This window comes from Streptomyces sp. NPDC048275 (assembly GCF_040652275.1).
Taxonomy (GTDB): Bacteria; Actinomycetota; Actinomycetes; order Streptomycetales; family Streptomycetaceae; genus Streptomyces.
The window spans coordinates 1-115,343 of the sequence record NZ_JBEZLR010000006.1; the positions used below are offsets into that span (position 1 = coordinate 1).

Genomic DNA, 115,343 nt, shown 5'->3' on the forward strand with positions numbered 1-115,343 from the left:
CGCCTGCCTCGCGACGCCATGCACGCACCCTCGCCGCACCGGGCACAGACCCACGTACAACCAGTACGAGGGCCTGTGCCCGGCACGCCGAGAGCGCGCACCTGACGCCGCGAGGCCCGCCCTCCGGGCGGACGACGGGAATTTGACGACAGGACCTAGCGCCGCTGTCCCTCGACGCGATCAGCGGCGCCGCAGTGACGGGTCCAGCAGCGCGGGCGGAGTGTCGAACTTCTCGTGTGCGGCCAGGTCGGTGCCGGGGGCGACGATGGCGTCGATCTCGTCGAGCACGTCGGCGGTGAGAACGGTGTCAGCGGCGGCGAGTTGCGCGTGCAGGTGATCCAGTGTGCGGGGGCCGACGAGCGCGCTGGTCACGGCGGGATGCGCGGTCACGAATCCGAGCGCGAGCTGGATCATGGTCAGGCCGGCCTCGTCGGCGACCTTGGCCAGCTGCTCGACGGCATCGAGCCTGGCCCGGTTGGAGGGGATGGCTGTGTCGAAGCGCTGCGGCATGAACGTCGAGCGGCTGGTGGAGACTTCCTGGCCCTCGCGGATCGCGCCCGACAGCCAGCCCGAGGCCAGCGGGCTCCACACCAGCACGCCGAGCCCGTACTGCTCGGTCACGGGCAGCACATGGGTCTCGATCCCGCGCTGCAGGATCGAGTAGCTGGGCTGTTCGGTGACGTAACGGCTCAGGTGGTACTCGCGGGCGGCCCACTGGGCTTGCACGAGGCGGTAGGCGGGGAATGTCGAGGAACCGAAGTAGCGGATCTTTCCCGCGCGTTGCAGGTCGGTCAACGCCGACAGCGTCTCCTCGTCGCTGGTGCGCGGGTCCCAGCGGTGGATCTGGTAGAGATCGACGTGGTCGACACCGAGACGGCGCAGGCTGTTGTCCAGCTCGGTGACCAGCCAGCGGCGCGAACTGCCCTGATGGTTGCGCTCTTCGCCCATGGGCATGCTCGCCTTCGTGGCCAGCACGATGTCGTCGCGGCGGCCGGCGATGGCTTTGCCGACCATTTCTTCCGACTCGCCGTCGCTGTACATGTCGGCGGTGTCGATGAGGTTGATCCCGCCGTCGAGGGCGGCATCGACGAGAGCGGTGGCCTCGTCCTGGGTGGTGCGCCCGATCTTGCCGAAGTTCATCGCGCCGAGTGCGAGGGCGCTGACCTGCACACCGGTGCGGCCCAAAGTGCGGTACTGCATGACCGTGTTTCTCCTTGCGGATGAAGTGTGAGGGCAATGCATGGCTTGGTCGTGGGGCCCCTGCTCTGGCATCATGAGCAAACGGAACCTTGTTCCGGTAACGATACGGAACGTTGTTCCGCTTTGGCAAGCTCGGTAGCGAAGGGAACGGCGCGGTGAACGACAGCGACGAGGGTGCGGGGCAAGCGGCCCGGTCCAAGCGGGCGGACGCCCGGCGTAACGAGGGGACTCTGCTCGACGCGGCCGCCGCGGTCTTCGTCACGTCAGGCGTGGAAGCGCCGGTGCGCGACATCGCGGCCAAGGCCGGCGTCGGGCTGGGCACGATCTACCGCCACTTCCCGACGCGAGCGGATCTCATCATCGCCGTCTACCGGCACCAGGTCGATGCCTGCGCCGAGGCCGGGCCGGCCCTGCTGGCGACCAGCGCAACTCCGCACGCCGCACTGGGGCAATGGATCAACCTCTTCGTCGATTTCCTGGTCACCAAGCACGGACTCGCTGCCGTGCTGCAGTCCGACAACGCAGGCTTCGACACGCTGCACGCCTACTTCATCGACCGCCTCGTGCCCGTGTGCACCCAGCTGCTCGACGCCGCAGCCGCGTCCGGCGAGATTCGATCCGACCTGGAGGCCTACGAGCTCATGCGCGGCGTCGGGAACCTCTGCATCGGCGCGGAGAACGATCCCCGCTACGACGCACGTCGACTGGTCGAGCTCCTCATCGCAGGACTACGTCAACCGCGGTAGCCCCGCCCGGCTGACTTCGGGGGGTTGATGCTGGTGGGCTCGCGTATTCAATTGTCGCCAATTCTCGGTCCCGTCCGGCGTGTTGGTGACGGTGTGTGGTCGTCAGCGAGGCTACTGGGTGCGGGCCTCGACGCCGTGAGCGGTGTTGCCTAGGATCATGAGGACGGCATCGCGTGTCGGTCACCGGCTGGGTGAGGCATGGAGGTGCCCGTGAGATTGCCTTGCGGAGGCATTCCACACATGTCAGTCGAGTTGAATCACACCATCATCCATGCCCGGGACAACCGGGAGTCGGCCGAGTTCCTGGCGCGCATCCTGGGGCTTGAGATCGGGACCGAGTGGGGTCCGTTCATTCCCGTGGCCACCAGCAACGGGGTCACCCTGGACTTCGCCGCCATCCCGGCGGAGTCGATCGTCATGCAGCATTACGCGTTCCTCGTCTCCGACGAGGAGTTCGACGCGGCATTCGCGCGTATCCGGCAGGCCGGGATCGTGTACTACGCCGATCCGCATCTGAAGCAGCCTGGAGAGATCAACCACCACCACGGTGGGCGCGGACTGTACTTCATGGATCCGGCCGGGCATGGCATGGAGATCATCACGCGGCCCTATGGCAGCGACGAGCAGACGCCGACGGCTTCGTGAGGCAGTGGCAGGTCAGGGAGTGCCCTGGCCTGCCACTCCGTGGCGTAGTTCAACTTCCGTGAGTTTCCTGCGGAGCCCAGCCCGCTGGTGACCGTGTGTGGTCGCCGGCGGCGTATCGGCTCCAGGTCCCACCGTTCTCGTTGAGGAGCCGGGCCCGAGATCGTCGATGTGACGCGTATCACTCTCCGGCTGCCGCGGGTCGGGCATGCGCGATCATGACCGGAATGGACGCTCGTTTCCTTGGCATCACTGAGCTGGTCGAAGTCCCGTCCGTCGCGGTCGTGGTCGACGTCATGCGTGCTTTCACCGTGGCTGCCTGGGCCTTTGCCCAAGGGGCGGAAAAGATCGTTCTTGCTGAGTCGCTGGACGAAGCCCTGGTGCTCAAGGCCCGCCACGCGGATTGGGTGGCGCTCAAAGACGGTCCGCCCGCGCCCGGGTTCGACTTGGTCAACTCCCCGGGCCTGCTGCGGTCTGTCGACCTTGGCGGACGGACCGTTGTGCAGAAGACCACGGCAGGGACGGTCGGCGCCCTTGCGGTGAAGGAGGCGTCGCTGGTGCTGTGCGCCAGCTTTGTGGTGGCGGAGGCAACGGCTCGGCTCTTGCGGACGCGCGAGAGTGACAGTGTCACGTTCGTGGTCACTGGCGACGATGGGCAGGCCGATGAAGATCTGGCGTGTGCTCAATACATCGCTCGGAGAGCCACCGAGGCCGGGACGGATGCCGCTGAGTTCCTCCGCCGCGCTGCCGAGTCGCGCGCCGCCGCCGAACTGGCGGAGGGGGTGCGCCAAGGAGTCCATCCTGATGACGTCGCGCTCTGTCTTGAGGTCGACCGGTTCCCCTTTGCCGTCGTGGCGACCTTGGAAGGCTCGCTCATGGTCCTGCGTCCACGTGCGATGCCTTCGCCGGCTGGCGAGGACCCGGTCTGACCGCTGGTGAGGTCTACTCTCGGCGTGCGAGAGCGAGCACCCTGTCGGGCTTGCGGTATCAACTGCATGTCCCGATGGCGGTGGTTCGGGGTGGCGGCAGGCGGCTGCCCCGAGTTGTTGCGGCGGCGGCTTCGCGGAGCCGGATGATCTCCTCGTGCTGTGCGGCGGGCCGGGCTGGGTGTGGAAGTCCGTGAGCTGACCGACCTCTTGCGAGGCCTGGGGCAGCCGTTCCTTGAGCTTGGTGTCTCCGCCTCGAGCCGGACGATTCTGACCTCGCGCTACCACGCGGCGGGCTGTCCAACGGGTGATCCCGTAAGCGAAGAGTGCGAATGGCGCCGCGTCACATCCCGTACGGGCAGGTGTGGCGTGCGTGGCTGGTTGCTTCATGCGGTGACCTTGGCGATGAACGCGGTGAGGTTCGCGACGGTCCGCTGGATCTTCTCATCCAAGGTGAGCGACTCGCGAAGTCGCGCACCGACGCCCGCATCCTTCCTGCCCCGCACGTACAGCGGGCAGGCGAGGTCGCTGCATATGTAGGCGCCCACGGAGTTGCCCTGCTGCCCGGCCTTGCCCGCCTTCGCGGCGACCATCAGCGAGACGCCTCCGGTGTGGGTGGTCATGCACATCGAACACATGCTGCGCCGCGTCTGCCAGGAAGTTGCACTGGGGCAGCGCAACGCGAGCGCCACCGGGTGGCCGTCCAGCTCGGTGGTGAGGTAGGCCCGGTCGGGGGCCTGGGGGTCGCGCCAGCCGAGGAAGTCCAGGTCGTCCCAGGGCCGCTCGGCCAGGTCGCGAGGGACGGACAGGCGCTTCGCCTCGCCCTTGGTGCAGTTCACGAACGCGGTACGGATCTCTTGCTCAGTCAGCGGTCTCATGAGCGGCAGGCTAATTTGCCTAAAAGTTTTAGGCAAATGCATAATGGCTGTCGCTTAATGAGAGGAAGGCTATGGTTCGAGTAGGACTGACACCGGAGCGTCTGACCCGGGCGGGGGCGGAACTGGCCGACGAGGTCGGCTTCGACCAGGTGACCGTCTCGGCGCTCGCCCGGCGGTTCGACGTCAAGGTCGCGAGTCTGTACTCGCACCTGAAGAACTCCCAGGACCTCAAGACCAGGATCGCCCTGTTCGCACTGGAGGAACTCGCCGATCGGGCCGCCGACGCCCTGGCCGGGCGGGCCGGCAAGGACGCCCTGGCCGCCTTCGCGGATGCCTACCGCGACTACGCCCGGGAGCACCCCGGCCGCTACGCCGCCGCCCGTCTCAGGCTCGACCCCGAGACGGCGGCCGCCAGTGCCGGGTTGCGGCACGCGCAGATGACGCGGGCGATCCTGCGCGGCTACGACCTGACGGAGCCGGACCAGACGCACGCGGTCCGGATGCTGGGCAGTGTCTTCCACGGCTACGTCAGCCTGGAGATGGCCGGAGGCTTCAGCCACACCGCCGTCGACTCGCAGGAATCCTGGGCCTGGATCGTGGATTCCCTCGACACTCTGCTGCGGAACCGGACCACGCCTTGATCAGCAGGGGGTCGCGCCGCCGGAGGCGCTCCGCCGCGCTGGCTCACGCCGTCGTTTCGGTTCGGTGACGGGGCGGGACTGGCTTGGTGAGGGGCCGTACGTTGTATCGGCATGAGACCCCGTATCGCCGTGATCGGCAGCGGCCCCGCCGGCCTTACCTTCGCCCGCGTCCTGCATCGTCATGGTCACCCTGTCACCGTCCTCGAACGCGATCCCGCCCGCGACGCCCGTCCCGCGGGCGGCACGCTGGATCTGCACGAGGGGCTGGGCCAGCTGGCGCTGGAGAAGGCGGGGGTGCTGGCGGAGTTCCGTGCGCTGTCCCGTCCCGAGGGGCAGGCCATGCGCATCCTGGACGCGGACGGGACCGTCCTGCGCGACTGGCAACCTCGTTCGGGTGACCGGGCCAATCCCGAGATCGACCGCGGGCAACTCCGTGACCTGTTGCTCGGGTCTCTGGACGTTCAGTGGGGGCGGGTCGTGACGGAGGTGGTGCCGGAGAGCCGGGATGGCGTGCTGGTCCATTTCGCGGACGGGCGACAGGAGACGTTCGACCTCGTGATCGGCGCGGACGGTGCCTGGTCCCGAGTCCGCCCGGCGGTCTCGTCCGCGACGCCGCAGTACACCGGCGTCACGTTGGTCGAGACCTCCCTGGACGACGTCGACACCCGCCACCCCGACCTCGCTCGACTGGTCGGTGACGGCTCCGTGGCTGTGTACGGCGTGAACCGCGCTCTCGTCGCCCAGCGGAACAGCGGCGGCCACGTCAAGGTGTACGCCCAGTTCCGCGTGGAGCTGGACCGGCACACGAACCCGGACCTGCATCTGGGCCCGGACCAGCGCGCGGGCCTGGGCCCGGCCGACACCGAGGCCGACACCGAGGCCGTGCGATCAAGCCTGCTGGCTCTGTTCGACGGCTGGGCCGCTCCCGTCCTCGACCTCCTCCGCCACGGCACGGCTTTCGTCCACCGCCCCCTCTACGTCCTTCCCGTGTCCCACACCTGGGCCCATGTCTCCGGGGTGACGCTACTGGGCGACGCCGCCCATCTGATGCCCCCGTTGGGGGCGGGCGCGAACCTCGCGATGCTGGAAGGCGCCGAACTGGCCGAGTCCATCGCCGCCGCCGACCCTGGAGATCTGGACGAGGCCGTCCGCGCCTTCGAGGAACAGATGTGGGCACGGGCCGGCAGGTGGGCGAGCATCACCACGGCTGGTCTGGAACGCCTCGTGAGCCCGGACCCCTCCGAAGCCCTCGCCCTCTTCGACGAAGTCCAGCCATCCTGACTGCCAAGCGCGGGCCCGACTTGGGGTTGCCTCCGTGGTGAGCGACCTGGCCGAGGCCGGTCCCAAGACGCCGGCAGCGGCTGCCGGCCGTCGCCTTCGGCGCGAGCCTCCGCCCCCGCAATCCGCGGTCGACGCAGAGTGACGGCGGCCTGCATCCGTCCGGGAATACGCGACACCTCACCATGCGAGCTCACCAGTCTCAACCCCCACTCCGTGTTCGCCCACGCGGACGTCCAGGAGTTCCAGCAGCGCGTCCGCGGCGGCCGCGTCGCGTGCTGCCAGCTCCGCCGGCCCTCCCGGCGCCGACCTCGGCCCGTCGGGCACCAGCCGCAGGACCTCGCGACGGGCACGACTGTCGGTGGCGGACCGGTCGTAGCCGCGCGGATCCCGTACGAAGGCGAGTGCGGCGGCGGCCACCACGCCCGGTACATCGCTCCGACCCGTCGCGACCCCGCCCAGCAGGTTGTCGACCGAGTCGCACAGCTTTTCCGGTGCGGTAAGACCGATCAGCTTGCCGAGCCGGGCGCCGCCCAACTCCTCGAAACCGTCGCCCACCAGAGCCTGCACGACGACCGGTGCCTCCCCGTCGTGCCCGTCCGGGACGCCGGGCAGAGCGGGCAGTTCGCCGACGGCTCCCGTCGAAGCGGCCTGGCAGACCAGCAGCCGCAGGCGCGCCGGCGGGTAGCGGTCGGCTCCGGCTCCGCCCTGGTCGCCCACGGCAAAGAGCGCGTCGGCAAGCGTCCACATGTACGCCGGTCCACAGGCCAGAGCGGCGCACACGTCCGCGAACACCTCGTCCAGCCACCGCTCCCACATCTCCGTACGATCCGGGGGCAGTCCGGCCGCCCGCACCCGGGCGCGCAGGGGTGCCTCGAGCGCGAAGTCGTCCTCGATGTGATGGCCCGTCTCGTGGGCCACCGCGAGCACTGCGGGCAGGTGTCGGCTCGCGGACCAGGGAATGCCGATGACAGGGAAGGGGAGTTGCCCGCTCGCCTCCACGCCGCCCCGGGTACGCAGCCCGCCTCGGGGGAGGAGATGGGAGAAGCCGCCGCCGCGTGGACTGGCGAAGGCCACCGGTTCCCGGCTGAGGAAGGTGAGAGGCGGCTCCTTGAGGGTGCGCGCGCCCGCGGCCGCTCGCCGCACGGGGTCGTAGACCGACCAGGCCAGTTCGTCGGCCAGGTCGAGGAAGTCCTTGTAGCGAGGGACGCGGCGCAGCAGCAGCTTGCCCCGCATGAAGTCCCAGACGTGATGCAGATCGAGGATGACCTCGGGGAGCGTGATCCGCCGTTGCGCACCGGACAATCCGTCCAGCCGGTCGAGGCCGGCCGAGAGAATCCGTTCGACGCTCTCCACCTGTGACCGGTGCTTCAGCAGCGGCCCGTCGTCGGCCACCTCCACGATCCACTCGGCGAGTTCCTCACGCAGGCTCGCCAGCAGGTGGCCCAGCTCGGCGTCGTGGCGGGCCGCCCGCCCCATGTCGCCGTCCGCGGGGGAGGGGCGGGCAGCGGTCATGACGGCGCCACCTCGTCGGCGTGCAGCACCGAGGGCGTGGCGAACAGCGCGGTGCAGGCCGCCGCGAGCCGATCGTCGCCCCATCGTGCCTTCTCCAGGAGTTCGGAGCCCCCGGAATACCCCTCGGCACGCAGCTCTCGCACGATGTCGAGCAGTGGCCTGTTATGGACCAAGCCCCCCGCCAGGGCATCCAGCTTCCCGTGCGGCTCTCGGGCCAGGCCCGTCCCCAGCACCGCGGGAGCGGTCCCGGAGGCGAAGAGGTGAGCCGCGAACAGATTGCGCAGTACGAGCTGGTACGGAATGTCGGCGGGCGATCCCAGGAACGGCGGATCCAGCACCACCAGGGGAGTGCTGCCCGGTTCGAACCGCGCGAGCATGTCGGCGACTTGGCTCGGCCCGATGTCGGGGACATGCGCGCGGGTGCCGAGGGTGTCGTGGGCGGGAGCGAGATCGAAGTGCGGAACCTGGCCGATCAGTCGCAGCGGAGCGGCGATGTGCACGACCACGGGGGGCGATGATGCACTGAGTTGCTCGAGGATGTCGGTCGCGATCATGTTGAACCGGTTCCGGGAGTAGGCGCGAGAGACACGTTCCGGGCCGTCGTTCCCGTGCCGTGACGACGTCGTCCCCTCCTCGAACGGCCGCAGTAGCCACGCCGTCGGTGGTCTGCGGCGCGCGGCCGATCGTGCGCGGGCGCGCAGAACCACCTCGACCGCAACCGTCGAGAGACCGATCGTCAGGGCGCCGACCGGTCCGAGAAGAGCCGTCTCCACAGCCGCCTTGAGCGCCTGTTGGGTGACCATGCCCCAGATGCCGTCGGTCGCCAGACGGCTTCCGGCCGATGCGTTCAGGGTCGCCTGGAGCGTGCGGACGTCCATGACGGTGGCCGCCGCGGGCAGGGTGCGGTAGGGGGTCTCGCCCGGCGCGGCGAGAAGTTCCCAGGGCAGGGCGTGCACCGGAGCCGCCTCGGCCTCAAGTCGCACGACGTCCTGCATCGGCACCGGCGACGTCGCTTCCATCGCTTCCGCCATGTACGCCAGCACGGTCCGCCGGTCAGCCAGCAGGTCGGCGGCGAGTCGACGGGCGTCGAGATCCCGGTCGAACGCGGACAGCGACTCCAGGGAGATCACCGGATCGCTCCCGGGCGTCGGGAGTACGGGCATGGGTGTGAATGCGCCGGTGTCGTCCGGGCGGGACATCCCGGCGTCGCGTGGACCCTGGACTCGGCGCCGGTCCGTAACCGGTACGCCGAAGCCCGGCGGTGACAGTTCGCCGGATGCGGGGCCGGGTTCCGCCGGCAGGCCGAGCCGTTCTGCCATCCGGTGGGCGGCCGCCATGGTGGAAGGGTCCTCGTTGATCTCGGCCACCGACCGGAGCAGGCCGACTTCCCATATCGAAGGGGTCAGGATCTCGCCCACGGGGGCCGCGGCCTCGATCAGCAGGGCGCGTGCTCGGCCGACGTCGGTCTCCGTGGCGGCCAGGAGCTGCCGGGCGACGGCGGACAACAGAGGCGCCGACGGGTCCGCCGCCCGGACCAGCCGTGTCGCGAGTTCCGGCCCCGGACGCGCGCCGAGCGACAGCGAGGCTTTGGCGCTGCGCCACAGTGCCAGCGGGTCGTCGTCGCCGGCCTCGCACAGTGCCTGGAAGCCGACTCGGGTGAAGTGCGCGGCCCTTTCGTCGTCGCCCGTCATTCGGTCGAGGCGGGCGCGCATGGCAAGCCTCAGGCTGCGGTCGGGGTCGGGCGACATGTCGGGCTCGGCGATGGGCTCGAACAAGGGTCGGAGCACCGCGAGTTCTGCTTGGACCGAAGGGCTGGGAACCGGCCACTCCGACAGGCCTTCGAGGACGGCCAGGCGTGCCGCCGGAGGTTGTACGTGTTCCAGTACCCGGGCCAGTTCTCCGGCGTATCCGGGCTCCACCAGCGCGGCGGCGACTCCACCGGCCAGCAACTCGCTGTCCGTTGTGCAGGTGATGTCGGGGAGTGGACGGTTGCGGAGGCCGGTGTATCCCTTGTGAGCGAGTTCGTGCCACAGGAGCGCGGCCGGGATCTCCAACTTGCCCAAGGCGCCCACGGCCTTGAGCTGCTCCAGCGTGTCGGCCGCTCGCCGGAGGTCACCGATGCCGCGGGCGAGGAAGCGGGCGTAGTTCAGGAGAAGTTCGGGGCTGGCGTGGGGGAATCCCAGGCGGTTTTCCATGGCGATCGCTCTGCCGTAGGAAACCTCGGCGAGTTCCAGGTCCAGCAGATCGCCTCTGACCCGGGCGTCTGCCAGCGAGATCAGGGCACTTTGCTGGATCGGCGTGGGGGAGTGGTCGTCGTTGAGCGACTCCGCTCGTTCCAGCGCGGCCAGCGCCGGCCGGCTCCGGCCGAGAAGCCAGTGCGCCTCGGACCGCAGCAGTTCCGCTTCGCAGGCCTCGGCCGGGCCCGGCTCGCGCGTCCCCGACATGGACAGCGTCCGCAGCGCTGCCGTCGGCGCGAAGGTGGCCAGGTGGGTCCTGGCTTCCCGGAGCACCGCGTTGAAGTGGACCGCATCCGGGGCCTCGTAGGACCGCGCGCTGGCGTGCCAGTCCGCCGCCTCGTCGAATCGGCGCTGCTCCGAGAGCTCATCGGCGTACTCCAGCGCCAGTTCCGCTGCACGATGCCTGTCCCCGCGCTCGTGTGCGGTCAGCAGGGCCCCGCGATAGCTCGCCTCGGCGTCGGCGCTGCCCAGGTCCGCATGGAGCCGCGCCAGTGTGGTCTGGAGCAACTGTCGCCACTCGCCGTCCGACTCCGCCGCCAACGCGGTCTCGGTGACGTGCAAGGCTTCCTCGTGCCGGCCGTGGGCGCGCAGGAAGTTGGCGCGCAGGACCGCCTCGAAGCCCCTCGTCACATCCTCGATGACGCCCCGCCTGCGCAGGCCGTCCACGCTCGCGATCCGTCGGTCGATCTCGCCCCAGGCGGGATCCGCGGCGTTCAGGGATCGCAGATCGGCGAGACGGAGCAGACTGTAGGCGATCACCAGATGGGCCGTGGCGATGGCCTGGTGGCTGATCAGGAGCTCGCCGTCGCGCCCTTGCCGGGGCTCGTCCTCGTCGACGTACTCGTCGCCCAGGATCTCCTCGCTCAACGCCCGGGCACGCTCCGCGGCCCGCTCGTCGACGGGATCCCCGACGGCGCTCACCCAGAAGTCCTCCGCGTCCGATTCTCCCGCCTGGAAGCGGTGGTACACCGCCTCGCGCGTGTAGGCCACCCATTGGTCCGGATCAGCGGCCGCCAGCGCGTCGAAGTGTTTGACGAAGTCTTTGTGCAGTTCCACGAAGACCGGGTGGTCCGAGATCAACTGGCGCATGGGAGCGAGCACGTTGGTGTGAAAGACCACCATGGAGTCGTCGCCTGTCGGTTTGGAGACCCAGGAGGAGCTGCCCGCGTAGTCGAGGAGGCGCTTCCAGGCGTGTTCCAGTTGCTCGTCCGTCAGCCCGGACGGGTCGAAGGGGAACAGGTCTTCCCGGCCGTGTAGGTGGTGGCGGTCCTCCCGAGGGTCGTCGGCGGACCTCGTGCCGGTGATTCCCTGGACGAGCCAGGCCCGCATCACCGTCTTGACGTCCTCGAACCGCAGCCGCCGGGGAATCACTCCGTAGCGCAGCAGCCAGCGCACCATGGGGTCCTCGATGCGCCGCACCACCCGATCGATCAGATAGCGGACCAGAGGCTCCTCGCAAGCCGCCAGTTCCGCGGGTTCGATGTCGGGGTCGTGCTCGATGAGGTCGGCGAAGAGCGCGAGCGAGAAGGGCAGGCCACCGGACTTGCGGGCGGCGATGGCAGCCAGTTCGGGTTCGGCGATCCCGCGGATCTCGGTGAGGTAGGCGAGCGACTGCGGTTCGTCGAAGGGCCGTACCTCGATATGACGGATCTTGTGGCCCGCCAGTCGGCGCAGGGCTTCCGGTGCCCGTTCCCGCAGGTCGTAGCGTCCGGCCAGGACGATCCGGAGCCCGGGACAGCGGTTCAGCAGTTGCTGAAGCAGGTCCAACAGCCGGGCCATGTCGTCCTGCCCGCGCAGCAGGACCTCTTCCAGGGTGTCCAGCACCAGAACGGCCGGGGGAGCGGGGACGTCCTCGGGCCCGTCCGGGCTCTCCGCGTTCACCGGCCCGTCCACGCGGGCCAGGTTGAGCCGGGTGGCGAACACGTCCAGGACTTCCTGTTCGACCGTGTCCCGATCCAGTCGGCCGATGTTCTGCGCCGCACCACGAGTGGCGTCCGAGGCCCTGCGGTCCAGCAACACCCGGTAAGCGGCGTACTCGTCGAGCCGCGCGAAAGGGCGGCCCGGCAGCCGACGGCCGAACTGCTCCGCCACCTCGAGCAGCAGCAGCCAGGGGTGGCCGCCGGCGGCCACGGGGTTGATCACGTCGAAGTCGATCCGGGCGCACAGCACATCGCGCTCGGCGGGTACGCAGTGGCGGGCCACCAACCAGCGCAGCCGCATCGTCTTGCCGGTGCCGCCCGGCGCGTACATCTGCCATACGCGGTCCTCGCCGCTCAGCAGCCGCTCGGTGTCGCGCTCCAGGTCCGGCGGTTGGAGGAACTGCGCTGAGCGGGCGTAGTCGGCGGCCCAGTAGGCGCGCGCCCTGACATAGCCGGCCCGGTCCAGCCGCAGCCGGTCGATCTCCGGCCGGGCCAGCGGCAGCCGGTCGGGGTCGCCGAGCGTGTCGACGAGGTCCTGGCAGGCGGCGAAGTCGCGGCGTTCGTCCGCCGCGGTGAACAGGGCGTGGAAGAGGTCGAGCGCGAGGTCGGGCTCGGGGAGAAGCAGATGCCGCAGTTCCTCGCCGTGGTCGTCCGCCGCGTGCCGGAAGTCGGCGATGAGGCGCTCCAGCCGGGCGAGTTCCGCCGGTACCTGTGCCTGCTCCCGATCATCTCCGGCACCGTCTTCGTCTCGGTCCTCGTCTGCGTCCGCGGGCCCGAACCACTCCAGGAAGTAAGCGAAGCGGTCGGCCTCGGGGAGCGCGAACGTCCCGATGCCGTCCCCCACGGCTTCCACGGCGCGGGCCGCGAGCAATTCCTCCAGCCCGGGTACGTCGGTCACCTGCTGTGCCGCATACGGACGCAGGACGCCCTCGAACAGCGCGGAGTTGAAGACGCGGGCGACGGCGCAGGCACGCAGCAGGGGCCGCCAGCCCGGCGGACGCAGCGAGCGGCCGATCTCATCGAGGCTCTCCCCGGCCGCCAGCCGCCGGACGATGTCGTCCGATGCCTCCGGCATCACGCACCCCTCTCGTCGGCGGTGTACCACTGCGGGAACACGGAGATGAGCTGGTCGAAGACGTTCACCCGGGTGTACGCGCCGCTCGCCTGGAGACCGGCGACCACCTGCTCCACCTGTTCGTCGACCGGGTAGCCCAGGCGATTTCCGTAGGCGCGCACCAGCCGCATCAGCTGGGCGCTCTCGAAGTCGCCCAGAGCCACCTCGCCGATCAGGTGGCGGTCGGCCCGTGGCAGCGCGTCGGCGAGCCAGTCCTTCGACGCGACCAGGATGAGCCGCAGCGGCGATGCGTCACCGCGGGCGATGGGCAGGATCAGCCGCTCGTACAGCCAGCCGGTGAAGAGCTCGGCCTGGATCCGGTCGGCCGGATCGAGCGCGATGACCATCGGTTTCCCCTGGGCCGCCTTGCGCAGACTGGACAGGAAGCAGTCGAGGAGTTCGTTCCGCCGCTCGTCGGCGTGCCCGGCCTCGTCGTTGAACCACAACCGGCCGCCGGACCGTGCCTCGACGTCCGGCAGCGGACCGTTTCCCGGCTGTGCCGCGGGGCCGGAAGAGCTGCCGGGAGAGCCTGGGAACAGCCGGGCGAGCACCATGTCGAACTCGTCGAAGGTCTCGGCGGGCAGTGGGGTGAGCTGATCGGCGCCGACCGCCTGCCGGCGGATCTCCGTGACGACGGTGAGCCAGTCCTTGGTGCCCCCGTCCAAACGGACGGAGATGGCGCGGTGTCCCCGGAGGAAGCAGACGGCCAGGCACCATTCGGCCAGGAGTGTCTTGCCGGTCTTGCGGTATCCGGTCTCCGAGTGGCCGCTGATCACCACGAGCGGGCGCTCGGCGCCTGTGGCGGCGCTCCGGTTCGGGTGGTCCAGCGCCCACCAGGCCGCCCTGCGCTCCAGGGCCCGTCCCACGAATCGACGCAGCTCACGGTAGCTCTGACGGCGCTCGATCGCCTTGACGGTGGAAGGCGGCAGGGGGTCGTGGATGATGGGCAGGACCGACTCCGGCAGCACCTGGGTGACCAGTACCGGAAGCGCCCAGGCGTCACTGGGCCGCCCCTCGTTGAGTTCGAGCGCCTGACGTGCCTGGGCGACGGCCTCGTCGACGTCGTGTCCCTCCCCTATCGCACGGTAGAGCGAGGCGGAGAAGCGCACCGCGTCGGGCGAGTCGATGTCCGCCTGCATGCTGGCCACCGCCTTGGACCCCGCCTCCAGAAAGGCGTGGGCCAGACTCTGGATTCTGCCCTCCGCGTTCGCGGTGGGTGCGGCGTCCGCCGTGCGACAGGCGTTGACGACGACGAGCCGGGGTTTCCAGCGGGTCATGTCCGCGATCTGGCCCGCGCTCAGGTTCCAGTCGACGGTGTCGCCCGGCCCCGCCTTCCAGTTGAAGTGCAGTACCGTGCTCTGCCCCGGCCGTGGCATGCCGTGCCCGATGAAATGCAGAATGTGTGGTCGTAACTGATCTATCCGCTCCGCGAGTTCGGGACGACTGGGGCCGTCCTGCACCTCGACGTGGGTCCGTCCGGGCAGCCCGTCGAAGGTGCCGCAGATCCAGGCGAGCTCCTTCTCGGCCAGCATGCGGTGCTCCCGCGGATTGCACACGACCACCAGCACCCGCATGGGCCCCAGTTCGCAGTCGGCGGTTGACTCCTTGGCGGCTTCCCCGGGCTGCGGCTGCGGTGTCTTTGCGGCTTGGGCCGGAACGCTGCTTCTGCGCCACAGCAGATCCGCGCGTCTGAACAGCCACCGCTCCTGGTTTCTCAGCAACTCCCACGGCAGATACCGCAGTTCGGGTGGCTCGATGTCCAGGCACACACGGGTCGGCTGGTCCGGGTCGGCGGCCGCCGTCACCTTGGCCCAGCGAGCGGCCAGTTCGCCCCCGAACAGAGCGGCGAAGAGGGCGTCGCCGGCCTTCTCCCGTTCGGCCGCCGACGTGTTGCGTTCGAAGAGTCCGGTGAACCGGTCCATGTCCTCCAGGGAGCCGAGTGGTGCAGTGGTCTCGGGTTCGCCGTCCACGGACATGCGGACAAGATGCTGTCCGTCGGTGTCGGTGTTGGTCTCGGCGACGGCGGTGATACGGATGTCGACGGTGGTGGCCATGGGCGGCTCTCGTGCCTCCGCTAGGCGTCCAGATCGGTGAACAGCGGTTGTTCCTCCGCGGGTACGGTTTCCACCACCGCTTCCGGATGGTCCTGCGCCTCTTCCAGCAGCAGGGGCGGCACGGGCACCGGTGCGGCGCCCCGGCCGGGCTGGGGCGGTCCGTAGTCCGTCCTGACCTTCTGGAACCAGTTCTTGCGCAGGCGGACGACGCGGAAGAACGGAGTGGGGTGGGAGCTGATCCACTTCAGTCCGAGCGACTTCGAGCGTGCCAGGGAGACACCGCCCGTCAGGTCGGCGAGACCGATCTGCGGCTGGCCGGCGCCGGCTCGGAGGCGGAGTTCGGCGGACGCGTCGGTGGACGCGGAGGTCAGGACGGTGCCGGCGACCGCGGTCACGACCTGGGTGACGGCGTAGAGGGAGTCGTCCCACTTCTCCCAGCCGAGCTGTACGAGGTGGGCGGCGAGCGCACGCTCATCGGTGACGCCCGTTTCGGTCAGCCCCTCGTAGACGACGAGGGCGCTGCCACTCGCCCGGAAGGTGACCAGCGCGCCGACATCGGCGGCGGCGAGCGCGGTGAAACCGTCGGCGACGGTACCCGCGGTCTTGAAGCGCACGGTCGCGGAACCCTGTGTGTCGTACGTGTAGCTGTTGTGCTGGGTGCCGCGGCGGCGTGTGAAGGGCACGCCCTGATCGGCGAGGGTTCCGGCGGGGCGGATTCGCCCGTTCACCTGGTGCAGCACATCACCGAGTGCGAGTCTCCGGCTCAGGGGCCAAGCGATCCACCAGTCCCGCCACGTACCGCGGATCGCGCCACGGTAGATCTCGTACTCGTCCTTCATCTCGCCCCCCGTGCATCGTGCAATCGTGGGTGCAGAGTACTGCCGACACTCCCCGGAAAGGCCGAGCTCCGGCCTGTTCCGTGCGATATTCGGAATCATCCGTACAGCGCCTCGGGCCAGGGTGTATTTATGCTCTCGCCGCCGAGCCCGCCCTCGAGCTCCCGCCCTCGAGCTCCCGCCCTCGAGCTCCCGCCCTCGAGCTCCCGCCCTCGAGCTCCCGCCCTCGAGCTCCCGCCCTCGAGCTCCCGCCCTCGAGCTCCCGCCCTCAAGCCTCCCGCAGCAACCGCTCCATCGCCCGCCCGAACATCCACCGCGCCATCCACGCCAGCGGCCGGTCGGCGAACCCGGGCAGCCACCGCACGCTCAGATCCTCCCGCCAGACCACCCGCGAGCCCCCGCCGTCCACCGGACGCACCTCGAACTCGGCCCACCCCGTGACGAACGTGCCGCGCTTGACCAGCCGGCACATTCCCGCGCCGCCGTCCCGGGGCGGCTGCCAGGTGACGACTTCCATCGGGTCGTCGAACGCCGCGGGCCCCACCCCCGACCGCGCGACGAACACCGTGCCTCGCCGCGTCGGCGGCGGGGTGACCACGGTGACCCGCGTGAGCGGGACGACGTCCGCGTGCCGGGGCCAGTCGGTGAGGCGGTGCCAGCTCAGGTCGACGGGGTGCGGGGTGAGGCGTTCCAGCTGGAAGAGGACCACGGGGTGATCGTAGGCGCCCGACTTTTCGGCCACGTACGGGACTTCCTGGACGAGAGTCTCCTCGCGGACGCCTGATGTTGCGCCCGGGTTGTGCTCAATTCGGGGGATTGACCCTGTGCATGGTGGTGCGTTTGCCTCGAAGAGAGCCCTCGGCGCGGGGCCGGGGGAGATGCGTCAACGGGGAAACACAGGGGGAATCGTGTTCAGAACCATGCGTGGGGTGTCAGTCACCGTACTTGCGGGGGCGATGGTCGCGCTGTCGGCGGCGTCGGCCGCGCCGGCGCCGAAGCCGGAGACCGAGCGGATCACACTGTCGGCGACGGGGGAGCAGGGCAACGACGACTCGTACGGACCGGAATTCAGCGCCGACGGCCGCTTCGCGGTCTTCACGGCGTACGCGTCCAACCTGGTGTCCGACGACACCAACGGGCACTCGGACGTCTTCGTGCGCGACCTGCGCAAGGGGACCGTCGAGCGGGTCAGCGTCAGTTCGGACGGCGCGCAGGCCGACAGCGAGTCGTCCGCGCAGGCCATCAGTGCCGACGGGCGGTACGTCCTGTTCCGCTCCAACGCCAGGAACCTGGTCCACTGGCACAACCCGCCCACGAACGCCGCGGCCGCCGACATCTACCTGCACGACCGGCGCACCGGCACCACGGAGCGGATCAGTGTCGCCCTCGACGGAGGTTCCGCCTTCGCGGCCGGCGCCACCATGTCGGCGGACGCCCGCTACATCGCCTTCAACGCCAAGGCCGACCGGATGGAGACCGACCCCGGCGACCTCTTCGGAGTCGTGTACGTCCTCGACCGCCGCACCGGCGTCGTGGAGCGGATCACCAACCGGAACCTCCCGAGCAACCCCGCGCTCCTGCAGGATCTGAGCGCCGACGGCCGCTACGTGGCGTACACGCAGCTGGTGCCCCGCAGCTCGTACGGTCGCACGTGGGTGTACGACCGCCGCACCGGCACCGAGGAGCAGGTCAACGTCAAGCCGGACGGCACCCCGGCACAGCGGTACGCGATGCCCGCCTCGTTCTCCGCGGACGGCCGGACCATCGCCTTCGACTACTGGGGTGATGAGGAGCTGGTCCCGGGTGAAACCCCCAGTGCCGCCTCCACCGTCTACCTCCGCGACCTGCGCAAGGATGTCACCCGGCGCGTCAACGCCGGTCCCGCCGGTGAGAACCGGGTGCGCGAGCCCCTGCTCAGCCCGGACGGCCGGTACCTGGCCTATCGGGCGGATCCGCTTCTGGCGGACGGGCGGCTCGGGCCGGCCAACGTCTACCTCCGCGACCTGCGTACCGGCGCCACCCGTCTGGTCAGCAAGTCCGTCGCCGGTGAGCCCGTCACGGACACCTCCGTGGCGGTCTACTCGGTGAGCGAGGGCGCCCGGCGCATCGGCCTCGGCAGCGAATCAGCCCAGCTCGTCCTCGACGACACCAACGGCCACTACGACGGCTTCGTGCGCCGCCTCCGCTGAATTCCCGCGTCTTTCAAGGCACTCGCAGGGAACAGTGACGCACTCGCACGGAACAGCAAAGGCATGTACACGGACCAACAGGGGGACCTTCCATGCATGTCGCACGCCGCACCACTCTGAGCGCCGCCGTGGTGGCCGCGCTCGCCGGCACCGCGTTGCCGGCCGCCGCCCAGCACTCCTCGCCCGGCCCCACCCGGGCCAGCGTCGCCACCGACGGGCGGCAGGCCGACGGCGCCTCCGGCGCACCCGCACTCAGCGCGAACGGCCGATACATCGCCTTCACCTCGACCGCCACCAACCTGGTCCGGGGGGACACGAACGGCGTCGCCGACGTCTTCGTGCACGACCTGCGCACCGGCCGCACCCAGCGCATCGCCGAGGGCCCGGCGACGGGCGTGGCGCTCAGCGGCGACGGCCGTCACGTCGTCCTCGCCACCATGGCCGCGCTCACCGAGGACGACGGAAACGGCCTCGACGACATCTACCTCTACGACCGCCGCACCCACCGGACCGAGCGCATCAGCCACGGCCACCCGGACGACGCCCCACCCCGCGCCGCGCTGAATCGTGCGCCGGCCATCAGCGCGAACGGACGGGTCGTCGCGTACACCACCACGACCCCGGACGCCGCGCCCGGCGACACCAACGGCCGGGACGACGTGATCGTCCACGACCGGCGCACCGGGAAGAACGAACTGGTCCAGTACCGCACGGACGGCACCCTCGGCGAAGGCGACGCCCTCTTCGCGTCGCTCAGCGCCGACGGCCGCCATGTCGCCTTCGAGACGGCGGACCAGCTGGACCCGAACCACGACTGGACGCACGCCAGGAACGTCTATGTCCGCGACCGGCTGAAGGACACGACGGAGCAGATCAGCCGGCCCACCCGCTTCGTCTACAAGCAGAGCTCGTTCGACTCCTCGATCAGCGCGAACGGCCGGATGGTCGCCTTCTCGTCCAACGTCGCCTCCCTGGTGCCCGGCGACACCAACAATTTCACCGACGTGTTCGCCTTCGACCGGAAGGCACAGACGACCGTGCGCGTCAGCACCGCGCCCGACGGCACCCCGGCCAACGCGGTGAGCTCCGCCGCGAGCCTGAGCGGGGACTGCCGCCGCGTCGCCTTCGTCTCGGCGGCCACCAACCTCGTCCTCGGCGACACCAACGGCGTCGCCGACGTCTTCGTCAAGGACCTGAGGACCGGCGCCGTCGAGCGGGTGAGCGTGGCCGCCGACGGCACCGAGGCGGACCGGCCCGCCGTGGGCTCCACGTCGCTGAGCGACCACCGGATCGCCTTCTCCTCGGCGGCAACCAACCTCGTTCGCGGCGACACCAACGACGCCGACGATGTCTTCGTGGGGCCAAGATCATGAGGAAAAATCAGACTGGCCCACGAGGACGACAGACCTCTCCGTGGCGAACGTTCCGCTGGCAGGACAGAGGCACTGCTCCGACACGTACTGGTCGGCGACGACGCAGGATCATGTGATCCACGAGTCGCGTCCGGAGCTCGCACGGCTGCTGTTCGCCGGCTTCGATCCCTCTGCCAGTCGATGAGCTGGCCGAGGGCGGGGGATCCACTGCTCGACAGCAGCTTCTGGCGGGTTCATTCCCCTTGAACCTGGGCCTACCTGGGCGCGACCGTGATCGTCGCATACGCCTCCCCGGGCCCCGGCGGCCTGGTCCACGGCCGTGTCGGGAGTGTTGGCAATCTGCCGTGGTCGAGGGCGAATTGGGGCAATGAGACGCCGAACGTCGCCGCTATCGCGTCCAGGGCACGGCCCTCGTCCGAGTGGTCGGTGGCGGGCCCGGCAGGGGCCGGGAACAGGCGGTCGGGGGAGAGCGCGGCGGGGAGTGTGCCAGTGGTAGTGAGTGAGGTCGATCGGGGGTGGCGCGACGGAACCGGCGGCGTAGGCCGTCTGCAGGCGGTTGTCGGCAATGCGGAGTTCGTCCGGAACCGAACCGCCTGGCGCGCGTACATCGATCACTCGTCGGTATGCCAGGACTGCGTGGACGGACTCTGCCCCGAGGCGCGGCGCGGGTGGCGTGTGGTGAAGGGGCGTCTGGAGTAGCACCCCAGCAGCACGAAGCCCGGCCCGAGCGGTCCGCTTAGTAGAGCCAGCGGTCGAGGAGCTCGGGCCAGATGAAGCCGACGTAGCCGTCGAAGGCTGGTGGGTCGATCTTCTTCAGTTCCTCGGCGAGGCAGGCCAGTTCGACGATCGCGTTCTCCTCGTCCTCTCCGGACAAGTGCTCCTCGGGCCCGTCCGGCTCGCTGAGGAGTTCCGACTCGGTGACGTGTCGACCGTAGTGGTGCAGCGTGCGCAGCCACAGGTCGATGGACGAGTTGGCGAACCAGGCATCGCCGGGAGGCATGACGTAGTACACCGCGCCGGTCTCCGGGGCGACGCCGAATGACGACGGCCGCTCGGTCGACGTGCCGCCGTCGTAGTCGTAAGTGAGGCAGTAGAGCGATCTGCCGCAGGCCGTGTGCAGGGTGGGTGTTGTCTCGCTCTGCATCTCGACGTGCTCGATCAGGCGCGGGGTGACGGGGATGCCGACTTCGACCAGGAGCGCCTTCGCGGTCTCGGGTATCCGCCAGCCGGAGACGATTCCGGGATCTGCTCTCGCGACCTTCTCGGCACCGGCCCAGGCCATGAGTTGGTCAAAGGTCACCATCGAAGAGTTCTCCTCCTCGGGCGGGCTGGGAATGTTGGGCTGGGGACTGCGCGGACCCTATCGGGCCGGGCTGACAGCTGGATGCCGTCGCATGGGCCTCTGGGCTTGTACGCCATCAACTTCGCGTCGTATTGGCGCTGTTGACGCACCTTCTGTCAGCCCCGCATCATAAGTGGGGAGTATTCCCCGGTTAAGCTGCCCCCACGACAGGAGCCCCCGTGCCCGACCAGCCCTACGTCATCGACCCCGCAGGCGCCGACCTTCACGGTGAGGCGGACAGGCTGCGCGAGCGAGGCGGTGCCGCTGAGCTCATCGAACTTCCGGGCGGGATACGGGCCTGGGCCCCCACTCAGTTCGAGATCCTCAAGCGGCTGCTCGCCGACGACCGGGTCTCCAAGGATCCCAACCAGCACTGGCCCGCCTGGATCAACGGTGAGTACCGCGAGAGCTGGATCAACCTCTGGGTCGGCGTGACCAACATGTTCACCGCGTACGGCGCCGACCACCGCAGGCTGCGCAAGCTGGTCTCGCCCGCGTTCACGAAACGCCGTACCGATGCGCTGAGGCCCCGTATCGAAGAACTCGCCGCCACCCTGCTCGACCGGATGGCCGAGGCGCCCGACGGACGGGCCGAGCTGCGGTCCGCCTACGCGCACCCGCTCCCGATGCGGGTGATCTGCGAGCTGTTCGGTCTGCCCGAGGACAAACGAGCCGACACCGCGCGCCTCATCGAGGCCAACATGGACACCACCATCACTCCCGAGCAGGCCATGGCCACCTATCGGGAGGTCCATGAACTACTCGCGGGGTTGGTCGAGTTGAAGCGGGAGCAGCCCGGCGACGACATGACGACCGCGCTGATCGCGGCCCGGGACGAGGAGGGCTCACGGCTCACCGAGTCCGAGCTGATCGACACGCTCCTCCTCGTCATCGGCGCGGGGCACGAGACCACCGTCAATCTGATCGGCAACGCGGTGCACGCCCTGCTGACCCACCCCGACCAACTCGCCCGGGTGCTGAGTGCGGAGATTCCCTGGAGCGAGGTCATCGAGGAGACCCTCCGCTGGACCCCCTCCATCGCCAACCTTCCGCTGCGGTACGCCGTCGAGGACATCAAGCTGCCCGACGGCATGCTGATCGCGCGGGGCGACGCCATCCTGGCGACGTACGCGGCGGCCGGCCGTGACCCCCTGCGGCACGGCGAGAGCGCGGGCCGCTTCGATCTCACCCGCGCGGACAAGGAGCACCTCGCCTTCGGCCATGGCGTCCATTACTGCGTCGGGGCCCCGCTGGCCCGCCTGGAGGCGTCCATCGCGCTCCCGGCGCTCTTCGCGCGCTTCCCGGGGCTGAGCCTGGACGAGGAGCAGGAGCCCGCGCGGCTCGCCGAGTCCTTCATCGGGCACGGGTATCGGGCGTTGCCGGTCCGCCTGAGCTGAGGGCCGTGGGTCGAGGGTCGTGGGTCGAGGCCGCGGGGGCTGAGGGCCGTGGCTGAGAGCCGCGAGTTGAGCCCTCCGCCGGCTCGAGACGCGTGAGGATCTTGTGGTCCCAGGTGTGGCTGGCCACCTCGTGGCCCTCGGCGGCCATCCGCTTGACGAGCTCCGGGTACTTCTCGATGTGGCGCTTGCCGAGTAGGAAGAAGGTCGCCGGGACCTTCTTCTCCTTGAGGATGTCGAGCAGTTCGGCGGAGTGCTTGCTCGGCCCCGCGTCGAAGGTCAGCGCGATGCACTTGGCCTTGCGGCAGTCCACGGTCCCGAAAGCCCCCCGGCTGTCGGCGGCAGAGCCGGCTTGCGCGCGGGCGGCGGCCGGCGCGGTGACGTCGAGGGTCGTGCACCCCGTCAGCGGCAGGGCGAGCGCGACGGCCGTCACAAGGGCGGCCGCCGACCGGAACCCGGTCCGCGAGCTTTTCATCTTCTTGCTCAGAGAAGGCATGCCGGGACTATACGTGCAGTGTATACGCTGCATGTATAGTCCCCGTGGCGTGCTCGACCGTCAGGAAAACCCCTGCTCAGACGTCCAGCAACTCCCGCACCCCCACCGGCAGTCCGCTCTCGAACGACCGGTTCGCCGCCAGGCCCGTCACCAGGGACCTCGCCCCGTCCACCGCGTCGGCCGCGCGCCCGAGCGGATCGGCGGCGCCGGTCCGCTGCCCGAACAGATCCGCCAGCATGCGGACGTCTCCGCCGCCGTGCCCGCCCTCACCCGTAGGCACCTTCACCTCGCGCGGAGGCTCCCAGAATCGCCGCAGCAGCAGTTCGGTGCGCCCGGCCTCGTCGCCGACCGAGGCGCCGTGCATGACCGGGCTCGCGCCGTCCGTACGCATCCGGGGCCGGGACCACGTCGACTCCTCGACGAGGAGCTCGAGCCGCCCCTCGCTGCCGTTGAAGCAGACGCGGTAACCCTCCCAGGGGGCGTACGCGGTGAGGTGGTACGTGAGGGTGGCGCCGGACGCGTACCGGACCAGGACCGCCATGTCGTCCTCGATCGTCACGCCCGGCCCGAACACGTTCTGGTCCCGGTGATAGCCGTCCTCGTGCTCCGCGTCGAGATACAGGGCGCGCAGGACGGACGAATCCGCCAGGTGTACGGCGAAGGGGTCGTCCCGCGCCGCCGGGGAGCCGTGCGCGCGGGTGTACGGGCGGGCGAGGCCGCGGCGCCGGCCGGCCGTGTCGCCGTAGAAGAAGAGGCCACCCTGTGCGTAGACGGTCTCGGGGTGGGTGCCCAGCCACCAGTTCACCAGGTCGAAGTGGTGGGTCGACTTGTGGACCATCAGGCCGCCGGAGTCGGCCTTGTCGCGGTGCCAGCGGCGGAAGTAGTCGGCGCCGTGCCGCAGATCGAGCAGCCACTCGAAGTGGACGGAGCCGATCTCGCCGATCTCGCCGGACGCGAGGAGTTCCCGTACGGCCGAATGCACCGGGTTGTAGCGGTAGTTGAAGGCGACGCGCACCTCGCGTCCGGTGCGTCGCTGGGCGTCCAGGATGCGGCGGGCGCGGTCGGCGTCGGTGGTCATCGGCTTCTCGGTCACCACGTCGCAGCCCGCCTCCAGGGCGCGCACGATGTACTCGTCGTGGGTGCTGTCCACGCTGCACACCACGACCAGGTCGACGCGTTCGCGGCGCAGCATCAGGTCGAAGTCCGCCGCCGAGTACGCCGGTACGGGCGCCCGGCCCGGGTGCGCGGCCGTGATCCACTCGTTGTGGACGGCCATCCGGTGCGTGTTGACGTCACAGAAGCCGACCAGTTCGATGAGGTCGGCGTGAGGTCCGGACAGTGCCTCGGTGTACAGCTGGGCGCGGGCGCCCAGACCTACCACGGCGCAGCGGCGGCGTTCCCGGTCGAGGGTCATATGGTCTCCGTCCGTCCTGAGGATCCGGTCCTGTGGATCGGTGTACGGGGCTTGTAGTGACATCCGCACATTACCTATGGTCGACCCCGGTGCAAGCGCTTTCTGAATGGGAGAGGTGACTCACTCATGCCCGGCAACAGGACAATGAAGTCCCGCACCACAGCAGTCGTATTCGCACTCTGCGCGGCGACGCTCGTGGGCTGCTCCGACTCGGGAGGGTCGAGCGGTACGGGTGGGAAGGTGGTGTTGCGCTACACGTGGTGGGGCAACCCGGACCGCGCGGCCAGAACCGAGCAGGCCGTCTCGCTCTTCGAGAAGGGGCATCCCGGGGTGGAGGTGCAGACGTCGTTCGCGGGATACGAGCCGTACAAGCAGAAGCTGGCCACGCAGGCGGCCGGCGGCGACGCCCCCGACGTGATGCAGCTCGACTACCGCATGATCGACCAGTACGCGTCCGGCGGCGTGCTCCTCGACCTCGGAAAGCAGGACGCTCTGCGCACCGACGACATCGACGCGGGACTGCTGGCCACCGGAGTCGTGGACGACAAGCAGTACGCCGTCCCGCAGGGGCGCGGCACCGAGACCGTCGTCTACAACACCAAGGGGTGGAAGGCGAGCGGGGTCGCCCTGCCCCAGGAGGGCTGGACCTGGGACGACTGGGCCGATGCCATGCGCGCGCTGGCCGAGAAGGCCGGAAAACCCGGTGCCACCGACCCGGGGCAGAGCGAGGACGCCTTCGAGGTCTGGCTGCGCGGCCAGGGCAAGTCCCTCTACACCAAGGACCGCCGGCTCGGCTTCACCGCGGACGACCTGACCCGCTGGTGGACCTTCACCGACGGGCTGCGCCGCGAGGGCGCGGTCTCGCCCGCCGAGCAGACGACCCAGCTCGACGGCTCGGTCGAGAACACCCCGCTCGGCCGCGGCAAGGCCGTCTCCGACTTCAACTGGGACGCTCCGACCAGCGGTTACCTGGCCCTCGTCCCGGACGGCGTGACCCTCGCCCCCATGCCGTCCGGCGCGGACGGCACCCCCGGCCAGTACTTCAAGCCGTCCATGTTCCTGGGCGCCGCCGCCGACACCGGGCACCCCGACCAGGCCGCCCAGCTCATCGACTTCATGCTCAACGACCCGGAGGCCGCGGCCATCCTCGGCGCCACCCGCGGCATCCCCGTCAACGAGACGATCCGCACGGATCTCGCCCCCGAACTCAAGGACTTCGACAAGACCATCGGGGACTTCCAGGCGGGCCTGGAAGGCGACCTCGACGCGCCGCCCCAGGCACCGCCCTCGGGCGACAGCGCCCTGCAGACCACCTTCCAACGTGACTACGACCAGGTGTCGTACGAGCGGATGTCGCCCCGCGAGGCGGCCGAGGACTACGTCACCGAGGCGAAGGCGGAGCTGCGGTCATGACCACCACCACCGACCTGCCCGCCACCCGGGTCCGCCCGCGCCCCGCCACCGCCAGGCCGAAGCGCCGCCGAGAGGGCGCCGCCTGGGTGTTCCTCTCGCCCTGGGTCCTCGGCGCCGCCGTACTGACCCTCCTGCCGATGGCCGTCTCGCTCTACCTCTCCTTCACCGACTACGACCTGTTCAGCGCCCCGCACTGGGTGGGCCTGCGCAACTACACGCAGATGTTCACCGAGGACCCGCGCTACTGGCGTTCGGTCGGCGCGACGCTGATGTACGTCGTCATCGCCGTACCGCTGCAGCTCGGGCTCGCCCTCGTCGTCGCGCTCGCCCTGAAGAACATGCGGCACGGCAAGGCCTTCTACCGCTCCGCCTTCTACGCGCCCTCTCTGCTCGGCGCCTCGATGTCCGTCGCCCTGGTGTGGCGGGCGATCTTCAACGACGGCGGCACCGTCGACCATCTGCTCGGCACCGGCGGCTGGGTCAACCGGCCCGGCTGGGCGCTGCTGGCCGTGGCCCTGCTGACCGTGTGGCAGTTCGGCGCCCCGATGGTCATCTTCCTGGCCGGACTCCAGCAGATTCCGGGGGAGCTGTACGAGGCGGCCGAGGTCGACGGCGCCTCCCGATGGCGCCAGTTCCTCTCCATCACCGTCCCGATGCTGTCCCCGGTGATCTTCTTCAACCTGGTGCTCCAGACCATCCAGGCCTTCCAGGTCTTCACCCCCGCCTTCGCCGTCAGCGCGGGCAAGGGCGGCCCCGCCGACTCGACGCTCTTCTACACCCTCTATCTCTACGACCGCGGCTTCGTCGCCTCCCACATGGGCTACGCCTCCGCGATGGCCTGGGCGTTGCTCCTCGTCATCGGCGCCGTCACCGCGGTGCTGTTCCGCACCTCGCGCTCCTGGGTCTTCTACGCGTCCGAGGGGGACCGATGAGTACGTCAACCGCCGCTGTCCGCAAGCCGATCGCCTGGCGTCGTGTGGCGCTGCACGTCGGCTGTCTGGCCGCGCTGCTCGTCATGCTCTACCCGCTGGCCTGGCTGCTCGCGACCTCGCTCAAGCCCGCGAACGAGGTCATCGCCAGCCTCGACCTGCTGCCCAGCCACCTGGAGTGGTCCAACTACACGACCGCCCTCGACGGAGTGAACGACGTCTCCGTGTGGCAGTTGCTCGGCAACTCGCTGTTCATCGCGGGCGGCGCCGTCCTCGGCAACGTCCTGTCGTGCTCGCTCGCCGCGTACGCCTTCGCGCGCCTCAGGTTCCGCTTCCGCGGCCCGCTGTTCGCGTTCATGATCGCCACGATCATGCTGCCGCACCACGCCGTGCTGATCCCGCAGTACATCATCTTCAACCAGCTCGGCATGGTGAACACGTACTGGCCGCTGATCCTGCCGAAGTTCCTCGCCACGGAGGCCTTCTTCGTCTTCCTCATCGTGCAGTTCATGCGGGGGCTGCCGCGCGAGCTGGAGGAGGCGGCCAGGATCGACGGCTGCGGGCCCTTCAGGAGCTTCTTCCTCGTCATCCTCCCGCTGACCCGCCCGGCCCTGATCACCACCGCGATCTTCACCTTCATCTGGACCTGGAACGACTTCTTCACCCAGCTCATCTACCTCTTCTCACCGGAGAAGTTCACGCTGACGCTGGCCCTCAGGTCGTTCGTGGACGCCTCCAGCACCTCGGCCTTCGGCCCCATGTTCGCGATGTCGGTGATCGCGCTGCTGCCGATCGTGCTCTTCTTCCTCGCCTTCCAGCGGTTCCTGGTCGAGGGCATGGCGAACTCGGGGATCAAGGGATGAGCGCGGACCGTACGGTCCGGGAGCCGGGCGAGATCTTCGGCCCCCGGATGACACTGTTCGCGGATGTGCTGAGCGTGGGCGTGCTCACGGCCGTCGCCTGTCTTCCGATCGTGACCGTACCCGCGGCGCTGTCGACGGCGTGCGCGCTGCTGCGGGGCGCCGGCGTGGGCGAACCCGCCACCGCACGGCGGTACGTGACGCTGCTGCGGCGGCGGCCGTGGACGGCGGACCTGGTGGCCGGGCTGGTCTGGATCGCGGGCGTGCTGCTGCTCGCGGCGGACCTGGCGCTCGCGGGCGTGGGCCTGCCGGGAGCACCGCTGTTCGCGATCGTGGCCGCCGCGATCGGCGCGTACGCCGCCGTGGTCGGCCTGCGGGCCTGCGCGCGCCCCGAGTCGCTCACCGACTGGCGCGCGGCGGTGCGGGGCGCGGCGCTCGACTCCGTCCGTGACGTGGGTGGCAGCGCGTTGGTGCTGCTCGCCCTGGTGGCGGCCGTACTGTGCGCGTGGATGCTGGTGCCGCTGGCGTTCCTGGCGCCGGGGCCGCTGGCCATGGCGCTCACCGCGATCGACGTCCGGGACAAGAAGACAACCGACAAGTACATCGACCACAGTGACGTGGACGACAAGCGCGACCCCGTTCAGGAGACCCAGTGACCTTCCTCGCCGCCCTCCCCGACAGCGGTGCCCGACTGGACACCGAATTCGTCGAGTTGCTCACCGCGACCGCCGAGAGCCGGGCCAAGGCGATACTCGACGGGTACGCCGAGGGCCTGATCCACCTCCGTGACGGGGGTGAGGCCCGCCTCGCGGCGCGCTTCCTGCGCACGCTCGTATCGGTGTACGTGTACGAGGGCTCGGCGTACCACCACTGCGAGGCGCTGCTCGGCCCCGCCGCCGAGCTCGCGGACACGCTCGCCGAGGAGCAGTACGCCACCGGCGTGTGGGAGCACGGCGCGGACGGCAATCCGCCGGACACCGCCTTCTCGATCGCCGACCTGAACCTGACCTACCACCTTCTCGACGAGGACGCCCACGAGCCGACCGTCGAGCTGCGGGCGACCATCGAACGGATCCTGCGCAAGGCGGGCCCCGCCCTCGCCACCGGCGGCGTGCACACCGCGAACCACCGCTGGCTGGTCTGCGCGGCCCTCGCCCGGATCCACGCCCGCTGGCCCGACCCCGCGTACCCGCAGCGCATCGACGCCTGGCTCGCCGAGGGCATCGACCAGCTGCCCGGCGGCGAGTACAGCGAGCGCAGCCCCATCTACTCGGCCGCGGTGACCAACCCGGCGCTGCTGGTGCTGGCCCGCCACTACGGACGTACGGACTTCTACACGAACGTACGCGACAACCTCACCGCCGGCCTGTATGTCATCGAGCCCAACGGCGAGGTGGAGACGGTCCATTCGCGGCGTCAGGACCAGACGGGCATCCGGCATCTGCCCGAGTTCTGGCTCCAGTACCGGGAGATGGCGCTGCGGGACGGCGACGGACGCTTCGCGGCGGTGGCCTCGCTGCTCCAGGAGCGCGGCACCGGCCAGATCTTCGGCGAGACCCCGCTCGGCGACCGCCTCGCCCAGGTTCTGGACCAGCCCGAACTGGCGGCGCGACTGCCCGAAGCGGCGGACCTTCCCGACGACTTCGAGCACCACGACGACAGCTGCCGCCTGGTCCGGGTCCGCAGAGGCACGCATACGGCGAGTGTGTTCGGCGGTACGGACTTTCCCGAGCTGCACGCCATCTCGTCGGGGCTGTCCACGAACCCCACCTTCTTCAAGATGCGCAAGGGCGCGGCGATCCTCGACTCGCTGCGGCTGGCCCCGCGGTTCTTCGCGCTGGGCCCCTTCCGGGCCGAGGGGCTGGAGCGCACGGACGACGGCTGGCGCCTGCACGCCGAGGTGCGCGGTGCCTTCCACCACCCCCTGCCGCCCGAGCGGCGCCGCCCCGACGGCGACTACGCCCTCACCGACGACAGCCGTTTCTGGTCCGCGATGGACTTCCCGCACCGCCCGAAGGAGTACCGGACCCTGCGTACCGAAGTCCTGGTGCGGGAGGTCGGCGACGGGGCCTGGGACATCGACTTCGCCCTGTCCGGCGACGGCTGCGCGAGCCCGCTCGCCCTGGAACTCTGCTTCCGGCCCGGCGGCACCCTGACCGGGGACGGCCTTGAGCCCGTCCCCGGCTCGCCGGACACCCACCAACTCGTGTCCGGCGAGGCCACCTACACCGTCGGCGCCGACCGCATCACCTTCGGCCCCGGCAACGGCAAGGGAGGCCGGCAGCCCGCCGTGGTGGACCCGGGGGAGCGCTATGCGTGGATGCGCGGTTCGCTGACTCCGGACGGGGTGCGGGTGCTGATCACGGGGCGCTCGCCGCTGACGTACCGGCTGACGCTGCGCTGATCCGAGGCTGTGAGAGGAGTTGGGTCGCGGCCAGTTCGCGATAGAGATCGTCGTCGTCGACCAGGGAGTGGTGGGTGCCGGTGGCGCGGACGTCGCCGTGTTCCAGGACCACGATCTGGTCCGCGTCGGTGACCGTGGACAGCCGGTGGGCGATCAGGAGGACCGTGCAGTGGCCCGCGGTACGGGCCACGAGTTCGCTCAGGGCCTGTTCGTTGCGGGCGTCGAGCTGGGCCGTCGCCTCGTCGAGCAGGAGCACCTGAGGGCGGCGCAGCAGGGCCCGGGCGATCGCGAGGCGCTGGCGTTCGCCGCCGGAGAGGGTGACGCCACGCGGGCCGACCGCCGTGTCCAGGCCCTGCGGGAGGCGGGCGACGAGGGCGTCGAGCCGGGTCACCTCGAGTGCCTCGGCCAGGTGCTCCGGGGTGGCCGAGGGCGCGGCGTACAGCAGGTTCTCGCGGAGCGTGCCGGCCATGACGGGGGAGTCCTGCTCGACGTATGCGATCCGGTGGCGGAGTTCGGCGCGTGACAGGGCGGAGATGTCCTGGCCGCCGAACCTGATCGTGCCGGCGGTCGGCTCGTAGAAGCGCTGGAGGAGCGAGAAGAGGGTGGTCTTGCCCGCGCCGGACAGGCCGACGAGCGCGGTCCGGGTGCCGCCGGGCACGGTGAAGCTCACGCCGCGCAGGGCGGGCGGCCGGTCCGGGTAGGCGAACTCGACTCCGGTCAGCTCGATGGCGGGTGGCGCGGCGTGGGCGGGTGGGTGCGCGGGCGCGTCGATGTCGTCCTCGACCGGAAGCTCGCCCGCCTCCTGGATCCTGCCCACCGCGCCCAGTCCCTGCTGCAGCTGGGCGGCGCCGCCGACCAGCTGCGAGACCGGGCTGGCCAGAAAGAACACGTACAGGAGGAAGGCGATCAGCTCGGAGACCGACATCGTGCGGTTCGCCACGAAGGTGCCGCCCACGCCGAGCACCACCAGGAACGCCGTCTGGATGGCGGCGCCGCCGACCATGGTGACGAGCGCGCTGTAGCGGGCGCCGACCAGCCCGGCCGCGTACGCCTCCTCGACCGCGTCCTCGGCGGCCCGGGTCTCGCGGCCCTCGGCGCCGTTGGCCTTGACCGTGCGAGCCGCGCCGAGGGTGCGGTCGAGCACGGCGCCGACCGCGCCGACGGAGGTCTGGGAGCGGGCCACGGCGGCCTTGATCCGGGGCAGGACGACGGTGATCACGACGCCGACCAGGGTCAGCACCAGCAGGGTGACGCCGAGCAGCCGTGCGTCGAGCGTCGCCATCATGAACAGGGTCCCGGCGAAGGTCAGTACGCCGTTGACCGTCATGATCAGGCCCTCGGTGGCCGCGCTCTTGAGCAGGGTGCTGTCGGAGGTGACGCGGGCGATGAGGTCGCCGGGGGGCCGCCGGTCCAGCTCGGCGACCCGCAGCCGGATCAGCCGGTGCACCAGACCGCGCCGCACCTGCCGGACCACGCGCTCCGAAGTGCGTTGCTGGAGCCAGGCGTTGAGGCCGGTGAGCAGGGCGCCCGCGACCAGGAACGCGGCGAGCAGCGCGACCGGCGCGGCGACGCCGGCGCCGTCGTCCAGCCGGTCCAGGATCGTCTGCGCGAACTTCGGCTGCACCAGTCCCGACACGCTCGCCAGCAGGGTGAGGGTCAGGGAGAGGAGCAGGACCCTCCAGTGGGGCCGGGCGTAGCCGACCAGGGCGGCCAGCGAACCGGTGGGGGCTGTTTCTGCGGTCATGAGCCTCTTACTCCCGTCACGGCCGACAGCGTTTCCAGGCGGTCGGCGGCGGCTTCGCTGCCGCCCGCGGCACGGAAGGACTCCCCGACCGCCTCGGCCGCCTTCCGATGGCCTCCCGCGGGATCGAGGACGGCCTCGATCGCGGCCCCGATCCGCGCCGGATCGGCGCGCCCGAACCGCAGCCGTACCCCGGCGCCCGAGTCGACCACCTGACCGGCCACGATCGGCTGGTCGTCCCGGATCGGCGCGACGACCAGCGGGACGCCGTGCCACAGCGACTCGCAGACGGTGTTGTGCCCGGCATGGCAGACGACCGCGTCGAGCCGTTCCAGCAGGGCGAGTTGAGGCACATGACGGCGTACGAGGAGGGTGTCGGCGAGCGGCCCTTCGACGACGGTGCCGGGGTCGACGAGCACGGCCCGCACCCGGTCCGCCATCCCGCCCAGCGCCGTCGCGGCCGCGTTCAGGAAGCGGGCGCCGGCGTCGTTGTTGGCCGTGCCGAGACTGACCAGGACGGTGGGCAGCGTGGAGGCGTCCAGCCAGTCCCAGGGGAAGTCGTCGGGGCTCGAGGGGCGGGCGGCGACGGAGGGGCCCACCAGCCAGACCCGGTCGGGGAGTGCGACCGGGCCGAGCAGCGCGCGCGTGGTGAACGCGAGCACGCCGTGCGGGGAGAAACGGGGGTCCGCGCCACCCCTGCCGCCCGCGATCCGGCCGCGCAGCTCCGCGAGCAGTCCGTCCAGCCAGGCCGCGACCTTGGGCATGCCCGCCAGCGGGTCCACCAGTTCGGCGGAGGTAGTGGCCGAGGTCACCCAGGTCCGCCCGAGCGCTTCGGCGACCAGCGCGCCCGCCACCGCCTGCTGGTCGCAGACGACGACATCGGGGTCGTACGCCTCGATCGCCCCCCGTACCCCGGGCGCCATGGCGTCCGCCAGCGGGACGAGGAAGCTCTCCCAGAGGAACTGGAAGGCGGCAGGGCCCTTCAGGTCGGCGGGCCGGGACAGCCCGTCGTCCGGCAGCGCGCACGGGAAGACGACGGCGTCGGCCCCCGCGAGGCCGTGGACCAGCTCGGGAAGGCCCGCCCAGGCGATGTCGTGCCCGCGGGCCGCGAGCGCCGCCGCGGTGCCCACGGCCGGATTGACGTGCCCCACCAGCGGGGGCACCACGAACAGGAACCGGCCCATCTAGCGGGCCTCCCGCAGCGCGTGCGCACCCTGCGTCCCCTGCGTCCGCTGGGCCTCCTGCGTCTTCTGCCCGAGCAGCCAGTCCCGCACGAGGGCGTAGGTGTCCTTGGTGGCCTCCACCAGCACCGAGTGACCGCGGTCGGGCAGCACGACCGTACGGCAGTCGGCGAGAGAGGCCTCCAGCATCCCGGTCTGGGCGGAGAGATACGACGCGCCGCCGAAGATGGCGAAGACCGGGCAGCGGATCGCGGACAGGTCCTCGTCGAGGAGAGCGCTGAGCGGGAGCTCCTGGGCGAGCGCGGTCTCGTCGAGCACCCGGCCCGCGGCCCGGAACGGCCGCTCGTTGCGCCGGCCCGGGTTCTCCCGCAGCCACTGGGTGACTTCCTGGACCACCAGGCCGCCACCCTCGCCGACCAGGCCCTCGGACATGGTCTCGGCCCAGGTCCTGGCCGGCGGCTCGGCCTCGATCGCGATGACACTGGCGACCCGCTCGGGATGCGCGGCGGCCATGGCGTAGGCGACGGCGCCGCCGAAGGAGTTGCCGACGAGGTGTACGGGGCGGTCGACGGCCAGCGTGTCGAGCAGGGCGTCGAGGTCGCGGACGAAGTCCTCCATCCGGTAGCCGGTCGGCGGCCGCGAGGTCCTGCCGTGCCCGCGCAGGTCGTACATGACGACGTCCAGGCCCTCCTCGGCCAGCTGCGGCGCGAGGCTGAAGTAGTAGCTGGCGAGACTGTCGATGAGCAGGCCGTGGATGAGGACCACGACCGGGCGCGGAGCCTCGTCGTGGTGGCCGAGCCGCTGGACGTGCACGTCGAGGCCGTTCACCCGCATCGTCGCCACGGTCAGCTCACCTCCGCGACGGCCGGCGAGTCCACCACATGGCCGACGAGATCACCGACGGTCAGCGCGATGATCTCCTCGAGCCCGCGGTCGGCGATGAACGCGGCGAAGTTGACGCGCTCCCCGTAGAACTCCCGCAGTCGGGCGGAGAGGGTGACGAGGTCGATGCTCTCCAGCTCCAGGTCGTCGTGGAAGGACGTCTCCAGGGTGATGTCGGCGTCGTCGAGCCCGTACTCCTCCAGCACGGTGCGCAGGATGGCCGAGATGTCCGCGAGTACGGTCGTCTCGTCGCGGGCGGGCAGCCGTACGACGCCTTCGAGTTCAGTGGTCATCTGCGTTCTCCTGATCGTTGACGGCCGTCCAGGCCACGACATACTCCGTGCCGGGCCCTCCGGACGGCTGGGGGGTCAGCGCACAGTGCCGTACGCGGTACTCCTCGCCCGCGCTGCGGACGGTCAGCCGGGTCTCGTCCGCCGCGGTGATCTTGAACAGCTTGGGCTCGCCGCCGAGCCCGGTGCCGCGCGCTTTCGCGACGGCTTCCTTGGCGGCCCAGAACCGGGTGAACCAGAGCCGCTCGGGGGCTGCTCGCGGATCCCGGGCGAGTGCGAGCAGCAACGCGCGTTCGCTTGTGGTGAGGGCGACGGCGAGGGTGCCCTCGGGGCGGTCGGTCACCTCCTCGATGTCGATGCCGCAGGGCCCGTCGGTCCTGGCCATCGCCACCGCCGTGTCGCCGCGGTGGGCGAGGGAGACATGCAGCGGGGGCAGGGTCCGGCCGTAGCCGCCGGTGACGAAGGGGCGGCCGGTCGGTTCGTTGCCGACCCGCACCTCGGCGGGGAAGACGGGGCCGGCGCCGCCGTCCCACAGCAGGTGCCGTACCGCGTCCTTGACGGCGATCCGGCCGAGCAGCCACTGCCGTCGGCCGCGCGGCGCGTGTGCCGCGTACCGTTCGCGCTCCTCGCCGGCCAGCATGTTCCGCATGATCAGCTCGCGGGTGGCGAGATCGGGCCACTCCTCGTGGACCAGCGCCCAGCCGCCCGGCTGCATCCGGGACAGGGTGTACCGCTCGGGCTCCCGGTCCACCGCGCGGATCCGTGGATTGCTGTCGAAGCGGCGGTCCTGCCAGCCGGTGAACTCCGCCCACACCCGTCCCCGATGGACCAGCTGCATATCGGCTTCGAGCGTGGCGTCGGTGACGGAGGTGATCCGGATGAGGCACTCCAGCCGTTCGCCGGGCGCGGGGTGCGGGCCGTGGAAGCGGATCCCCTTCATGCCGACCGGGAACACGATGGTGCGGACCGGCAGCCGGGACATGATCCAGTAGCCGAGGAGCTGGCCGACGTTGTCCAGCAGCGCGCCGGGCGCGGGCGGGGTGACGAGTACCCCGCGTACGTGCCTCTCGCCGATCGCGGTCAGCTCCCGTACGCCCTGGAAGCGCGGGCCGTGGAACATCCAGCGGCGTGTGTACAGCTCTTCCGCGGTCATCTCGGGCCGCTCCTCCTGGGCGGCCGGGAAGGTCCAGGGTGCGGCGGGCGTGAACTGACCGTGATCCGCCGCGAGTTCGACCACCGCTCGGGCGTACGAGCCGAGTGAAGCGGAGACCCGGTCCGGGCCCTCGGGCACGATCCGTACCGGGATGTCGAGTGCCGGAGTGGCCGTGACCCACTGGTGCAGCCGCACGTCATGGACGGCCACCGCCCGGCGGCCGGGGGCGGCGCGTTCCGCGAAGTCCATCAGATGGGCGATCACGGTGGTGCCGGGTACCACCGGCCAGCTGTCGGCCGGTTCGGCCCGGGCGGGCTGCTTGAAGAAGCAGTGGTCGAGAAGGTACGGCATGGTGTCGACGGAGACCCGGAGGGCGGATTCGAGGGGGCGGGGTCCTACTGTTTCGAGCGGGCGGGGTTCGGGTGTTTCGAGCGGGCGGTGTTCGGGGGCGGGCATGACGGGGGGAGCCGCTGTGGTCCCGGGTCCGCGGCGGGCCGCCGTCACCACGTCCGAGGCGAGCGCCGTCGCGTCCCGCAGCAGTGCCGACAACTCCGCGCCCAGGGCGCCCTGTTCGCTCAGTGCGCTCAGGTCCTGCGGTGTGGTGGGGCGCCGGGCCAGCGTGGCGCTCAGCCGGTCGCGGGTCTCCGGGTCCAGGGAGACGTTCCTGCCGCCGAGGTCCAGCCGGACCGGTCGGCGCCCGGCGCGCGCGGGAGCCGCCGACCGTATCGTCCCCAGCAGCGGCGCCAGGTCGGGTTCCGCCCCGTCCGCCCACAACGCGTCGGCCACGCGGTGCAGTTGGGGCAGGCCCGAGCGGTGCGGGGAGTGTGCCGGGACCACGAGGTGGTCGCGGCCGTGCAGGGTGTCGCCGATGAGTGAGCCGAGCTGTCCCGCGCCGAGCTGGACGAAGGCGCGGAAGCCCGCCGCGTACATCGTGTCCACCAGCGGCCGAAAGCGCACCGGCTCCAGGAGGTGGCGGATGAACAGGGCGCGGATCGCGGCCGGTTCGTCCGGGTACGGGGCGACGGTCGTCGCGGACCACAGGGGCAGCGTGGCCGGGTGGAGGGTGTAGGTCTCGGCCGCCTTCCTGATCGGGTCGAGGTAGGGCTCCAGCATCGGGGTGTGGAAGCCGGAGCGGAACGGCAGGATCTGCGAGATCACCGCACGGGACCGGAAACGCTGGACGAGTTCGGCGACGGCGGACTCCGGGCCGCAGATCATGGACTGGTTGGGCGCGTTGTCGTGCGAGAGGACCACGTCCCTGCGGCCGTCCAGCTCCTGGACCACCTGTTCGGCGCGGGCGCCGATCGCGGCGAAGGCCAGCCCGGGAACACTCAGCGTGTCGGGGTCGAAGCCGGCGAGGAAGGCGTCCACCTCGTCCGGCGCGTGGATCCCGGCGGCGGCCATCGCGGTCCACTCACCGAGGCTGTGCCCGGCGACCGCGTCAGGGACGACGCCGAGTCGGCGCAGCGCGGTGTCGAGGAGCCGGCCGAGCTCGAAGACACCGGTGCCCTGGCGGCCCACGTCGCCCACGGTGGCGTCGCTGACGGCTTGCGACCAAGGCAGCCCGAAGTGCCGGGCGACGTCCTCGGAGTTGGGCGCGAACTCGGCCTCCAGGCCGGGGAAGACGAACGCGAGCTTTCCGCCGCCGGGTCCCAGCAGCGGGCGCGGCACGAACCACACGTCGTTACGGCCTCGCCACCCCTTGCCCTTGGCGACCGCCTTGCGGGCCAGCGCCAGCCGCTTCGCGGTGGGCCCCACGACGGCGAGCCGCACCGCACCGGACGCGGGCGCGCGCTCGTCGAGACCGGCGGCGAGGATCGCGGAGTCGGTACGGTCCAGCAGCGCGGCCATCGCCTCGGGCGTGGGCGCGGTCAGCCGCAGCACCCGCTCGGGCTCGTAGACCTCGACCGTCCGGGTGGCCGCCACTTGCTCCAGGACCACATGCGCGTTGATGCCGCCGAAACCGAAGGCGTTGACGGCGGCCCGGCGTACCGGCTGCCGTTCGTCGGTGTGCCAGGGGCGGGCGGTGTCGATGGGGGCGAACCGGGTGCGGGCCAGCGCCGGATGCGGGTCGTCGCAGTGCAGGGTCGGCGGCAGCACACCGTGGTGGACGGCGAGCGCGGCCTTGATCAGCCCGGCGACGCCCGCGGCGGGCATGGTGTGGCCGATCATCGACTTCACCGAGCCGATGACGGCGGCGGGTACGCCGGAATCCCCTTCCCCGTACGGCGGTCCGAACACCTCCGCCAGCGTGGCGAGTTCGGTGCCGTCACCGGCCGGGGTGGCGGTGCCGTGCGCCTCCAGCAGCCCGATCGAGCCGGGTGCCGCCGGGTCGAGACCGGCGGCCTGCCAGGCTTGCCGGACCGCGCGCACCTGGCCGCCGGAATCGGGCGCCATCAGACTGGTCGTACGGCCGTCGGACGCGACGCCGGTACCGGTGATCGCGGCGTAGATCCGGTCGCCGTCGCGCTCGGCGTCGGCGAGCCGCTTGAGCACGACGACGCCGGTCCCCTCACCGATCAGCACCCCGTCCGCGCCCTGGTGGAACGGCCGGATGCGCTCGCTCGGCGACAGCGCGCCGAGCCGGCTGAACACGCTCCAGAAGGTGATGTCGTGGCAATGGTGCACCCCGCCCGCCAGCATCACGTCACAGCGCCCGTCGGCGAGTTCGCGTACCGCGTGGTCGACGGCGATGAGCGAGGAGGCGCAGGCGGCGTCCACGGTGTACGCGGGGCCGCGCAGGTCGAGCCGTCCGGCCAGCCGGGACGCGGCGAGGTTGGGCACCAGACCGATCGACGACTCCGGCGCCTCGGGCCCCAGCCGGTCCGTGAACGCCTGCCGTACGGCCTCCAGTTGGTCGGCGTCGAGGTCGGGCAGCAGCTCGCCCAGAGTGCGTACGAGCTGACTGGCCGTCCGTACCCGCTGGTCGAGCCTGACCAGGCCGGGAGTGAGGTAGCCACCGCGACCGAGGACGACCCCGACCCGGTGCCGGTCGGCGGGCAGCCGGTCCGCGCCGCCCGCGTCGGCGAGGGCCTGGGCGGCCACCCGCAGCGCGATGAGCTGGTCGGGCTCGGTCGCCGGTACCGCCGATGGCATGATCCCGAACTCGGTGACGTCCACCTCGGCCAGCTCGTCCACGAAGCCGCCGCGCCGGCAGTAGACCCGGTCGGCGCGGGGCTCGGCGCCGGGCGCGTAGTGTTCGTCGGCGTCCCAGCGGCCCGGGGGCACCTCGGTGATGGCGTCGACGCCGGAGACCAGGTTGTGCCAGTAGGTGGCGAGGTCGGGGGCGCCGGGGAAGAGCACCGACATGCCGACGATGGCGATGGGTTCGGCGCGTGTTCCTGTCATGTGGTTCACCAGCCGGAGGCGGTGTAGACGACGGCGGTGTCGCCCTCGGGCCCCCAGGCCAGCTCGCGCAGCAGGCTCAGGGTGCCCTCGTCGGGGTCGATGAGCTGGATGCCACGGCCCGCGTAGTGCCGCATCAGCTCGGGGGTGACCATGCCGTGGTTGCCGTCGCCGGTCGGAGCCCAGGGGCCCCAGTGGACGGTGAGCCCGCGTCTGCCCGCCCCGGCGTCCGCCCACCGGGCGCCCAGGGTCTCCAGGGCGTCGTTGGCGGCGGCGTAGTCGGACTGGCCGCGGTTGCCGAGGGTCGCCGCGATACTGCCGAACAGCACGGCGAACCGGGGCCCGTCCGGCAACTCGCCGATCGCGTCGAGGAGTTCACACGCGCCGTCGACCTTCGTACGGAACACCCTGTCGTACGACGTCGGGGCCTTCTCCGCGATCAGCTTGTCCTCGATCACGCCCGCCGCGTACACGACGCCGTCGAGTCTGCCGTGCTCGGCGTGGATCTCCTTCACCGCCCGGCGTACGGCGTCGCCGTCCAGCGCGTCCACGGCGCGGTAGCGCACCTCGGAGCCGAGGCCGGCGAGACTGCGCAGGGTGCCGCGCACCTCGCGCTCGGCTTGGATCCGGCCGATCGCCCGCTCGATCTCGGCGGGCACCCGCAGCCCGCCGGCGATGAGCGCGGACCGCAGCTCGCCCGCCGTGCCCGCGGCTGCGAGAGCGGGGTCCTCCGCGCCCTCGGGCAGCGCGGTACGGCCGAACAACTCGATCCGGCAGCGGCTCGCGGCGGCCAGGGTCGCGGCGAACCGGGCGGTGATCCCACGGGCACCGCCCACCAGCAGCACGACCGACTCGCAGTCCAGGCCGAGCGCGGCGGCCTCGGCGGCGCCGTCACCGGCCGGGCCCGCGCCCGTACTGCCGAGCAGGCCCAGGCTCTCCTCGGTCATGCGCAGTCCGCGGCGGGTGCCGGGGGTGCGCAGCACGACCGGCTCGCGGTCGTCCGCGACGAGTTCGGCGACGAGACCGGCGGCGATGTCCTCGGGCGTGGTGTCCGCGGCGTGCTCGACGACCCGGGCCACCGTGTCGGGGTACTCGCGTGCGACGGAGCGGAAGAAGCCGCGCAGCCCGGCGGAGCTGCCCGAGGCCAGCACCCAGCGCGGGTCGCCCGCCAGAACGCGCTGGTACCAGGGGTAGGCGTCGGGCAGGACGGGCGGGGCGTCCGGGGCGACGAGGTGGACGATCCCGTCGAAGGGCTGATCGGCCGGGGGTTCGTCTGCGGTGATCGCGTGGGCGCCGTGCGCGGTGAGGCGGGCGGTCAGCGCGTCGGTGACCGGTCCGGCAGCACCGAGCAACAGGAAGCTGCGGCCGATCAGTCGGCCGCTGACGGGCTCGGTGTCTGTGCGGGCGAGGTCGAACTCCCGCATCACGAGGCGCTTGGGCGCCACGACGACGGGTTCCGCGTCGGCCGGGCCGGGTTCCGGAGCCTCGGGCCCCGCTGCCTCCCCCCGAACGCCGCCCACCAGGGCGGCGATACCCGCGGCGGTGCGGGCCTTCGCCAGTCCCTCCACGTCGGTGTCGCCCGTCGCGGTCACGCCGAGACGGGCTGCCAACTCGCCCGCGATTTCCGCCCGTTTGATGGAGTCGACGCTGAGGTCCGCTTCCAGGTCGAGATCTGGTTCGATCATGTCCACGGGGTAGCCCGTGCGCTCGCCGATCACCTCCAACACCAGCGCCAGTACGGACTCGGCGGTCGGTGCGACACGCTCGGCGACGGGGGCGGGTGCCGGCCCGGTGACCCGCTCGACCAGCGCGGTGATGGCAGCGGCGGTACGCGCCTTCGCCAGCTCTTCCACGTCGGTGTCGCCGGTCGTGGACAGGCCGAGCCGTCCGGCCAACTCGCCCGCGATTTCGGCGCGTTTGATGGAGTCGACGCTGAGGTCCGCTTCCAGGTCGAGGCCGGGCTCGATCATGTCGACCGGGTAGCCGGTGCGCTCGCCGATCACCTCCAGCACGACCGACAGGACCGAGCCGCCGACGGGCGCGGGCACGGCAGCCGGTGCCGCGGGCCGCGCGGTCACCGTGACCGGAGCGTCCGCGTAGGTGACCGGGGCGGGCGGAGCCGGCGGTCTCGCCCCCGGCTCCGCCCCCAGATACCCCAGCATCACATCCCGCTGCGCCGCGATCATCTCCCGGCTCGTCCGCAGGAACTCGCTGATCAGAGCCTCGGAGCCAGTGGCGGCCACCGGTCCGGCTGAGGTGCTGTGGGACACGAGGGCCTCCGGGACGCGCGTGGCGGGATGGAGTGCGGCGGCGGGGATCGCGCCGTCCGCCGTACGGATCAGATGGCCGTCGACGGTCCAGGCGGCGCGCTTGCGACGGGGAGTCCGGGCGTCTGCCGCGACCGCGTCCCGGCCCTGGAAGAGCCACGAGGTCCTGATGTCCGCACCGGCGACGGCCAGTTGAGCGAGGGCGCCGAGGAACCCGACGAGCCCGGTACGCCGGCCGTCCTCCAGGGCCACCGTGCGGTGCGGCCGGTCGCCGAGGACCGCGCCCACCAGCCGGGTCAGCACGGATCCCGGGCCGGCCTCGACGAAGACCCGGGCACCGGCCTCGTACATCGCCTCGATCTGGTCGGCGAACCGGACCGGGGAGCCGATCTGGGCGGCGAGTTCGGACCGGATCGCCTCGGGGCTCTGCGGGTAGCGCGCCGCCGTACGGTTCGACCAGACCGGGAAGTCGGGTGCGCTGATGGGGACTTCGGCCAGTACTCCGGCGAAGGAATGGCCTGCCGCCGCGACCAGCGGGCTGTGGAACGCGCAGGCGACCGGGATGCGTTTTGCGCTCAGGCCCTGGCCGCGCAGTTGCTCCACCGCGGCGAGTACGTCCCCGGTGGGCCCTGAAATCACCGTCTGGCGAGGCGAGTTGCGGTTCGCTGTCACCACCGATCCGGTGAGGCCCGCCGCCGCGAGGGCCGCCGCGACCTCCGGCTCGCCCGCGGCGACGGCGGCCATGGTGCCGGGGTCGCCGTCGCCGGTGGCGGCCAGAATGGCGGCGGCCCGCTCGCGGCTGGTCCGGAGCAGGGCCTCGGGGGTGAGAGCGCCCGCTGCGGCCAGCGCGACCAGCTCGCCGTAGCTGTGCCCGGCGGCCATCGACGGGCGCAGCCCGGCCCGGGAGAGAAGCTGGTGTGCGGCGAGTCCGGTCAGGCCGAGTGCGGGCTGGGCGACGGTGGTGTCGGTGATGCGCTCCTGCTGCTCCTTGCGGCCCGCCTCGTCGAAGGCCGTCGGCGGGAACAGCACCCGGGCCGTCGTCTCGTCGAGCCGTAACTGACGCTGGAGTTCGGGGAAGGCCACGAACAGCTCGGCGAACATCCCGGGCCGCTGGCTGCCCTGCCCGGGGAAGAGCAGCGCCACTCCGCCCGTCTCGCGGTCGTCGGCACTGAACAGGCCCTCCTTCGGGGCGTGTTCCCCCGCGACCGCCCGGCGCAGTAATGCCGTCAGCTCCTCGGTCGAAGCGGCCACGAGGGCGATCCAGGCCCGGGCGCCACGGGAGGCGGCGGACTCGGCACGCCGGGAGGCGCTGAGGGCGAAGTCCCGCAGCCGCCACGGCTCGTACGGGCCGGGGTCGGCCTCGACGAGGGCGAGGAGTTCGGCGGCGGCCCGTACGGCCGTGGCCCGGTCCGCGCCCCGGAAGGTGAACAGCTCGGCCGGCCACTGCTGGGCGGCGGTGACCGGCGGCGGACCGTCCTGGTAGGCCCGCAGCACGACGTGGAAGTTGGTGCCGCCGAAACCGAAGGCGCTGACACCGGCCACCCGTTCGGCCGGGGCGGCCGACCACGGGCGGGCCTCGGTGTGGAAGGCGAACGGACTGCTCCGGGGGTCCCAGGCAGGGTTCGGCTCGGAGAGGTGCAGGGTCGGCGGCTTCACCCCGGTGTGCAGGGCGAGTGAGGTCTTGATGAGTCCGGCGAGTCCCGCGGCGCACTTGGTGTGCCCGATCTGCGACTTGACCGAGCCGAGCGCGCACCCGCCCGGCTGGGCTCCGGATTCCTCGAACACCCGGGTGAGGGAGCCGAGTTCGGTCCGGTCGCCGACGACGGTGCCGGTGCCGTGCGCCTCGACGAGACCGACCTCGGCGGGCGAGATCCCCGCGTTGCGGTAGGCCCGAGTCAGCGCGTTGTACTGCCCCTCGGGCCGGGGCGCGGTCAGACCGAGCGCCCGGCCGTCGCTGGCACTGCCGACGCCCTTGATGACCGCGTACACCCGGTCGCCGTCGCGCTCGGCGTCGGCGAGCCGCTTGAGCACCACACAGCCGACCCCCTCGCCGAGCGCGATGCCGTCGGCCGTGCTGTCGAAGGGCGCGGAGCGGCCGGAGGGCGAGAGGGCGTGCGCGGAGGCGAAGAGCAGATAGTCGTTGATGCCGTTGTGCAGATCGGCGCCCCCGCACAGCACCAGGTCACTCGTACCGCTCACGAGTTCCTTGCACGCCACGTCGACCGCGGTGAGCGAGGAGGCACAGGCGGCGTCCACGGTGTAGTTGGCGCCGCCGAGGTCGAGGCGGTTGGCGATCCGGCCCGCGATGACGTTGGCCAGGATGCCGGGGAAGGAGTCCTCGGTGAGCCGGGGCAGCCGCTCGTCGAGGGCGGGCGGCAGGCTGCCCAGGTAGGCGGGCAGGACGGAGCGCAGCGTCATGGCGTTGGACAGGTCGCTGCCCGCCTCGGCGCCGAACACGACCGACGCGCGGGCCCGGTCGAAGGTCCGGCTGCCGTAGCCGGAGTCCTCCAGGGCGCGGCGCGCGGCCTCCAGGGCCAGCAGCTGCACGGGTTCGATGGCGGGCAGCGACGCGGGCGGAATCCCGTACCGCAGCGGCTCGAAGGGGATCTCGGGGAGGAAGCCGCCCCAGCGGGACGGGGTCTTCTCCCCGGTGCCGTTCAGATCGTGGTAGAGGTCGGTGTCCCAGCGGGTCGCGGGCACCTGCGTGACGGCGTCCTCGCCGGCCAGGACGTTCGCCCAGAAGGTGGCGAGGTCGGGGGCGCCGGGGAACATGCAGGCCATGCCGACGATGGCGATGTCCAGCGGCTCGGGGGTGCGGGCGGTGGCCGGTTCCTCGATGCCGAGGGCCTCCAGCCGGGCCGCGAGGAAGTCGGCCGCCCCGGTGGTGACCGAGGTGTGCAGGTCGGCGACGGTGGTGACGGCGGAGCGCAGTACGGCGACCTCACCGGCCATGAACATGCCCTCGGCGAGCTGCCGTTCCTCGCCCACCTCGCTCAGTTCGCCGTCGACCCGCTCGATGCCCTTGCTGGCCAGCCGCAGCCGCCCGACGTTGAGCTGTTCCAGCTGCTCCCAGACCTCCCGGCCGGGTATCCCGCGGGCCGCCAGGTCCTCCTTGACGGCGGCGAACTCGTCGGTGAAGGGGCTGCTGACGCAGCGGGTGGCGTGTCCGGGAGCGGTCTCGAGCAGATCGGTGCGGTCGGCGGCGATCACCTGCCGCTGGAACAGGGGCAGCACCGCGCCCGCGCTCACGGCCTCCTCGGTGAACAGATACGCCGTGCCCATCAGCACGCCCACGGCGGCACCCCGGGCGCTGAGCGGCGCGGCGAGGGCGGTGACCATGGCCGCGGACCGCTCGTCGTGCACTCCGCCCGCGAACAGCAGCCGCAACTCGGCGGCGGTACCGCTCTTCGCGCCCGCCAGGAAGTCGTCGAGCACGCCGAGCTGCGCCTCCCACAGCGGGAAGCTGCCCCGTGGGCCGACATGGCCGCCGCACTCGGCGCCCTCGAAGATGAACTTGCGCGCGCCCGCCTCCAGGAACTGCTTCAGCAGCCCCGGCGACGGCACGTGCAGGAAGGTGGAGATCCCCACCTCCTCCAGCTCGGCGGCCTGTGCGGGACGGCCGCCCGCGATGATCGCGTGGGAGGGGCGGATCTCCCGTACGACCGCGAGCTGGGCGGCCTTGATCTCCTCGGCGGCGAAGCCGAGGACGCCGACACCCCACGGCGCGTCCCCGAGCGCCTCCTTGGTCTGCTCCAGGACGGCGCGGGTCTGATCGGCACCGGAGAGCGCCAGGGCGATGAAGGGCAGGGCGCCGTGGCCGCTCACCTCGGCGGCGAACGCGGCCTGGTCACTCACCCGGGTCATCGGCCCCTGGGCGATGGGCAGTTCGGTGCCGAGTACAACGCTGCCCGTGCCGCCGGGCCCGAGAGCGGGGCCCGTGCTCTTCAAGGCGGCGAGGACGGCGTCGCGCATGCCGCGCACCGCCGCCCGGACGGTGCCCCAGCGCTCCTGGAAGCGGGCCGCGAGGAAACCGTCCTGGCCGATCTCGGGCGCCGGAGCGCCGTCGGGGGAGCCCCGGCGCCGTACTACGCGGCGGCCGTTCTCCACGCTGGTCTCGGAGCCGTCGAGCCCGGCGAGCAGCGCGGTGGTCCCGGCGGGCAGCCCGGCCTCGGCCTCGGCGAGCAGGGCGAGCTGGGTGTCCAGGACGACACCGGCGCCGCCGCCCGCGACGACGGCGGCCGCCGTGTGCGGGCCCGCGCCGCCGCAGGCCCAGACCGGCAGGTCGAACTCCGCGTCGGCGAGAAGCTGTTGCACCAGGACGAAGGTGCTCAGTTCTCCCATGGCTCCGCCCGCCTCGTGGCCCCGGGCGATCAGTCCGTGCGCCCCGGCCGTGGCGGCCCGCAATGCCTGCTCGCGGTCGGTCACCTCGACGAGGACACGGTGGCTGGGGAAGTCGGCGGGGGTGCACGAGGCGTCGCCGGTCAGCAGGACGGTGTGCACACAGGAGGGGAGGTCCTGGGCGGGAAAGGCATCGTTGTCGGACAGCCGTACACCGAAGCCGGTGGCCGACCACTCCTCGGCGAGCGCGAGTTCCGCCGCCGCTCGGCGCCCACCCGAGGTGAGGTCGAGCACGCCGAGACCGCCGGCCCGCACGGCGGCCGCGGTGACCCGTGCCGAGGGGACGGCGAACGGGTTCAGGGCGATGACGATGTCCTCGACAGCAAACAGGCCGGAAGTATCGAAATTCGACACAGACACGCGAACGCTCCAAATCACACGAGAGTGAGGAAATGGTGGGGGAGAGCGCTTGCGCTTCGCGTGGAGACGGGTGAAGACGATGCGAAGCACGTTCATGCTTATTGCGCAGCACCGTGAAAGTCAAACTCTCAATGGAGCGGTTCTTTACGGACGTAACGCCACCGACACAGCGGTGTCGGATTCATGGGTGAACAGCTTGCAGGTGCAGGTCCGAGCCCACAACTGGACGTGAGGACACACCTGCTGACGGTTCGTCAGTTTTGCGCCATGATCGGGAAACATGGAAACGCATTGTTTCCCTCGATGTAAATTGAATCCTTCAACAGTCCCCCTTCCCATAATCAAAATGCGCGCCGGCCAAAAGGGTTGGATGCGGCACTTGAGTGTGAATAGCGACGATTCGTACTGGCCGGTAGATTGGCTCATTCTCAACAGCACGGCCCGGCCGCGGGAGCGGCCGGGCCGTGGCTGAATCCGTTCGGATCGGTGTCAGGGCGCGTACGACGCGTTCTGTGCCGTGTCCACCACCTTCTGGCCGTCCGCCTGGCCGAGCAGACCGGCGGACACCCAGGCGTTCACCGTGCTCCGCACCCGGGAGACCAGCGCGGCCTTGTCGTTGAACGGAGCCCCGGCCCAGATCTCGTCGAGAAGCGTGGTGCCGTCCGCCTTGGCCGGATCGGCCACACCGGAGTCGGTGTTCCCGAAGACGACCTTGGGCTCGGACCGCCGGAAGTAGGCGTGGGTCGGGTCCTCGGTCCCCTCGAAGAACGGCGCGAACTCGGTGCCGTCGAGCGTGTAGTGGAGCGGCTTCCCGCTCACCGGGGTGAGCGTGGGCAGCAGATCCCCGGAGAGGGCGGCGTTGCGGTACAGCCCGAACGGAAGGTAACCCGTACTCGCGTTGCGGGCCACCAGGTTTCGCGGCGAGGTGAACACCACGATCTGCACGGGCATCCACGAGCGCATGAGCGCCGCTCAGAGGGCGGGGCTCATGCGGCTGTTGGAGGAGTGCGACAGTGACGGGACGACACTATTCAACCGGCTGAAGAAGCCCGCGCAGGGCCCGACCTGGTCGCACTTCAAGAATCTGATCAGGCGTCTGGAATGGGTGGACGGGCTCGGCGGCACCGGTGTGTGGATGGACGGTGTCGCCGCGGGGAAGATCACCGACTTTGCCGGGGAGGCGGACGCGGCGGATGCCTCCGAGCTGCGGGACTTCGTCCCCGTCAAACGCATCGCGCTGGTCGCGGCTCTGACGCACAAGGCGAGGATGCGGGTGCGGGACGACCTCGCGACGATGTTCTGCAAGCGCGTGGCGACGAAGATCAAGAAAGCCAAGGCGGAGCTGGAGGAGATCCGGCTCGCCGAGCGGGAGATCGTCGAGGCTCTGATCGGGAACTACCGCACCGTGCTGAAGCACATCGACGAGGGCGGCCCGGCCCAGGAGGCGTTGGAGAAGGCCGCGGCCATGACCGCCGAGGCCCGCAAGGCGCTGGAGGGCCTGGACGAGGAGGCGTCGGTGGACGAGGTCGCGACGCGACTGGAGGGCAGGGTCTCCCCGGCTGTAATCGCCCTGGTGAAGGCCCAGATGGTGCAGGCCGCTGCACCGAACTCCGCCGACGCGTCGAACAGCTGAGGTCCCAGCAGCGAAGCCACCCGCCACGGCCGGCCCCGCAGCCGCCCGAGGACTCGCCCAGCAGCGTCGTGCGCACCCTCACCACCCAGCTCGCCGAGCTCAAGCAGCGGCACCGCGACGAGGTCCAGGCCCTGCGGCAGGCCCTCGAAGCCGCCCAGAGCGAGAACCTCGAACTGCGACGCCGCCTCGGCCCCGGCGCGAGCCGTCACCGGTAATCCAGTCGCCAGGACCGGTCCCCGTTCGGCAGACTCCACCCAGTGGACCAAGTAACGAAGATCGCGAACCGGCTGGCCGGCATCGGCGGCGTCGTCGCAGTCTGCCTCGGCGGCAGCCGGGCACGCGGCACGCATAGGCCCGACTCCGACTTCGATCTTGGCCTCTACTACCGCCCTCCGCTGGACACCGCCTCCCTGCGCCTGCTCGCCACCGACCTGACCGGCGGCGCGGTCGAAGTGACCGAGCCGGGCGGGTGGGGTCCCTGGGTCGACGGCGGTGGCTGGCTGACCGTCGACGGGGCACACATCGACTGGATCTATCGCGACCTGGACCGCGTGCACCGGATCTGGCAGCAGTGCCAGGCCGGGCACTTCGAAGTAGGCACGCAGGCAGGCCATCCGCTCGGGGTCTACTCGCACGCCTACGCCGGTGAGGTAGCCATCGGACGCATCCTCGCAGACCTCACCGGTGAACTGGTCGCCTTGCAGGAGCAGATCCAGACCTCATACCCGCAGCCCCTACGTGACTCGCTGGTCGCCAACGCGCGATGGGAAGTGCCGTTCACCTTGTCCATCGCCCGCAAAGGCGTGACCCGAGGCGACGCCTTCTACATTGCCGGCTGCCTATTCCGCGTGGTGGGACTCCTCGTGCACGCCCTGCACGCCCAGGCCGGGTGGTGGGTGCTCAACGAGAAAGGAGCCGTCCAGGCGGCAGCGCAGCTCCCGACCGCTCCGGCCAACTTCTCCGCACGCGCCCACGCCCTGTTCGGCGCACTCGGAGCCACCCCGGACGAGCTCATCACCGCGATCGACGACGCGGACCAGCTGGCCGCCGATGTATTGGACAACCTCTCTCCGGGGTGACGGGGCGCACTGTCACGGACGCGACCGCAAGTGTTCTACCTGCACGAATACGGCCCACTCGCCCGTTTGCCCCAGATACGTCCTGAGAGGCCGTGTACATCATCGAGGGCCTGCTGAAGAACACGTCCGAGGTGCAGCCCCGGATCGCGTAGCGGGCCTTCCACTCGTCGGTCTCCTGGGCCTGGCGGGCGGCTTCGAGGGCTTGGTGGCGCTCGCGCGGGCGCCGCGCGGAACTTCTGGGACATGGTCGTCCCGGTACGGATGTACGGGATCGGCGGTCGAGAAGTCGCGAACTCCCCTTCGTGTTCGACGGGTTGACGCGCTTTACCGAGTGTTGACAATCGAGGGCAGGTTGTACTTAGGTTTGCCTTACCTAAGTGGTTCCTGTCGCCGAGAAAGGTGCTCCGTCCACCATGAGAGCTGTTCCGTCCGTCCGTACCGCCGCCCGCGCGGGTCTCGCCGTCGCCGCCTCCGCCGTGCTGACGATGGGTCTGGCCACCTCGGCCTCCGCCGCCACCTCGACCCGCACGATCACCGACGGGAGTACCACCTACAACCTGTCGCTGACCGCGCCGGGTTCGGCCGCCGCGGCGGGCCAGGTCATCACCGTCTCGGGTTCCGGCTACAACACGAGCCAGGGCATCTACGTCGGCCTGTGCGCGGTCAGCGGCGCCCAGGGCGCGGCCAAGCCCACCCCCTGCCTGGGCGGCCAGGACGAGTCCGGCTCGACCGGGGCCTCGCACTGGATCAACAACACCTTCGGCGGGTTGTTCGCCAACAGCTCCAAGTTCGGCACGGGCGGCACCTTCAGCGTGCAGATCTACGTCAAGGCCACGCTCGACGACGGCAGCGTCTGCGGCGAGGACGTCACCTGTGCCGTCGTCACCCGTGCCGACCACTTCGACACCAACGACCGCAACTACGACGTGCACGTGCCGATCGCCTTCCAGTAGGCGATCGCAGGTCCCGCCGGTTCCACGGGCCGACCGTCCGACCGGTTCCACGGGCCGGCCGTCCGGTCGGCCCGTTCCGGCACGTCCAGCAGCCGAGAAAGGTGTCCAACAGACCATGAGAGCCCCACCGTTCGCCCGCGCGCCCGCCGCGGAGCGGCATCCCGATCACCTTCCGGTAATCGCCCTCAGGGCCTGTCCGGCCGTATCCGACAACCGAGGAACCCCCCATGGCAGACGACGCGTTGGCCCGGCGTGAGCCGGACCCGGTCAGATCCCGGCTCAGACGTCCCGCGGCGCTCCTCGGCGCCGCCGCCCTGGTGGCCGCCGCCGTCACGGCCGTCACCGCCGGCTCCGCCGCCCAGGCCGCCGACACGCCGCGCACCGCACTCGGCAAGGAGGGCCAGAAGCTCTCCGTCTCCGCCTCCGCCAACCTGGACCCGGACGGTGAGACCCTCCGCGTCACCGGCGAGGGCTACGACGACACCCTGGGCATCTACGTCGCCGTGTGCAAGGACAACGGCGACAACCGCATCCCCACGCCCTGCCTCGGCGGTGCCGACCAGTCGGGAGACAGCGGCGCCTCGAAGTGGATCATCCCGGCGGGCGCTCCGGGCGAGGGCGCCGGCACGGTTGCCATCCCGTGGGGCGAGGGCGGCACCTTCGACGTCGAGCTCGAGGTCAAGGCCAAGGACGCCGCCCTCGACTGCCTTCAGGTCGCCTGCTCGGTCGTCACCCGCGTCGACCACAACGGCACCGGCGACCGCTCCCAGGACGTCCGCATCCCCCTCACCTTCGAGGGCCAGGACCCCGGTGACGGGGATGACGGCGGCGACGGCGTGGACGTACCGGCGGGCACCGTCAGCTACGTCAGGACGGCCGAGTTCACCACCGCCGGCCGGCCGCTGGACCTCTTGCTGCACCCCGACTCCGGGAAGCTGTACGTCGGTTCGGACAACATCCTCGACACCGCGGACGTGGCCGAGCAGGGTCTGTACGCCCTCGACCCCGACGACGGCAAGCTCCTCAGCCACATCGCGCAGGCCCCCGGGGCCACCGGCACCCTGGCCAACCGGGTGGTCCGCAGGATCGCCTCCCCGCTCCCCGGTGACGGCGTCGTCTTCCACTACCCGCTGCGCGGCATAGGCACCGCCAAGGACGGCGACACCGCGGCGAAGGGCGTCTGGCTGACCGGCGCCGACGTCACCGGCGTCGGCCCCGGCACCGAGGCCGGCACCACGCTGGTCGCGCAGGGGCCCGTAGTCTCCGAGATCGACACCGCCACCGGCGCGGTCGAGCGGACGGTCACCCTGGACGGCGGGAACGCGCTCGGTGTGGACCTCGCGCACCAGGCCGTCTGGTCCGGCGACGGCGCCGAGGGCAAACTGCGCCGCGTCGACACCGGTTCCTTCACGGTCACCACGACGGTCGACATCCCGGCGGAGTGGGTCTACTTCGTCGAGCCGGACCCGGTGACCGGCAACGTGTGGGTGAGCACCGGCTACTCGGTGACCGTCTTCGACAAGGACGGCAAGAAACTGGCCGCGCTGACCGGCAAGGACAAGGCCACGGCGATGGCCTTCGACAAGACGACCGGGGAGGCCTTCGTCCTCCGCGAGGACTACGGCACCGCCGAGCAGGACGGCGCGGACAACGTCGGCGCCCTGGAGGCCTACGACAGCGCGACGTTCCAGCAGGCGGCCGAGCCGGTCGCCCTGCCGGGCAGCCGCTCCAGCACCTACGCCGGCGTGGCCGTCACCCCGGGCGCCACCTCCGTCTACGTCACGAACCAGACGGAGAGCGAGGTCGTCAAGCTGGACCGCCGGATGTCCCCGAAGGTGACCCAGGCCCCCACGGACCAGTCCGTGACCCCGGGCGACGACGTCACGTTCGTGGCCGCCGCCGAGGGCACCCCGGAGCCCACCGTGCGCTGGCAGGTCAGCCCCGACGACGGCCAGACCTGGACCTCCCTCGAGGGGGCGACCAAGAACACGTACTCCTTCACCGCGAAGGCGTCGCACGACGGCTACCGGTACCGCGCCGAGTTCACGAACACCGTCGGCACCACCCGCACCACGCCGATCACCCTCACGGTCACCGAGCCCGATGACGACGGCGGTACGGATGGGGGCGGCGACGGCGACGGGGACGACGTGCCGTCCGGCACGGACACCGTCACCGGACCGGAGGGCCAGAAGCTCACCGTCACCCCGGTCGACGACCTGGCCACCGAGAACCAGAAGCTGAAGGTCACCGGCTCCGGCTACGACGAGGACAAGGGCATCTACGTCGCCCTGTGCGTCGACAACGGCGAAGGTGAACTGCCCACCCCCTGTGTCGGCGGCGCCGACACCACCGGCACCTCTCACAGCTCCGTGTGGATCTCGTCCAACCCGCCGGACTACGGCGAGGACCAGGCCATCCCGTACGGCGAGGGCGGCACCTTCGAGGTCGAACTCACCGTCGATGCCAAGGACGAGTACACCGACTGCCTCAAGTCGGCCTGCGTGCTGGCCACCCGCGCCGACCACACCCTCTCCGGCGACCGCACCCAGGACGTCAGGGTGCCCGTCACCTTCGTCGGACAGAACCCGGACGACGGCGGCGACGACACCGGCGGTACGGCCGGCGGCAGCACCGGCGGAACCACGACGGGCGGCAGCACGACGGGCGGAACCACCGGCGGCGGCACGACGGGCGGCGTCACCGGCGCGACCTCCGGCACCAGCACGGCCGGCGGCAGCCTCGCCGCCACCGGCGTCACCGTCCTGACCATGGCCGCACTGGCCGCGCTGCTCACGGCGGGCGGCTGGTTCCTCTACCGGCGCGGACACCTGAAGCGGACAGACGCACGTTAGGGACGCCGTACGACAACGAGGGCTCCCCGCGTTCTGCGGGGAGCCCTCGTACGCGTGCGCCTGAAGCCGTCAGGCGGCGACGGGAAGCCCCGCCGTGCGGAAGACCCGGTGCTCGGTGTCGACCGCGAACACCTCGCAGTCCTCGCGTGCGGCGGCCCACTCGATGCCCTCCGCGCCCATCGCGAACGCCGCCGTGGCCGTCGCGTCCGCCTCGGTCAGCGACGGGGCCACGACGGTCATGCTGAGCAGGCCGGTCGCCGGACGGCCGGTGCGCCCGTCGACGATGTGGTCACCCCGTTCGTACCGCGCGGAGGTCGCCACCGCGCCGTCGGTGATCTCCAGCACCGTGCACAGCCGGTCGGCCTGCTCGGGGTGGCGTACGCCCACCCGCCACGGACCGCCCGCCGAGGCCACGTCACCACCGGCGTTGAGGCAGAACCTGGTCGCCCCTCGCTCGGCCAGCAGCTCCGCGGCCCGTTGCACCGACCACCCCTTCACCATCGCGCAGGGATCAAGACCGCGGCCGGGCAGCCGCACCTGGAACGCGCCGCGGGTCGCGACCCGGTAGTCCTCGCACAGGGCGAGGACCTCGACCAGATCAGGGCTGAGTTCGTGCGGTTCCAGCTCGCCGCGGTCCAGCCGGGACACCTCGCTGTCGGGCTTGAAGGGGCTGAACCGCGCGTCGACCTCGCGCAGCCAGGCGAACACCGCGTCCGCGGCCTCCTCCCGCGCGTTCCCGTCGTCGATCCGCAGCGAGACCGGGAACCCCATCACATGCTCGACACGCCGCACTTCAGGCGCCCTTCGCGTCGAGGGCGGCCTGGAGGGACTCCCGGTAGCCGTCGCTGGTGATCGTGGCGCCGGACACCGTGTCGATGTCGGCGCTCTGGGCCTGGAGGGTCTCCTGGACCAGCTTCGGCACGGCGGCCGTGGTCTGGGGGTGGTTCGGCTGCTTCAGCATCCGTACCGAGGCGATCGTGTCGCCGTCGAACGTCACCTCGACCTGCACATCACCCTTCTCGGTGGCGACGGTCGAGCCCGCCACGACCTGGGACGAGGCGCCCGAGGACGCGGAAGGCGTCGAGGCGGGCTCGGCGACCTCGCTGGTGGACGTCGTGGCGGTCGACGGTTCGTAACGCCACACCGTGACCAGGCCCACGACCGACAGGGCCAGGACAGGCAGTACTCGCTTCACGGTGTTCCCCTCATCCAGCCAGGCTGAAGCGTTCGGAGTGGATCTGCGGCTTGGGCACGCCCAGCTCGCGCAGACCGCGCAGGACGGCACCGGTCATGCCGGGCGGACCGCACACGTAGACATCCCGGTCGGTGAGGTCCGGCACCAGCCGGACGAGCTCCGACGGCGCCAGCCGGTCCGGCACGACCGGTCCGGTGACCAGGTGCAGCACGGCGCCCTTGGCGTGGGCCAGCTCCCGCAGTTCGTCGTAGAGGACCGCGTCCTGGTCCGTGGCCACCCGGTAGATGAGCACCGCGTGGCCGTGCAGCTCCTCCAGCAGCGCCCGGAGCGGGGTGATCCCCACACCGCCGGCGATGAGCAGGGCGTCCGGCCGGGTCCGGTGCATCGCGGTGAAGGCACCGTAGGGGCCCTCGGCGAAGACCCGCGTACCGACCGGGATGTGGCGCAGGGCGGCGGTGCCGTCGCCGGCCGTCTTCGCGGTCAGGCGCAGCGTACGGCCGTCCGGCGCGGCCGACAGCGAGAACGGGTTGGCCTGCCACCAGCGGTCCTTGGTGAGGAACCGCCACAGGAAGAACTGCCCCGCCCGCGCGGGCAGCCGGTCCAGGTCCCGCCCCGTCATGTAGATCGACACCACGTTGTCGGACTCCGGCACCACGGCCGAGACCCGCAGTTGGTGGCGCAGGTTGCGCCACAGCGGAAGCGCCACGCGTCCCAGGAACACCGAACCGAGCGCCACTCCCCACATGCCCCACCAGTACGCCGTGGCCGTGGACGACGTGGTGAAGGTGGTTCCCACCCCGATCTGGTGCGTGAACGCCAGCACCACCGCCACATAGGTGTAGAGGTGTATGAAGTGCCAGGTCTCGTAGGCCAGTCGGCGCCGGGCGAACCGCGCCGACACCGCGCCGATCACCATGATCAGCACCAGCGCGACCATCGCCCGCAGCACGCCCTCGACGGTCTCGGCCAGGTCCACCAGCTGGTCCACCGGGCCCATCGACGAGGACTCGGCGTAGCCGAAGGTGATGAACACTCCGTGCGCCGTCAGCGTCCACAGCAGGCCGAAGCCCACCCAGCGGTGCCACGAGGTCAGCCGGTCCATGCCGATGCGGCGGTCGAGCCACGGCAGCCGGGCGACCAGCAGCAGCTGGAAGGCCATCAGGAGCGCGCCGTACAGCCCCGCCAGCCGCCCCAGCAGGAGCAGGGCGTTCGAATCGAGCGGAGACTGGAAGAAGAAGACGGCCACCACGCCCACGTTCACGCCCAGCAAGGTGTACAGGCCGGCTCGGGCCACCACCTTGGGACGTACCGCCGTGGGGGGCGGCTGGAGACGTTCGACAGTCGTCACGGACGCAGGCTCCTAGTTTCGGGTCCGGGGACACCGAGCCTGCCTGGTCGGAGCTGTCGTTTTCCTGTCGGTCAACTTTCAAGTGATTATCGATGTGGATCAGGGGCGTGGGCGGCTATGGCTTCCGGAGCCGGGTGAAGCACTATGAGCGGGTGGAAAAAGTACGCCTCCTGGTCGTGGACGACGACCCTCCCATAGCCGATCTCGTCGCGACCGTCGCCCGCTACGAGGGCTGGGAGGCCGCCACCGCGCACTCCGGCGAGGAGGCGCTGCGCCGGGCCGCCGAGTTCCGCCCCGACATCGTGGTGCTCGACCTGATGCTCCCCGGCCTGGACGGGTTCGCCGTCCTGGACCAGCTGCGCCAGTCCGGGACGATGGTGCCCGTGGTGTTCCTCACCGCGCGCGACGGCGTCGCCGACCGGGTCGCGGGCCTCACCCGGGGCGGCGACGACTACCTGGTCAAACCGTTCGCCGTGGAGGAACTGATGGCGCGGCTGCGGACCGTGCTGCGCCGCAGCGCCGGGCCCGGGTTCCAGCGGTCCGTGCTGACGGTGGCGGACCTGACGATGGACGAGGACACCCGGGAGGTGCGGCGCGGCGGGCGACGGCTCACGCTCACCCCGACCGAGTACGAAGTGCTCCGCTACCTCATGCGCAAGTCACCGACCGTGCTGACCAAGGCCCAGATACTCGACCATGTGTGGGAGTACGGCTTCGGCGGCCGCTCCAATGTCGTCGAGCTGGTCGTCAGCAGGCTGCGGCGCAAGCTGGACGGCTTCGACGACAGCGGCGACAGCGGCGCACCCCTCATACACACCGTGCGCGGCGTCGGATACGTGGTGCGGCTGGTCGCCGAGTGATCAGCAGGCTGCGGGAGACCTACCGCCGGCTGCGCCTGGGCACCCGGCTGGCCCTGGGGATGGGCGTGCTGTCGCTCGTCGTGTTCGCGGTCGTCGGCACCGCGCTGACGACGTATATGCGCGACTACCTGGACCGCCAGCTCGGCGAGCAGATGAAGCTCGTCCAGATCGCCCAGTCCAAGGACGCCCAGACGCACGGCACCGTGCAGCAGAAGCCGTACTACGGATGGTTCACCGCCGTGTACGACCTCTCGGACGGCACGGCCGTACTCCGCAAGCCCGCCGACGTACCGGCGGACACCGCGGCACTCGCCGCCGCCGCCCAGACGCTGCCGGACGTCACCTCCGCGCACACCCTGCGCAACGCCTCCATCGACGGGCAGGGCACGTACAAGCTGCGGGCCTGCGAGGTCGAACCCGGGGTTGTCCTGGTCACCGCGGCGCCCATGGAGGACCTGCAGAACACCATGCGGCAGCTGATCACCGTCCAGGTCGTCGCCTTCGCGCTCGCGCTGCTCGGACTCGTCGTGAGCGGCCGGGCGGTGCTGCGGCGCGGCCTGCGGCCGTTCAGCGACATGGCGCACACGGCCCGCGGCATCACCTCGCACAACCTGACCGGCTCGGCCCGCCTCGCGGTGCGGGCCGGCGGCGGACGGGGCGGACCGGAGGTCGAGGAACTGCGCACCGCGTTCAACACCATGCTGGAACACATCGACGACTCCCTCGCCGTCCGCACGGAGGCGGAACAGCGGCTGCGCCGCTTCGTCGCCGACGCCTCGCACGAACTGCGCACCCCCCTGATGTCGGTACGCGGCTACGCGGACCTCTTCCAGTACGCGGCGGCCAACGAGCCCGAGGAACGCGAGAAACACCTGGCCCGGCTGCGCGCCGAGGCCGCCAGGATGGGCGTACTCCTCGACGACCTGCTGCTGCTCGCCCGCCTGGACGCCGGCGAGGTGGAGGCACCGCTGCGGCTGGTGGACGCCGACCTGGTGGAGCTGGCGCGGGAAGCCGCCGACGCCTTCCGCGCGGGCCGGCCGGACCACGCGCTGTCCGTGACGGCCGGTCCCGATCCGGTGCGGCTGCGCCTCGACCCTCTGCGTATCCGGCAAGTGCTCGACAATCTCCTCACCAATGCCGCCGTGCACACCCCGCCGGGGACGAAGGTCTGCCTGGACGTGTCCGTCGCGGGTGGCACCGCCCAGGTGCGGGTCACCGACTCCGGCCCCGGGATCCCGGCCGCCGACCAGGAACGGGTCTTCGACCGCTTCTACCGTGTCGACAAGGCCCGCAGCCGCGACCGCGGTGGCAGCGGCCTGGGCCTCGCGGTGGCCCGCTCACTGGTCCGGGCGCATGGCGGCACCGTCGAACTGACCAGCCGCCCGGGTTCGACGGCCTTCACGATCAGGATGCCGCTCGCCCGGACGGACTGAGCGCCGGGCATGCCGAAGGGGCCGCGCGGGCGTACTACGGGGGAGGTACGCCCGCGCGGCTGTCTGTGTCGTCCGCTCAGCTCGTCGCGCGGACCGCGTCGCGGATCAGTTCGGCGACCACCTTCGGCCGGGACACCGCGACGGCGTGCGAGGCGCCCTCGACCTCGAGGACGGTCGCGCCCGCGCGCGTCGCGCCGAAGCGCTGGACCTCGGGGTTGATCGCCTGGTCGGCGGCGGCCACGAGAGCCCAGGAGGGCTTGTTCCGCCACGCGGCGGCCGCGGCCGGCTCCGTGAACACCGAGGCCGCGAGCGGGCGTTGGGCGACCGCCAGCACCTCGGTGACGTCGGCGGGCACGTCCGCGGCGAAGACGGACGGGAAGGCCTCGGGGACGATGGTGACCTCGACGGCGGGCTCGGCGCCCCCGACGGGATACGTCCACTGCCTCAGGCTCGCGCCCAGCGGCGAGTCGGGGAAGCGCCCTTGCAGTTCGCCGAGGCTCTCGCCCTGGTCGGGGACGTACGCCGCGACGTAGACCAGTCCCACCACGTTGTCCGTGGTGCCGGCCACGGTGATGATCGCGCCGCCGTAGGAGTGGCCCACCAGCACGACGGGGCCGTCGATCTGCGCGGCCACCGACGCGATGTACGCGGCGTCGGACGCGAGACCGCGATGGGGGTCCCCCCGGCTCGAGCGAAGCCGAGAGTTGGGGGAGGGTTCGGTGGCGCCACGACGGGGATGCCGTGGCTCTGGAGGTCCGCGATGACGCCGGACCAGCTGGCCGCGTCGGCGAACGCGCCGTGGACGAGCAGCGCGGTGGGCGTGGTGTTCTCAGACATGGTCGACCTCCCTCTCAGCTGGCGTGCAGCGCGGTACGCAGCGTGCCGGTGGCCAGCGTGATGGCGGCCTCGGCGGCATGGGTCTCGCGCAGGGCGTTGAGCATCACGAAGTCGTGGATGATCCCCTGGAAGCGCACGGCGGTCACGGCCACTCCGGCCTCGCGCAGCTTGTTCGCGTACGCCTCGCCCTCGTCCCGCAGCACATCGGCCTCGCCGGTGATGACGAGCGCCGGGGGCAGTCCGGTGAGCTGCTCGGTGGTGGCACGCAGCGGCGATGCGGTGATCTGGGCGCGCTCGCCCTCGTCGGTCGTGTACTGGTCCCAGAACCACTGCATGCCGTCGCGGCGCAGGAAGTAGCCCTCTGCGAACTGGTGGTAGGAGCCGGTGTCGAAGTTCGCGTCGGTGACCGGGTAGAACAGCACCTGCTGGAGCAGCGGGACATCGCCGCGCTCCTTGGCCATCAGGGTCAGGGCCGCGGTCATGTTGCCGCCCACCGAGTCGCCGGCCACCGCCAGCCGCGTACCGTCCAGGCCCTTGGTCGCGCCCTGCTGGACGACCCACTGGGCGACCGCGTAGTTCTGCTCGATGGCGACCGGGTAGCGGGCCTCGGGGGAGAGGTCGTACTCGGGGAAGACCACGGCGGCGTTCGCGCCGACGGCGAGCTCGCGGACAAGGCGGTCGTGGGTGTGGGCGTTGCCGAACACCCAGCCCGCGCCATGGATGTAGAGGATCACCGGCAGGGTGTCCTCGGCACCGGCGGGCTTCACGATACGGGCCCGGACGCTGCCGGTCGGACCGCCCGAGACGGTGATCCACTCCTCGTCGATCGCCGGCTTCTCGATGTCGCCGGACTGCACCTCGTCGACGGCCTTTCGCCCCTCTGCCGGGGCGAGGTCGAACAGGTACGGCGGATTGGCGGTGGCTTCCGCGAAAGCGGCTGCCGCCGGTTCCAGCACCGGCTTGACGGGCTCTACGGCGTCGGACATGGGAATCTCCTGGAACGTGGTGCTCGGGTATGCCGGGTGATATCCCGGTGTTGCCCACCCTAGAGTCGGGGTACCGAAATGAATGGTCTGACAGTGCACTGTCGCTGTTCTCGCAGCGCACGGAAACGAAACCTGGTCCGACCGGACGAACAAGTGAGTGCGCCGGCAGGAAGAATCCGGTGCGCTGACAGAACTGTCCAGTTGTCATTGCGTATCGACTATCACCTCTTTCGGTAGACGCCCGGTCCGCGTATCCCGGCCGACGGTGTCCCGCCATTCGCTGGGGGACATTCCGTACGCGGCCCGGAAGACCCTGCTGAAATGTGTGGCGCTCATGAAGCCCCAGCGGTTGGCCACCGCCGCGATGGTCTGGCTGCTCCGTGCCCGGAGCATCAGGTCGCGTCGGCACTTCTCGAGGCGGCGCCGCTGGATCCACCGGCCGACGGTGGTGCCCTCGTCCTGGAAGAGCCTGTGCAGGTACCGCGCGGAGATGCGGTGGGCCCCGGCGATCACCTCGGGGGACAGGTCCGCGTCGGTCAGATGCCGGTCGATGAACTGCAGAATCCTTGCCATCAGCGGAGACCGGGCGTCGGGCGTGCCGGTGACGTCCCGGCCCAGTCGCTCCGCGGCGAGGGTGGCCAGTACGTTCACGGCGTTCCAGGCGAGCATCTCGCCGACCGGGGGCCGGGACGACGAGGCGGTGTCGGCGAGTTCGGACAGGAACGGCGACAGCAGGGTTCCCAGCCGGGACGTACGCGGGACCGGAGCGCCTGCGAGCCGGTGCACGTCGGTCCCGACGAGCCCGAGCGACTCGCGCGGCACGAGGAACGTCTTCATGCGGAAACGTTGGGGGAAGTCGAGCGTCGGCGGGTGGTGCGCGTCGTAGAAGCAGATGTCTCCCGGTGCGAGGAGGACGTCCGGCGGCTCTGGCGAATCGAGGTTGCCGTGGCCGCCTCGTACGCCTACGAAGAGATACTCGCCGCTGTCCCGGGCGACCAACCGGTGAGCCCGCCGGGCCGGGTGCGGCCGACCGTCCTGGGGCAGGCTCGCGGGCGCCGCGCTCGTGATGACGATGCCGAGGCCCAGGGGCATCCGGCACACACCGGTCTCACCGCCGTCGACCTCGATGGTGCTGAAGGTGGACGTCATCCGCCGTTTCCTCTCAAGCCTGCCGAACTGTTGCGAGGAGGGGCGACGGATCCCAGGGGCCGGTCGTCCACTCCGATCGGAGCGTAGGTCGGCGGGAGTTCAAAAAGAGTGACGCGGGAGTGACAGGGACTCCGGCTCGGGGAGGTCGGGGAGTTCGGCGGCGAACGCGCGGAGCAGGTCGTGCACGGTGTAGCGGCCCGGAACGGGTTCGGTGACGAGATGGGCGTCGGTGAGTTCGTTGAGGATCGGCCGGGCCCGGTGCACGGGCAGTCCGGCGAGGTCGGCGGCGGCACCCGCCGAGATGTCGGGGCCGGGGTGCTGCGACAGGAGTCGGAACAGCCGGGCGGCGGCGGGTGTCAGCGACCGGTAGGAAGGGGAGAAGGCGGCGCCGAGACCCGCGAAGGCATCGAGGCTGCCGTGGCAGTCGCGGAGTTCGGCGGCGATGGCGGCCAGCGGGAAGTCCTGGCGGCTGACGGCGCGCGCGGCGACGATGGCCAGGGCCAGTGGCAGGCGCCCGCACCGGGCGATGATCTCCTCGGCCGCCCCGGGCTCGGCGGCCAGTCGCTCCGGGCCGACGCGCAGGGCCAGCGAGGCGCGGGCGTCCCCGGCGGACGGCAGTTCCAGGCGCAGCGGACGAGCACCCGAGGCGATCAGTCCGGGCAGCCCCTTGCGGCTGGTGACCAGGGCCAGGCAGCCGGGCGAGGCGGGCAACAGCGGGCGCACCTGCTCGGTGCCGGCCGCGTCGTCCAGCAGGACCAGCGCCCGGCGGCCCGCCAGCAGACCGCGGTACAGGCCGGCGAGCGCGTCCGTACCGGTGGGGAGGTGCCGGGGAGAGGCTCCGAGAGCGGTGACCAGCCCGCGGAGTGTTTCGGCGGGTTCGGGCGTGGGCCTGGCGGGATCGAATCCGCCCAACTCGGCGTGGAGCTGACCGTCCGGGAAGCGATCGGCCACCTCATGGGCCCAGCGCACCGCCAGCGCGGTCTTCCCCATCCCCGCCATCCCGCTGACCAGGATCGTCGTGGGCGCCCCGGAAGAGGCCGCGGCCTCGGCGATCTCCGTGAGGCTGCTCAACTCGCCCGTCCGCCCGGCGAAGACCGTCAGCCCGGGCGGCAACTGGGCCGGCCGGGCGAGGGGCTCCATCGGCTCGGACGGCCTGGTCCGCCGATCCAGGCCGGACGGGGGTTCGGGTGCCCGTCGGTCCTGGCCGGACGGCGGTCGGCGTGTGGGCGAGTTGAGGCCGGGCGGGGCCCCGGGTGCGGGTGCCCGCAGGGTCCGGCCGGACTCGGGGGCCGGTGTCCGCAGGTCCTGTTGGAGTACCCGGGTGTGGGCGCCGGTCAGTTCGGCCCCGGGAGCTACCCGCAGCTCCGCCGCCAGTCGGCGCCGGACCTCCTCGTACGCCGCCAATGCCTCGGCCTGCAGTCCGGTGGCCGCGAGGACCATGACGAGCCGGGCGTGCAGGGACTCGTTCAGAGGGTCGAGCTCGGCGGCCCGGCGCAGGCCGGGCAGCACCTGCTCCGTCCGGCCGCACAGCAGGGCCGCGTCGGCAGCCATCTGCGTCGTCTGCGTCAACTCGCGCTCCACCGCGCCGAACAGAGCGTGCTCCCGTACCGACGCGGGGATGCCCATGGCCACCACCGGGCCGCGCCATTCGCGCAGGGCTGTGACGAAGTGCCCTACCGCCTCCTCGGGCCTGCCGGTGGCAACGGCCCGCTTGCCCTGTCGGGTGAGGTCGCGAAAGCGCAGCAGATCGATTTCGCCGGTCTCCGCCTCCAGCAGGTAACCACCGGCGCGGCCGAGCAGACGACGGCCCGGCGCCCGCGGCGCCAGCCCCGGTTCGAGCAGCCGCCGCAGCGAACCGACATAGCGGCGCACGACATTCGTGGCGCTGGCCGGAGGGCGGCCCGCCCACAGTACGTCGACGATCTCGCCCAGCTGTACCGGCCGGCCCGCCCGCACCATGAGGAGCCCCAGCAGGGCCCGCTGCTGGGGGAACCCGAGATCGACTTCCCGCTCCGCACGCCGGACCCGCAAGGGGCCCAGTAACTCGAACTGCATCACGTCTTCAAACTACGGCCTTCGGACGGTCGGGACGGCGGGCCCAGAACGCCGACGCCCGACACGGCCTGCGTCTGCCCTTCGCCGGGGAGCCGAGTGCGCCCCCTGCCCGGGGTTACGTGAGATCGAGCCGCTTGTCCCTCCCGTGCAGCCGGGCGCGGACCCGGTCGGCGTCGGGGTGGCCGAGCTCGGTGAGGATGACGAGGGCTTCTCGCCAGGAGGCGCGGGCCCCCGCGTCGTTGCCCGTCGCGAGCTGGGTTTCGCCGAGGCGGGTGAGGGTCTCGGCCTCGGGATACGGCACCCCCAGCTCCTGGTAGAGGGCGATCGCGTTGCGGTAGCCGAGCAGGGCGTGCGGATGACGGTGGAGGTGGTGGTAGGCGTAGGCGATGCTGTCCCAGGTGGCGGCCTGGCCGTAGCGGTCCCCCAGGTCCTGCAGCATGGACAGGGCTTCGAAGCAGTGGCTCAGGGCCTTGCGGTAGTCCCCGAGCTGGGCGTGGTACCAGCCGACGGAGTTGAGGACGCTGGCCTGTGCGGCGCGCAGGCCGGCGGTCCGGAAGAGGCCCAGGGCCAGCTGGTTGTGCCGGAGGGCACCGGGCAGGTCGCCCCGCTGCTCGCATTCCCAGCCCAGACTGCGGTGGGTGTTGGCCCGCCCGATGTCGTCCCCCGACGCGGCGAAGAGCTCCAAGGCGCGATCGAGGCGGGGGCGGGACCGGTCGTGCAGGCCCAGCCTGCCCTCCGCCCGGGCCAGTGCGCGCAGCCCGCGGGCCTCCATCGCCGGATCGGCGAGCCGCTGTGCGGCCGCCAGCGCGGTGCGCTGGGTGGCGGCCCAGCCGTGCCAGTCTCCCCGCCGGTCGAAGAAGGGTTCCAGCGCCCAGGCGAGCAGGCAGGCGAGTCGTTCGTGACCGGAGCTCGCGGCCGCGTCGACGACGGCCAGCAGCATCCGGTACTCGGCCGACAGCCAGGCCAGGGCCTGACTGTCGTCGGCGAGCGGCTCGGGTGCGACCCCGGGTGCGGAAGGCTCGAGCGGCATCGGATCGCCGTGCGGGGCGAGCAGCAGCGCCGCGGCGTGGGCGGTGTGCAGACAGTGCTCGAACAGTCGCCGTGCGGCCGCGCGGCGTGCGGCCTCCGGGTGATGGGTGTGGACGAGCTGGGTGGCGTGCGCGTGCAGCAGGTCGTGGAAGGCGTAGCGGCCGGGCGCGTGCTCGTTGATGAGGTGAATGCCGGACAACTCGGCCAGCAGCCGCCGGGCCTCCCGCACCGGAACCCCGGCCAGGGCGGCCGCGGCCGGTACGGAGCAGTCCGGGCCGGGGTGCAGGGCGAGCAGCCGGAAGAGCTGGGAGGCCTCGGCGGAGACGGCGCCGAGGGACCAGGAGAAGACCGCGCTGACGTCTGCCGAGGTGTCGGGGTGGGCGAAGGCGTCGAGGCTGCCGTGGGCCTCCCACAGCTCGGCGGCGACGGCGGACAGCGGGAAGTGCGGATGGGTGGCAGCCCGCGCGGCGACGCAGGCCAGGGCGAGCGGCAGTCCGGCGCACAAGGTGATGATCTCGGCTGCCGCCCGGGGCTCGGCCGCGATGCGCTCGGCGCCCAGCCGGTGGCCGAGGAATGCCCGTGCCTGGTCGGCGTCGAAGGGACGCAAGGTCAGCGAGTGGGCCCCGTGCGCGGCCACCAGCCCGGAGAGTTGGTTGCGGCTGGTGACGACGGTGAGACAGCCGGGCGTGCCGGGAAGCAGCGGCCGGACGTGATCGGTGTCGCGCGCGTTGTCCAGCAGGACGAGGAACCGGCGGCCGGCCAACACGCTGCGGTAGAGCGCGGCTTGGGCGTCGACGCCGTGCGGGATGCGCTCGGGCGGCACTCCCAGCGCGTCCAGGAAACCGCGGACGGCCTCGCCCGGGTTCATGGCCTCTCCCGACGGGTCGAATCCGCGCAGGTTGACGTAGAGCTGCCCGTCGGGGAAACGGTCGGCGACCTGATGGGCCCAGTGCACGGCGAGCGTGGTCTTTCCGATCCCCGCCATTCCGCCGATGGCGCTGATCACCACCGTCGCGGTGGGCGACGCCTCACTCGTCAGCGGTCCGAGCGCGTCGTCGAGTTCGGTCTGCCTGCCGGTGAACGTCGCCAGGTCGTGGGGCAGTTGCGCGGGTGCCGGCGCGGGAGGCGTCTGTGGCTCGGGGAGACCGGAGGCCGGTTCATCGGGTTCGCGGTGGGGCGGGCCGGACCCGGGCGACGTGAGGGGTGCGGGGGTGTACAGCAACGCCGTCCGGTGGGCGTCGTGCAGTTCCGGGCCGGCGTCGATGCCCAGCTCGTCGTCGAGCCGGGCGCACGCCTCCTGGTAGGTGCGCAGTGCTTCGGACCGCCGGCCGTCGGCGGCCAGCGCGAGAATCAGCCTGGCCAGCAGCGGCTCGTCCAACGGGTGGTCGGCGGCGGCCTTCTGGAGCTCGGGCAGGACCGTGCCGGCCAGGCCGACGGCGAGCAGGGCCGCGTCGGCCGCCTCCCGCACGGCGGCGACGTACTCCCGGCTCGGCAGGCCGAACACCGCGTGTGCGCGTACCTCCTGGGGGATCCCGGCGGCGACCGGCCCCTGCCACAGGGACAGTGCCTCGGTGAACAGCTCCGCGCTCCGTGCGGACGCCCCTTCCGCGGCGGTGCGCCGGGCCTCGTCACGGAGTTCGCGGAAGCGCAGGAGGTCCAAGGAGCCGCTGTCGGTCAGCAGGCGGTATCCGCCCGCGTCCCGTACCAGCCAGTGGCCCGTGGCACGGGCGGGCAGGCCGGGCTCCAGCAGACGCCGCAGCGACCCGACGAGGCGGCGCACCACATTGACCGCGGTGGGCGGCGGACGGTGGCCCCACAGCGTGTCCACGATCTCGCTCATGCCGACCGGTGCATCGGCGCGCACCAGCAGCAGTGCCAGCAGCGCTCTCTCCTTGGGACGCCCGAGGTCCAGTTCCGTTCCCGCCCGCCAGGCACGGACCGGGCCCAGGACCGCGAAGCGCACGGGCTCCAGCGTCAATTCATCCCCCTCGAGATCCCACCCCAAGGATTGACTCTACGTCACCGACTTTGTTACCCCTGGTTACAGGACGCCGGGTCCGGCCTGATGTCATGCGCCGGAGTCGTCCCGGTCCGGTCCGCCCAGCCAGGTGGTCAGGGCCCACCACCAGTGCAGGGTGCTCAGCGGGCCGGAGAGGCTCTCCGGCGGGAGGTCGGTCAGTGACTGTCCGGTGATCTGCTGGAGGCGGTCGAGCCGGTAGCGGATGGTGTTGGGGTGGGTGAACAGGGCCGTCGCGGTCTGGTCCAGGCGCCTGCCGTTGTCGAGGAACGTCAGCGCGGTGAGCGCGAGCTGACGGTGGAAGTCGTCCGACTGGTCCAGGGCTCCCAGGAGCCGGCCGCTCAGCTGCGCGCCCAGCAGCGGCTGGTCGGCGAGGGCGATCTCGGCGGCGAAGTCGGTCAGCTCGTACCGGCCGTGACGCCTCTGGCGTACGCCGATGTCCAGGGCTCGGGTGCACAGCCGGTACAGCGGACGGATCTCCTCCAAGGGCGCGGCCGAGGAGACCACGACCAGAGTCCCCGTCCCCGCTTCCGTGCTGCCGGGCATCCGGCGGCACAGGCCCGCCAGTCGTCCCTCCACGAGACCGAAGATTCCGCGAAGCGCGGAGAACCGGTCCATGAGGCGGCGCGCGGACGCGGGATCGGTGGCGTCCGCGACGAGGCAGTGGTGGAGTCCGCCGCCGTCCGGCGGCGCCCCCGCCCTCGTCATCTCCTCGGCGGACGGCACGACTCCGCCGACCAGAAGCCGCCGCAGCAGACTCGTGCGCACCTCCGCGGTCTCGTGCGGTGCCGCCCGCTCCGCCGCGCGATATCCGTTGATCACATGCCGCTCGACCGCGTCGCCGTACTCCTTCAGCCGCAGGACCAGCGTGAGCAGGGCGCCGTCGGGCACCCCGGCCGCGCGGCACCGGTCGACGGTGATCTCCACCGCGCGGGTGAGCGCGGCCTGGACACCACGCAGTACCGCGGTCATGGGCACGCTCTGGCCCGCCCGGTCGGCGCCCAGTAACAGGGCTGCCGTGAAGTCCTCGTGCTCGACCCGGTCGAAGGTGCTGAACCACCCGCCGGCGGCGCGGATCATGGCGGTGACGTGGGAACGGGTCTCCGCCTCGGGGAGCCGGGCCACCTCGGGGGACTGGGCCCTCGCCGCGCGGACGAGTTCGTGGCACACATCCGCGTCGACGGCCATGGCCCGCAGGATCTCGGTGACCGGCTCGCGTTCATGAACGACCGTCATGAGCCACTTCTCCGTCCGCACGTTCTCTCCGTCCGCACGCTGTCGTCGGGCCACAACGGAGCGGTGATCACGTTGGCGCCCGGCCACTACCACATTGCTGTGACGACCTGATTCCCTGTGGGCTACCGACGGTAACAGCGCAGTCGTCGCAAGAACATCCCTTGTGTCTCCCGCACCCTCCGCACCGCTCCGCACCCTCCGCAACCCTCCGGAAGGCAGCCCATGGAGAATTCGCCATCCCCGGCCGTCATCAGCCGTCGCCGTGCCCTGACGGTGGCAGGGGGCGTGCTCGCCGGCGCCGCCCTCGCACAGACCGCACCCGCCTTCGGCGCCTCGGCGGGCACGGACGCCGACGCCATCGTGGTCGGCGGCGGGCTCGCCGGTCTGGTCGCGACAGCCGAACTGGCGGCCGCCGGCCGCAAGGTGCTGCTCCTCGACCAGGAGCCGGAGAGCAATCTCGGCGGTCAGGCGTTCTGGTCCTTCGGCGGTCTGTTCCTCGTCGACTCCGACGAGCAGCGGCTGATGGGCATCAAGGACTCGCACGAACTGGCGTGGCAGGACTGGCAGGGCACCGCCGGTTTCGACCGCGGTGTCACCGATCCTCTCGGCCAGGACCACTGGGCCCGCAAGTGGGCCGAGGCGTATGTGGACTTCGCGGCCGGGGAGAAGCGGTCCTGGCTCTACGGGCTCGGGGTGCGCTGGTTCCCGATCGTCGGATGGGCCGAGCGCGGCGGCGGCCTCGCGGACGGGCACGGCAACTCCGTCCCCCGTTTCCATGTCACCTGGGGCACCGGTCCGGCCGTGGTCGAACCGTTCGAGAAGAAGGTGCGGGCGGCGGTCGCGGACGGCAAGGTGACGTTCAAGTTCCGGCACCGCGTCGACGAGGTCGTCCGCACGGGCGGTGTCGTCACCGGCGTCCGCGGGGCGGTCCTGGAGCCGAGCAACGCGGCCCGGGGCAAAGCCAGTTCCCGCACCGTGGTCGGCGACTTCGAGCTGCGCGCGCCGGTGGTGATCGTCACCTCCGGGGGCATCGGCGCCAATCACGATCTGGTACGGCAGAACTGGCCGGCCCGGTTGGGGACCCCACCCAAGTCCATGATCACCGGGGTGCCCGCGCACGTGGACGGCAGGATGCTCGCGATCACGGAGAAGGCGGGCGGGCGGATCGTCAACCCCGACCGGATGTGGCACTACACCGAGGGGCTTCGCAACTACGACCCGATCTGGGCCAATCACGGCATCCGCATCCTGCCCGGCCCGTCGTCCCTGTGGTTCGACGCCACCGGCAAACGCTTCTCCGCCCCCGACCTCCCCGGCTACGACACCCTCCACACCCTCAAGTCGATCACCGACACCGGGTACGACTACTCGTGGTTCGTCACGACGCAGAAGATCATCGCGAAGGAGTTCGCGCTGTCCGGGTCGGAGCAGAACCCGGACCTCACCAACAAGGACATCTTGATGCTCCTCTCGCGGATCTGGCAGACGCCCGAGCCGATCGAGAGATTCAAGAAGAACGGAGTCGACTTCGTCGTCGCCTCCACGCTTCCCGAACTGGTCACCGGGATGAACAAGTTGACCGGGGACGGTCTCATCAACCTGGCCGACCTCAAACGGCAGATCGACGCCCGGGACCGGGAGATCGACAACCCGTACACCAAGGACGTTCAGGTGATGGGGATCCGTAACGCGCTCGCCTACACCGGCGACTCGCTCAGCCGTACCGCCTCGATCCACAAGATCCTGGATTCCAGCGCCGGACCGCTGATCGCCGTACGGCTGAACATCCTCACCCGCAAGACACTCGGCGGTCTCCAGACCGACCTGTCCGGCCGTGTCCTCGATGCGAAAGGCACCCCGGTTCCCGGCCTGTACGCGGCCGGTGAGGTCGCGGGGTTCGGCGGTGGCGGGGTGCACGGGTACCGCTCCCTGGAGGGTACGTTCCTCGGCGGTTGTCTGTTCTCCGGCCGCCAGGCCGGCCGAGCGGCGGCCGCCGCCACCGCATAGGTGTCTCTGGAACCGTGAACACTTTCGGCAAAAGTGTTCACGGTTCCAGAGAAGGGTCGGTCGGAGAAGGGTCAGACGGTGGCCCGGCCGGTGGCCCGGCGCGCGACCAGGGAGTCGCGGATCTCGCCGGCGCGGATCGCCGTGGTGGACAGCAGGGTCGAGGTCAGCCCGTGGGTGTGCTCGGTGCCGCCCTGGAGGTAGATGCCCGCGGTCACCTCGGCCGCGACCTCCACCCGGTGATCGCGGCCGACGCGGACGTCGTCGCCGTCGTCGCGCAGGCAGAGCTTGGCGGAGTCACCGAGCAGGGCGCCGATGTCCCGGGAACGGTAGCCGGTGGCATGGACGAGCAGGTCGGCCTCCATGACCTGCCGTTCGCCCGTGGGCAGGAACTCCACGGCGACGTCGAGTCGGTCGGGGTGCTCGCGCACATCGCGGATGCGGGAGACGTTGAGGAACCGCAGTCGTTCCCGGCCGTGCACCTTCTCGCGGTAGGCGGTCGAGTAGAGGGCCTCGATCAGGTCCATGTCGACGACCGAGTAGTTGGTGGAGCGGTGGTAGTCGACGAGGGACTGTTTGACCTCGGGAGGGGACGAGAAGTACACGTCCACGGCCTCGGGGTCGAAGATCCGGTTGGCGAAGGGGCTGTCGTCGGCGGGGGTGTACCCGTACTTGGCGAAGACCGCGCAGACCTCCGCGTCGGGGAACGTGCGGTGGAGGTAGTCCACCGCCTCCGCGGCGCTCTGGCCGGCGCCGAGCACGACGGCCCGGCGCACCGGGGTGTCCCTGGCGGTCAGTTCGGCGACGTTAGGGATCAACTGACTGTTGTGCCAGACCCGTTCGGACAGGACGGTGCCGGGCGGCAGATGGGGTTCGAGGCCGACGGCCACACTGATGTTGCGGGCCCGGTGGGTCACGGTGCGGGCCGGGTCGTCCGGGTGACGGCAGGTCACGTCCAGGTAGGACACCTCGCCGTCGTCCCCGCGTACGGGGGAGACGGACAGCACCTCGCAGGAGTACTCGACGAGGTGGCGCACCCTGGCGGCGGCCCACTCGAAATAGTCGTGGAACTCGGCGCGGAGCGGGAAGAGCGTCTTCTGGTTGAGGAAGTCGACCAGTCGGCCCCGCTCCCGTAGGTAGCACAGGAAGCTGAAGTCACTGGTGGGGTTCCGCATGGTGACCAGGTCCTTCAGGAAGGACACCTGCATGGTCGCGTCGTCGATGAGCATGCCCCGGTGCCAGCCGAAGCTCGGCTGCCGTTCCAGGAAGAGTGCCTTGAGCCGTTGGCTTTCGGGAAGCTTCGTGTTGTGTTCGTCAATGGCGATGGAGAGTGCCAGATTTGACGGACCGAAGCCTATTCCGAGGACGTCGTGAATGGTGTCCGGTTCGCAGTGCGGTGCTTTCACCGTGGACATCGCCTCCCTCAGCGAGCCATATCGTAGATAAGGTAAGCCTTACCTTGCAATGGCCTGTGAGGGATGACCGGATGACTGGCTGTCAGTTCCGGTGGAAGTCCTTGTTAAACCTCGTCATTCCATCCGGCCGGAACCGCGTCGTGATGGCGGCCCATCGGAATCACCAGCGGCGTGCCGCTCACCGGGTCGGTGACGACCTGGCAGCGCAGATCGAAGACGTCCTCGACGGTGGCCGCGGTGATGACGTCGGCCGGTGGCCCCTCGGCGACGATGCGGCCGGACTTCATGGCGATGACGTGATCGGCGTACCGGCAGGCCTGGTTGAGGTCGTGCAGCACCATCACCACCGTGCGGTGTTCCCGCCGGTTGAGGTCGGTGATGAGGTCGAGTACGTCGATCTGGTGGGCCAGGTCGAGATAGGTGGTCGGCTCGTCGAGGAGCAGCACGGGAGTGCCCTGGGCCACGGCCATCGCGATCCATGCGCGCTGGCGCTGCCCGCCCGACAACTCGTCCACGGAACGGTCGGACAGTTCCGTCAGATTCGTCGCCGCCAGGGCCTCGTGCACGGCGCGCTCGTCGGCCTTCGACCACTGCCGCCACCAGGTCTGGTGCGGTGAACGCCCCCGGCTGACCAGGTCGATGACGGTCAGCCCCTCCGGTGCCACCGGCGTCTGCGGGAGGATCCCGAGCCGTTGCGCCAGTTCCCGGGCCGGTATGGAGCGCAGCGCCCGGCCGTCCAGGTGCACGGCCCCCTGGCGAGGCGTCAGCAGCCGGGCCAGGGCGCGCAACAGCGTCGACTTGCCGCAGGCGTTGGCTCCGACGATGGCGGTGATCCGGCCGGTGGGCACCTCCAGGTCGAGGTCCTCGACGACCAGTCGATGGTCGTACGCCAGATGCAGACCGCTCGCGTTGAGTTCGGGCCCCGGCCGGGAGGCGGCGGTGGTGGTCGTACGGGAATCGGAACCGGTGGTGGTCGTCATGGTGGTCGTCCGGGAACCGGAAGTGAAACCGGAACCCGAACCTGTGGTGATCGGCGCCGTGGTCCCGGAGTCAGGGCCCGTCTCGTGGTCCGTGGAGGTGTCCGAGCCGGGGCGTGGCGGCGGGCCGGGGGTGGTGGTTGCCATGCGTTCAGCCTCCTGAGCCCGCGCGGTTGGCGCGGATGAGCAGCCAGAGCAGTACCGGCGCGCCGAGGACGCCGGTGACGATCCCGACCGGCAGTTCGGTGCCGGAGATCGCTTCACGTGCGATGAGGTCGGAGCCGAGGACGACGAGCGCGCCGGTGAGTCCGGCGGTGACCGGTGGTGGCCATGCCGTGCCGGCCAGGCGTTGGGCGATCTGCGGGGCGGCGAGCGCGACGAAGGCGACCGGTCCCGCGGCCGCCGTGCCGAAGGCGATCAGGCCGACCCCGGTCAGCATGAGCGCGAGCCGTACCGGTTGGACACGGGTGCCGAGCCCGGCGGCCACGTCGTCGCCGAGCTGCAGGACGCGCATCTGGCGGCCCAGTGCCAGGGCCACGGGAACGAGGAAGGCCATGGCGACGGCGAGTGTGGTGACCATGTCCCAGGTACGGCCGTTGAGGTTGCCGACCAGCCAGCCGACGGCCGCCTCCGCCGCGAACTGCTGGCCCCTGGCGAGCAGGAAGTCGGTGGCGCTGGTGCAGATCCACGACACCCCGATGCCGACCAGGATGATCCGGTAGCCGGTGGCTCCGTGCTTCCAGGCCAGCGCGTACACGACCAGGGCCGTGGTCAGGGCGCCGAGCAGACCGAGGCCCTGGGTGCCGAGGCCGCTGTCCCAGCCGAGCACGATGCCCGCCACCACGGCCGTCCCGGCGCCCTCGGTCAGACCGATCATGTCCGGGCTGGCCAGCGGGTTGCGCGTCATCGTCTGGAACACCGCTCCGGAGATCCCGAAGGCGATGCCCACCAGCAGCCCGGTCAGGGCGCGGGGCAGCCGCAGGTCCTGTACGACGATCACGGTACTGGGGTCGCCGACGCCGGCCAGCGCCTTGACCACGTCGGTGAAACCGATCGGATAGTCGCCGAGGGTGACTCCCCAGCAGAACAGCAGGAACACCGCGCCGGTCAGCGCGACGCAGACCGCGATCAGCCGCGGCCGCAGCACGCCGGAGACGGGCGGGGCGACCAGCCGGAAGGTCTTGCGCGCCCTGGACGCGCGGGGAGTCGTCGGGGCGGTGGGCGTGGTGAGTGCGGGCATGCTCACACCTCCGCGAGTTTGCGTCGGCGGACCAGGGCGATGAAGAAGGGGCCTCCGATGAACGCGACGAGCACCCCGGCCTGGATTTCCAGCGGCCGGTCCACCAGGCGTCCGAGGATGTCGGCGGTGAGCAGCAGACAGGGGGCGAGGGCCGCGGAGAGCGGGAGCAGCCACCGGTGGTCGGGGCCGAGTCCGGCCCGCTGGGCCAGAATCCGTGCGAGGTGGGGCACGACCAGTCCCAGGAAGACGACCGGGCCGATGACGGCGACCGACGCGCCGGTGAGCAGCACCACGGCGGTGACGCCCTGGAGTCGTACGAGACCGATCCGCCGCCCGAGCGAGGCGGCCACGTCGTCGCCGAGGGCCAGGCTGTTGAGCGCGGGCGCGGAGGCGATGGCGAGGACCGCGCCGACGGCGAGGAAGGGCAGGAGCCGCAGCACCACACCGCCGTCCTGGCCGGCGAGGGAGCCGGCCGACCAGAAGCGGAAGCGGTCCAGGGCGTCGGGGTTGGTGAGGACGACGGCGCTGGTGAGTGAGGAGAGCAGCGAGGTGATGGCCACTCCGGCCAGGGCGAGCTTGACCGGTGTGGCGCCGGAGCGCCCCAGCCTGCCGAGCAGGAAGACCACCACGCTGGCGACGAGGGCCCCGGCGAAGGCGAACCACACATACCCGTAAAGGGAGCCGACTCCGAGTACTGCGACCGCGATCACGATGGCGAAGGCGGCGCCCGCGCTGACGCCGAGGATCCCGGGGTCGGCGAGGGGATTGCGGGTCAGGGCCTGCATGAGGGCGCCGGACAGTCCGAGTGCGGCTCCGGTGGCCAGTCCGAGGGTGGTGCGCGGGACGCGTACCGACCAGATCACGTCCTCGACGTTCTGGCTCGGCGGATCGCCGAACACGGTCCGGACGACCTGCGTCGGAGGAATGTTGAGAGCGCCGAGGCCGATCGACAGCAGACACAGGAGGGCCAGGACCGTGAGGACCAGGCCCACGAGCAGAGTGGGGCGCAGTCCGCCCGCCCGGGTCACCGGCCTTGCTCCACGGTCAACTCCCTTAGGTTAGGCGGCCCTTAACTGTACCGCCCTGGGCTGTGGAGTTCTCGTCCCCGGAAAGGTCTATCTAGTTAGGTAATGCTTACCTTAATATGGCGACCGGTCGGGGCTCTGACGAGCTGGTTCGGCATGTTTTGGGAGGCGCGGCACCTGTGTCGGGTAACTCGAGTGACGAAGAACTGGCGGCGCCTACGGCGGAATTCTGGCGTGGACACCTCGTTCCACTGCCGTCCGAAGCCGTCCTTCCCGTCGATTTCCCCTATCCGCAGCACGCCGCCGGTCACACACTGACCCGCACTCGCGCGCTCGCAGCCATCGCCCCCGAGGCCACCTTGTTCGCCGCGTACGCCGCGCTCCTGCACCGCTATGGCGGTCGCGTGGGCGAACTCGCCATAGCTCACGACGGGTTGCCGATACGGATAGCACTCGACGACGACACCCCGTTCGCGGAACTCGCCGCGCGCACCGCCACCGCCTGCGCGCAGGGCGTCGCCCACCGGGTCCCGCTGTCCGCGCTCACCGCACTGCTGGATCCTGAACCCACCCGCGGCGGAGGCGTGTTCTGCAACACCGGGTTCACCACCGGCCCGGAATCGGCCCAGCTGTGGGACGGCGGTCCGCTGGATCTCGTCCTGCGCGTCGGCGGGGGCGAGGTGCACGCGACGTACCGGACGGATCTCTTCGCGGCCGAGACCGTCGACCGGCTGCTCGGTCACTACGCGACCCTGCTGACGGATGCCCTTTCCCGCCCCGGCGCCACCGTCGGCGACCTGGCGCTTCTCGGTGACGAGGAACGCCACCGGATCCTCGTCGAGTGGAACGACACCGAGCACCAAGTGCCCGCCGCGACCTGGCCGGAGATGTTCGCCGCGCAGGTCGAGGCCCGCCCTGACGCCGTGGCCCTTGTCTTCGCCGACACCCGGCTCACCTACGCCGAACTCGACGAGCGCGCGGCACGCCTCGCCCATGCCCTCGTCGCACGGGGTGCGGGACCCGAGAAGGTGGTCGCCCTCGCCGTGCCGCGCTCGGCCGAACTGATCGTCGCCGAGGTCGCCGTCCTCAAGTCCGGTGCCGCCTATCTGCCCATCGACACCGACTACCCGGCCGACCGCATCGCGTACATGCTCACCGACGCCGACCCGGTCTGCCTCGTCACCACCGCGGAGGTGGCCGCCGACCTGCCGCCGGACACCGACCTGCTGATCCTCGACGCCCCGGACACGACGGCCGAACTCGCGCGTCACGGGGCCCACGGCCCCGAACTGCGTGGGGAGTTGACGGTCGCGAACGCCGCGTACGTCATCTACACCTCCGGCTCGACCGGCCGCCCCAAGGGTGTCGTGCTGTCCCACGCGGGTGTCGCGAAGCTCGTCGCCACCCAGAGCGAGCGCTTCGGCATCGGTGCGCACAGCCGGGTTCTGCAGTTCGCCTCGCCCAGCTTCGACGTGGCCTTCTGGGACCTGTGCCTCGGCCTGCTCTCCGGCGGCCGGCTCGTCGTCGTACCGGCCGAGCTGCGGGTGCCCGAAGCGCCGCTCGCCGACTACGCGAACGCCAACGGCATCACGTTCATGATCCTGCCGCCCGCCCTGCTCGCCGCCCTGCCCGACGACGTACAACTACCGCCAGACGCAACCCTGTTGGCGGGAACGGAACGGGTATCGCCCGAACTGGTCGGGCGCTACGCCCGCGGCCGCATGATGTTCAACGCGTACGGGCCGACCGAGGCCACCACCAACTCCACCCTCGGCCGGTGCGACCCCGACACCCCCGCCGGCAGCATCGTGCCCATCGGTGTCCCGGACCCGGGCACCCGCGCCTACGTACTGGACGGCAGGCTGACGCCCGTCCCCGCCGGAGTCCCCGGCGAGCTGTACCTGGGCGGCGCCGGACTCGCCCGCGGCTACCTCGGCCGCCCCGACCTCACCGCCGAGCGATTCGTCGCCGACCCCTTCGGGGCACCCGGCGAACGCCTCTACCGCACCGGCGACCTGGTCCGCTGGAAAGCCGACGGACGCCTGGAGTTCCTCGGCCGGGCCGACAGCCAGGTCAAGATCCGCGGCTTCCGCATCGAGCCCGGCGAGATCGAGTCCGTGCTGCGCTCCCACCCCGCCGTCGCACAAGCGGCCGTCGTCGTCCGCGAGGACCGTCCCGGCGACCGGCGGCTCGCCGCGTACGTCGTGCCCTCGCTGGAGGCCTCCGCGGACGGCACGACGGAGGTCACCGAATGGAAGGACCTGCACGAACTCCTCTACGCCGCCGCCGGATCCGAGGGCTTCCAGGAGAACTTCGCCGGCTGGAACAGCATGTACGACGGGCTGCCCATCCCGCTCGCCGAGATGCGCGAGTGGCGAGCGGCCACGGTGGACGCCATCGCGGCGCTCCGGCCGCGCCGCGTCCTGGAGATCGGTGTCGGCAGCGGCCTGCTCCTGTCCCGCATCGCACCGGACTGCGAGGCCTATTGGGGCACCGACCTCTCCGACGAGGCCATCCGCTCCCTCCAGGCCCAGGTCGGAACCGTCCCCGGCCTCGCCGACCGGGTCGAACTGCTGGCCCGCCCCGCGCACGACACCACCGGTCTGCCCGAGGGCTACTTCGACACCGTCGTCCTCAACTCCGTCGCCCAGTACTTTCCGAGCGCCGACTACCTGACGGACGTACTGCGCCAAGTCCGCCGTCTGCTCGCCCCGGGCGCCTCGGTGTTCGTGGGCGACGTACGCAATCTGCGGCTGCTGCGCACCCTGCGCGCCGCCGTGGAGAGCCGCCGGGCGGACAGCGCGGAGGGCACGGCGCAGGGCACGGACGACAAGGAGGCGCTGCGCGCCGCCGTGGACCGGTCGGTGGCATGGGAGGGCGAACTGCTCCTCGACCCCGACTTCTTCACCGCCCTGGAGGGCTTCACCGCCGACGTACGCGTCAAGCGCGGCGCCCACCACAACGAACTGACGCGCTACCGCTACGACGTGGTGCTGCGGCCCCTCGCACACCCCGCGCCCGGTGCCGGACATCAGGCGCCCTCCCCGGTCGAGGAGCTGGCCTGGTCCGGCCCCGCCACCCTCGACGCCCTCGCCGACCGACTGGCAGCCGACGGCGGGCCCGACCGGCTGCGCGTCACCGGCATCCCCAACGCCCGGCTCGCCGAGGACCTCGCCGCGCTCGGTTCGCTGGACGACAGCAGCCGCCCGCCCGCCGACGCGGTCGACCCCGAAGCACTGCGCGAACTGGCCGCACGGCACGGCCACCGCACCGCCGTCACCTGGAACGGAACCGCAGAGGACGGCGGACTCGACGCCGTGTTCGCCCGCGGCGACACCCCCTTCGGCACCCTGTACCGGCCCGGCACCGGCCGCCACCCGCACGCCAACCGTCCCGCGCCGTTCCGCGACGTGAGCGCACTGATGCGGACCCTGCGCGGGTACGCCGCCGAGTGGCTGCCCGAGTACATGGTCCCGGCCGCGCTCGTCCCCCTCGACCGGCTGCCGGTCACCCCCAGCGGCAAGCTGGACGGCGCCGCGCTGCCCGTACCCGACTACACCGCCCTCAGCTCGGGCCGCGCCCCGCGCGACGCCCGCGAGGAACTGCTGTGCGGCCTGTACGCCCAGGCGCTGGGCCTCAGGTCGGTCACCGTCGACGACGACTTCTTCGCCCTCGGCGGGGACAGCATCATCGCCATCCAGCTGCTGATCCGCGCCCGCCGCGCGGGCCTGACGCTGACCCCGCGGGACGTCTTCCGCCGCCGTACGGTCGCCGAACTCGCCCAAGTCGTCGAAGGCGAAACAGCCGCGGACACCGACGTCGTCGACGACACACCGCTGGTGCGGCTCACCGACGCCGAACTCGTCGCGCTCCAGGGCGAACACCCGGTCACCGTCGAGGACCTGCTGCCGCTCGGCCCGCTCCAGGAGGGCTTCTACTTCCACGCGCTGGTGGACGGCTCCGACCGCGACGCCTACGTCGTCCAGCAGGTCGTCGAACTGGCCGGCCCGGTCGACGCCACCGCCCTGCGCCGCGCCGCCCAGCGACTGCTGGACCGGCACGCCCCGCTGCGCGCCTGCTTCCGGCAGCTCACCGACGGCCGCCCGGTGCAGATCACCGCCCAGGGAGTGGAGCTGCCCTGGCACGAGGTGGACCTGTCCGCGCAGGACGCCGCGGTCCGGCACCCGCTCGCCGACGCCGTCGCCGCCGACGAACGCGCCCGCCGCTTCGACCTCGCCCACCCCCCGCTGCTGCGCTGCGCGCTGGTCAGGCTCGGCGACGAACACGGCCGACTCGTCCTGACTTTCCATCACATCGTGTCCGACGGCTGGTCGTTGCCGGTGCTGCACCGCGAACTGATGGCGTTGTACGCGGAGATTCCCGCCCCGCTGCCCGAAGTCGCCCCCTATCGCGACCATCTGCGCCTGCTCGCGGCGGCGGACCGCGAGGCCGCGCGCGAGGTCTGGCGCACCGCCCTCGCCGGGCTCGACGAGCCCACCCGGCTGGTCGAGGCGCCCGCAGACGGCACGCCCGTCGAGCCCGCGCAGGTCCGGGTCGAACTGTCCGAGCGGGTCACCGCCCGGCTGGCGGCCCGCGCCCGCGAGCAGGGAGTGACGCTCGGCACCGCGGTGCAGGGCGCGTGGGGTCTGCTGCTGGGTCGGCTGACCGGGCGTCAGGACGTCGTCTTCGGCACGACCGTCTCCGGGCGGGACACCGCCGTGGACGGCATCGAGTCGATGGTCGGCCTGTTCATCAACACCCTGCCGACACGCCTGCGTTGGCAGCCCGCGGACACGCTCGGCCACCTTCTGGGCCGTCTTCAGGACGAGCAGGGCGCGCTGCTCGGCCATCAGCACCTCGGCCTCTCCGAAGTCCAGCGTGTCGCGGGCCTCGCGGGCGACGGCGAGCTCTTCGACACCCTCGTCGTCTTCGAGAACTACCCGGCCGAGCCGGGCCTCAGCGATCCCTCCGGCACGATCCGGATCACCGGACACGCCTTCCACGACGCGGTCCACTATCCGCTCGCCCTGATCGTCAAGCCCGGCCGCCGCCTCGATCTGCGGCTCAAGCACCACGCCCAGCGGCTCGGCACGGAGGCCGTGCGAGCCCTCGCCGACCGGCTCACCCTCGTCCTGGAAGCCCTCGCCGACGACCCCGGCCGCACCGTGGCCGACCTCGACCTGCTCTCCCCGCAGGAGCGCACCACCGCCCACCTCACCGGCGCCGCCCGGCCCGTCCCGGAGACCACGCTCGCCGCCGACTTCGAGGCGCGGGCGGCCCGCACGCCGGATGCCGTCGCCGTCGTCTTCGGCGCCGACACCCTGACCTACGCCGAACTGGACGCGCGCGCCGACGCCGTCGCTCGTCGGCTGACGTCGCGCGACGTGGGTCCGGGGCAGTTCGTCGCCGTCGCCGTGCCGCGCTCGGCGGAGCTGATGGTCGCCCTGCTGGGCGTACTCAAGTCCGGTGCCGCCTATCTGCCGGTCGACCTCGACTACCCGGCCGACCGGGTGGCGTACATGCTGGCCGACTCGGGTGCGCGCACGGTGGTGACCACCGCGGCCGACGAGGCGCGAATCCCGTACGCCGACGGCCTCACGGCGCTCGTCGTGGACGAGCCGCACGCATCACGTGAACCGCACGAGGCGGCCCCCGCCACCCCCGCCGATCCGGACGACCCCGCCTATCTGATCTACACCTCCGGCTCCACGGGCCGCCCCAAGGGCGTGGTCGTCACCCACCGGGCCGTCGTCAACCGCCTCGCGTGGATGCAGGGCGAGTACGGGCTCACCCCGGACGACCGGGTGCTCCAGAAGACGCCGTCCAGCTTCGACGTGAGCGTCTGGGAGTTCTTCTGGGCGCTGCGCGAGGGCGCCACCGTCGTCCTCGCCGAGCCGGACGGACACCGCGACCCCGCCTATCTCGCCGACCTGATCCGTGAACAGAACGTCACCACACTGCACTTCGTACCGTCGATGCTCGAAGCCTTCCTGGGCGCGGACGAGGTGACGGCCGATCCCACGTGGGCGGCCGGCCTGCGCCGGGTGTTCAGCAGCGGCGAGGCACTGGCGGGGGAGACCGCCGCGCGCTGGCGTGCCCTGACCGGCGTACCCCTGCACAACCTCTACGGGCCGACCGAGGCCGCGGTGGACGTCACCCACCACGCGTACGACGGTGAGCCCGCGACCACCGTGCCGATCGGCCGACCGGTGTGGAACACCGGGCTGCGGATCCTGGACGTATGCCTGCGCCCGGTCCCGGCCGGGGTTCGCGGTGAGCTGTATCTGACGGGTGTACAGCTGGCCCGCGGCTATCACGGGCGTCCGGCACTCACCGCCGACCGCTTCGTCGCCGACCCGTACGCCGAGACGCCGGGTGCCCGTATGTACCGCACCGGGGACCTGGTGCGACGGCGCGAGGACGGCACGGTCGAGTACCTGGGCCGCACCGACCGCCAGGTCAAACTGCGCGGCAACCGCATCGAACTCGGTGAGATCGAGGCCGCGCTCAGCCGTCATCGGCAGGTGTCGCAGGCCGCCGTGCTGGTACGCGAACAGCGGCTCGTCGCCTACGTCGTCCCCGGCGCCCCCGACCTCGACACCCTCGCCCTGCGCACCGCCTTGGCCGAGGCGCTGCCCGCCCCCCTGGTCCCGGACGCCTATGTCGTCCTCGACGCGCTCCCCCTCACCCCCAGCGGCAAGCTGGACCGCGCCGCGCTGCCCGCCCCCGAGGCGGAACGCGCCGCCGTCCGGCGGGCCCCGGCCGGGGAGCGGGAACGCGTGCTGACGGAGATCTTCGCGTCCGTGCTCGGTCTCGAAGACACCGGCCCGGACGACGACTTCTTCCTGCTCGGCGGCGACAGCATCCGCTCGATCAGCGTCTCCAGCCGGGCCCGGGCCGCGGGCCTGGAGCTCAGCCCGCGCGATGTGTTCGAACACCGCACCCCCGCCGCCCTCGCCCTGGCCGCCACCGTCACCGCGGCCCCGGCCGAACCGAGCGCCGGGCACGACACCCTCGACCTCACCGACGAGGAGACCGCACACGTCCACCGGCTCGCCCCGGGCGACGTCGCCGACATCTGGCCGCTGGCCCCCCTCCAGGAGGGCCTGTTCTTCCACTCCATGTACGACGACGGCGCGTTGGACGTCTACACCGTCCACGAGACCTTCGACTTCGCCGACCGGGTCGACGCCGGCCGGCTGCGTGCCGCCGCCCGCGCCCTGCTGGTCCGCAACCCGAGCCTGCGCGCCGGGTTCACCAGCGACGGGCTGCGCCAGCCGGTCCAGTTCATCGTCGACGCCCCCGAGACACCGCTCGACGTGGTGGACCTGTCCGCCCTCCCCGTTGTCGAACAGGACGTACGACTGCGGGAGTTGACGGACGCCGAACGAACACGCCGATTCGACCTGGCCGCGCCCCCGCTGTTCCGGCTGCTGCTCGTGCGGCTCGGCGCGGACCGCGGCGACCGGCTCGTCATCGGCCGCCATCTGATCCTGTGGGACGGCTGGTCGGCGTGGCTCTTCCTCGACGAGCTCTTCGCGCTGTACGAGACCGGCGGCGACCCCTCCGCCCTGCCCCGGCCCGGCTCGTACCGCGACTACCTGACCTGGCTCGGCACCCAGGACGACACCATCGCGACCGCGGCCTGGCGGACCGCCCTGGCCGGTCTCGACGAGCCCACGCTGCTGGCCCCGGCCGCCGCCGACCGGGGCCTGGAGCCGGTCATCCCCGAGCAGTTGGACACCCTGCTCGGGGCCGAGCTGGGTGATCTGCTGCGCGAGAGGGGACGCGCGCACGGGCTGACGCTCAACACCCTGCTCAACGCCGGCTGGGGACTCGCCCTGGCCTCGGCCACCGGCCGCACCGACATCGTCTTCGGCACCACCGTCGCCGGGCGGCCCAGCGAGGTCCCGGACGTCGAGAACGTCATCGGCATGTTCCTCAACACCGTGCCCGCCCGTATCGCGTACGACCCCACGGAACCGGTCCTCGACCTGCTGCGGCGCATCCAGAACCGGCGCCTGGAGCTGATGCCGTACGAGTATCTGGGCCTCGGCGTCCTCCAGGCGGAGACCGGCCACCGCAGGCTCTTCGACACGCTCTTCGTACTGCGCGACAACGACACGGGCGAGCGCCTGGAGCGGCTGCGCGAGCGGCACGGCGCCGCTGCCGTGGCCAATGTCGACGCGACCCACTACCCGGTCAACCTCGTGGTCACGCCCGGCCCGCGCATCCGGGTCACCCTCTCCCACCGCCCCGACCTCGTCGGCCCCGGGCAGGCCCAGGATCTGCTGGACCGCTTCATCCTGCTGCTGGACCGGATGACCCGGGACCTGGCCGCCCCGGTCGGCGGACTCGACCCGCTGCTGCCCGCCGAACACGCCGCACTGGGGTCGGCGTGGGCGGACAGCCGGGTGCCCGACCCCGAGGACACCATCGCCGACCTGCTCGCCGCGCAGGCCACGCGCACGCCCGACGCGACCGCGCTGGTCTTCGGTGAGCGCGCGCTGACGTACGCCGAACTCGACGCCGCCGTCAACCGGATGGCCCGGCTGCTGCTGGACCACGGAGCCGGACCCGAGCGGGTGATCGCCCTTGGGCTGCCCCGCTCGATCGACATGGTCGTCGCCCTGTTCGCCGTACTGCGCACGGGCGCCGCCTATCTGCCGCTTGAACTGGACCACCCCGCCGACCGCCTCGCCCTGATGCTGGCGGACGCCCGCCTCCTGCTCCTGCTGACCACCCGGTCCGTGTCCGGGACCCTGGAGGGCGATCTCCCGCGCGTCCTGCTGGACGACCCGGGCGTGGCGGCGGACCTGGCCGGCCGGCCGGACGGGCCGGTCACCGCCCGGTTCAGCCTGGAGCACCCCGCCTACGTCATCTACACCTCCGGCTCCACCGGCCGCCCCAAGGGCGTGGTCACGCCCTACCGCGGTCTGACGAACATGCAGCTCAACCACCAGAAGGAGATCTTCGAACCGGCCATCGCCTCGGCCGGCGGACGGAGGCTGCGCATCGCGCACACCGTGTCCTTCGCCTTCGACATGTCGTGGGAAGAACTGCTGTGGCTCGTCGAAGGCCACGAAGTACACGTCTGTGACGAGGAGTTGCGACGCGACGCCGAGGCCCTGGTGGCGTACTGCGAGGCCCACCGGATCGACGTCGTCAACGTCACCCCCACCTACGCCCGCCTCCTCATCGAGGAAGGCCTGCTGGAAGGCCACGTACCGCCGCTCGTCCTGCTCGGCGGCGAGGCCGTCTCGGAGACGGTCTGGTCCCGGCTGCGCGACACACACGGCACGTACGGCTACAACCTGTACGGCCCGACCGAGTACACCATCAACACCCTCGGCGGCGGCACCCACGACAGCGACACCCCGACCGTCGGCCGCCCCATCCGCGGCACCCGCGCCCACCTCCTCGACGCCTGGCTGCGCCCCGTACCGGACGGTGTGCCCGGCGAGTTGTACATCGCCGGCATCGGCCTGGCCCGCGGCTACCTCGACCGGCCGGGCCTGACCGCCGAACGCTTCGTCGCCGACCCGTTCGGCACGCCCGGCGAGCGCATGTACCGCACCGGAGACCTGCTCCGCCGCCGTGCCGACGGCAACCTGGACTTCCTCGGCCGCACCGACGACCAGGTCAAGATCCGTGGCTACCGGGTCGAACTCGGCGAGATCGAGACCGCGCTCAGCCGCCATCCACAGGTCTCCCAGGCCGCCGTACTGGTACGCGACGACCGGCTGGTCGGCTATGTCGTGCCCGCCGACCTGAGCGAGGACGAGCGGGAGTCGGCCGAGCGGGCCCAGGTCGGCGAGTGGCAGGAGATCTACTCCGACGAGTACGAGGAGATCAGCACCGCCGTCTTCACCGAGGAGTACGCCGGCTGGGACAGCTCGTACGACGGACAGCCCATCCCCTTCGACCACATGCACGAGTGGCGCGAGGCCACGGTCGACCGGATCCGCTCCCTCCAGCCGCGCCGCGTCCTCGAGATCGGCGTCGGCTCCGGGCTGCTGCTGTCCCGTCTCGCCCCGGAGGCCGAGTCCTACTGGGCGACCGACTTCGCCGCCCCCGTCATCCGCAAGATCGGCGAGGACCTGCTCCGCGACCCGGAGCTGGCGGCCAAGGTCGAACTGCGCTGCCGCCCGGCCGACGACCTGACCGGGCTCCCCGAGGGGTTCTTCGACACCGTCGTCATCAACTCCGTCATCCAGTACTTCCCCAGCATCGACTATCTGACCGCCGTCATCCACGGCGCGATGGACCTGCTGGCCCCCGGCGGCGCCCTGTTCGTCGGCGACGTCCGCAACCTGCGGCTCGCCCGCACCTTCCACACGGAGATCCAGCAGGCCCGGGGCACCGCCGAGGACGACATGGGCCGGGCGGTCGAGCGCGGCCTGCGGCTGGAGAAGGAACTCCTCGTCGACCCCGACTACTTCACCGGCCTGGGCTACGGCGTCGACCTGCGCACCAAGCGGGGCCGCCACCACAACGAACTGACCCGGCACCGCTACGACGCGGTGCTGTACGCCGGCGAGGCCGACCTGCGGCTCGGCGACGAACCGGTGGTGGAGTGGCACCCGAACCTGCCCGAGCGGCTGCGCACCGAGCGGCCCGAGCGGCTGCGGATCACCTCGGTCCCCGACGGCCGGACGGCCACGGACGGTGTGGACCCCGAGGAACTGCACGCTCTCGGCGCCCGGCTGGGCTATCGAGTGCTGACCACCTGGTCGAGTGAAGTGGGCGCGTTCGACGCGCTGTTCGTCACCGAGGGCGACTTCCGGGTGGCCGGCGGGCTGTACGCGCCGGGCGGCGGCACCGCGCCCTACGCCAACAACCCCACCGCGGCACGCGACGCCAGCGCCCTCGTACGGCGCCTGCGCGAGGACCTGAAGCGCGATCTGCCCGACTACATGGTCCCGGCCGCCTTCGTCACCCTCGACCGGCTGCCGATGAACGACAACGGCAAGCTCGACACCAGGGCTCTGCCCGACGCCGAACCCGCCGTCGCACTGGGCGGCGGTCGCGGCCCGCGCACCCCGCGTGAAGAGGTGCTGTGCCGGCTGTTCGGCGAGGTGCTGGGACTGCCGGCATCCGTCGGCGCCGAGGACAACTTCTTCGACCTGGGCGGCCACTCGCTGCTAGCCACCCGCCTGGTCAGCCGGGCCCGTACGGAACTGGGCGCCGAACTCGCCATCCGCGACCTCTTCGAGGCCCCGACGCCCGCCCTGCTGGCCGACCGCGCGGACGACGGCGGCAGGCCCACCCGCCCGGCGGTCGTCCCGGTGACGGAACGGCCCGAGCGGATCCCGTTGTCGGCGGCCCAGCGACGGCTGTGGCTGGTCGAGCGGATCACCGGCGGAGGCGTCGCGTACAACTTCCCGCTGGTCTTCCGGCTGCGCGGGGACCTGGACCTGGACGCGCTCCGGGTCGCGCTGCGCGATGTGGCCGGACGGCACGAGGCCCTGCGTACCCTCTTCGGGGAGCACGAGGGCGAGCCGTACCAGCGCATCCTGGCTCCGGAGGACGCCGAGCCGTCGTTCGCCGTGACCGACTGCGGCGAGGCCGAACTGCCCGGGCTGATCGAGACGGCCCAGCGGCGACCCTTCGACCTGGCCCGCGAACTGCCCCTGCGGGCTGAGGTGTTCAGGATCGCCCCGGCCGATCATGTCGTCGCCGTCGTCCTGCATCACATCGCCACCGACGAGTGGTCCGACCGCCCCTTCCTGCGCGAACTCGACACCGCCTACGAGGCCCGCGCGGCGGGCGGCACACCAGGATGGGCGCCGCTGCCTGTGCAGTACGCCGACTACTCGCTCTGGCAGGAACAGCTGCTGGACCAGGTCGAGGAACGCCAACTCGCCTATTGGCGCACCGCGCTGAACGGCCTCCCGGACGAGCTCGCCCTTCCCCTGGACCGCCCCCGCCCGGCCGAACCCACCGGCCGCGGCGGCACGGTCCGGATCGACATCCCGGCGGACGTCACCGCGGGCCTGCGCGAGCTGTCGACAGACGCCGGAGCAAGCATGTTCATGCTGCTCCAAGCCGCCACCGCCACTCTCCTGCACCGGCTCGGCGCGGGCGACGACATCCCGCTCGGCGTCCCGGTCGCCGGACGCACCGACGCCGCCCTGGACGACCTCGTCGGCTTCTTCGTCAACACTCTCGTACTCAGGACCGATCTGTCCGACGCCCCGACCTTCACCGACCTGCTCGCCCGGGTACGGGAGTCGGCGCTGACCGCCTTCGAGCACCAGGACGTGCCCTTCGACCGGGTGGTCGAGGCACTGAACCCGCCCCGGGTGGCCGGCCGCAACCCGCTCTTCCAGGTCATGCTGGGCTACCACTACCGCCCGGACGGCGACCCCGACGTCCTCGGCATGTCCACCGAGTGGTTCGACATGGACACCGGGATGGCCAAGTTCGACCTCCACTTCACCTTCGTGGACGAGGCCGCGGAGGGCCGCCTGTCCCTGCTCCTGCACTACGCGACCGATCTCGTGGACCCCCCGACGGCACAGCGCCTGACGGAGCGTACGGTGCGGCTGCTCGCGCGGATCGCCGCCGACCCCGCCGTCCCGGTCGCCGACCTCGACCTGCTCGACGCCGACGAGCGTCACCTCGTACTGCGCCAGTGGAACGACACCGGCCGCGAGGTGCCCGGTCTGACTCTGCCGGAGTTGTTCCGGGCGCAGGTGGCGGCGACGCCGGGGGCGACGGCGCTGGTTTTCGAGGGTGATGTTCTGACGTATGCGGAGTTGGATGCGCGGGTGGAGGGGCTGGCGGGTGTGCTGGCCGGTATGGGGGTCGGTCCGGAGGGTGTCGTGGCCGTCTCTCTGCCGCGTTCGGTGGATCTGGTGGTCGCGTTGCTGGCCGTGCATCGCGCGGGTGCTGCCTACCTGCCGTTGGATGCGGACTATCCGGCCGACCGGATCGCTTTCATGGTGGATGACGCCGAGCCGGTGTGTGTGATCGCGGGTGGTCTGCCCGAGGGGCCGGGTGGTGAGCTGCCGACGTCGTACGATCCGCGTCATCCGGCGTATGTGATCTATACGTCTGGTTCCACCGGGCGTCCCAAGGGTGTGGTGGTGCCGCAGGCGGGGATTGTGAACCGGCTGTTGTGGATGCAGGACGCGTATGGCCTCACCTCGGCCGACCGGGTGTTGCAGAAGACGCCGTCCAGTTTCGATGTGTCGGTGTGGGAGTTCTTCTGGCCGCTGATCACGGGGGCGACCCTGGTGCTTGCCAAGCCGGAGGGGCACAAGGACCCGGTGTATCTGGCCGGGCTGATCAAGGACTGTGGGATCACCACGACTCACTTTGTGCCGTCGATGCTCCAGGCTTTCCTCGATGAACCGAGGGTGGCGGGTTGCGGCGCGAGCCTGCGTCGGGTGATGTGCAGTGGCGAGGCGCTGCCGGTGCTCCTGGCCGGACGCTTCCATCAGGTGATGCCCGCCGCCGAGTTGCACAACTTGTACGGGCCCACCGAGGCGTCCGTCGACGTGACGGCCGGCCAGATCCTGCCCGGCGCGACCGCCGTGCCGATCGGCCGCCCGGTGTGGAACACCCGGACGTACGTGCTGGACGCGGCGCTGCGCCCGGTGCCGCCCGGGGTGGCGGGGGAGCTGTATCTCGCTGGGGCGCAGCTGGCCCGGGGCTACCTGGGCCGGGCGGGTCTGACGGCCGAGCGGTTCACGGCGGACCCGTACGGGCCCGCCGGAAGCCGGATGTATCGCACGGGCGACCTCGCCCGATGGACCCGGGACGGTGAGCTGGAGTACCTGGGCCGGGTCGACGATCAGGTCAAGCTGCGTGGCTTCCGGATCGAACTCGGTGAGATCGACGCGGTGTTGGCCGCGCACGAGACCGTCGCGCACGCCACCGTCCTCGTCCGGAACGACCGCCTCGTCGCCTACGTCGTCCCCGCCCCCGGTGCCGCACCGGACCCGGACGTCCTGCGCGCCCACACCGCCATCGCCCTGCCCGCCCACATGGTCCCGGCCGCCGTCATCCCCCTGGACGCCCTGCCCCTCACCCCCAACGGCAAGCTCGACCGGGGAGCCCTGCCCGCCCCCGACTTCTCGGCCGTCGTCACCAGCCGTGGGCCCCGGACCCCGCACGAGGAACTCCTGTGCCAGGCGTTCGCGGCTGTCCTCGGGCTCGAACACATCCGTGTGGACGACGACTTCTTCGCCCTCGGCGGTCATTCGTTGCTGGCGATGAGGCTGGTCAGTCGCATCCGTACGGTCCTGAACGCCGAGGTGCCGCTCCGCGCGGTCTTCGACGCGCCCACCGTGGCCCGGCTCGCCGCCGCCCTCGGTGACCCCCGCGCCCTGACCCGCCCCGCGCTCACGGCCGACCGGACACGCCCCGAACGGCTGCCGCTGTCCTCCGCCCAACGGCGGCTGTGGCTGCTGCACCAGGTGGACGGGCCGAACCCGGCGTACAACATTCCCGCCGCCTGGCGACTCACGGGCCGGTTGGACCGGGTCGCCCTGGCGCAGGCCGTCAACGACCTCGTCGCCCGCCACGCCACCCTGCGCACGGTCTTCCCCGCCGAGGACGGGCTGCCGTACCAGCGTGTCCTGGACCCGGCCCAGGCGCAGGTCGCGATCACCACCGAGTCGTACGAGCGGCTCGCCGAGTGCGCCGCGTACGCCTTCGACCTCGAACACGAACTTCCCTTGCGGGTCACCCTGTTCGAGACCGGCCCCGACGAGCACGTCCTGCTGCTCCTGCTCCATCACATCGCGACCGACGAGTGGTCGCAGCGGCCGCTGCTCGCCGACCTGAGCACCGCCTACGCCGCCCGGACAGCGGGCCACGCCCCCGACTGGGCGCCGCTGCCGGTGACGTACGCCGACTACACCCTCTGGCAGCGCGACCTGCTCGACGACACCGGCATCGACCTGCTCGCCCACTGGACCGAGTCGCTGCGCGGCCTGCCCGTGGAGCTTGCTCTGCCCACCGACCGGCCGCGCCCGGCCGAGTCGGGGCACGGCGGCGGCACCGTCGGGTTCACCGTCCCGCCGCGGCTGGAACGGGAGTTGCGCGAACTGGCCCGCCGCGAGGGCGCCAGCATGTTCATGGTCGCTCAGGCCGCCGTGGCCACCCTGCTGCACCGGCTCGGCGCCGGCGACGACATCCCGCTGGGCGCACCCGTCTCCGGGCGCACGGACGAGGACCTGGAAGACCTCGTCGGGTTCTTCGTCAACTCGCTCGTCCTGCGCACCGACCTCTCCGGCGACCCGGGCTTCGCCGAACTGCTGCGCCGGGTGCGGGAGACCGACCTGGCGGCGTACGAGCACCAGGACCTGCCCTTCGATCGGCTGGTGGAGGCGGTCAACCCGGAGCGCTCCCTCGCCCGGCACCCGCTCTTCCAGGTCATGGTCGTCCACCTCGCCGGACCCGGCGGCACCCCCGGCCTGCCCGGACTCACCGCCCGCCCCGAACCGATCGGCCAGGAGACCGCCAAGTTCGACCTCAGCTTCGACTTCGTCGAACAGGGCGATGGCAACGGCATCCAGGGCTGGATCGAGTACAGCACCGACCTCTTCGACCCCAGCACCGCCGAACTGCTCGCCGCCCGCCTGGTCAGCGTCCTCGAACAGGCCACCGCCACCCCCGACCGGCCGGTCGGGCTCCTCGAACTCCTCGCCGACGACGAACGCACCCGCGTCCTCACCGACTGGAACGACACCGGCCGCGAGGTGCCCGGTCTGACTCTGCCGGAGTTGTTCCGGGCGCAGGTGGCGGCGACGCCGGGGGCGACGGCGCTGGTCTTCGAGGGTGATGTGTTGTCGTACGCGGAGTTGGATGCGCGGGTGGAGCGGTTGGCGGGTGTGCTGTCCGGTATGGGGGTCGGTCCGGAGGGTGTGGTGGCGGTGTCGCTGCCGCGTTCGGTGGATCTGGTGGTCGCGTTGCTGGCTGTGCATCGTGCGGGTGCTGCTTATCTGCCGTTGGATGCGGATTATCCGGCTGAGCGGATCGCTTTCATGGTGGATGACGCCGGGCCGGTGTGTGTGATCGCGGGTGGTCTGCCCGAGGGGCCGCACGGTGAGCTGCCGACGTCGTACGATCCGCGTCATCCGGCGTATGTGATCTATACGTCTGGTTCCACCGGGCGTCCCAAGGGTGTGGTGGTGCCGCAGGCGGGGATCGTGAACCGGCTGTTGTGGATGCAGGACACCTATCGCCTCAAGCCGGCGGACCGGGTGTTGCAGAAGACGCCGTCCAGTTTCGATGTGTCGGTGTGGGAGTTCTTCTGGCCGCTGATCACGGGGGCGACCCTGGTGCTTGCCAAGCCGGAGGGGCACAAGGATCCGGCGTATCTGGCCGGGCTGATCAAGGAGTGTGGGGTCACCACCACTCACTTCGTGCCGTCGATGCTCCAGGCCTTCCTTGATGAACCGACAGCGGTGGGTTGCGACGCGAGCCTGCGTCAGGTGATGTGCAGTGGTGAGGCCTTGCCGGTGCCCGTGGCCGGGCGTTTCCACCAGGTGCTGCCCGGTGCCGCGTTGCACAACTTGTACGGGCCCACCGAGGCGTCCGTCGACGTGACGGCCGGCCAGATCCTGCCCGGCGCGACCGCCGTGCCGATCGGCCGCCCGGTGTGGAACACCCGGACGTACGTGCTGGACGCGGTGCTGCGCCCGGTGCCGCCCGGGGTGGCGGGGGAGCTGTATCTCGCTGGGGCGCAGCTCGCCCGGGGCTATCTCGGCCGGGCGGGTTTGACCGCCGAGCGGTTCACGGCGGACCCGTACGGGCCCGCCGGGAGCCGGATGTATCGCACGGGAGACCTGGCCCGCTGGACCCGGGACGGTGAGCTGGAGTACCTGGGCCGGGTGGACGATCAGGTCAAGCTGCGTGGTTTCCGGATAGAACTCGGTGAGATCGAGGCGGTGTTGGCCGCGCACGAGACCGTCGCGCACGCCACCGTCCTCGTCCGGGACGACCGCCTCGTCGCCTACGTCGTCCCGGTCGGCGCCCACGACACGTCCCGCCTGCGCGCCGCCCTGTCCGCCGCCCTGCCCGCCCACATGGTCCCGGCCGCCGTCATCCCCCTGGACGCGCTCCCGCTCACCCCCAACGGCAAACTGGACCGGCGGGCCCTGCCCGCGCCCGACTTCGCCGCCGAGGTCACCGCGACCCTGCCGCGTACCCCCCGCGAGGCCCTGCTGTGCGAGCTGATCGCGACCGTGCTCGGGCTCGAACGGGTCGGCCCCGACGACGACTTCTTCGCCCTCGGCGGAGACAGCATCGTCGCCATGCAACTGGTCGGGCGGGTGCGCGCGGCGGGCCTGACGATCACCCCGCGTGACGTCTTCCGGCACAAGTCGGCCGCCGGCCTGGCCGCCGTCGCCGAGGACTCCGTACGACGGCGGGACACGGCCGACGAACCGGCCACCGCGCTGCTCGACCTCACCGCGGACGAGCGGGCCGAACTCCCCGACCACGCCGACCTGTTGCCGCTGTCGCCGCTCCAGGCCGGTCTGCTCTTCCACGCCGCCCTCGACTCGGGCGACGCGGGCCCGGACGTCTACACGGTCCAGGTGTCGTACGACATCGAGGGCCCCCTGGACACCGAACGGCTGCGCGCCGCCGGGCAGGCGCTGCTCGACCGGCACGACAGCCTCCGCTCCGGCTTCCGGCACCTGTCCACCGGCCGCCCGGTGGCCGTCGTACCGCGCACGGTGACCCTGCCCTGGCGCCACCTCGACGCCCCTGAACAGGAAAGCGGCTGGGAGCGGCTGCTAGGCCAGGAGCGGCGCCGCTTCGACCCCGCCGAGCCGCCGCTGCTACGGCTGCTCCTCGCCCGGACCGGCCCTGACCGGCACCGGCTCGTCCTGTCCCACCAGCACCTGCTGCTGGACGGCTGGTCGGTGCCGCGTCTGATGTCCGAGCTGTGGGAGCTGTACGCGGGGCGGGAACTCCCCGCGCCCGCCCCCTACCTGGACTATCTGCGCTGGCTCGCCCGCCAGGACGTGGCCGTCTCCCGGTCCGCCTGGGGCGAAGCCCTGGACGGCCTGGCCGAGCCCACGCATCTCGTCCCCGCCGACCCGAACCGGTCCGCGGTCGTGCCGCGTACCCACACCGTGCACGCGGACGCCGGGCTGACCGAGGCGCTCACCGCGCTCGCCCGCAGTCGGGGCGTCACCGTCAACACCCTGGTGCAGGCGGCCTGGGGACTGCTGCTGTCCCGGCTGACCGGCCGCGACGACGTGGTGTTCGGCGCCACCGTGGCGGGACGGCCGCCCGAGCTGGACGGCGTCGAGTCGATGATCGGCCTGTTCATCAACACCGTGCCGGTGCGCGTCCGGCTCCGGGACGACGAGCCGGTGGGTGCCTTCCTGGACCGGTTGCAGGAGGAGCAGTCCCGGCTCCTGGACCACCAGCACCTGGGTCTGGCCGACATCCAGCGCGGCGCGGGGCTCGGCGAGCTCTTCGACACGCTGGTCGTTTTCGAGTCGTACCCCGTCGTCGAGAGCGAGGAGGACGGCAGCGGACCTCGCGTGAGCGTCCGGGACCACGAGGACTCCACCCACTACCCGTTCGCGTGGGCCGTGGAGCCCGCCGAACGGCTTCGGCTGACCGCCGAGTTCCGGCCCGACCTCTTCGAGGAGACGACCGCCCGGCGGCTCGCGCAATCGATGCTCACGCTGTTCGAGGCCATGACCGCCGACCCCGGACAGCCCGTCGGACGGCTCGACGTCCTCACCCCCGCCGACCGCCACACCCTCCTGGAGACCTGGAACGACAACGCCCTCCCTGTCGGACCGGGCACCGTTCCCGCGCTCTTCGCGGCGCAGGCCGCGGCCACCCCGGACGCGATCGCCGTCACCGACGCGGACGTCACCTGGACCTTCGCCGAGCTGAACGCGCGCGCCGACCGGCTCGCCCGGGTGCTGGCCGCCGAGGGCGCCGCTCCCGAACGGATCGTGGCCCTCTCGCTGCCCCGTACGGCCGACCACATCACCGCGATCCTGGCGGTGCTGAAGGCCGGCGCGGCGTATCTGCCGCTCGACGCCGACCTGCCCGCGGAGCGGATCCGCGACCTGCTCGCCGACGCGCGCCCCGCGCTGGTCCTCACCACCTCCGAAGTGGCCCCCGCGCTCCCGGAGACCACCGTCCGCACCCTGCTGCTGGACGCGCTGGACGACGTACCCGGGATCGAGCCGACGGCACCCGCCCCGGACCATCCGGCCTACGTCATCTACACCTCCGGCTCGACCGGGCGGCCCAAGGGCGTGGTCGTCACCCACCGCAGCGTCGCCAACCTCTTCCACAGCCACCGGCACGACCTGCACGACCGGGCGAAGGAGCTGACCGGTCGCCGGCATCTGCGGGTCGGCCATGCCTGGTCGTTCTCCTTCGACGCGTCCTGGCAGCCGCAGCTGTGGCTGCTCGACGGGCACGCCCTGCACATCGCGGACGACGAGACCCGCCGCGACCCCGCACTCCTCGCCGCGCTCATCCGCAGCCAGGAGCTGGACTTCATCGAGGTCACCCCGTCCCTGCTGGCCCAGATGGCCGACAGCGGCCTGATCGGGGAGGACGGCGACTGCCCGCTGGCCGTGGTCGGCTTCGGCGGCGAGGCGGTCCCGGACGCGCTCTGGTCCCAACTGGCCGCCCTGCGCGCCACGGAGGCGTTCAACCTCTACGGTCCGACCGAGGCCACCGTCGACGCCCTCGTCGGCAGGGTGGCGGACAGTGCCACCCCGGTCGTCGGGCGCCCGGTGCACAACTCCCGGGCGTATGTGCTGGATTCGGCGCTGCGACCCGTACCGCCCGGTGTCACGGGCGAGTTGTACCTCTCCGGTGCCGGACTGGCGCGCGGCTATCTCGGCCGGCCCGACCAGACGGCCGAGCGGTTCGTGGCCGATCCCTTCGGACCGGCGGGCGCCCGGATGTACCGCACCGGCGACCTGGCCCGCTGGACGGAGGGCGGACAGCTGGAATACGCGGGACGCACCGACGACCAGGTCAAGATCCGCGGCTACCGGATCGAACTCGCCGAGGTCGAGGCGGCCCTCGGCTCCCACGAGGGCGTCGCCCAGGTCGTGGTCGTCGCCCGCGAGGACCGGCCCCGGGTCAAGCAACTCGTCGGGTACGTCGTGGCGGCCGAAGGCGGCACGGCTGCCGACCCGGCCCAGTTGCGGGCGCATGTGGCCGCCGTACTGCCGGAGTACATGGTTCCGGCCGCCGTCGTGGTCCTGGACCGGCTGCCGCTGCTGTCCAACGGCAAACTCGACCGCAAGGCGCTGCCCGCGCCGGACTTCACCGCGCTCGCGGGCGGCGGCCGGCAGCCCGAGAACGACATCGAGCGCGCGCTGTGCGCGGTCTTCGGCGACGTACTGGGGCTGCCCGCCGAAGCCGTCGGCGCCGCCGGAGACTTCTTCGCCCTCGGCGGCAACAGCCTCGTCGCCATGGAGCTGGTCGGCCGGGCCCGTGCGGCGGGCCTGGGGATCACCCCGCGCCAGGTCTTCCAGCACCGGGACGTGGCCGCGCTGGCCGCCGTCGCCGTCCCACTGGACCCGGCGGAGGCGGTCCGCGGGCACGACGACGGCGCCGTCCCGCTCACGCCGATCATGCACGCCCTGCGCGAACGCGGCGGCCCCATCGACGGATACCACCAGGCCGCCCTGGTCCAGACCCCGGCCGCCCTGGACGAGGCCGGACTGCTGGCGGTCCTGCGGGCCGTCGCCGACCGGCACGACATGCTGCGCGCCCGGCTCGACCGCAGCGACGGCGGCGCGCGGTGGACCCTGCGCGTACCCGCCGCCGACACGGTCGACGTGGCGGAGTGGCTCGTCCGCGCCGATGTGACCGGCGCCGACGACACGGCCCTGCGCGCGGTGATCGCCGAGCAGGCGCGCGTCGCCAGGGACCGGCTCGCCCCGGACGCCGGGGCGATGGTGCGGGCGGTCTGGTTCGACGCGGGCCCCGAGCGCCCGGGACGCCTGCTGCTGCTCGTCCACCACCTGGTGGTGGACGGCGTCTCCTGGCGGATCCTGCTGCCGGACCTGGCCGCCGCCTGGGCGGCGGTCGCGGCGGGCCGCACGCCCGACCTCGCCCCCGTCGACGTGTCCTTCCGCCGCTGGTCGCACCTGCTCGCCGCGCGCGCCGCCGACCCCGTACGCGAGGACGAACTGCCTCTGTGGCGTTCGGTCCTGGCCGACGGCGCCGCTCTGCCGCAGACCCGGCCGCTCGACCCGGCCCGGGACACCGTCGCGTCCACCCGGCGCCTGTCCCTGACCCTGCCCGCCGACCGCACCGCCCCCCTGCTCAGCCGGGTGCCCGCGGCCTTCGGCGCCACCGTCAACGACGTGCTGCTGACCGCGTTCGCCCTGGCCGTCGCCGACTGGCGGCAGCGGGGGACAGGGACCGGAGGCAACGCGGTGCTGGTGGACCTGGAGGGCCACGGCCGGGAGGCGGAGCTCGCGTCGGACGCCGATCTGTCCCGTACGGTCGGCTGGTTCACCAGCGTCGTCCCGGTCCGTCTCGACCTCGGGGAGATCGACCTGGCGGACGCCTTCGCGGGCGGCCCGGAACTGGACCTGGCGCTCGCCCGGATCAGGGACCACCTGACCGCGCTGCCCACCGCGGGCATCGGGCACGGCCTGCTCCGCCACCTCAACCCGCGCACCGGACCCGAAATGGCGCAACTCGACGCACCGGGCATCGAGTTCAACTACATGGGCCGCTTCGACCACCCCGAGGCCGCCGACTGGTCCTACGCCGTCGAGGGCGACGCCGCCGATCTCGACGCCGACCCGGGCCTGCCGATGTCGCATGCCCTCACCGTCAACTCCCTCACCGAGGACCACCCCGGGGGACCGGAGCTCAGCGCCCACTGGGCCTACGCCGACGGGCTGCTGACGGAGGAATCCGTCCGCGACCTGGCACAGACCTGGTTCCGGGCACTGGAGGCCCTGGTGGACCGCGCAGACCGATGACACCCCTGACATACACATCCAAGACAGTGGGAGGAACCAAGAGATGAGCAGCAACCCGTTCGAGAATCCCGAGGGCGTCTACGCGGTCCTGGTCAACGACGAGGGCCAGTACAGCCTCTGGCCCGACTTCGTCGAGGTCCCGGCCGGCTGGACGGTCACCCACGGCCCCGCCCCGCGCCAGGAGTGCCTGGAGCACATCGAGGCCAACTGGACGGACATGCGCCCCAGGAGCCTTGCCGAGCGGGGCCGGTAGGAGCACAAGCGAGGGGGCCGGTACGCGGATCCGCGTACCGGCCCCCAGCTTTTCTGGGCCGCTGTCAGGAAGTGGGCTGCTCCGCCTTGGTGTCCGTCTTGCCGTCGACCGCCGCCGCGAGCTGCGGCGCCAGTCGCTCGATGACGTACGGCAGGCTCAGCACGGTGACGAACGAGAAGGCCTTGCCGTAGTCGCTCGACTCCTCGATGAACACCTCACGCGCCTCCTTCGCGACGGTGAGGTTCTTGTACGTGTTGTCCTCGTGCAGCTTCGCCGGGTCCTTGGCGAGATCGGGCACCGTCCACACGGTGACGTCGGTGTCCAGCAGATCCGTCCGCTCCTTGCTGATGTTGGCGCCGAACTGGTCGCCGATGCTCTTGTCGAGATCGGCCGGCAGCTTGAAGCCCAGCGAGGTGAGGGTGCGGGAGCGGGAGTCCTGGCTGCCGAAGACGAAGAAGCCCTCGTACGGGGTGGCCACCACACCGGTGGCGTCCTTGAAGGCGGGGTTCGCCTTCGCCGCCGCCGCGAACTTCGCGTCGACACCCTCGACGAGCTTCTTCGCCTCGGCCTCCTTGCCGAGCGCCTTGCCGATCGACTCGGTCTGCTGCTGCCACGGGATGCCGTAGTCGTTGTACTCCTTCGGCTGGGCCACCACCGGGGCGAACTTCGACAGGCTCTCGTACTGGGCCTTCGTCAGCCCGCCGTAGAGGGCGAGGATCAGATCCGGCTTGAGAGCCGCGATCTTCTCCACCTGGGGGCCGGTGCCGGTGTCCTTGAGGAGGGTCGGCGCCTTCGCCGAGCCGAGCTTGTCCTTGGCCCAGGGGCCGATGGCGCCGTCGTAGCCGCCGAGCCAGTCGGTGGTGCCGACGGGCACCTTGCCCAGCGCGAGCACGGCATCCTGGTCGGTGAGGCCGACCGTGAAGATGCGCTGCGGCTCGGACTTGATGGTCGTACTGCCGAACTTGTGGGTGAGGGTGACGGGGAAGGCGCTGCTGGCGGAGGTCTTGTCCGACTGCGAGGAGGCGGAGTCGGAATCCGAGTCGGAGGAGCCGCACGCGGCCACCGAGCCGACGAGCATCAGGACGGAAGCGAGCAGTCCGGCGAACCGGGTGGCTCTGTTGGCGCGGAGCATCGGGTGATCCTTCTGTTCGGTCGTGTGTGAGCGGGGTGCGGGGGGTTGGTGGTGGCGGATCAGGGCCGGGTACTGCGGTTCTCCGACCAGGCTTGCCACAACGCCGCGTAAGGACCGTCGGCGGCGCGCAGTTCGTCGTGGGTGCCGCTCTCGGCGACCCGGCCGTCCTCCATCACGATGATCCGGTCCGCGGCGGCGGCTTGGCTCAGGCGGTGCGCGACGACCAGCGCGGTGCGGCCCTCGAGTGCCCGCTCGGCGCCCTGCTCCAGGCGCTGGGCACCGGAGCTGCCCGCCTCGGCGGTGGCCTCGTCGAGGACCGCGACCGGTGGATCGGCCAGCACCAGGCGGGCCAGGGCGAGTTGCTGCGCCCGGTCGGCGGTCAGCCGGTGGCCGCCCTCGCCCACGATCGTGGCGAGCCCTTCCGGCAGGGCCTCGGCCCAGTCGAGGGCGCCGACCCGGTCGAGGGCCTCGCACAGCTCCTCGTCTGTGGCATCCGGGCGGGCCAGTCGCAGATCGTCGGCGAGCGGACCGGCGAAGACATGGACCTCCTGGGTGACCAGCGCCACCGTGCGGCCGGACTCGTCCGGCTCGGCGCCGCCGATGTGCACGGTGCCCACCGACGGGCGATGCACGCCGACGACCAGTTTGGCGAGGGTGGTCTTTCCCGCGCCGCTGGCACCGACCAGGGCCACCTTCTCCTTGGGGCGCAGCACGAGATCGACGTCGTGGAGCACGGGGCGGCCCGGCACGTAGGAGTGCCCGAGCCCGGTCACGGTGACGGTGGCGTCGGAAACGGGTCCCCGGTCGACGGTGTGCGGCACCGGTTCGTCGACGACGCCGACCAGCCGGGCCAGTGCCGCTGTCGCCGACTGGGCGTCGTCGAGCAGTACCAGAGCGGTGTTGACCGGCCCGAACAGACTGTGGAAGTACAGTGCGGCGGCCGTCGCGGTACCGATCGAGGCGGAGCCGCCGCGCACCAGCAGGAAGCCGGTCACCAGGACGGCCGCGAGACCCGTGTACTCGGCCAGGTGCAGCCGGCTGTAGAAGCGCAGCACCAACTGCACGCCGCGCATGGTCAGTTCGACCGCGGCCCCGGAGCGCGCGGTGACCCGCTCGGTGTGTTCGGCCTCCATCCGGTACGCCCGTACCGTGCCCGCCCCGCTGATGGTGTCGAGGAGCTGCTGCTGCTGGGCCCCGGTGGCGATGCGCTCCTTCGCGTACAGCGGGGTGGCGTTGCGTACGTACCAGCGGGCGGTGTGCGCCTGGACGGGCACCGCGAGCAGCGCGGCGAGCAGGAAGCGCCAGTCGAGCAGGGCCAGCGCGCCGAAGGTGAGCACGATGGACAGCGCGGAGCCCGCCAGTTCGGGCAGCGCGGTGCGCACCGCGTCGGTGACCCGGGAGACGTCCCGGGTGACGCGCGCGTTGAGATCGCCCGAACCGGCCTTCTCCACCCGGTCGAGCGGCAGCCCCAGGGCGCGTTCGACGAAACGCTCGCGCAGTTCGGCCAAGACGGTCTCGCCGAGCCGGGAGACCAGCGACCGCCCGAGCGCGGCGGCTATGCCCTGTGCGACGGCGACGGCGACCAGCAACAGCACGGGCAGTGTGAGGTCTCCGGCCGGGCTGTGGTCGGTGACGAGGTCGACGATGCGGCCCAGCAGCGGCTGGGTGAGCAGTCCCACGCCGGTGGCCAGCACCATCACACCGAATCCGGCCCAGGCCAACGCCCGGTGCGGGATGAGCAGTTCACCGACGGCGGCCCGGGTGCGGGCGGGGGTGGCGGTGGGCAGCAGCTCGGGGGCCCCAGGGTTCGACGGGGTCGTGTCGGGTTGTGCGGTGGTCATGCCAGCACCGTCTTCCGGTACGCCGCGTCGGCTCGTACGAGATCGGCGTGCGGGCCGTCGGCGGCGACCCGGCCGGCATCCAGGAGCACCACCCGGTCGGTGACGGCGAGCAGGGCCGGGCTGTTGGTGACCAGAAGCGTGGTGCGGGCGTGCCGGAACGCGCGGACGCCGTCGGCGATCCGGGCCTCGGTGACGGCGTCCACGGCGGTGGTCGGGTCGTGGACGACGAGCACGGGCCGGTCGGCGCCCAGCGCGCGGGCGAGGGCGACGCGTTGGCGCTGGCCGCCGGAGAGCGAGCGGCCCCCTTCACTGACCTGGGTGGCGCTGCCGTGCGGCAGCGCCCGGGCGACCTCATCGGCCGCCGCGGCGGCCATCACCCGCTCCATGCGGTCGCCGGAGCCGATGTTGTCGCTCAGGGTGCCCTCGAACAACGCGGCGTCGTGCGCCGCGACCAGCACCGCGGTGCGCAGCTCGGCCGGGTCGAGGTCCGACAGCGGTACGCCGTCGAGTTCCACCACACCCGCCTCAGGGTCGTCGGCGCGGCCGAGGCAGCGCAGCAGGGCCTCGGCGGCGGCCGGGTCGGTGCTGGCGACTCCGAGCAGTTCGCCGGGTGCGACGGTCAGGTCCAGCTCGCGCAGCCCACCGAGGCTGACTCCGCGCAGCCGGAGCGCGCCGCGCACCGGGGCGGACAGCGGCCGGTCGCCGGGGAAGACGCCGGGGGCGGCGGCGAGGACGTCCGCGATCCGGGCCGCGGAGGCCCGGCCCTGGGCCAACTCGGTGTTCACCCAGGCCAGTACTTCGAGCGGGCCGAGGAGGAACAGGGCAAGCCCGAGCGCCGAGACCAACTGCCCCAGCGTGATGTCCCCTTCGACGGCGAGCCGCCCGCCGATCAGCGCCACCAGCGCGATGAACCCCCCGGTCAGCGCGAGCACCACACCACGCTGCCATGCCTCGGCGCGGGCGGCGCGCAGCGTGGCGGCCAGCGAATCCCGGCTGGTACGCCGGTAGCGGTCGACGGCCGCGGCCTGCGCGCCGATGCCCTTGAGCACCCGCAGTCCGGCGACCAGGTCGGCCGCGACACCGGAGGCATGGGCGGCCCGCTCCTGCTCGGCCTCGCTGCGGCGTTCCAGCGGCTTGCTGAGCAGATGCCCGAGCCAGAGCAGCACGGGCGTGCCCAACAGGACGACCAGGCCGAGCGGTACGGAGATCAGCAGCAGCGCGACCGCGCTGACGATCAGACCCATGAGGGCCGAAGTGCCCAGCATTGCGGCCATGTTGACCGCGCCGACCCGCTTGGCGTCCTCGGTGGCGATGTTGGCCAGCGCGCCCGGAAGCCGTCCGCTCTCGGCCCCGCCGCGCGGATCGAGGACGCGTCGTACGAGGTCCACCCGCAGCGTGTGCGCGGCCTGTTCGGCCGCCCGCTCCCCGGCCCGCGCCCCGAAGCGGAAGCTGAAGGACAGTCCTACGTACATGACGGCCAGGACGGCGAGCCAGCGCACCAGCGCGCCGGTGTCGCCCTCCGCGACGCCCTGGTCGATCACGATGCCGATGAGCACCGGGACCAGGGCCTCGCCGAGTTGATGGGCGGATCCGAGGAGCGCGGCGGTGACGACCGCGCGCCGCTGTCCCGCGACCGTCCGCGCCAGGACATTTCGCCCTGACGGTTCCTCAGCTCCCATCTGCCGCACCCTCCGGAACCAGCCAGCATGGAATTTAGGTAAGGCTAGTCTAAGTGAGAGCCTCCAGGTCAAGGTTCTCGTCAATGGCGGATGGCGCGGTGACGGGTCCGGTCACCGGTCCCTCACGGGTCCGATCGAGCTGGGTCAACTGCGGGCGGTGAGATAGCCGCCCATGGAAGTGAAGTAGTCGGTCGCGGGCATCTCTTCGCCGTCCTCCGTACGGATGCGCGTGATGGCGAGTCCGTGATTGCGCCCCGTGCGCGCGTCGGCTCCGGCGACGATCACCACTCCGTCGCCCTCGCGGTAGAAGATCCGGCCCGGAGTGCCGCCGTAGCGGCCGGCGGACACGAACGCCGCCAGGATTTCGAGGCGCTTGCCCCGGTGATAGGTGAACGCGCTCGGATACGGGGCGGACTGGGCGCGCACCAGACGTTCGAGGTCTTCGGCGGGCCAGTTCCAGTCGACGCGGATGTCCTCGGCGGACCGCTTGTGGAAGAAGCTCGCACGGGAGCGGTCCTGCCGGGTGAACTCGGTCTGCCCGGAGGCGATCAGGCGAAGGGCCTCCGTGGTGACCGGGGCGATCAGGTCGACCGTCTTGTGGAACAGGTCCGTCGCGGTGTCCCTCGGCCCCACGGTCACCGCGTGCTGGGCCACGATGTCGCCGGCGTCGAGTTCCTCGTTCATCATGTGCGCGGTGACGCCGACTTCCTTCTCGCCGTTGATCAGTGCCCAGATCAGGGGGGAGAACCCGGCGTAGGCCGGCAGCAGCGAGTCGTGCACGTTGAGGGTGCCGTGGCGGGGCAGTTCGAAGATGCGCGGAGGGATCCAGGTCCGCCAGTTGTTGGCCACGATGACGTCGGGCGCGGCCTCTTCGAGTGCGGCGAACAACTCCTCGTCGTCGGGCCGCTTGCGGATCAGCACCGGCACGCCGTGCTCGCGGGCCAGGTCGGCGACCGAGTCGCTCCAGATCTTCTCGTAGGCGTGCTCGCTCTTGGGATGCGTCACGACCAGTGCCACGTCGTGCTCGGAGTCCAGGAGCGCTTTCAGGGTTCGATGGCCCCAGGTCTGATAGCCGAACATGACGACCCGCATGCGGTTCCTCCTCGGGCTGAATGAAGAGCAGCGCCAAGTAAAGCAAGGCTTGCCTAAGTGGGCAATGGTGACAGGGGTCGCAGGTCACGTTAGCCTCGCCCCACCATGACGGGAACGCTGTGCACGAGGCTCACGAACGCCCACATCATCACCATGGATCCGGACCGCCCCGTCGCCCATGACCTGGGGATCTGGCACGGCCGCATCGCGGGCCTGGACGAGGCGGTGACCGGACTGCCCGCGCGCAGGGTGGTCGACCTCCAGGGCGCCACCGTGCTGCCCGGTTTCATCGACAGTCATGTGCACCTGGCGTGGACGGGATTCAAGGCGAACACCCCGACCGTCGCCCCGTGCACACGGGTCGACGACGTGCTCGACGCCGTGGCCGCGGCCGTCGCCCGCAGCCCGCACGGCGCCTGGGTCAGCGTCGCGGGCTACGACCAGCGGGCACTGGGACGCCATCTGACCGCCGCTGAGCTGGACAAGGTCAGTGACGGCCGCAAGGTGTTCCTGCTGCACGAGTCCGGACACGCCTGCGTCGTCAACAGCGCGATCCTGAACCGGCTCCCCGCCGATGTCCCGCACGAGAACGGTTTTCTCGCCGAGGGCGCCATGGGCGCCGCACGCAGGCTCCGCGACCCGTACACCCAGGAAGAAATCGCGGACGCCATCGTGCGAGCCGGCCGGATCTGCCGGGCCGAAGGGGTGACGGCCTGCGCCGAAGCGGGCATCGGCGGCAGGCTGTTCGGCCATGGTCCCATCGAACTGGGGGCCTATCAGCTCGCGCGGGAGCAGGGCCGGCTGCCGCTGCGGGTGCAACTGATGATCGCCGCGGACGTACTGCATCCCATCGGGCCACCCGACGAGAACCATGGACCCCGCGCGCTCGACCTCGGCCTGCGCACCGGATTCGGCGACGACTGGCTGTCCGTGGGAGCGCTCAAGGTCTACACCGACGGCGGCATGATGGCGCGCACGGCCGCGCTGAGCAGCCCGTACGAAGGCATGGGCCATGCCGGGCAGTTGCAGGAGGACCCGGAACTCCTGATCGACACCATCGTCAACGGTCACCTCGGCGGCTGGCAGCTCGCCGTCCACGCCATCGGCGACCGTGCGGCCGATCTCGCGCTGGACGCGCTGGAGCGGGCGCAGCGCCTCCGGCCGCGCCCCGGCGCCCGGCATCGCATCGAACACGCGGGCCTGATCCGGCCCGACCAACTGCCCCGCTTCGCGCGACTCGGCGCGATCGCGGTGGTCCAGCCCAACTTCCTGCGGTACTTCGGCGACGACTACGCGTCGATCATGGGCGAGGAGCGGGCCCCGTGGATGTACCGGGGCAAGGGCTTCCTGGACCAGGGCATCACGCTGGTGGGCAGTTCCGACCGGCCCGTCGCGGACGGTTCGCCCTTGCGGGCCATTCAGTTCATGGTCGAACGTGCCTCCGAGTCCGGTCGGCTCATCGGCCCCGACGAGGCCATCACGGTCGACGACGCCCTGCGCTCCTACACCGTCGGCGGGGCCTTCGCCTGCCACTGGGACGACCGGGCGGGCAGCCTCACCCCGGGCAAGCGGGCCGACCTGGTGGTGCTGGGGGACGACCCGCGGCGCGTCGATGTCGCCCGCATCGGTGACATCGAGGTGGTCACGACGCTGGTGGACGGCCTGGAAGGGGAACCGCACGCTATGTGACGCACGTCACTCAACTCTTCCGGAACTCAAGCCCCGGCACTCCCGACTCCTGAAGATGGAAGAGTCCTCACAACCCTCCACCGGCGCGGATTCCACGCTTCGGAAACTGCTGCCCCCGCCCGCGCTCTGCGGCTTCCTCCTGCTGCTCGCGCTCATGTTCACGGTGTCCTACGCCGTCGGCTCCACTGCCGGTCCGGTCGCGCCCGGCCTGCACGGCACCAACACCGGCGGCGGAAACGGCGACGGAAGCGGCGGCGGCATGGAGGACATGGACATGCACGGGAGTGGCGGCTGATGGGCACGGAAGCGGCGACCGGTCCACTGGTGACCACCGATCTCACCGTCGGCGGGATGACCTGCGCGGCGTGCGTGCGACGGGTGGAGAAGCGACTCGGCAAACTCGAGGGAGTCACCGCGACGGTCAATCTGGCCACCGGTCGCGCCCACGTCAGCCATCCGCCGCACATCCGCCCCGCCGAACTCGTCGCGACGGTCGAGCAGGCCGGATACACGGCCGCGCTGCCCGAGCCTCCCCCCACGCACAAGGGCCAGGCGGGCAAGGCGGGCCAGGTGGATGAGGAGGAGCCGGAGGCCGCTCGGCCGGAGCGGGAGCGGCTGCTGGTCACGGCACTCCTCGCCGTACCCGTCCTCGTGCTGTCGATGGTGCCCGCCCTGCAGTTCCGCAACTGGCAGTGGCTGTGTTTCGCGCTGACGGCTCCGGTCGCGGTGTGGAGCGCCTGGCCGTTCCATGTACGGGCGGTGCGGGGACTGCGGCACTCGACGGCGACCATGGACACGCTGGTGTCGCTGGGCGTGGTGGCGTCCTTCTTCTGGTCGGCGTACGCGCTCTTCCTCGGCGGAGCGGGTGATCCCGGGATGCGGATGCCGTTCAGTCTGCTGCCGTCCGCGGCGGACGGTACGGCGCACGTCTATCTGGAGGCGGCCGTCGGGGTGCCGCTGTTCGTGCTGACCGGCCGGTTCCTGGAGGGGCGGGCGCGGCGGGGCACCGGGGCGGCCCTGCGGTCCCTCGCCGGGCTCGCGGCCAAGGAGGTGTCGGTACGCGAGAACGGGGTCGAACGACTCGTCCCCATCGACCAGTTGGGGCTGGGGCAGGTCTTCGTCGTACGGCCCGGTGAGCGGGTCGCCACCGACGGGACGGTCGTGGAGGGCAGCTCCGCCGTGGACCTGTCCCTGGTCACCGGGGAGAGCGAGCCGGCCGAGGTCGGGCCCGGCTCGGCGGTGGTGGGCGGCGCCGTGAACGTCGGCGGACTGCTCCTCGTACGCGCCACCGCGATCGGCGCCGACACACAACTCGCCCGGATCACCCGGCTGGTGACCGATGCCCAGGCCGGCAAGGCGCGGGCGCAGCGGCTGGCCGACGCGGTGGCCGGGGTGTTCGTGCCGGTCGTCCTCGCGCTCGCCGTCACCGTCCTCGGCTTCTGGCTCGGCGCCGGAGCCGACCCGCAGGCGGCCGTCACCGTGTGCGTGGCCGTGCTGGTCGTGGCCTGCCCCTGCGCGCTGGGCCTGGCGACCCCGACCGCGCTCATGGCCGCCACCGGACGCGGAGCTCAACTGGGCGTCCTGGTCAGCGGTCCGCAGGCGCTGGAGGCGTTGCGGCACATCGACACCGTCGTCCTGGACAAGACCGGCACCCTCACCTCCGGCCATATGACCGTCGCCCGCGTCACCGCCGTACCGGACGGGCTCGGGCGGGAGACGGTGCTGCGGCTGGCCGGTGGCGTGGAACAGGGTTCGGAGCATCCGCTCGGCCGGGCGATCGTGTCGTACGCGCGGCGGGAGGGGCCCGAGCGGCCGTTGCCGGAGCCGAGCGAATTCAGCGCCGTGGCGGGGCGCGGAGTCCGCGGCCGCGTCGAGGGCCGCCTCGTCGAAGTCCTGGCGCCCGAGGACGAACTGCCCGCCGCCCTGGCGGACGCGCTCCCGGCGGCCGAGGCCGCCGCGCATACCACCGTCCTGGTCCGGGTGGACGGCGTGCCCGAGGCACTGATCGAGATCGGCGACGTGGTACGGCCCGGCAGCTACCGCGCGGTGGAGCGGCTGCGGCGCCTCGGTGCGTATCCGGTGCTCGCCACCGGCGACCGGGAGGCACCGGCCCGCGCGGTCGCGGCCGCGCTCGGCATCGAGGAGGTGCACGCCCGCTGTTCCCCCGAGGACAAGGCCGAACTCGTACGCAAGCTGCGGGCGGACGGCCGCCGGGTCGCGGTCGTCGGGGACGGTGTGAACGACGCCGCGGCGCTGGCCGGCGCCGACCTCGGCATCGCCATGGGCGGCGGCACGGACGCGGCGATCGGGGCCGCCGACGTGACCCTGGTGCGCGGCGACATCGAGACGCTGGGGGACGCCGTACGACTCGCGCGGCGCACCCTCGGCACGATCCGCGCCAACCTGCTGTGGGCCTTCGGCTACAACGTCGTGACCCTGCCGCTCGCCATGGTGGGCCTGCTCAACCCGATGGTCGCCGCGGCGGCGATGTCGGCGAGCTCGGTGCTCGTGGTCGGCAACAGCCTGCGGCTGCGCGCCTGGCAACCGACGCCCGCGTGGAAGGCTCGGAGCGGCCGCCGGTGACCGAACACCTCTGGCGTCCGACCCGGCGCCGGCTCACCGACACCCTGCTCGCCGCGTTCTTCCGGCTCTCCAACTCCGGCGACATCGCACGACCCCCTGTGACCTCGACGGGTTCTGGATCACTCGTCCCGGATTGAGTGGGAGGGCGGGGTCATATCCGTACCGCACCATGACATCCGAACCCCGGATATGAGGAAGAGCCCGTCATGAGCGCTGGGTGGTGTTCTCGCACGGTACGGGCCGCGGTCTTCGCGGCCGTCTGTGTGCTGCTCGCCGCCCTGGGGCACGTCATGATGTCCGGAAACCACGTGCACTGGTGGGCGTTGGGCGCCGCGGCCGCGGCGACGGGCGGTACGGGGTGGTGCCTCGCCGCTCGCGAGCGCGGCCTGCCGCTGATCGTGTCCGTGGTGGTCGTCGCCCAGGGGGCGCTCCACTGGGCCTTCTCGCAGGCACAGAGCTCGGCCTTGGCGGGCATGGGCGGCAGGTCCATGGGGCCGATGGAACATGCCATGGGCTCCACGCACATGGAGTCCACGCACATGGAGTCCACGCACATGGAGTCCACGCACAGGGACGCCATGGACTCAATGCATTCCATGGACATGGGCGGCACCTCCTCGTTCGGCATGCTCGTCGCCCACCTGCTGGCCGCGCTGCTGTGCGGTCTGTGGCTCGGGTACGGCGAACGCGCCGCCTTCCGCATCCTGCGCGCCGTGGCCGGTCGGCTGGCCGCACCGCTGCGGCTGCTGCTCGCCTTGCCCACACCGCCGCACCGCCCGCGCCTTCGCGCACACCGCGCCCGCTCGGACCGGGCGCCGCGGCGACTCCTTCTCGTCCACGCGATCACTTCTCGGGGTCCGTCCGTGGGGACCGCTGTCGTCTGAAAAGACAGCCGGTACCCGAGGCAGCCCGTGCGCGCCTCGGGCCTCGGCCGTACGCCGCCGTACGGCCGTACACCTCACCGAGAAGGACAACCAGGTGATCACTCCTGCCCTGCCCACCTCGTGCGACACAAGCGGTGACACCACCTCGGTCGACGAGTCGATAACCGCCTGGGCGCTCGCCGCCCGCGCCGGTGACCCGGATGCCGTCGAACATTTCGTACGCGCTCTGCACCGCGACGTCCTGAGGTACGTCGCCCACCTCTCCGCCGACCCGCAGGCCGCCGACGACCTGGCCCAGGACACCTTCCTGCGCGCGCTCGGCAGCCTGCACCGGTTCGAAGGGCGCTCGTCCGCCCGCGCGTGGCTGCTGTCCATCGCACGGCGCGCGGTGATCGACAGCTTCCGGTACGCCGCCACCCGCCCGCGGCTGTCCGACGCACCGGACTGGCGGCTGGCCGTCGAACTCGCCCAGCCGCGCGGTCTGCCCGGCTTCGACGACGGCGTCGCACTCCTCGACCTGCTGGCCGCGCTGCCCGACGAGCGCCGCGAGGCGTTCGTCCTCACCCAGTTGATGGGACTGCCCTACGCGGAGGCCGCCGAGGTCAGCGACTGCGCCGTCGGAACCGTCCGCTCACGCGTGGCCCGAGCCAGGACCACCCTCGTCGACCTGCTCGCCGAGACGGACGCGCCGACGCCGGTGGCAGCCTGACGAGGGTCGAACAGCCGTGTTCTCGGTGCTGTCGGCGTCCCGCCGCCGACCCGTAGCTGCTGGGCATCTCCAACGGAGCCGCGCTCGGACTCGGCATCCGGTCGGCGACGCCGCGGTCACCGCATAGGTCCCCGAAACCGTGAACACTTTGGGCCAAAGTGTTCACGGTTTCCGAGGAGGGGCCGGACTAGGTCCTAGCAGAACTGACCGGGTCACGGACTGATGCCCGCCTTATCCTCGGCTGGCACACTGGCCGGACCCGGTGAAGGAGAGCACGCGTATGTCGATGGTCGGCAACTTGCGCAAAGTCGCCCGTCTGGCACGACGGGGGCGTCGTGTGGACCTCAGCCATCCGGCTCGCTCCCCGCTCGGCTCCACCGTGGTCAACTGCGTCATCTACCGTGACGGCATCCGCCAGGAGGCCGCGCCCAGCGTCGAGGAATCCGTCGCCCGGGTACGCAAACACGGTCACGGACGCGGCGACGGCTTCGTCTGGCTCGGCCTGCACGAGCCCAGCGAGACCCAGTTCGCGCGGGTCGGCGAGCTGTTCGGCCTGCACCCGCTCGCCGTCGAGGACGCGGTCCACGCCCATCAGCGGCCCAAGGTCGAGCAGTACGGCGACGTCCTGTTCGCCGTCTTCAAGACGGTCGCCTATGTCGAGCACGAGGAACTGACCGCTACCAGCGAGGTGGTCAACACCGGCGAGATCATGGTCTTCGCCGGCCCCGACTTCGTCGTGACCGTCCGGCACGGACGCCACGGCTCCCTCGGCCCGCTGCGCGAAGACCTCGAAGCCGACGCGCGGCAGCTGGCCAAGGGCCCGGCCGCGGTGCTCCACGCCATCGCCGACCATGTCGTCGACGACTACCTGACCGTCGCCGATGCCGTCCAGAACGACATCGACCAGGTCGAGACGGACGTCTTCTCCCCGCACAGCCCGCGCAGTGCGGACGCCGGCCGTATCTACCAGCTCAAGCGTGAACTCCTCGAACTCAAGCGGGCCGTGGTCCCTCTCGGCCGCCCGGTCCAGGCGCTGGCCGTCCAGCCGATGCCCGCGATAGACCCCGAGATACAGGCGTACTTCCGCGACGTCGCCGACCACCTGGCCCGCGTCACCGAGCAGATCACCTCCTTCGACGCCCTGCTCGACTCCATCCTCCAGGCCCACCTCGCGCAGGTGACCGTCGCCCAGAACGAGGACATGCGCAAGATCACCGCCTGGGCCGCGGTCATCGCCGTACCGACGATGGTGTGCGGTGTGTACGGCATGAACTTCGACCACATGCCCGAGCTGCGCTGGCGCTTCGGCTACCCGCTCGTCCTCGTCGTCATCGCGACCGCCTGCCTCGTGATCCACCGCGGCTTCAAGCGCAACGGCTGGCTGTGACGAGCTGACGGCTAAGACCGACCGGCAATTGGAGGGCGCCGGCGCCGAGCGCCCGCACCTCGCCGCCTGCGAGATCTTCACATGGGTCATGAGTCATGAGGGGTGAGTGGATGTGGCGGTCGGCTGGGAGTGGGACGACACCTTGTTCTCCGGCGCGGCCGCCTACTATCAGCGCGGCAGGCTTCCTTATGCCCTCGGACTGGCGGACGTTCTCGCCGAGGTTCTGCAGCTCGACGGCCAGGGGCGGCTTCTCGATGTGGGATGCGGGCCGGGCACCCTTGCCCTGAGTCTGGCGCACGCTGTCGGTGAGATCGTCGGTGTGGACCCGGACGGCGGGATGATCGCGGAAGCCGGACGTGCGGCCGCCGAGGCGGGAGTGGCCCAAAAGGCACAGTGGGTCCAGGCCCGGGCCGAGGATCTGCCCGCAGGCCTCGGGACGTTCACGGTGGCGACCTTCGGTCAGTCCTTCCACTGGATGGACCGCGACCTGGTGGCGGCAACCATCAGGGACATGCTCCGGCCCGCCGGGGCGTTGGTGCACATCTCGGACCTGAAGACGGAGCGTCGGACCGTCGACGGTCTTCCCATCCGGCGGTGCCCTACGCGGCGATGGACGAGCTGGTGAGGCGATACCTGGGACCGGTCCGGCGAGCGGGCCGCGGAGTACTGCCGCAGGGAACAGTCGGCGGCGAGGCCGAGGTGCTCGCCCGGGCGGGATTCTCCGGCCCCCAGCGCCATGTCGTTCCCGGCGGGCAGGCGCTGGAACGCACGATCGACGACGTCGTCGCGTGGGTGTTCTCGATGTCGTCCTCGGCTCCGCACCTGTTCGGCGCGCGCCTCGACGCCTTCGAAGCAGACCTGCGTCGACTGCTGCGGGAGGTCTCCCCGTCGGCCCGGTTCTCCGAACGCCGGCCGAGCACCGAGGTCTTCGTCTGGTGGAAGGGCTCCACCGGCGGCACCTAGGTCCTGTCGTTTGGATCACGCCGGTGAGCGGGGTCTGGCACGCGCGTCTGCGGCGACAAGGCATCGTCGATTCCCCGCGACCTGATCCAAACGACAGGCCCTGGTGCCGCAGCTGCTCGCGAAAGAGCGAAGACGGCCCGGGGATGTGATCAAGCGGACACTGGGGCCGCCTGTCAGGCCTTTGTACGAAGATCTTCTATGCTCGGGTGCGACCATTCGAATCCAGAGGGGCAGAGCTATGAGCCAGAACGTCTTCTTCGAGGTGACCGCGAACGGCGAGCCACTCGGCCGCATCGAGTTCAAGCTGTACGACGACGTCGTCCCGAAGACGGCCAGGAACTTCCGTGAGCTGGCCACCGGCGAGCACGGCTACGGCTACAAGGGCTCGCCGTTCCACCGGGTCATCCCGGACTTCATGCTCCAGGGCGGTGACTTCACCAACCAGAACGGTACGGGCGGCAAGAGCATCTACGGCGAGAAGTTCGCCGACGAGAACTTCCAGCTCAAGCACACCAAGCCGGGCCTGCTGTCCATGGCCAACGCGGGCCCGAACACCAACGGCTCGCAGTTCTTCATCACCACGATCATCACCGACTGGCTCGACGGCAAGCACGTCGTCTTCGGTGAGGTCGTGGAGGGCCTGGACGTCGTGAAGGCGATCGAGGCGCTCGGCAGCCGCTCCGGTGGTACCGCCAAGAAGATCGTCATCTCGGACTGCGGAACCGTCTGAGCGGTCCGACCGCACACAGGATTCACCTCTGTCACGTCTGTCACGTTTGTCGTGCCTCGTGGCCACGGTCCTGTGCCGCTTGAGCCGATTGTTCGCCCGCTCGACGGAGCTGCGCTTGTGATGGCGCGCTTCGTCGAAGCCGGCGGTCGTCCGCCCGGCCCCACGTCCCGGGACTCGGCTCTTCTCTTCGAGCCTCGTGATAGCTTGCGCTGGCCAGTCGCACCTTCGTACGACGACGTACGAAGGTCAGGGAATCCGGTGTGAATCCGGGACTGACGCGCAGCGGTGAGGGTGACGGGCACGGCTATTCGGCCACTGGACCAGTGAGGTCCGGGAAGGCGCCGTGTCCGAGTGACCCCGAGTCCGAAAACCTGCTGGCACACGGTACGGTCGGGCCCCGCGTACGGGCCCTTGACGTAGAGGAACAGCAGTGTCCGTCACGCGCGCCACATCCCTGTCCGCCGCCTTCCTGTGCGGGACAGTCCTCCTTGCCGGCTGCGGGGGTGGAGGCGCAGGCGGATCCGAGGGATCGGCGGCGGACACATCGCGGTCGATCGAGAACTGCGGGCAGAACGTGAAGGTCAGCGGGGCCGGACCGCAGCGCGCCGTCTCCCTCAACCAGGGCACCACCGAGATCATGCTCTCCCTGGGTCTTGCCGACCGCATGGTCGGTACGGCCACCTGGACCGACCCCGTGACGAAGGGGCTCGAGAAGGCGAACGCCAAGGTGAAGCGGCTGGCGGACAACGCGCCGTCCTTCGAGACGGTCCTCGACCGTGAACCGGACTTCGTCGCGGCCTCGTTCGCCTCCACGCTCGGCAAGGGCGGCGTGGCCACGCGCGAGCAGTTCGAGAAGCTCGGCGTCCCCACGTATCTCTCCCCCTCCGACTGCGAGGGCAAGGACAACAGCGGCGACGGCGACGGCGTGCGCACGAAGCCGCTGACCGTGGACACCGTCTACCGCGAAGTCCGTGATCTGGCCCGCGTCTTCGGCGTGGAAGAGCGAGGTGAGGAACTGGTCGCGGACCTCAAGTCCCGGGTGGCGAAGGCGACGAAGGGGCTCGACGCCTCGGACGTCACCCTCCTGTACTGGTTCGCCAACTCCGACTCCCCTTATATGGCGGGCTGTTGCGGTGCACCTGGCCTCATGACCAACACCCTCGGCGCGAAGAACGTGTTCGACGACACCACCGACGAGTGGCCCCAGATCAACTGGGAGACCGTCGCCGACCGCGACCCCGACGTCCTGGTGATCGGCGACCTCACCCGCAAGTCGCAGACCGCCGAGAGCGCCGCCAAGAAGATGGAGTTCCTGGAGTCCAACCCGGTCACCAGGAACATGGACGCGGTCAAGCACAAGCGGTACGTCCTGCTCAGCGGGCAGGCCATGAACCCGACCATCCGCACGGTCGAGGGCATCGAAAAAGTCGCGAAGGGGCTGCGCGACTTCGGCCTCGCGAAGTGACCCCGGCCCTGCTGCGCTGGGCGGCGGGTCTGGTGGCGCTGGCGGCCTCCGTCGCCGTGGCCCTCACCATCGGCCCGGCCGACATAGGCGTCGCAGATGTGTGGTCGGTCCTCGTCTCCCACCTCGGCGGCGACGCCTCCGGCCTCACCCCGATCCGCGACGGCATCATCTGGAACCTGCGTCTGCCCCGCACCCTGCTCGCCGCGGTGTGCGGGGCCGGACTCGCCCTGTGCGGCGCGGTGATGCAGTCCCTGCTGCGCAACCCGCTCGCCGACCCCTTCGTCCTCGGCGTGTCCTCCGGGGCGTCGACCGGGGCCGTCCTCGTGGTCGTGCTCGGCGCGGGCGGCGGGGCGCTGTCCCTGTCCGGCGGGGCCTTCGTCGGCGCGCTGTGCTCGTTCGCGCTGATGCTCCTGCTGGCCCACACCCTCGGCGGGACGACCGACCGGGTCGTGCTCTCCGGCGTCGCCGCGATGCAGTTGTTCTCGGCGCTCACCTCCTTCGTCGTGGTCACCTCGGCCGACGCCGACACCACCCGTGCCGTGCTGTTCTGGCTGCTCGGCTCGCTCAGCGGGGCCGGCTGGACCGACGTGTGGCTGTGCCTGGCCGTGCTGCTGCTCGTCCTGGCCGTCTGCCTCGGGTACGGCAGGACGCTGGACGCCTTCGCCTTCGGGCAGGACGCGGCGGCCACGCTCGGCGTCCAGGTCGCCCGCACGCGCCTGGTCCTGCTCAGTGTCACCGCTCTGCTCACCGCGGCCCTGGTGAGCAGCGCCGGCGCCATAGGCTTCGTCGGCCTGGTGCTCCCGCACGCCGCCCGGGCCCTGGTCGGCCCCGGGCACGGGCGGCTGCTGCCCGCCACCGCGCTGGGCGGCGCGGTCTTCCTGGTGTGGATCGACACGCTGGCCCGCACCCTCTTCGAACCGCTGGAGATCCCGGTGGGTGTCATGACCTCCCTCGTCGGCGTCCCCGCCTTCGTCGCCGTCCTCTACCGCACACACCGGTCCGTGAGGAGCGCACCATGACCCTCAGCGCTGATCGCGTCTCCCGCACCGCGGGCGGCCGGCTCATCCTCGACGGTGTCGGCCTCACGCCCGCCCCCGGAGCCATGACCGGCCTGCTCGGCCCCAACGGCTCCGGCAAGTCCACCCTGTTGCGCCTGCTGTGCGGCGTCCTGGCGCCGGCCTCCGGAGTGGTCACCCTGGACGGCCGTCCCCTGGCCGAGCTGCGCCGCAAGGACATTGCCCGACGCGTCGCCGTCGTCGAACAACAGGCCGACACGCAGGTCGAGTTGAGCGTCGCCGAGGTCGTACGACTCGGGCGCGTCCCGCACCGGCGTGCCTGGATCCCGCCGACCCCGGCCGACGAGGACGCCGTACGGTCCGCACTCGACCGCACCGGCCTGGCCGACCGCCCCGACCAGCCCTGGCACACCCTGTCCGGGGGCGAACGCCAACGCGTCCAGATCGCCCGCGCCCTCGCCCAGGAGCCGCGCGAACTTCTCCTGGACGAGCCCACCAACCACCTCGACCTCCAGCACCAGCTCGACGTCCTCGACCTGGTCTCCGCTCTGCCCGTCACCTCCGTGGTGGCCCTGCACGATCTCAACCTCGCCGCGATGTACTGCGACCAGGTGGTCGTCCTCGGGCGGGGGCGGGTCGTCGCCGCGGGCACGCCGGGCGACGTGCTCACCGAGGAACTGATCGCCGAGGTCTACGGGGTCCGCGTCGCGGTGAGCCATCCGGCGGGCGACGGCCGCCCGCACATCCGGGTGCTGGGCACGCTGGCCCGCGACCGGTCGCCCTGACGACACCCACCCCCTAGGGCCTGTCCGGCGGATCATGCCGCGGACGCGGGGCTTGGCACGCCCATCTGCGACGTTGTCGCCGGCCGCGGCGGGCATCTCCTTTCGTCCACCACGACCGGCCGTGCCCGCGGCGCGTCAGCCCTCGGCCGGTATCCGTGGCGTGGTCTGTGCCACGGCCAGGGCGGCCAGCTCGTCCGCCGTGCGCGGACCGGGTTCCGCGTCGTCCAACTGTCCCCGCGCACGCAGCAGTTGCGCCGCGGCGATGCCCCACGGCAGCCGGAGCCCCGCCTGCTGGAGGAGATCCGTGCGGGCCAGTGTCGTGGCCGCGAGTCCCATGTGTACACCGGACGGGGTGAGCAGCGCCGCGTCGTCGGCCCAGCGCAGGGCGAGGTCCACGTCGTGCGTGGCCATCACCACGGTGGTGCCGCTCCTACGGAGGGCGTCGAGGGTGGCGAGCAGCCGCTCCTGACCGTCGGGATCGAGCCCCGCGGTCGGCTCGTCGAGGATCAGCACGCGCGGCCGCATCGCGACGGCACCCGCGATCGCGGTCCGCTTGCGCTGCCCGTACGAGAGCAGATGCGTGGGCCGGTCGGCCAGGGCGGTGATGTCCAGGGCGGCGAGCGCCTCGTCGACCCGCGCCCGTACCTCGGGGTCGGGCAGGCCGAGGTTCAGCGGCCCGAAGGACACGTCCTGGGCGACGGACGCGGCGAACAACTGGTCGTCCGGGTCCTGCACCACCAGCTGGACCGTGGTCCGCAGCCGCGTCAGGCCCTTGCGGTCGTAACGGACCGGGCGGCCCTCGACGGTCAACTGGCCGGTGCGCGGCCGCAGTCCGCCGCTGAGCAGCCGCATCAGCGTGGTCTTGCCACTGCCGTTGCGGCCGAGCAGAGCCAGTGCGCGTCCTTCCGGCACCTCGAAGTCGAGGCCGTCGAGCACGGGCGGCCCGTCCTCGTACGCGAAGGACGCGCCGCAGAGTGCGACGAGGGCGGGCTCGCTCATGCCGGCGGCCTTTCGAGTACGAAGGTGAGTACGGCCACGGCTGCGAGCAGCGCGAGACTCGCGGCCGTGAAGCGGACGGAGACACGGGCCTCGGGCACCAGGACGCGCAGAGTGCCGTCGTAGCCGCGTCCGGCGAGCCCGGCCTGCAGCCGCGTCGCCCGGTCGAAGGCCCGGACGAACGCGGTGGCGCCGAGCCCGGCCAGGGAGCGCCAGGTGGCGGCCCGTGTGGTGTGCCCGAGCCGGGCGGCCTGCGCGTCCCGGATCCGGCGCACGGAGTCCAGGAGCAGGAAGCTCATCCGGTACGTCACCAGTGCCACGTCGACCACGGGCGCGGGCACCCCGGCCCGCACCAGGCGCGGCAGCAGGTCGGACATCGGCGTGGTGAACGCGAACAGCAGCACGCCGAGCGAGGCGGCCGAGGTGCGCAGCAGCAGTTTTCCGGCGCGCACCGGCCCCCCGTCGGCCAGGGTCACGAACCCGTCCGGGCCGCCGACCTGCACGAGCAGCGTGACCGCTCCGGTCACGCAGAAGCCGAGCGGAACGCGGTAGGCGCGCCAGAGCCGGCGCCAGGGTACGCCCGCCGGGCCGAGCAGCACGGTGAGGGCCGTGACGAGCACGAGGGGGGCTCCCGGCCAGGGAGGCAGGGAGATCGCGAGCAGGGTGAGCCCCAGCCCGAGCACGGCTTTGTCCACGGGGTGGCGGCGGCGCCAGTGGCTGCTGTGCGCCGCCGCGTCGATCGGCAGCACGGGTCTCAGGCCCGCCCCGCCGTGGATTCCCCGGTGGTCTGCGAGTCCGTCCCGGCAGGGGCCGTTCCTTCGTGAGCCCGGGCTCGCAACTCGCCCTGGCGCCGCCCGCGGCGCACACCGAAGTAGTAGGCGAGGACGCCCGCACCGATCGCGGCCTGGAGGGCGAACAGCGCCGACTCGATCTCGCCGGACGGCGGTTCGTACAGGGGCGAGAACCAGGGCTCGTAGTCCGGATCGATCTCGGTGATCGCCGTCTCCGCCTCGGCGTCGGCGCCGACGAACGGCTCCTCCTTGTGGTCGCCGAGGCCGAGGACCAGCGGCAGTACGGCGAGCGCGGCCACGACGAGCAGCAGCAAGGCGTTGATCTTCGTGTTTCTGCTCATCGGGCCACCGCCTCGGTCTTCTTGCCGGCCAGCAGGACCCCGAGCCGGGTCAGCTCACCCTTGCTGGACTGCACCAGCAGCCGCATCACCAGCACCGTCAGCAGCCCCTCGCTCACCGCCAGCGGGATCTGGGTGACCGCGAAGATGGAGCCGAACTTGCCGAGCGCGCCCAGGAACCCGCTGCTCGGGTCGGGGAACGCGAGCGCCAGCTGCGCGCTGGTGACGCAGTACGTGGACAGGTCGGCCACGAACGCGCCGAAGAACACCGCGACCATCAGCGGCACGTCGAACCGCCGCAACAGCCG

69 protein-coding genes, 4 pseudogenes and 1 riboswitch (1 of these 74 running past the window's edge) are annotated in these 115,343 nt (G+C 71.4%); of the genes and pseudogenes, 35 read left to right on the plus strand and 38 right to left on the minus strand.

All coding sequences use genetic code 11. From position 1 onward, the window contains the following. Window positions 1–180 precede the first annotated feature (180 nt). Complete coding sequence (locus AB0D57_RS05950) at window positions 181–1,200, minus strand: aldo/keto reductase (RefSeq protein WP_362067481.1); 1,020 nt, start codon at window positions 1,198–1,200, stop codon at window positions 181–183. A gap of 155 nt (window positions 1,201–1,355) precedes the next feature. On the opposite strand from AB0D57_RS05950, the gene AB0D57_RS05955 reads away from it, so the two are divergent. The 3 genes from AB0D57_RS05955 (at window position 1,356) to AB0D57_RS05965 (ending at window position 3,517) form a co-directional block, all read left to right on the plus strand. After that, on the plus strand, window positions 1,356–1,946 hold the full coding sequence (locus AB0D57_RS05955) for a TetR/AcrR family transcriptional regulator (RefSeq protein ID WP_362067483.1): 591 nt from the start codon (window positions 1,356–1,358) through the stop codon (window positions 1,944–1,946). Window positions 1,947–2,186: 240 nt separating this feature from the next. Continuing rightward, the gene (locus AB0D57_RS05960; protein WP_362067485.1) at window positions 2,187–2,591 is read left to right on the plus strand and encodes a VOC family protein; all 405 of its coding nucleotides are present in this window, start codon (window positions 2,187–2,189) and stop codon (window positions 2,589–2,591) included. A gap of 224 nt (window positions 2,592–2,815) precedes the next feature. After that, window positions 2,816–3,517 carry a 2-phosphosulfolactate phosphatase gene (locus AB0D57_RS05965; RefSeq protein WP_362067487.1) on the plus strand — a complete coding sequence of 234 codons (702 nt, stop codon included), beginning with the start codon at window positions 2,816–2,818 and terminating at the stop codon, window positions 3,515–3,517. Window positions 3,518–3,900: 383 nt separating this feature from the next. Here AB0D57_RS05965 and AB0D57_RS05970 read toward each other — a convergent pair whose 3' ends face one another. Next, the gene (locus AB0D57_RS05970) at window positions 3,901–4,392 is read right to left on the minus strand and encodes an FBP domain-containing protein (RefSeq protein WP_362067489.1); all 492 of its coding nucleotides are present in this window, start codon (window positions 4,390–4,392) and stop codon (window positions 3,901–3,903) included. 71 nt (window positions 4,393–4,463) lie between these two features. Between AB0D57_RS05970 and AB0D57_RS05975 the strand changes: the two genes are divergently transcribed. After that, on the plus strand, window positions 4,464–5,033 hold the full coding sequence (locus AB0D57_RS05975) for a WHG domain-containing protein (RefSeq protein ID WP_362067491.1): 570 nt from the start codon (window positions 4,464–4,466) through the stop codon (window positions 5,031–5,033). A 111-nt stretch (window positions 5,034–5,144) separates the two neighbouring features. Then, on the plus strand, window positions 5,145–6,314 hold the full coding sequence (locus AB0D57_RS05980; protein WP_362067493.1) for an NAD(P)/FAD-dependent oxidoreductase: 1,170 nt from the start codon (window positions 5,145–5,147) through the stop codon (window positions 6,312–6,314). A gap of 177 nt (window positions 6,315–6,491) precedes the next feature. Here the strand turns inward: AB0D57_RS05980 and AB0D57_RS05985 are convergent, their stop codons facing one another. From AB0D57_RS05985 to AB0D57_RS06005, 5 genes are all read right to left on the minus strand, one after another. Next, window positions 6,492–7,826 (minus strand): hypothetical protein, encoded by a 1,335-nt coding sequence (locus AB0D57_RS05985; protein WP_362067495.1) that lies wholly within the window; start codon window positions 7,824–7,826, stop codon window positions 6,492–6,494. Further along, window positions 7,823–13,057 carry a hypothetical protein gene (locus tag AB0D57_RS05990; RefSeq protein WP_362067497.1) on the minus strand — a complete coding sequence of 1,745 codons (5,235 nt, stop codon included), beginning with the start codon at window positions 13,055–13,057 and terminating at the stop codon, window positions 7,823–7,825. The genes AB0D57_RS05985 and AB0D57_RS05990 overlap by 4 nt, the downstream gene beginning before the upstream one ends. Further along, window positions 13,057–15,150, minus strand: a complete 2,094-nt coding sequence (locus tag AB0D57_RS05995; RefSeq protein WP_362067499.1) for a CHAT domain-containing protein — start codon at window positions 15,148–15,150, stop codon at window positions 13,057–13,059. The genes AB0D57_RS05990 and AB0D57_RS05995 overlap by 1 nt, the downstream gene beginning before the upstream one ends. 20 nt (window positions 15,151–15,170) lie before the next feature. After that, window positions 15,171–15,989: a hypothetical protein gene (locus AB0D57_RS06000; RefSeq protein WP_362067501.1), complete on the minus strand. Its 819-nt coding sequence runs from the start codon at window positions 15,987–15,989 to the stop codon at window positions 15,171–15,173. Window positions 15,990–16,254: 265 nt separating this feature from the next. Next, a complete protein-coding gene (locus tag AB0D57_RS06005) occupies window positions 16,255–16,695 on the minus strand; it encodes an SRPBCC family protein (protein WP_362067706.1) in 441 nt (146 codons plus the stop codon). 220 nt (window positions 16,696–16,915) lie between these two features. On the opposite strand from AB0D57_RS06005, the gene AB0D57_RS06010 reads away from it, so the two are divergent. Further along, entirely contained in the window at window positions 16,916–18,175 is a 1,260-nt protein-coding gene (locus AB0D57_RS06010) for a hypothetical protein (protein ID WP_362067503.1), read from the plus strand. A 92-nt stretch (window positions 18,176–18,267) separates the two neighbouring features. After that, window positions 18,268–19,548, plus strand: coding sequence for a hypothetical protein (locus tag AB0D57_RS06015; RefSeq protein WP_362067505.1), 1,281 nt, complete (start codon window positions 18,268–18,270; stop codon window positions 19,546–19,548). A 736-nt stretch (window positions 19,549–20,284) separates the two neighbouring features. Here the strand turns inward: AB0D57_RS06015 and AB0D57_RS06020 are convergent. Then, window positions 20,285–20,851, minus strand: coding sequence for an SUKH-4 family immunity protein (locus tag AB0D57_RS06020; protein ID WP_362067507.1), 567 nt, complete (start codon window positions 20,849–20,851; stop codon window positions 20,285–20,287). Window positions 20,852–21,069: 218 nt separating this feature from the next. On the opposite strand from AB0D57_RS06020, the gene AB0D57_RS06025 reads away from it, so the two are divergent. Then, the gene (locus AB0D57_RS06025) at window positions 21,070–22,287 is read left to right on the plus strand and encodes a cytochrome P450 (protein ID WP_362067509.1); all 1,218 of its coding nucleotides are present in this window, start codon (window positions 21,070–21,072) and stop codon (window positions 22,285–22,287) included. An 85-nt stretch (window positions 22,288–22,372) separates the two neighbouring features. On the opposite strand, the pseudogene AB0D57_RS06030 reads toward AB0D57_RS06025, so the two are convergent. Further along, window positions 22,373–22,759, minus strand: a pseudogene (locus tag AB0D57_RS06030) (polysaccharide deacetylase family protein); the annotation flags it as partial. Window positions 22,760–22,856: 97 nt separating this feature from the next. Next, entirely contained in the window at window positions 22,857–24,194 is a 1,338-nt protein-coding gene (locus AB0D57_RS06035; protein WP_362067511.1) for a Gfo/Idh/MocA family oxidoreductase, read from the minus strand. Window positions 24,195–24,320: 126 nt separating this feature from the next. On the opposite strand from AB0D57_RS06035, the gene AB0D57_RS06040 reads away from it, so the two are divergent. The 5 genes from AB0D57_RS06040 to AB0D57_RS06060 are packed head-to-tail and all read left to right on the plus strand — an operon-like array spanning window position 24,321 to window position 29,800. Beyond that, window positions 24,321–25,607 (plus strand): ABC transporter substrate-binding protein, encoded by a 1,287-nt coding sequence (locus tag AB0D57_RS06040; protein WP_362067513.1) that lies wholly within the window; start codon window positions 24,321–24,323, stop codon window positions 25,605–25,607. Then, window positions 25,604–26,539, plus strand: coding sequence for a sugar ABC transporter permease (locus AB0D57_RS06045; protein WP_362067515.1), 936 nt, complete (start codon window positions 25,604–25,606; stop codon window positions 26,537–26,539). Before AB0D57_RS06040 ends, AB0D57_RS06045 begins: the two co-directional genes overlap by 4 nt. Further along, the gene (locus AB0D57_RS06050) at window positions 26,536–27,399 is read left to right on the plus strand and encodes a carbohydrate ABC transporter permease (protein WP_362067517.1); all 864 of its coding nucleotides are present in this window, start codon (window positions 26,536–26,538) and stop codon (window positions 27,397–27,399) included. The genes AB0D57_RS06045 and AB0D57_RS06050 overlap by 4 nt, the downstream gene beginning before the upstream one ends. Further along, window positions 27,396–28,052: a hypothetical protein gene (locus AB0D57_RS06055; protein WP_362067519.1), complete on the plus strand. Its 657-nt coding sequence runs from the start codon at window positions 27,396–27,398 to the stop codon at window positions 28,050–28,052. Before AB0D57_RS06050 ends, AB0D57_RS06055 begins: the two co-directional genes overlap by 4 nt. Then, a complete protein-coding gene (locus tag AB0D57_RS06060) occupies window positions 28,049–29,800 on the plus strand; it encodes a hypothetical protein (protein WP_362067521.1) in 1,752 nt (583 codons plus the stop codon). Before AB0D57_RS06055 ends, AB0D57_RS06060 begins: the two co-directional genes overlap by 4 nt. Here AB0D57_RS06060 and AB0D57_RS06065 read toward each other — a convergent pair. The 7 genes and pseudogenes from AB0D57_RS06065 to AB0D57_RS06095 form a co-directional block, all read right to left on the minus strand. Next, window positions 29,757–31,544: an ABC transporter ATP-binding protein gene (locus AB0D57_RS06065; protein WP_362067523.1), complete on the minus strand. Its 1,788-nt coding sequence runs from the start codon at window positions 31,542–31,544 to the stop codon at window positions 29,757–29,759. The genes AB0D57_RS06060 and AB0D57_RS06065 overlap by 44 nt on opposite strands. Then, window positions 31,541–32,725 carry a glycosyltransferase gene (locus AB0D57_RS06070; RefSeq protein WP_362067526.1) on the minus strand — a complete coding sequence of 395 codons (1,185 nt, stop codon included), beginning with the start codon at window positions 32,723–32,725 and terminating at the stop codon, window positions 31,541–31,543. Before AB0D57_RS06070 ends, AB0D57_RS06065 begins: the two co-directional genes overlap by 4 nt. Beyond that, the gene (locus AB0D57_RS06075; protein WP_362067708.1) at window positions 32,726–33,556 is read right to left on the minus strand and encodes an alpha/beta hydrolase; all 831 of its coding nucleotides are present in this window, start codon (window positions 33,554–33,556) and stop codon (window positions 32,726–32,728) included. 11 nt (window positions 33,557–33,567) lie between these two features. Continuing rightward, a complete protein-coding gene (locus AB0D57_RS06080; protein ID WP_362067528.1) occupies window positions 33,568–33,897 on the minus strand; it encodes a phosphopantetheine-binding protein in 330 nt (109 codons plus the stop codon). Then, the gene (locus AB0D57_RS06085) at window positions 33,887–38,395 is read right to left on the minus strand and encodes a beta-ketoacyl synthase N-terminal-like domain-containing protein (protein ID WP_362067530.1); all 4,509 of its coding nucleotides are present in this window, start codon (window positions 38,393–38,395) and stop codon (window positions 33,887–33,889) included. The genes AB0D57_RS06080 and AB0D57_RS06085 overlap by 11 nt, the downstream gene beginning before the upstream one ends. A 5-nt stretch (window positions 38,396–38,400) precedes the next feature. Then, window positions 38,401–45,417 carry an SDR family NAD(P)-dependent oxidoreductase gene (locus tag AB0D57_RS06090; protein ID WP_362067532.1) on the minus strand — a complete coding sequence of 2,339 codons (7,017 nt, stop codon included), beginning with the start codon at window positions 45,415–45,417 and terminating at the stop codon, window positions 38,401–38,403. Window positions 45,418–45,906: 489 nt separating this feature from the next. Further along, a pseudogene (locus AB0D57_RS06095) lies at window positions 45,907–46,350 on the minus strand (glycosylase); the annotation flags it as partial. A 28-nt stretch (window positions 46,351–46,378) separates the two neighbouring features. On the opposite strand from AB0D57_RS06095, the gene AB0D57_RS06100 reads away from it, so the two are divergent. From AB0D57_RS06100 to AB0D57_RS06120, 5 genes are all read left to right on the plus strand, one after another. Then, window positions 46,379–47,050: a hypothetical protein gene (locus AB0D57_RS06100; RefSeq protein WP_362067534.1), complete on the plus strand. Its 672-nt coding sequence runs from the start codon at window positions 46,379–46,381 to the stop codon at window positions 47,048–47,050. Window positions 47,051–47,118: 68 nt separating this feature from the next. Then, window positions 47,119–47,265: a hypothetical protein gene (locus AB0D57_RS06105; RefSeq protein WP_362067536.1), complete on the plus strand. Its 147-nt coding sequence runs from the start codon at window positions 47,119–47,121 to the stop codon at window positions 47,263–47,265. A gap of 42 nt (window positions 47,266–47,307) precedes the next feature. After that, window positions 47,308–48,129 (plus strand): nucleotidyltransferase domain-containing protein, encoded by an 822-nt coding sequence (locus AB0D57_RS06110; protein WP_362067538.1) that lies wholly within the window; start codon window positions 47,308–47,310, stop codon window positions 48,127–48,129. A 413-nt stretch (window positions 48,130–48,542) separates the two neighbouring features. Then, a complete protein-coding gene (locus AB0D57_RS06115) occupies window positions 48,543–49,082 on the plus strand; it encodes a hypothetical protein (RefSeq protein WP_362067540.1) in 540 nt (179 codons plus the stop codon). Window positions 49,083–49,309: 227 nt separating this feature from the next. After that, entirely contained in the window at window positions 49,310–51,937 is a 2,628-nt protein-coding gene (locus AB0D57_RS06120; protein WP_362067542.1) for an immunoglobulin domain-containing protein, read from the plus strand. A gap of 69 nt (window positions 51,938–52,006) precedes the next feature. On the opposite strand, the gene AB0D57_RS06125 is transcribed toward AB0D57_RS06120, so the two are convergent. From AB0D57_RS06125 to AB0D57_RS06135, 3 genes are read right to left on the minus strand one after another with little or no spacing between them, the layout of a single operon-like run. Beyond that, window positions 52,007–52,729 carry an FAD:protein FMN transferase gene (locus tag AB0D57_RS06125; RefSeq protein ID WP_362067544.1) on the minus strand — a complete coding sequence of 241 codons (723 nt, stop codon included), beginning with the start codon at window positions 52,727–52,729 and terminating at the stop codon, window positions 52,007–52,009. Between the two features lies 1 nt (window position 52,730). Beyond that, entirely contained in the window at window positions 52,731–53,132 is a 402-nt protein-coding gene (locus tag AB0D57_RS06130) for an FMN-binding protein (RefSeq protein ID WP_362067546.1), read from the minus strand. Window positions 53,133–53,142: 10 nt separating this feature from the next. Further along, the gene (locus AB0D57_RS06135) at window positions 53,143–54,480 is read right to left on the minus strand and encodes a ferredoxin reductase family protein (RefSeq protein ID WP_362067548.1); all 1,338 of its coding nucleotides are present in this window, start codon (window positions 54,478–54,480) and stop codon (window positions 53,143–53,145) included. A 152-nt stretch (window positions 54,481–54,632) separates the two neighbouring features. Here AB0D57_RS06135 and AB0D57_RS06140 point away from each other — a divergent pair, with 152 nt between their 5' ends. Further along, the gene (locus tag AB0D57_RS06140; protein ID WP_362067550.1) at window positions 54,633–55,340 is read left to right on the plus strand and encodes a response regulator transcription factor; all 708 of its coding nucleotides are present in this window, start codon (window positions 54,633–54,635) and stop codon (window positions 55,338–55,340) included. Continuing rightward, entirely contained in the window at window positions 55,337–56,773 is a 1,437-nt protein-coding gene (locus AB0D57_RS06145) for a HAMP domain-containing sensor histidine kinase (protein WP_362067552.1), read from the plus strand. The genes AB0D57_RS06140 and AB0D57_RS06145 overlap by 4 nt, the downstream gene beginning before the upstream one ends. 76 nt (window positions 56,774–56,849) lie before the next feature. Here AB0D57_RS06145 and AB0D57_RS06150 read toward each other — a convergent pair. The 6 genes and pseudogenes from AB0D57_RS06150 to AB0D57_RS06175 form a co-directional block, all read right to left on the minus strand. Beyond that, window positions 56,850–57,610 (minus strand): annotated as a pseudogene (locus tag AB0D57_RS06150) (alpha/beta hydrolase). 14 nt (window positions 57,611–57,624) lie between these two features. After that, window positions 57,625–58,596 (minus strand): alpha/beta hydrolase, encoded by a 972-nt coding sequence (locus tag AB0D57_RS06155; RefSeq protein ID WP_362067554.1) that lies wholly within the window; start codon window positions 58,594–58,596, stop codon window positions 57,625–57,627. Window positions 58,597–58,800: 204 nt separating this feature from the next. After that, window positions 58,801–59,745, minus strand: a complete 945-nt coding sequence (locus AB0D57_RS06160) for a helix-turn-helix domain-containing protein (RefSeq protein ID WP_362067556.1) — start codon at window positions 59,743–59,745, stop codon at window positions 58,801–58,803. 99 nt (window positions 59,746–59,844) lie between these two features. Next, window positions 59,845–61,800, minus strand: coding sequence for a BTAD domain-containing putative transcriptional regulator (locus AB0D57_RS06165; RefSeq protein ID WP_362067711.1), 1,956 nt, complete (start codon window positions 61,798–61,800; stop codon window positions 59,845–59,847). Window positions 61,801–61,915: 115 nt separating this feature from the next. After that, window positions 61,916–64,807, minus strand: a complete 2,892-nt coding sequence (locus tag AB0D57_RS06170) for a BTAD domain-containing putative transcriptional regulator (protein ID WP_362067558.1) — start codon at window positions 64,805–64,807, stop codon at window positions 61,916–61,918. A 90-nt stretch (window positions 64,808–64,897) separates the two neighbouring features. Beyond that, window positions 64,898–66,082: a helix-turn-helix domain-containing protein gene (locus AB0D57_RS06175; RefSeq protein WP_362067560.1), complete on the minus strand. Its 1,185-nt coding sequence runs from the start codon at window positions 66,080–66,082 to the stop codon at window positions 64,898–64,900. Window positions 66,083–66,304: 222 nt separating this feature from the next. Here AB0D57_RS06175 and AB0D57_RS06180 point away from each other — a divergent pair, with 222 nt between their 5' ends. Further along, entirely contained in the window at window positions 66,305–68,089 is a 1,785-nt protein-coding gene (locus tag AB0D57_RS06180) for an FAD-binding dehydrogenase (protein ID WP_362067562.1), read from the plus strand. Window positions 68,090–68,160: 71 nt separating this feature from the next. Here the strand turns inward: AB0D57_RS06180 and AB0D57_RS06185 are convergent, their stop codons facing one another. The 4 genes from AB0D57_RS06185 to AB0D57_RS06200 all read right to left on the minus strand — a co-directional run bounded on the left by AB0D57_RS06185 (window position 68,161) and on the right by AB0D57_RS06200 (window position 72,746). Next, entirely contained in the window at window positions 68,161–69,501 is a 1,341-nt protein-coding gene (locus AB0D57_RS06185) for a SidA/IucD/PvdA family monooxygenase (protein WP_362067564.1), read from the minus strand. Window positions 69,502–69,605: 104 nt separating this feature from the next. Continuing rightward, complete coding sequence (locus AB0D57_RS06190; RefSeq protein WP_362067713.1) at window positions 69,606–70,481, minus strand: ABC transporter ATP-binding protein; 876 nt, start codon at window positions 70,479–70,481, stop codon at window positions 69,606–69,608. A 148-nt stretch (window positions 70,482–70,629) separates the two neighbouring features. Next, window positions 70,630–71,718 (minus strand): iron chelate uptake ABC transporter family permease subunit, encoded by a 1,089-nt coding sequence (locus AB0D57_RS06195; RefSeq protein WP_362067566.1) that lies wholly within the window; start codon window positions 71,716–71,718, stop codon window positions 70,630–70,632. A 2-nt stretch (window positions 71,719–71,720) separates the two neighbouring features. Then, window positions 71,721–72,746 (minus strand): iron ABC transporter permease, encoded by a 1,026-nt coding sequence (locus AB0D57_RS06200; RefSeq protein ID WP_362067568.1) that lies wholly within the window; start codon window positions 72,744–72,746, stop codon window positions 71,721–71,723. Between the two features lie 203 nt (window positions 72,747–72,949). Here AB0D57_RS06200 and AB0D57_RS06205 point away from each other — a divergent pair, with 203 nt between their 5' ends. Both AB0D57_RS06205 and AB0D57_RS06210 read left to right on the plus strand, forming a co-directional pair. Then, window positions 72,950–94,702 (plus strand): non-ribosomal peptide synthase/polyketide synthase, encoded by a 21,753-nt coding sequence (locus AB0D57_RS06205; RefSeq protein WP_362067715.1) that lies wholly within the window; start codon window positions 72,950–72,952, stop codon window positions 94,700–94,702. Window positions 94,703–94,745: 43 nt separating this feature from the next. Beyond that, on the plus strand, window positions 94,746–94,955 hold the full coding sequence (locus tag AB0D57_RS06210; protein WP_362067570.1) for an MbtH family protein: 210 nt from the start codon (window positions 94,746–94,748) through the stop codon (window positions 94,953–94,955). Between the two features lie 64 nt (window positions 94,956–95,019). Here AB0D57_RS06210 and AB0D57_RS06215 read toward each other — a convergent pair whose 3' ends face one another. The 4 genes from AB0D57_RS06215 to AB0D57_RS06230 all read right to left on the minus strand — a co-directional run bounded on the left by AB0D57_RS06215 (window position 95,020) and on the right by AB0D57_RS06230 (window position 100,699). Continuing rightward, a complete protein-coding gene (locus AB0D57_RS06215) occupies window positions 95,020–96,087 on the minus strand; it encodes an iron-siderophore ABC transporter substrate-binding protein (protein ID WP_362067571.1) in 1,068 nt (355 codons plus the stop codon). Window positions 96,088–96,146: 59 nt separating this feature from the next. Next, window positions 96,147–97,928 carry an ABC transporter ATP-binding protein gene (locus AB0D57_RS06220; RefSeq protein ID WP_362067572.1) on the minus strand — a complete coding sequence of 594 codons (1,782 nt, stop codon included), beginning with the start codon at window positions 97,926–97,928 and terminating at the stop codon, window positions 96,147–96,149. Beyond that, window positions 97,925–99,607: an ABC transporter ATP-binding protein gene (locus AB0D57_RS06225; protein ID WP_362067574.1), complete on the minus strand. Its 1,683-nt coding sequence runs from the start codon at window positions 99,605–99,607 to the stop codon at window positions 97,925–97,927. The genes AB0D57_RS06220 and AB0D57_RS06225 overlap by 4 nt, the downstream gene beginning before the upstream one ends. 144 nt (window positions 99,608–99,751) lie before the next feature. Then, window positions 99,752–100,699, minus strand: a complete 948-nt coding sequence (locus tag AB0D57_RS06230; RefSeq protein ID WP_362067576.1) for a methionyl-tRNA formyltransferase — start codon at window positions 100,697–100,699, stop codon at window positions 99,752–99,754. A gap of 105 nt (window positions 100,700–100,804) precedes the next feature. Here AB0D57_RS06230 and AB0D57_RS06235 point away from each other — a divergent pair, with 105 nt between their 5' ends. The 12 genes and pseudogenes from AB0D57_RS06235 to AB0D57_RS06290 all read left to right on the plus strand — a co-directional run bounded on the left by AB0D57_RS06235 (window position 100,805) and on the right by AB0D57_RS06290 (window position 112,910). Then, on the plus strand, window positions 100,805–102,388 hold the full coding sequence (locus AB0D57_RS06235) for an amidohydrolase (protein WP_362067578.1): 1,584 nt from the start codon (window positions 100,805–100,807) through the stop codon (window positions 102,386–102,388). 55 nt (window positions 102,389–102,443) lie between these two features. Next, window positions 102,444–102,683 (plus strand): hypothetical protein, encoded by a 240-nt coding sequence (locus AB0D57_RS06240; protein WP_362067580.1) that lies wholly within the window; start codon window positions 102,444–102,446, stop codon window positions 102,681–102,683. Next, window positions 102,683–104,971, plus strand: coding sequence for a heavy metal translocating P-type ATPase (locus tag AB0D57_RS06245; RefSeq protein WP_362067582.1), 2,289 nt, complete (start codon window positions 102,683–102,685; stop codon window positions 104,969–104,971). Before AB0D57_RS06240 ends, AB0D57_RS06245 begins: the two co-directional genes overlap by 1 nt. Beyond that, entirely contained in the window at window positions 104,968–105,108 is a 141-nt protein-coding gene (locus tag AB0D57_RS06250) for a hypothetical protein (protein ID WP_362067584.1), read from the plus strand. Before AB0D57_RS06245 ends, AB0D57_RS06250 begins: the two co-directional genes overlap by 4 nt. Window positions 105,109–105,177: 69 nt before the next feature. After that, window positions 105,178–105,855 (plus strand): hypothetical protein, encoded by a 678-nt coding sequence (locus AB0D57_RS06255; RefSeq protein ID WP_362067586.1) that lies wholly within the window; start codon window positions 105,178–105,180, stop codon window positions 105,853–105,855. A gap of 94 nt (window positions 105,856–105,949) precedes the next feature. Beyond that, on the plus strand, window positions 105,950–106,564 hold the full coding sequence (locus AB0D57_RS06260) for a sigma-70 family RNA polymerase sigma factor (protein WP_362067588.1): 615 nt from the start codon (window positions 105,950–105,952) through the stop codon (window positions 106,562–106,564). A 280-nt stretch (window positions 106,565–106,844) separates the two neighbouring features. Continuing rightward, the gene (locus AB0D57_RS06265) at window positions 106,845–107,951 is read left to right on the plus strand and encodes a magnesium and cobalt transport protein CorA (RefSeq protein WP_362067590.1); all 1,107 of its coding nucleotides are present in this window, start codon (window positions 106,845–106,847) and stop codon (window positions 107,949–107,951) included. A gap of 112 nt (window positions 107,952–108,063) precedes the next feature. Continuing rightward, window positions 108,064–108,914: pseudogene (locus AB0D57_RS06270) on the plus strand (methyltransferase domain-containing protein). Between the two features lie 238 nt (window positions 108,915–109,152). After that, window positions 109,153–109,644 (plus strand): peptidylprolyl isomerase, encoded by a 492-nt coding sequence (locus AB0D57_RS06275; protein WP_362067592.1) that lies wholly within the window; start codon window positions 109,153–109,155, stop codon window positions 109,642–109,644. Window positions 109,645–109,841: 197 nt separating this feature from the next. Next, window positions 109,842–110,038, plus strand: a riboswitch (cobalamin riboswitch). Window positions 110,039–110,074: 36 nt separating this feature from the next. Beyond that, window positions 110,075–111,109 (plus strand): ABC transporter substrate-binding protein, encoded by a 1,035-nt coding sequence (locus AB0D57_RS06280; RefSeq protein ID WP_362067594.1) that lies wholly within the window; start codon window positions 110,075–110,077, stop codon window positions 111,107–111,109. Beyond that, entirely contained in the window at window positions 111,106–112,128 is a 1,023-nt protein-coding gene (locus AB0D57_RS06285) for an iron chelate uptake ABC transporter family permease subunit (RefSeq protein ID WP_362067596.1), read from the plus strand. Before AB0D57_RS06280 ends, AB0D57_RS06285 begins: the two co-directional genes overlap by 4 nt. Beyond that, a complete protein-coding gene (locus AB0D57_RS06290) occupies window positions 112,125–112,910 on the plus strand; it encodes an ABC transporter ATP-binding protein (protein ID WP_362067598.1) in 786 nt (261 codons plus the stop codon). The genes AB0D57_RS06285 and AB0D57_RS06290 overlap by 4 nt, the downstream gene beginning before the upstream one ends. 135 nt (window positions 112,911–113,045) lie before the next feature. Here AB0D57_RS06290 and AB0D57_RS06295 read toward each other — a convergent pair whose 3' ends face one another. The 4 genes in view from AB0D57_RS06295 to AB0D57_RS06310 are tightly spaced (at most 5 nt apart) and all read right to left on the minus strand, a layout consistent with a single transcriptional unit that may run on beyond the window. Next, on the minus strand, window positions 113,046–113,909 hold the full coding sequence (locus tag AB0D57_RS06295; protein WP_362067600.1) for an ATP-binding cassette domain-containing protein: 864 nt from the start codon (window positions 113,907–113,909) through the stop codon (window positions 113,046–113,048). After that, the gene (cbiQ, locus tag AB0D57_RS06300) at window positions 113,906–114,655 is read right to left on the minus strand and encodes a cobalt ECF transporter T component CbiQ (protein ID WP_362067602.1); all 750 of its coding nucleotides are present in this window, start codon (window positions 114,653–114,655) and stop codon (window positions 113,906–113,908) included. The genes AB0D57_RS06295 and cbiQ overlap by 4 nt, the downstream gene beginning before the upstream one ends. Window positions 114,656–114,660: 5 nt before the next feature. Then, on the minus strand, window positions 114,661–115,038 hold the full coding sequence (locus AB0D57_RS06305) for an energy-coupling factor ABC transporter substrate-binding protein (RefSeq protein ID WP_362067604.1): 378 nt from the start codon (window positions 115,036–115,038) through the stop codon (window positions 114,661–114,663). Further along, window positions 115,035–115,343, minus strand: the 3' end of a protein-coding gene (locus AB0D57_RS06310) for an energy-coupling factor ABC transporter permease (protein WP_362067606.1). 381 nt of this gene lie beyond the right edge of the window; 309 of the gene's 690 nt are visible here — the last part of the coding sequence; the start codon falls outside the window, past its right edge; its stop codon occupies window positions 115,035–115,037. Before AB0D57_RS06310 ends, AB0D57_RS06305 begins: the two co-directional genes overlap by 4 nt.

Bases quoted from the DNA above. Each gene is read 5' to 3' on its own strand.
- AB0D57_RS05950 (WP_362067481.1), bottom strand. From the start codon at position 1,200: ATGCAGTACCGCACTTTGGGCCGCACCGGTGTGCAGGTCAGCGCCCTC.
- AB0D57_RS05960 (WP_362067485.1), top strand. From the start codon at position 2,187: ATGTCAGTCGAGTTGAATCACACCATCATCCATGCCCGGGACAACCGG.
- AB0D57_RS05965 (WP_362067487.1), top strand. From the start codon at position 2,816: ATGGACGCTCGTTTCCTTGGCATCACTGAGCTGGTCGAAGTCCCGTCC.
- AB0D57_RS05970 (WP_362067489.1), bottom strand. From the start codon at position 4,392: ATGAGACCGCTGACTGAGCAAGAGATCCGTACCGCGTTCGTGAACTGC.
- AB0D57_RS05975 (WP_362067491.1), top strand. From the start codon at position 4,464: ATGGTTCGAGTAGGACTGACACCGGAGCGTCTGACCCGGGCGGGGGCG.
- AB0D57_RS05980 (WP_362067493.1), top strand. From the start codon at position 5,145: ATGAGACCCCGTATCGCCGTGATCGGCAGCGGCCCCGCCGGCCTTACC.
- AB0D57_RS05985 (WP_362067495.1), bottom strand. From the start codon at position 7,826: ATGACCGCTGCCCGCCCCTCCCCCGCGGACGGCGACATGGGGCGGGCG.
- AB0D57_RS05990 (WP_362067497.1), bottom strand. From the start codon at position 13,057: ATGCCGGAGGCATCGGACGACATCGTCCGGCGGCTGGCGGCCGGGGAG.
- AB0D57_RS05995 (WP_362067499.1), bottom strand. From the start codon at position 15,150: ATGGCCACCACCGTCGACATCCGTATCACCGCCGTCGCCGAGACCAAC.
- AB0D57_RS06000 (WP_362067501.1), bottom strand. From the start codon at position 15,989: ATGAAGGACGAGTACGAGATCTACCGTGGCGCGATCCGCGGTACGTGG.
- AB0D57_RS06015 (WP_362067505.1), top strand. From the start codon at position 18,268: ATGCATGTCGCACGCCGCACCACTCTGAGCGCCGCCGTGGTGGCCGCG.
- AB0D57_RS06020 (WP_362067507.1), bottom strand. From the start codon at position 20,851: ATGGTGACCTTTGACCAACTCATGGCCTGGGCCGGTGCCGAGAAGGTC.
- AB0D57_RS06035 (WP_362067511.1), bottom strand. From the start codon at position 24,194: ATGACCCTCGACCGGGAACGCCGCCGCTGCGCCGTGGTAGGTCTGGGC.
- AB0D57_RS06040 (WP_362067513.1), top strand. From the start codon at position 24,321: ATGCCCGGCAACAGGACAATGAAGTCCCGCACCACAGCAGTCGTATTC.
- AB0D57_RS06045 (WP_362067515.1), top strand. From the start codon at position 25,604: ATGACCACCACCACCGACCTGCCCGCCACCCGGGTCCGCCCGCGCCCC.
- AB0D57_RS06050 (WP_362067517.1), top strand. From the start codon at position 26,536: ATGAGTACGTCAACCGCCGCTGTCCGCAAGCCGATCGCCTGGCGTCGT.
- AB0D57_RS06055 (WP_362067519.1), top strand. From the start codon at position 27,396: ATGAGCGCGGACCGTACGGTCCGGGAGCCGGGCGAGATCTTCGGCCCC.
- AB0D57_RS06065 (WP_362067523.1), bottom strand. From the start codon at position 31,544: ATGACCGCAGAAACAGCCCCCACCGGTTCGCTGGCCGCCCTGGTCGGC.
- AB0D57_RS06070 (WP_362067526.1), bottom strand. From the start codon at position 32,725: ATGGGCCGGTTCCTGTTCGTGGTGCCCCCGCTGGTGGGGCACGTCAAT.
- AB0D57_RS06075 (WP_362067708.1), bottom strand. From the start codon at position 33,556: ATGCGGGTGAACGGCCTCGACGTGCACGTCCAGCGGCTCGGCCACCAC.
- AB0D57_RS06080 (WP_362067528.1), bottom strand. From the start codon at position 33,897: ATGACCACTGAACTCGAAGGCGTCGTACGGCTGCCCGCCCGCGACGAG.
- AB0D57_RS06085 (WP_362067530.1), bottom strand. From the start codon at position 38,395: ATGACAGGAACACGCGCCGAACCCATCGCCATCGTCGGCATGTCGGTG.
- AB0D57_RS06100 (WP_362067534.1), top strand. From the start codon at position 46,379: ATGAGCGCCGCTCAGAGGGCGGGGCTCATGCGGCTGTTGGAGGAGTGC.
- AB0D57_RS06115 (WP_362067540.1), top strand. From the start codon at position 48,543: ATGAGAGCTGTTCCGTCCGTCCGTACCGCCGCCCGCGCGGGTCTCGCC.
- AB0D57_RS06120 (WP_362067542.1), top strand. From the start codon at position 49,310: ATGGCAGACGACGCGTTGGCCCGGCGTGAGCCGGACCCGGTCAGATCC.
- AB0D57_RS06155 (WP_362067554.1), bottom strand. From the start codon at position 58,596: ATGTCCGACGCCGTAGAGCCCGTCAAGCCGGTGCTGGAACCGGCGGCA.
- AB0D57_RS06160 (WP_362067556.1), bottom strand. From the start codon at position 59,745: ATGACGTCCACCTTCAGCACCATCGAGGTCGACGGCGGTGAGACCGGT.
- AB0D57_RS06165 (WP_362067711.1), bottom strand. From the start codon at position 61,800: ATGCAGTTCGAGTTACTGGGCCCCTTGCGGGTCCGGCGTGCGGAGCGG.
- AB0D57_RS06175 (WP_362067560.1), bottom strand. From the start codon at position 66,082: ATGACGGTCGTTCATGAACGCGAGCCGGTCACCGAGATCCTGCGGGCC.
- AB0D57_RS06180 (WP_362067562.1), top strand. From the start codon at position 66,305: ATGGAGAATTCGCCATCCCCGGCCGTCATCAGCCGTCGCCGTGCCCTG.
- AB0D57_RS06185 (WP_362067564.1), bottom strand. From the start codon at position 69,501: ATGTCCACGGTGAAAGCACCGCACTGCGAACCGGACACCATTCACGAC.
- AB0D57_RS06190 (WP_362067713.1), bottom strand. From the start codon at position 70,481: ATGACGACCACCACCGGTTCCGATTCCCGTACGACCACCACCGCCGCC.
- AB0D57_RS06195 (WP_362067566.1), bottom strand. From the start codon at position 71,718: ATGCCCGCACTCACCACGCCCACCGCCCCGACGACTCCCCGCGCGTCC.
- AB0D57_RS06210 (WP_362067570.1), top strand. From the start codon at position 94,746: ATGAGCAGCAACCCGTTCGAGAATCCCGAGGGCGTCTACGCGGTCCTG.
- AB0D57_RS06215 (WP_362067571.1), bottom strand. From the start codon at position 96,087: ATGCTCCGCGCCAACAGAGCCACCCGGTTCGCCGGACTGCTCGCTTCC.
- AB0D57_RS06220 (WP_362067572.1), bottom strand. From the start codon at position 97,928: ATGACCACCGCACAACCCGACACGACCCCGTCGAACCCTGGGGCCCCC.
- AB0D57_RS06225 (WP_362067574.1), bottom strand. From the start codon at position 99,607: ATGGGAGCTGAGGAACCGTCAGGGCGAAATGTCCTGGCGCGGACGGTC.
- AB0D57_RS06230 (WP_362067576.1), bottom strand. From the start codon at position 100,699: ATGCGGGTCGTCATGTTCGGCTATCAGACCTGGGGCCATCGAACCCTG.
- AB0D57_RS06235 (WP_362067578.1), top strand. From the start codon at position 100,805: ATGACGGGAACGCTGTGCACGAGGCTCACGAACGCCCACATCATCACC.
- AB0D57_RS06240 (WP_362067580.1), top strand. From the start codon at position 102,444: ATGGAAGAGTCCTCACAACCCTCCACCGGCGCGGATTCCACGCTTCGG.
- AB0D57_RS06245 (WP_362067582.1), top strand. From the start codon at position 102,683: ATGGGCACGGAAGCGGCGACCGGTCCACTGGTGACCACCGATCTCACC.
- AB0D57_RS06255 (WP_362067586.1), top strand. From the start codon at position 105,178: ATGAGCGCTGGGTGGTGTTCTCGCACGGTACGGGCCGCGGTCTTCGCG.
- AB0D57_RS06265 (WP_362067590.1), top strand. From the start codon at position 106,845: ATGTCGATGGTCGGCAACTTGCGCAAAGTCGCCCGTCTGGCACGACGG.
- AB0D57_RS06275 (WP_362067592.1), top strand. From the start codon at position 109,153: ATGAGCCAGAACGTCTTCTTCGAGGTGACCGCGAACGGCGAGCCACTC.
- AB0D57_RS06290 (WP_362067598.1), top strand. From the start codon at position 112,125: ATGACCCTCAGCGCTGATCGCGTCTCCCGCACCGCGGGCGGCCGGCTC.
- AB0D57_RS06295 (WP_362067600.1), bottom strand. From the start codon at position 113,909: ATGAGCGAGCCCGCCCTCGTCGCACTCTGCGGCGCGTCCTTCGCGTAC.
- AB0D57_RS06305 (WP_362067604.1), bottom strand. From the start codon at position 115,038: ATGAGCAGAAACACGAAGATCAACGCCTTGCTGCTGCTCGTCGTGGCC.